The organism is Paenibacillus sp. J22P165 (genome assembly GCF_059692015.1).
On record NZ_JCAUAP010000015.1, the window covers coordinates 57,672 to 155,915 of the forward strand.

At 46.0% G+C, this 98,244-nt stretch carries 68 protein-coding genes and 12 tRNA genes; 17 read left to right on the forward strand and 63 right to left on the reverse strand.

From position 1 onward, the window contains the following. Nucleotides 1-9: 9 nt before the first annotated feature. From AC58QM_RS29935 to AC58QM_RS29945, 3 genes are all read left to right on the forward strand, one after another. Complete coding sequence (locus AC58QM_RS29935) at nucleotides 10-753, forward strand: spermidine synthase (protein WP_497288427.1); 744 nt, start codon at nucleotides 10-12, stop codon at nucleotides 751-753. 96 nt (nucleotides 754-849) lie between these two features. Then, a complete protein-coding gene (locus tag AC58QM_RS29940) occupies nucleotides 850-2,406 on the forward strand; it encodes an ABC-F family ATP-binding cassette domain-containing protein (RefSeq protein ID WP_497288428.1) in 1,557 nt (518 codons plus the stop codon). A 143-nt stretch (nucleotides 2,407-2,549) separates the two neighbouring features. After that, nucleotides 2,550-2,885 carry a DUF5658 family protein gene (locus AC58QM_RS29945; protein ID WP_497288429.1) on the forward strand — a complete coding sequence of 112 codons (336 nt, stop codon included), beginning with the start codon at nucleotides 2,550-2,552 and terminating at the stop codon, nucleotides 2,883-2,885. Between the two features lie 84 nt (nucleotides 2,886-2,969). On the opposite strand, the gene AC58QM_RS29950 is transcribed toward AC58QM_RS29945, so the two are convergent. Beyond that, nucleotides 2,970-6,233 (reverse strand): response regulator, encoded by a 3,264-nt coding sequence (locus tag AC58QM_RS29950; RefSeq protein WP_497288489.1) that lies wholly within the window; start codon nucleotides 6,231-6,233, stop codon nucleotides 2,970-2,972. 60 nt (nucleotides 6,234-6,293) lie between these two features. Next, nucleotides 6,294-7,532, reverse strand: a complete 1,239-nt coding sequence (locus AC58QM_RS29955; protein ID WP_497288430.1) for a putative bifunctional diguanylate cyclase/phosphodiesterase — start codon at nucleotides 7,530-7,532, stop codon at nucleotides 6,294-6,296. Nucleotides 7,533-7,832: 300 nt separating this feature from the next. Between AC58QM_RS29955 and AC58QM_RS29960 the strand changes: the two genes are divergently transcribed. Then, nucleotides 7,833-8,546 (forward strand): response regulator transcription factor, encoded by a 714-nt coding sequence (locus AC58QM_RS29960; protein WP_497288431.1) that lies wholly within the window; start codon nucleotides 7,833-7,835, stop codon nucleotides 8,544-8,546. Nucleotides 8,547-8,748: 202 nt separating this feature from the next. Beyond that, nucleotides 8,749-9,441 (forward strand): MBL fold metallo-hydrolase, encoded by a 693-nt coding sequence (locus tag AC58QM_RS29965; RefSeq protein ID WP_497288432.1) that lies wholly within the window; start codon nucleotides 8,749-8,751, stop codon nucleotides 9,439-9,441. 328 nt (nucleotides 9,442-9,769) lie between these two features. Here AC58QM_RS29965 and AC58QM_RS29970 read toward each other — a convergent pair whose 3' ends face one another. The 3 genes from AC58QM_RS29970 to AC58QM_RS29980 all read right to left on the reverse strand — a co-directional run bounded on the left by AC58QM_RS29970 (nucleotide 9,770) and on the right by AC58QM_RS29980 (nucleotide 14,205). Beyond that, entirely contained in the window at nucleotides 9,770-11,044 is a 1,275-nt protein-coding gene (locus AC58QM_RS29970; RefSeq protein ID WP_497288490.1) for a voltage-gated chloride channel family protein, read from the reverse strand. 63 nt (nucleotides 11,045-11,107) lie between these two features. After that, on the reverse strand, nucleotides 11,108-12,544 hold the full coding sequence (locus tag AC58QM_RS29975) for a SulP family inorganic anion transporter (protein ID WP_497288491.1): 1,437 nt from the start codon (nucleotides 12,542-12,544) through the stop codon (nucleotides 11,108-11,110). Nucleotides 12,545-12,708: 164 nt separating this feature from the next. Further along, on the reverse strand, nucleotides 12,709-14,205 hold the full coding sequence (locus AC58QM_RS29980) for a DHA2 family efflux MFS transporter permease subunit (RefSeq protein ID WP_497288433.1): 1,497 nt from the start codon (nucleotides 14,203-14,205) through the stop codon (nucleotides 12,709-12,711). A gap of 228 nt (nucleotides 14,206-14,433) precedes the next feature. Here AC58QM_RS29980 and AC58QM_RS29985 point away from each other — a divergent pair, with 228 nt between their 5' ends. Further along, nucleotides 14,434-15,006, forward strand: a complete 573-nt coding sequence (locus AC58QM_RS29985; protein WP_497288434.1) for a TetR/AcrR family transcriptional regulator — start codon at nucleotides 14,434-14,436, stop codon at nucleotides 15,004-15,006. Between the two features lie 76 nt (nucleotides 15,007-15,082). On the opposite strand, the gene AC58QM_RS29990 is transcribed toward AC58QM_RS29985, so the two are convergent. The 10 genes from AC58QM_RS29990 to AC58QM_RS30035 all read right to left on the reverse strand — a co-directional run bounded on the left by AC58QM_RS29990 (nucleotide 15,083) and on the right by AC58QM_RS30035 (nucleotide 29,023). Then, nucleotides 15,083-16,732, reverse strand: a complete 1,650-nt coding sequence (locus AC58QM_RS29990; protein ID WP_497288435.1) for an extracellular solute-binding protein — start codon at nucleotides 16,730-16,732, stop codon at nucleotides 15,083-15,085. 178 nt (nucleotides 16,733-16,910) lie between these two features. Continuing rightward, complete coding sequence (locus AC58QM_RS29995) at nucleotides 16,911-17,831, reverse strand: carbohydrate ABC transporter permease (protein ID WP_497288436.1); 921 nt, start codon at nucleotides 17,829-17,831, stop codon at nucleotides 16,911-16,913. 27 nt (nucleotides 17,832-17,858) lie between these two features. Then, nucleotides 17,859-18,818, reverse strand: a complete 960-nt coding sequence (locus AC58QM_RS30000; RefSeq protein WP_497288437.1) for an ABC transporter permease — start codon at nucleotides 18,816-18,818, stop codon at nucleotides 17,859-17,861. A gap of 191 nt (nucleotides 18,819-19,009) precedes the next feature. Next, nucleotides 19,010-20,410, reverse strand: coding sequence for a Sapep family Mn(2+)-dependent dipeptidase (locus AC58QM_RS30005; protein ID WP_497288438.1), 1,401 nt, complete (start codon nucleotides 20,408-20,410; stop codon nucleotides 19,010-19,012). A 42-nt stretch (nucleotides 20,411-20,452) separates the two neighbouring features. Then, nucleotides 20,453-21,526 carry a beta-galactosidase BglB gene (gene bglB, locus AC58QM_RS30010; RefSeq protein ID WP_497288439.1) on the reverse strand — a complete coding sequence of 358 codons (1,074 nt, stop codon included), beginning with the start codon at nucleotides 21,524-21,526 and terminating at the stop codon, nucleotides 20,453-20,455. A 93-nt stretch (nucleotides 21,527-21,619) separates the two neighbouring features. After that, nucleotides 21,620-23,254, reverse strand: coding sequence for a response regulator transcription factor (locus tag AC58QM_RS30015; protein ID WP_497288440.1), 1,635 nt, complete (start codon nucleotides 23,252-23,254; stop codon nucleotides 21,620-21,622). Then, nucleotides 23,251-25,032: a sensor histidine kinase gene (locus tag AC58QM_RS30020; protein ID WP_497288492.1), complete on the reverse strand. Its 1,782-nt coding sequence runs from the start codon at nucleotides 25,030-25,032 to the stop codon at nucleotides 23,251-23,253. Before AC58QM_RS30020 ends, AC58QM_RS30015 begins: the two co-directional genes overlap by 4 nt. 117 nt (nucleotides 25,033-25,149) lie before the next feature. Beyond that, nucleotides 25,150-27,000, reverse strand: coding sequence for a heparinase II/III domain-containing protein (locus tag AC58QM_RS30025; protein WP_497288441.1), 1,851 nt, complete (start codon nucleotides 26,998-27,000; stop codon nucleotides 25,150-25,152). Nucleotides 27,001-27,059: 59 nt separating this feature from the next. Continuing rightward, a complete protein-coding gene (locus tag AC58QM_RS30030; protein WP_497288442.1) occupies nucleotides 27,060-28,211 on the reverse strand; it encodes a trans-sulfuration enzyme family protein in 1,152 nt (383 codons plus the stop codon). A gap of 14 nt (nucleotides 28,212-28,225) precedes the next feature. Next, complete coding sequence (locus AC58QM_RS30035) at nucleotides 28,226-29,023, reverse strand: phytanoyl-CoA dioxygenase family protein (protein WP_497288443.1); 798 nt, start codon at nucleotides 29,021-29,023, stop codon at nucleotides 28,226-28,228. 179 nt (nucleotides 29,024-29,202) lie between these two features. On the opposite strand from AC58QM_RS30035, the gene AC58QM_RS30040 reads away from it, so the two are divergent. After that, nucleotides 29,203-30,087: a helix-turn-helix transcriptional regulator gene (locus AC58QM_RS30040; RefSeq protein WP_497288444.1), complete on the forward strand. Its 885-nt coding sequence runs from the start codon at nucleotides 29,203-29,205 to the stop codon at nucleotides 30,085-30,087. A 52-nt stretch (nucleotides 30,088-30,139) separates the two neighbouring features. Here the strand turns inward: AC58QM_RS30040 and AC58QM_RS30045 are convergent, their stop codons facing one another. The 3 genes from AC58QM_RS30045 to AC58QM_RS30055 are packed head-to-tail and all read right to left on the reverse strand — an operon-like array spanning nucleotide 30,140 to nucleotide 34,730. Continuing rightward, complete coding sequence (locus AC58QM_RS30045) at nucleotides 30,140-32,983, reverse strand: family 78 glycoside hydrolase catalytic domain (RefSeq protein ID WP_497288445.1); 2,844 nt, start codon at nucleotides 32,981-32,983, stop codon at nucleotides 30,140-30,142. A gap of 26 nt (nucleotides 32,984-33,009) precedes the next feature. Next, complete coding sequence (locus tag AC58QM_RS30050) at nucleotides 33,010-33,723, reverse strand: SGNH/GDSL hydrolase family protein (RefSeq protein WP_497288446.1); 714 nt, start codon at nucleotides 33,721-33,723, stop codon at nucleotides 33,010-33,012. After that, the gene (locus AC58QM_RS30055; protein ID WP_497288447.1) at nucleotides 33,720-34,730 is read right to left on the reverse strand and encodes an aldo/keto reductase; all 1,011 of its coding nucleotides are present in this window, start codon (nucleotides 34,728-34,730) and stop codon (nucleotides 33,720-33,722) included. Before AC58QM_RS30055 ends, AC58QM_RS30050 begins: the two co-directional genes overlap by 4 nt. A gap of 188 nt (nucleotides 34,731-34,918) precedes the next feature. Between AC58QM_RS30055 and AC58QM_RS30060 the strand changes: the two genes are divergently transcribed. Beyond that, complete coding sequence (locus AC58QM_RS30060; protein ID WP_497288448.1) at nucleotides 34,919-36,160, forward strand: BNR-4 repeat-containing protein; 1,242 nt, start codon at nucleotides 34,919-34,921, stop codon at nucleotides 36,158-36,160. 327 nt (nucleotides 36,161-36,487) lie between these two features. Here the strand turns inward: AC58QM_RS30060 and AC58QM_RS30065 are convergent, their stop codons facing one another. The 3 genes from AC58QM_RS30065 to AC58QM_RS30075 are packed head-to-tail and all read right to left on the reverse strand — an operon-like array spanning nucleotide 36,488 to nucleotide 40,038. Beyond that, nucleotides 36,488-37,351 (reverse strand): DUF8832 domain-containing protein, encoded by an 864-nt coding sequence (locus AC58QM_RS30065; RefSeq protein WP_497288493.1) that lies wholly within the window; start codon nucleotides 37,349-37,351, stop codon nucleotides 36,488-36,490. A 25-nt stretch (nucleotides 37,352-37,376) separates the two neighbouring features. Next, nucleotides 37,377-39,824 (reverse strand): heavy metal translocating P-type ATPase, encoded by a 2,448-nt coding sequence (locus AC58QM_RS30070; RefSeq protein ID WP_497288449.1) that lies wholly within the window; start codon nucleotides 39,822-39,824, stop codon nucleotides 37,377-37,379. A gap of 13 nt (nucleotides 39,825-39,837) precedes the next feature. After that, complete coding sequence (locus AC58QM_RS30075) at nucleotides 39,838-40,038, reverse strand: copper ion binding protein (protein ID WP_497288450.1); 201 nt, start codon at nucleotides 40,036-40,038, stop codon at nucleotides 39,838-39,840. A 283-nt stretch (nucleotides 40,039-40,321) separates the two neighbouring features. On the opposite strand from AC58QM_RS30075, the gene AC58QM_RS30080 reads away from it, so the two are divergent. Continuing rightward, nucleotides 40,322-40,480, forward strand: coding sequence for a hypothetical protein (locus AC58QM_RS30080; RefSeq protein WP_497288451.1), 159 nt, complete (start codon nucleotides 40,322-40,324; stop codon nucleotides 40,478-40,480). An 85-nt stretch (nucleotides 40,481-40,565) separates the two neighbouring features. Here AC58QM_RS30080 and AC58QM_RS30085 read toward each other — a convergent pair whose 3' ends face one another. Continuing rightward, the gene (locus AC58QM_RS30085; protein ID WP_310502247.1) at nucleotides 40,566-40,889 is read right to left on the reverse strand and encodes a metal-sensitive transcriptional regulator; all 324 of its coding nucleotides are present in this window, start codon (nucleotides 40,887-40,889) and stop codon (nucleotides 40,566-40,568) included. Between the two features lie 122 nt (nucleotides 40,890-41,011). Here AC58QM_RS30085 and AC58QM_RS30090 point away from each other — a divergent pair, with 122 nt between their 5' ends. From AC58QM_RS30090 to msrA, 4 genes are all read left to right on the forward strand, one after another. Further along, complete coding sequence (locus AC58QM_RS30090) at nucleotides 41,012-41,581, forward strand: TetR/AcrR family transcriptional regulator (RefSeq protein ID WP_497288452.1); 570 nt, start codon at nucleotides 41,012-41,014, stop codon at nucleotides 41,579-41,581. Between the two features lie 263 nt (nucleotides 41,582-41,844). After that, on the forward strand, nucleotides 41,845-42,558 hold the full coding sequence (locus AC58QM_RS30095; protein WP_497288453.1) for a cytochrome c biogenesis CcdA family protein: 714 nt from the start codon (nucleotides 41,845-41,847) through the stop codon (nucleotides 42,556-42,558). Nucleotides 42,559-42,577: 19 nt separating this feature from the next. Beyond that, a complete protein-coding gene (locus AC58QM_RS30100; protein WP_497288454.1) occupies nucleotides 42,578-43,132 on the forward strand; it encodes a redoxin family protein in 555 nt (184 codons plus the stop codon). A 27-nt stretch (nucleotides 43,133-43,159) separates the two neighbouring features. Next, nucleotides 43,160-44,281 (forward strand): peptide-methionine (S)-S-oxide reductase MsrA, encoded by a 1,122-nt coding sequence (gene msrA, locus AC58QM_RS30105; RefSeq protein ID WP_497288455.1) that lies wholly within the window; start codon nucleotides 43,160-43,162, stop codon nucleotides 44,279-44,281. A gap of 68 nt (nucleotides 44,282-44,349) precedes the next feature. On the opposite strand, the gene AC58QM_RS30110 is transcribed toward msrA, so the two are convergent. Further along, entirely contained in the window at nucleotides 44,350-50,259 is a 5,910-nt protein-coding gene (locus AC58QM_RS30110) for a galactose-binding domain-containing protein (protein WP_497288456.1), read from the reverse strand. A gap of 487 nt (nucleotides 50,260-50,746) precedes the next feature. Further along, nucleotides 50,747-51,007 carry a hypothetical protein gene (locus AC58QM_RS30115; protein ID WP_497288457.1) on the reverse strand — a complete coding sequence of 87 codons (261 nt, stop codon included), beginning with the start codon at nucleotides 51,005-51,007 and terminating at the stop codon, nucleotides 50,747-50,749. A gap of 270 nt (nucleotides 51,008-51,277) precedes the next feature. Here AC58QM_RS30115 and AC58QM_RS30120 point away from each other — a divergent pair, with 270 nt between their 5' ends. Further along, on the forward strand, nucleotides 51,278-52,255 hold the full coding sequence (locus AC58QM_RS30120; protein ID WP_497288458.1) for a GntR family transcriptional regulator: 978 nt from the start codon (nucleotides 51,278-51,280) through the stop codon (nucleotides 52,253-52,255). A gap of 176 nt (nucleotides 52,256-52,431) precedes the next feature. Here AC58QM_RS30120 and AC58QM_RS30125 read toward each other — a convergent pair whose 3' ends face one another. From AC58QM_RS30125 to AC58QM_RS30190, 14 genes are all read right to left on the reverse strand, one after another. Continuing rightward, nucleotides 52,432-53,637, reverse strand: a complete 1,206-nt coding sequence (locus AC58QM_RS30125; protein ID WP_497288459.1) for an MFS transporter — start codon at nucleotides 53,635-53,637, stop codon at nucleotides 52,432-52,434. 63 nt (nucleotides 53,638-53,700) lie between these two features. Then, nucleotides 53,701-54,411 (reverse strand): SDR family oxidoreductase, encoded by a 711-nt coding sequence (locus tag AC58QM_RS30130; protein WP_497288460.1) that lies wholly within the window; start codon nucleotides 54,409-54,411, stop codon nucleotides 53,701-53,703. A 266-nt stretch (nucleotides 54,412-54,677) separates the two neighbouring features. Next, nucleotides 54,678-55,262, reverse strand: coding sequence for a TetR/AcrR family transcriptional regulator (locus AC58QM_RS30135; protein ID WP_497288461.1), 585 nt, complete (start codon nucleotides 55,260-55,262; stop codon nucleotides 54,678-54,680). 199 nt (nucleotides 55,263-55,461) lie between these two features. Next, nucleotides 55,462-56,550, reverse strand: coding sequence for a response regulator (locus tag AC58QM_RS30140; RefSeq protein ID WP_497288462.1), 1,089 nt, complete (start codon nucleotides 56,548-56,550; stop codon nucleotides 55,462-55,464). Nucleotides 56,551-56,567: 17 nt separating this feature from the next. Further along, on the reverse strand, nucleotides 56,568-58,352 hold the full coding sequence (locus tag AC58QM_RS30145; protein ID WP_497288463.1) for a cache domain-containing sensor histidine kinase: 1,785 nt from the start codon (nucleotides 58,350-58,352) through the stop codon (nucleotides 56,568-56,570). Between the two features lie 99 nt (nucleotides 58,353-58,451). Beyond that, the gene (locus AC58QM_RS30150) at nucleotides 58,452-59,999 is read right to left on the reverse strand and encodes an extracellular solute-binding protein (protein ID WP_497288464.1); all 1,548 of its coding nucleotides are present in this window, start codon (nucleotides 59,997-59,999) and stop codon (nucleotides 58,452-58,454) included. Between the two features lie 39 nt (nucleotides 60,000-60,038). Then, entirely contained in the window at nucleotides 60,039-60,917 is an 879-nt protein-coding gene (locus AC58QM_RS30155) for a carbohydrate ABC transporter permease (RefSeq protein WP_497288465.1), read from the reverse strand. Between the two features lie 18 nt (nucleotides 60,918-60,935). Beyond that, nucleotides 60,936-61,904 (reverse strand): ABC transporter permease, encoded by a 969-nt coding sequence (locus AC58QM_RS30160; protein WP_497288466.1) that lies wholly within the window; start codon nucleotides 61,902-61,904, stop codon nucleotides 60,936-60,938. A gap of 128 nt (nucleotides 61,905-62,032) precedes the next feature. Next, on the reverse strand, nucleotides 62,033-64,042 hold the full coding sequence (locus AC58QM_RS30165; protein ID WP_497288467.1) for a beta-galactosidase: 2,010 nt from the start codon (nucleotides 64,040-64,042) through the stop codon (nucleotides 62,033-62,035). A gap of 60 nt (nucleotides 64,043-64,102) precedes the next feature. Then, complete coding sequence (locus AC58QM_RS30170; RefSeq protein ID WP_497288468.1) at nucleotides 64,103-66,592, reverse strand: beta-mannosidase; 2,490 nt, start codon at nucleotides 66,590-66,592, stop codon at nucleotides 64,103-64,105. Nucleotides 66,593-66,664: 72 nt separating this feature from the next. Beyond that, a complete protein-coding gene (locus AC58QM_RS30175) occupies nucleotides 66,665-67,534 on the reverse strand; it encodes a glycoside hydrolase family 172 protein (protein WP_497288494.1) in 870 nt (289 codons plus the stop codon). Then, on the reverse strand, nucleotides 67,459-67,638 hold the full coding sequence (locus AC58QM_RS30180; RefSeq protein WP_497288496.1) for a hypothetical protein: 180 nt from the start codon (nucleotides 67,636-67,638) through the stop codon (nucleotides 67,459-67,461). The genes AC58QM_RS30175 and AC58QM_RS30180 overlap by 76 nt, the downstream gene beginning before the upstream one ends. A 133-nt stretch (nucleotides 67,639-67,771) precedes the next feature. Further along, nucleotides 67,772-69,793: a beta-galactosidase gene (locus tag AC58QM_RS30185; protein WP_497288469.1), complete on the reverse strand. Its 2,022-nt coding sequence runs from the start codon at nucleotides 69,791-69,793 to the stop codon at nucleotides 67,772-67,774. 117 nt (nucleotides 69,794-69,910) lie between these two features. Continuing rightward, a complete protein-coding gene (locus tag AC58QM_RS30190) occupies nucleotides 69,911-70,075 on the reverse strand; it encodes a hypothetical protein (RefSeq protein WP_497288470.1) in 165 nt (54 codons plus the stop codon). Between the two features lie 151 nt (nucleotides 70,076-70,226). On the opposite strand from AC58QM_RS30190, the gene AC58QM_RS30195 reads away from it, so the two are divergent. The 3 genes from AC58QM_RS30195 to AC58QM_RS30205 all read left to right on the forward strand — a co-directional run bounded on the left by AC58QM_RS30195 (nucleotide 70,227) and on the right by AC58QM_RS30205 (nucleotide 78,915). Beyond that, nucleotides 70,227-71,321: a Gfo/Idh/MocA family protein gene (locus tag AC58QM_RS30195; protein WP_497288471.1), complete on the forward strand. Its 1,095-nt coding sequence runs from the start codon at nucleotides 70,227-70,229 to the stop codon at nucleotides 71,319-71,321. Between the two features lie 390 nt (nucleotides 71,322-71,711). Further along, on the forward strand, nucleotides 71,712-75,950 hold the full coding sequence (locus AC58QM_RS30200) for an InlB B-repeat-containing protein (protein WP_497288472.1): 4,239 nt from the start codon (nucleotides 71,712-71,714) through the stop codon (nucleotides 75,948-75,950). 304 nt (nucleotides 75,951-76,254) lie between these two features. Continuing rightward, nucleotides 76,255-78,915: an Ig-like domain-containing protein gene (locus AC58QM_RS30205; RefSeq protein ID WP_497288473.1), complete on the forward strand. Its 2,661-nt coding sequence runs from the start codon at nucleotides 76,255-76,257 to the stop codon at nucleotides 78,913-78,915. A gap of 549 nt (nucleotides 78,916-79,464) precedes the next feature. Here AC58QM_RS30205 and AC58QM_RS30210 read toward each other — a convergent pair. From AC58QM_RS30210 to AC58QM_RS30330, 25 genes are all read right to left on the reverse strand, one after another. Next, nucleotides 79,465-80,658, reverse strand: a complete 1,194-nt coding sequence (locus tag AC58QM_RS30210) for an ROK family transcriptional regulator (protein ID WP_497288474.1) — start codon at nucleotides 80,656-80,658, stop codon at nucleotides 79,465-79,467. Nucleotides 80,659-80,757: 99 nt separating this feature from the next. Then, entirely contained in the window at nucleotides 80,758-82,308 is a 1,551-nt protein-coding gene (locus AC58QM_RS30215) for a glycoside hydrolase family 3 protein (protein WP_497288475.1), read from the reverse strand. 21 nt (nucleotides 82,309-82,329) lie between these two features. Then, a complete protein-coding gene (locus tag AC58QM_RS30220) occupies nucleotides 82,330-83,670 on the reverse strand; it encodes an ABC transporter substrate-binding protein (RefSeq protein ID WP_497288476.1) in 1,341 nt (446 codons plus the stop codon). A 52-nt stretch (nucleotides 83,671-83,722) separates the two neighbouring features. Next, nucleotides 83,723-84,622, reverse strand: coding sequence for a carbohydrate ABC transporter permease (locus tag AC58QM_RS30225; RefSeq protein WP_497288477.1), 900 nt, complete (start codon nucleotides 84,620-84,622; stop codon nucleotides 83,723-83,725). An 8-nt stretch (nucleotides 84,623-84,630) separates the two neighbouring features. Beyond that, on the reverse strand, nucleotides 84,631-85,530 hold the full coding sequence (locus tag AC58QM_RS30230) for a carbohydrate ABC transporter permease (protein ID WP_497288478.1): 900 nt from the start codon (nucleotides 85,528-85,530) through the stop codon (nucleotides 84,631-84,633). Nucleotides 85,531-85,859: 329 nt separating this feature from the next. Next, nucleotides 85,860-87,689, reverse strand: a complete 1,830-nt coding sequence (glmS, locus tag AC58QM_RS30235) for a glutamine--fructose-6-phosphate transaminase (isomerizing) (protein WP_497288495.1) — start codon at nucleotides 87,687-87,689, stop codon at nucleotides 85,860-85,862. A gap of 454 nt (nucleotides 87,690-88,143) precedes the next feature. Continuing rightward, complete coding sequence (gene glmM / locus AC58QM_RS30240; RefSeq protein WP_497288479.1) at nucleotides 88,144-89,484, reverse strand: phosphoglucosamine mutase; 1,341 nt, start codon at nucleotides 89,482-89,484, stop codon at nucleotides 88,144-88,146. 30 nt (nucleotides 89,485-89,514) lie between these two features. Next, nucleotides 89,515-90,759: a CdaR family protein gene (locus tag AC58QM_RS30245; protein WP_497288480.1), complete on the reverse strand. Its 1,245-nt coding sequence runs from the start codon at nucleotides 90,757-90,759 to the stop codon at nucleotides 89,515-89,517. Continuing rightward, entirely contained in the window at nucleotides 90,752-91,570 is an 819-nt protein-coding gene (gene cdaA / locus AC58QM_RS30250; protein WP_497288481.1) for a diadenylate cyclase CdaA, read from the reverse strand. Before cdaA ends, AC58QM_RS30245 begins: the two co-directional genes overlap by 8 nt. Before the next feature lie 166 nt (nucleotides 91,571-91,736). Next, a complete protein-coding gene (locus tag AC58QM_RS30255) occupies nucleotides 91,737-92,342 on the reverse strand; it encodes a zf-HC2 domain-containing protein (protein ID WP_497288482.1) in 606 nt (201 codons plus the stop codon). A gap of 69 nt (nucleotides 92,343-92,411) precedes the next feature. Next, nucleotides 92,412-93,008: an RNA polymerase sigma factor SigW gene (gene sigW / locus AC58QM_RS30260; protein WP_497288483.1), complete on the reverse strand. Its 597-nt coding sequence runs from the start codon at nucleotides 93,006-93,008 to the stop codon at nucleotides 92,412-92,414. A gap of 81 nt (nucleotides 93,009-93,089) precedes the next feature. After that, nucleotides 93,090-93,959 (reverse strand): DMT family transporter, encoded by an 870-nt coding sequence (locus AC58QM_RS30265; RefSeq protein WP_497288484.1) that lies wholly within the window; start codon nucleotides 93,957-93,959, stop codon nucleotides 93,090-93,092. Nucleotides 93,960-94,075: 116 nt separating this feature from the next. Beyond that, nucleotides 94,076-96,862 carry a phosphoenolpyruvate carboxylase gene (gene ppc, locus AC58QM_RS30270; RefSeq protein WP_497288485.1) on the reverse strand — a complete coding sequence of 929 codons (2,787 nt, stop codon included), beginning with the start codon at nucleotides 96,860-96,862 and terminating at the stop codon, nucleotides 94,076-94,078. A gap of 280 nt (nucleotides 96,863-97,142) precedes the next feature. Then, nucleotides 97,143-97,213, reverse strand: a tRNA-Gly gene (locus tag AC58QM_RS30275). A 16-nt stretch (nucleotides 97,214-97,229) separates the two neighbouring features. Further along, nucleotides 97,230-97,303 (reverse strand) — tRNA-Pro (locus tag AC58QM_RS30280). Nucleotides 97,304-97,329: 26 nt separating this feature from the next. Beyond that, nucleotides 97,330-97,406, reverse strand: a tRNA-Arg gene (locus AC58QM_RS30285). Nucleotides 97,407-97,415: 9 nt separating this feature from the next. After that, a tRNA-Gly gene (locus tag AC58QM_RS30290) sits at nucleotides 97,416-97,490 on the reverse strand. Nucleotides 97,491-97,528: 38 nt separating this feature from the next. After that, a tRNA-Leu gene (locus AC58QM_RS30295) sits at nucleotides 97,529-97,608 on the reverse strand. A gap of 19 nt (nucleotides 97,609-97,627) precedes the next feature. Continuing rightward, nucleotides 97,628-97,703: transfer RNA gene (locus AC58QM_RS30300), tRNA-Lys, on the reverse strand. 5 nt (nucleotides 97,704-97,708) lie between these two features. Further along, nucleotides 97,709-97,783, reverse strand: a tRNA-Gln gene (locus AC58QM_RS30305). A gap of 10 nt (nucleotides 97,784-97,793) precedes the next feature. Then, nucleotides 97,794-97,866 (reverse strand) — tRNA-Thr (locus tag AC58QM_RS30310). Between the two features lie 12 nt (nucleotides 97,867-97,878). Next, nucleotides 97,879-97,954: transfer RNA gene (locus AC58QM_RS30315), tRNA-Val, on the reverse strand. 14 nt (nucleotides 97,955-97,968) lie between these two features. Continuing rightward, nucleotides 97,969-98,043, reverse strand: a tRNA-Glu gene (locus AC58QM_RS30320). Between the two features lie 14 nt (nucleotides 98,044-98,057). After that, a tRNA-Thr gene (locus tag AC58QM_RS30325) sits at nucleotides 98,058-98,133 on the reverse strand. A 2-nt stretch (nucleotides 98,134-98,135) separates the two neighbouring features. Next, a tRNA-Asn gene (locus tag AC58QM_RS30330) sits at nucleotides 98,136-98,211 on the reverse strand. Nucleotides 98,212-98,244: the final 33 nt, after the last annotated feature.

Here is a 98,244-nt window from a genome sequence, read left to right on the forward strand (position 1 = left end):
ATATGATCGTTGAACGTGCTATACAAGCAACAAACCGACCACCATGACATCTCCATTTATGACACAAACACCTTTTCAGGGGAACAAGGCCGATTTCGCATCTTAGAGTTTTCTAACCAAGCCATGCAAGGCGCGATGGATTTGGCCCATCCAGATCGCATTCTGTTCGAATACCCGAGAGCCATGATTCATCTCATGACAGTGAACGCTCCTAGCTTTGATCGTGTTTTCCTCATCGGTCACGGCATTGGCACCATCGCCTCCCACCTCGCTGAGAAACGTTTCACTGTGGCGGAGCTGGATGCGCATGTCGTCGAGCTCAGCAGGCGCTACTTTGGCTATAGCCAGGATAATGTACATATTGGCGACGGCAGGCAACTCTTAAGCGATGAACCTTCACACACGTACGATTATATTCTTGTCGATGCTTTTACCGAGAAGGGCACGCCCCTTTCGTTAACATCATTAACCTTTTTTCAAATGGCACGCGACAAGCTTGAGTCCGATGGCGCAATTCTTCTAAACGTTATGGGGAAAGGTGAGCACGACCCGCTTCTTAGGGCCATACATACCACGCTTAGCGAAGTATTTAACCATGTTAAAGCATTCGCCCTCCCCTCTGAGGGACGCCGCGATTTACTGAATATCCTTCTAATGGGTCAAAATAAACCGATCACCAGCAACATGCGCCATATGGCGGGCTTCGTAGAAACAGAGTTAGGCTATGGGCATATCCTGATGGAAGAAGCGTAATTTCCTTTTTTTATTCACCTGGGGGAGTTGTTTGCTTCCTATCGTTTATAATAAAATGTAAGAAGCAAAAAAAGTTCAATAGAAAAGGTGTCATTCATGAGCATATTAAATGTAGAACGACTTAGTCACGGATTTGGGGATCGCGCGATCTTCAACGATGTATCTTTCCGCCTGTTGAAAGGCGAGCACATCGGACTTATTGGCGCAAATGGTGAAGGGAAATCTACCTTCATGAACATCATTACCGGAAAGCTGCAGCCGGATGATGGTAAAGTGGAATGGTCCAAGCGCATGCGCGTAGGTTACCTGGATCAGCACGCGGTGTTGAGCAAAGGAATGACGATGCGCGACGTGTTGAAGGGTGCCTTTCAGTATCTATTCGATATGGAACAAGAAATGAACGATATGTATGGCCGTATGGGCGACGTTTCACCTGAAGAGCTGGAGCGCCTGCTCGAAGATGTAGGAACAATTCAAGATACACTTACGAATCAAGATTTCTACATGATCGATGCCAAAATCGAAGAAACGGCCCGCGGTTTGGGTCTGACAGATATCGGCTTAGATAAAGATGTCAATGATTTGAGCGGTGGGCAGCGTACGAAGGTCTTACTGGCTAAGCTTCTTTTGGAAAAGCCAGACATCCTGCTCCTCGATGAGCCTACGAACTATTTGGATGAGCAGCATATCGAATGGTTGAAGCGCTATTTGAATGAATACGAGAATGCCTTCATCCTCATCTCACATGATATTCCGTTCTTGAACAGCGTAATCAACTTGATCTACCACATGGAAAATCAAGCCTTGAATCGTTATGTCGGCGACTATGACCATTTCCTAGAAGTGCACGAAATGAGAAAATCTCAGCTGGAGTCTGCGTACAAACGCCAACAACAGGAAATTTCTGAGTTGAAGGACTTCGTTCAACGTAACAAAGCGAGTGTGGCCACACGTAATATGGCAATGTCCAGACAAAAGAAGCTCGACAAGATGGATGTCATTGAGCTTGCCAAAGAGAAGCCGAAACCACAGTTCAACTTCAAGGAAGGGCGTACGGCAGGGAAGCTCATTTTTGAAGCGACGGATCTGGTTATCGGTTACGATTCACCGTTATCCCGTCCGCTTAACCTACGCATGGAACGTGGGCAGAAGATTGCGCTTGTCGGTGCTAATGGTATCGGTAAGACGACGTTGTTGCGCAGCATTTTAGGCGAAATCCCGGCTTTAGCGGGTTCTGTGCACAAAGGTGAAAATCAGCAAGTCGGCTACTTCCAACAGGAAATTAAGGAATCCAACAACAATACGTGTATTGATGAGGTTTGGAATGAGTTCCCTTCGTTGAATCAATTCGAGGTGCGCGCGGCGCTTGCCCGTTGTGGACTTACGACGAAACATATCGAAAGCAAAATCGTTGTACTCAGCGGTGGCGAAAAAGCGAAGGTCCGCTTATGTAAGCTGATCAACCGCGAAACCAACCTGCTCGTACTCGATGAGCCGACGAACCATTTGGACGTTGACGCGAAGGAAGAGCTGAAACGTGCGCTGAAAGCGTACAAAGGCAGTATCATCCTGATCTCCCATGAACCTGATTTCTATCGTGATGTTGTAACAGAAACATGGAACTGTGAGTCCTGGACGACCAAAGTATTCTAAGCTGCACACTTGAAGAGCCTATCCCATCGCTTCATGATGGAGGTAGGTTCTTTGTTTTTTCACAAATCTGGACAAACTACCTACAAAATGATACATTATGTATCAGGCGAGATCTGAACTAAGCCACGGAAGCGAGGAACCGTATGCTTGTTTTTCGATTCTTCTTTAAAAGCAAATTGCTGCTATCCCTGCTCATTCTTTGCTTTTTCGACGCGTTATTTACCGACATCGGCCTGCAGCTAGCTTTCATCCAAGAGGCCAATCCGTTGATCCGCTATCTCTACGAATGGCATATCATCGCCTACTATCTGGTGAAGCTGATTTTCCCAGTCGCACTTATGCTGATATATCCCTACATTCGTCAGAAACTATGGGTAAAACCTTGCCTTACCCTCACCGTCGTGATTTATGCTGCCGTCAATGTGTATCACTTCGTCTGGCTTTCCTATGGACTAACCTACGTCGCTGGTCCTGCTTAGAACGGATTATAAGAGGCCTGCTGTCACGTCTACCGACTCACTCGGTATTCACGTGAACAACAGGCCTTTCGTCTTTTCTTTTTTTCAATAACCCTCAATATTGGCCACGGTTGCGTTGTGCTGTCCCAGTATTCCGTCAATCTCATACTGAATTCGTTTCAAAAGGGAGAACACCGCATGTGGATCGATCCCTCTCTCCAGCTCTTTCTCCATCGCAAGGACCTGCGCTACCAGCGCATCCGCGTAAAAATTCACAGCAATCCCTTTCAGCGTGTGAATCTTCCTTTTAACCGCAACAAGCTCTCCATCGCTAATAAAAGGTGCCAGCTGATCGTGGAAATCATAATAATCCAGCTTAAATTTCTCCAGCATGTACTGGAAAATATGCAGTTTATGATCAATATTCCGCATCAACTGGTCCACACCAACACCTGGATATTGGTTTAACCAGTTCAACATGTCCCATTTCCCCAACATATCTGTCAGCTGCCGTTCCGTAATCGGCTTAATGAGCAAATCATTCATGCCCAGCTTCAGAAGCTGCATACGATCCTGCATCAGCATATTCGCGGTAAGCGCGACGATAGGCACAAGATTCAAACTTTTGCGCTGCCTTAGCTTCTGTGTAGCCTCGTAACCATCCATCTCTGGCATATGTATATCCATAAGAATCAGCTTAAATGTCTCTTTATCCGCCAATTCCAAGGCTTCAAGACCATTCTCTGCGATTAGCGGGTGATAGCCTAACTGCTTCAATAACTCCGAAATAACCAACTGGTTGATTTCATTGTCCTCCACCACGAGAATATTCCCTTTGGATGCGGCGGCCTGTTTCTTCACTAAAAGTGCATTTAGAACCGGCTCCGCTGCAACGGATTGTATCTTCTGTTGAGCTAACCCTTCAATGACCATCTTCAGTTTAGCTCGGCTAACTGGTTTCACGAGCACCGCATCCGCCTGCAAAAGGTCTGGAAGCTCTGACATCTGCTCCCTGCCGTCAAGTGTCGTATAAGCGATGACCTTCGTGCGCGAACGATCGATTGGAGCCATTACGCGCTCTAGCCCATCTTGATACTGGAGATCCTCCATTTGCATATCCAGGAGCACATAGTCCACGGGTGCAGCATACCAGGCATCCTCTTCCAAGGTTCTCACCAAATCTGCTGTCGTTGAAACGCTGTCTATCTTAACATGCATAGAGCTCAGCAATTCACCGATATGTTTAGCAACAAGCGGGTGATCCTCGGCAATCCGAATACGCTGGTTCTGAACGGAGCTAGGATGCGCATCCAAATCTATAGGCTTCGTCCCTGCATCTGTTCCCGCTTTCCCCAGCATTAAGTTGAAGTAGAATCGGCTGCCTTGACCAAGGGTGGATTCCACCTGCAAGATACCGCCCATTGACTGAACTAAATGTTGGCAAATAACTAGACCTAAACCTGTCCCTCCATAGCGCCGACTCATCGATGTATCCGCTTGGGAGAACGGAACGAAGAGCTTCGAGAGCTGTTCCTTGGAAATTCCAATCCCCGTATCCTCCATAGCGAATGAAAGTAAGTAACCTTCATCTGATGTAGCCTCCAGAGCGACCTTCAACCTCAAATAGCCCCTTTTGGTAAACTTTATCGCATTATTCGTAAGATTAATGAGCACCTGCTCCAAACGAAACGCGTCACCATTGACAAGATCAGGCAGATCCTCTGAGGTATCCAGCATAATCTCAATTCGCTTCTTTCCAAGCGAAACACTCGCGAGATCAGCTACTTTTTGGATTGATTCTTCGAGTGAGAAATCCAGCGTTTCTAGTGCCATTTTGCCTGCTTCAAGCTTGGAGAAATCCAGAATATCATTGATCGTAGCAAGTAGAACATTAGAAGATGAATCAATTTTGTTCAAATAATCCTGCTGGATGGCAGATAACTCTGTCCGTTGCAGCAGCAAGGACAGTCCGATAATCCCGTTCAACGGCGTACGTATTTCATGGCTCATCCGAGCTAAGAACTGACTTTTGGCCCTGTTGGATTGATCTGCTTCTTCCCGCTTCTTCAGATCGGTGATATCGTGGACCGTTCCCGTTACACCATCAATCTCCTTATCCCCATCCATATAAAGAGGGGACAACGTGACATTATACGCATGTTCTGAACCATCTGGATGCAGCAGCTGAATGCCAAATTGTTGCGTTTTTCGCTTCAGAATGGTTTGTTCGAATTTCATCTCCCACATCTCTGGGTCATCCATCTGCACAACTTCCGTCAGCAACTTCCCTTTTACTTGGTCCGAATCCAGCTCGTAGGTAATATACATCTTACTATTAGAGGAGGCTATTGTACCATCGAGTCGAAATCGAAAGATAAAATCCTCTGAGTTTTCTACTAATGTCCGATATTGCTCATCCCGTACTCTTGCTTTAACTAAGGCAGCTCGATGCTCTGTAACATCACAAGCCGAGCCAATGAGTTCTGTCACATAACTATTTTTATAAATCGGCTGTAAGCTTACTAAGATCGTAAAGCCATTATAATCATACTCATAATTCACGCGTTCGCCCTGCCAAGCCCGCTCATAATAACCCTTGACTTGAGCCTGAAAGGCTGAAGTGAATACTTTCACATCATCTATTTTTTTGCCAATGAATTGATGTGGATACAAGCCTAACATCTGCAGCAGCTGTCCTTCAATCACAATGAAAACGTATTCATCCCGATGCTTATGCAGCTTAAATGTGAACCCTGGCTGAAACCGAAGCATATCAATCAACTCTTCTTCGACTTGTCGAAGCTGCTGCTTATACTCCCGATTACGTAATAAATATCGCAAGAAGCATGCAATTACGAAGACACACATCAACTGATAGGTGATATATTTCCATATCGTATCAAGCGACGTCCCATACACCATCCACACCAACGTATAATAGAAAACAAAAAAGAATGTGGAAGCCGCCAACCATTGTAACCAATAAATTTTTATTTTGGCAAAGATTATGCTCGTTCCTGTAATCGCTGCAAGCCCAATCAGCAATAACGGCAAAGAAATCGTTCCGTCCATAATGAATCTTCCTATCCATAAACAAACAAAAGTGATAAATATTGAAAGCATACCACCCATATAGGCAGCCAAGAGTAGGCCTACACCGCGGAAATTCAGGCTAACTAGCGGTTCCATCTGAATACTGAAATTCATTAAGACGACTACTAACGCTCCGTGCGCCAATCCGATATACACTTTAGTTAACCAGGTTGGCCTCTGATCAAGCTTCATGATGAGAAAGAAGTGTTCTACAAATACGACAAAAACAGTTATTACGGAAAAATTGATAATCAAATCACGTAACAGAACAATCACCAACCCGTTTTATGACTCTAGTGAGAACTTATCTAATCCTTCATCATTCTATCATGTCTCTTAGGCTAGTTGAAACAACATTTGTTCAATATGACAAACTTCGACAGGTTTACTATAGTAATACCCTTGAACGAAGCGACAACCATACTCACGCAGCACCTGTAGCTCTTCTTCCGTTTCAACACCCTCCGCCACAACAGACAGATTCAATTGTTTCGCCATAGAAATCATCGTACTCACAATAACTGCATTCACATGTCCATGTTGTAAATCTTTAATGAAAGATTTATCAATTTTCACTTTGTCGACGGGCAAGTCACGCAGGTAACCAAGTGAGCTATATCCTGTTCCAAAATCATCCATAGCAATTCTCAGACCTAGCTTTTTGAGTTTCCCTAGCGCATCTGCGGCTAGTCTAGCATCCACACTCAGACTCTCTGTAATTTCTAATTCTAAGTACTTGGGATCTAAGCCAGTTTCCTCCAGAATTGCTGCAATGGTATTACTTAACCGACAATCATTAAACTGCTTGCGTGATAAATTCACAGCCACAAACATAGGTGGAAGGCCAGCATTTCGCCATTTCTGGTTTTGTTGGCACGCCTCTCTCAGCACCCACTCACCAATTTCGTGAATGAGTCCACTTTCCTCTGCTATCGAAATAAACTCCGTTGGCGGGACATCGCCAAAATCAGGATTATCCCAACGAAGCAGACATTCCAACCCGACAACAACGCTCGTACTAATATCAACAACAGGTTGATAGACCAGCTTTAACTCTCGCTTGGAGATCGCCTTGCGCAGATGAACCTCAATATCCATTCTTCTCTGCAGCATTACGCTACTGCTTAAAGGAGTACTAGGCTGTACACAATCCACATAGCCCTCTACATGGGCAGCGGCGGGATAGACACCTTTGACCCCATTTTGAATAGCGACTTTACATCGTTCTAAGAAATAGGTAATGATCCCTTCGCCATTTAATCCCGCAATTAACATCTCTTTATGAAAATAATCGACCGCACCAAAGCGCATCGCTTGAATTGTTTGAACCGAGCCTTCTGATGTATGTGTACTTAGCATAATTACAGGAATAGGGCTATGGTCCATAATGAGCTGAAGTGCCGTAAGTCCTAGCAAATCCGGTAAGTCCAGATCAATAAGGACTAGATCAGGCTTATCACGAAGCATACATACCAGTGCGGCACTGCCATGTGCTACAATTCCTGTCAGAATAAGCTGCTCATCCTGCTTCAATATGGTCGTAATGACCTCCTGAGTTTGTTCGGACATACTCACTACTAGTACTCCATACCTGCCTGTCAGACTCATTTTTTCGCCACCTTTTCAAGCCATTCTTACTTATAATCCCATTGTACTTTCCACTTATTAGGTTACTTACTTAAATCCCATGAATTTTTTAGCTCTAATTCGCTAATATTTTACTAACATTTTTTTAAACTCCCTATATGAAAACGGTTTACTCTTAAAATTCGACAGCGTATAATAGAATTATTAGCTAAATATTAGCAATATCACTCACCTCATCACTTTTTACGATATTCAAATTAGAAAACTATGCGTTAGGGGGAACTTCTAATGGACAGAGTTCTATTAATTGAGGACGATGATATTATCGGTGAGATGATCTGCATGTATCTGAAAGAGGAAGACTTCTTAGTTCTCAGGTGCCACAATGGACAGGAAGGGCTCACGGCCCTACATAATTTCCAGCCAGATCTGATTCTACTTGATCTTATTCTCCCAGACTTCGAAGGTACAGAGCTATGCAATTCCTTACGAGGGCTTACACCCGTTCCGATCATTATCATCTCCTCAAACTCTAAAGTCAGTGAGAAAATCGAAGCTTTTACCGTTGGCGCCGACGATTATTTATGCAAACCATTCAGTATGCATGAAATGAAGGCCCGCATTCAAGTTCTTTTACGCCGCTTCAAAAAGGAACTACCCGCTGAGCAGCCACCTGCTGATCCTGCCCCGATTCGCCAACGGATTACCGTTCCCGCTATGGAGCTCCAGATTAATTTAGAGAAACGAACCTTGCACGTGCGAGGCGAATCGATCGAAATGACCTTCTCTGAGTTTGAACTCATTCGATTGCTAGTTGAACACCCTGAACGGGTTTACCGTCGCGAAGACCTGATTAATGCTTTACGTGGATTCGATTCATACATAAACGAGCGGGCGATTGATGTACATATTACGAATTTGCGCAGAAAAATTGAGATCAATCCCAAAGAGCCGAAATATATTAAGACCGTATGGGGCGTAGGCTATAAATTTGTCATCTAAGCGACTTACATATTGACCTGATCCTGGATTGGATTTGGTCTTATTTTTTTGTTCTTTCTTACAGTAAAAGAGAGCAAACACACTTGTTGTAGGTATTTTATTAACCTGGTATTTCTCTGTCCTATTGTTTACATAGACTAAATATTAATGGGGATTTTAATTCAGCTAATTACTAGTTAGCCTTGGGAGAGGGGACATACAGATGAAAGTTCAACAAGTTGTTGCTGGTGTTTATATGTTACCACTTGGGACCGTCAATGCTTATTTGATCGAGGCAGCGGAAGGCCTCATTCTGATTGACACCGGCACACCAGGAAGTGCTGCCAAAATTCTAGAGGGAATCCAAGCCATCGGACACAAACCTTCTGACTTGAAGACCATTCTCCTTACACATGGCCATCCTGACCATGTAGGAAGTACAGCTGCACTGAAGCGAGAGGTTCCGCATGCGAAAATCTATATCAGCGAAGAGGATGCACCGATTGTAGAAAAAGGACAGCCGCAGCGGCCGCTAACCGCCACGCCTGGACTGATGAATAAACTGTTGTTCCGTTTATTCATTAAAGAAACGCCGATAGAAACCTTTTCTATCGACGGTTATTTGAAAGCGAATGCCACGCTTGATTTCGCTGCTGGTCTGCAGACGATCGCTGCTCCCGCGCATAGCGCAGGGCAAATCGCCTTGCTGCTGCCGAAGCACGGCGGCGTGATGTTTGCTGCGGATGCAGCGGCGAATATGATGGGCCTTGGCTGGAGCATCGGCCACGAGAACTTCTCGCAAGCGAGGCAGGACTTGATCCGCCTAGGGAAGGCGGAATTCAATGCCGCTTGCTTTGGCCATGGCAAGCCTTTGCTTGCGAGGGCTTCGCAAGCGTTTCGAGCCAAGTGGGCGTAGGGTCGCCGCTGGCGCGCCTATTAGTTCGATTTTACCGAACTAATCCCACTGCGCGCGTCCATTCATCCAAATTAGTCCGAAATAGCCCAACTAAATCGCTCCAAACACCCCTTACACGAGGAAAATGCCGAAATAGTTCGGTAGAATCGGACTATTGGTCTTATATAACAAGAAATTCTCGATTTAGTTCGGCAGAATCGAACTAAACGAGGATTCAACAAAACAGGCTGCCCTGAAGTAGAAACATCTACTTTACAGGACAGCCTGTTATCACTCACTTACTCTTTACTCTTTTAGTCATTACTCGTTACTCGTTACTCGTTTTTCGCTAGTTCTTCTTCTTCACCCTAACCGAAGCCAACGTCTCCCCTTCGGCAAGAGCATGTCTTCTCGACTTGGACAATCCGATCCGCTGCGAGGTATAAATCCCTGAATGACCGGAAAACAGATAGCTCACGAGGCAAGCCATGAACATGTAGAGGATCCCTTCGGAGCCAAACAGTTCTACGCCCATGATGAAGCAGGCCAACGGTGTGTTGGTAGCGCCGCTGAAAACCGCGATGAGTCCCAACGCAGCCAAGAATGGCGCAGAAAGCCCCAAAAGATCAGCAAGCGAATTGCCCAAGGTAGCGCCAATAACGAACAACGGGGTTACTTCCCCGCCGAGATAGCCCGCTCCGAGTGTTAGCGCAGTAAAGATCGTCTTCCACAAGAAGGCAAAGTGATCGACTGGCGCTTCGAAGGCTTGCTGCAGCAAAGGGATGCCCAGCCCCAGATAGTCCCTCGTTTTGAATACCGCAACAAGCGCAATAAGCACAATTCCGCCGACAAAGGCTCGCAGCACCGGGTTAGCGAATAACCGCGTATATAGCCATTTCATCCCATGGGTAAGCTCGCTAAAGAGGATGCTAGCTAATCCGAATAGGATCGAAGCCAACACGACTTTGAGAACAACCCCTACAGATAACAACGGGACTGCCCCCATAGCATAATGAATATGATGAATCCCCCATGCCATGGTCACCTGATGCGCTACCAAACTAGCAATGAAGCAAGGAATCAGCGCTTGATACCTCATCATTCCAATAGCAGCTACTTCCAAAGCGAAGATTGTGCCTGCGAGCGGCGTTCCAAAAACAGAGCCAAACCCGCTGCTGATGCCGCACATGAGCAGGATTTTCCGATCCGTCTCATCTACTCGAAAGACGCGTCCTATCCAATCAGCGAAGCTTCCCCCCATTTGAACAGCCGTACCTTCGCGGCCCGCTGATCCCCCAAAAAGATGCGTGACAAGGGTCCCGGCGAGCACTAAAGGCGCCATGCGCAAAGGAATCCTCTCCTTGGCCTCATGGAGCTGTTCGAGGATCAAGTTATTCCCTCTCCCTGCATTTTTACCGATTTTCAGATAGATATAGGCCATGAATGCCCCGCCTGCAGGCAGAAGAAATAACAACCACGGATAGGTAATTCTACGCTCCGTAACCAGATCTAAACTGAAGAGAAAAAGCGCTGAAGCTGACCCCGTTAGGATGCCAACGACGCTGCCATAGCAAATCCACTTTACGAATGAACCCAGTAAGGCAACATGCATATACTTGGCCATAAATTCTAACGCTTTTGGACGATTGTTCAAAGTAATTCTCACCTCTTGTGGAAAGGCCTAGTGTTACAGTGTTCCGACTCGATCCATAAGAAGCTTGCTCTCCGCGTTCAAGCCAATGATCGTTACGGTTTTAATGTTTTGCTCGTATCTTTGTATGGTTTTGGCAATCGCCGTCACCGCTGAATGGTCCCAAACATGAGATGCGGCGAAGTCGATAATGATTTCTTCCGGATCATTTTTATAATCGAAAAGCTCAACAAAATGCGCCATCGTACCGAAGAATAGCTGTCCCTTTATACGATACACCTTAGCGCCATTCTTCTCAATTGTTGATTGCGCCTTAATTCTCGCTGACCGCCACCCGTAGACCAATGCACTCAAAATCACACCTGATACAACGCCAATCGCTAAGTCTGATGTTGCCAAAACGACTGCCACTGTCACGATCATGATTAGCGCATCACTTCGAGGAATTTTTGCTAGCGTTCGCAACGAGTTCCAATCAAAGGTACCGATCGACACCATAAACATGACGCCAACAAGTGCGCCCATCGGAATTTGCTTCACGACATCGCCGAGAACGAGTATAAGGAAGAGCAGAAATACCCCAGATACGAACGTAGATAACCGCGCTCTGCCGCCTGATTTCACGTTAATAACGGTTTGCCCGATCATCGCGCAGCCTGCCATCCCGCCAAATAACCCTGAGACCACGTTCGCAATTCCTTGACCTTTTACCTCTTTATTTTTGTCGCTTTTCGTATCCGTCATCTCATCAACAATCGTCGCCGTCATCAAAGATTCCGTCATACCCACAACAGCAAGCGCTAAAGAGAACGGCAACATACGCCAGATAATCTCTAGAGAGAAATCAATTTGTGGCACATGGAAAAATGGCAGCTCTTGCGTGATTTTGCCCATATCCCCAACCGTACGAAGATCCAAATGCAGACTCATCGAGATTATCGTCATCACAATAATGGCTACGAGCGGTGAAGGAACAACCTGCGTGAATCTCGGAAGTATATAGATAATCACAAGCGTACCTGCAATCATCAGCGGCATTTGCCAATTAGCTCCTTCAAAGCTTGGAAACTGCGCCATAAAAATAATAATTGCCAAGGCATTCACGAATCCTGTCATCACCGAATGAGGGATAAAGGTAATGAATCTCCCAAATTTCAATGCCCCCATCACATACTGGAGGACGCCTGTTAGTATCGTCGCGGCAAATAAATACTCGATCCCGTATTTCGCTACGACAGGCCCCATTAACGAAGCCATAGCTCCTGTAGCCGCGGAAATCATACCTCTGCGCCCGCCTACAATAGAAATCGTAACAGCAATACAAAAGGATGCATACAACCCTACCATCGGATCTACACCCGCCAAAATTGAAAAGGCAATAGCCTCTGGAATCAGCGCTAAAGCCACCGTGATGCCCGCGAGTACATCCTTACGGACGTTGGAGAGCCACGCCATTTTAAACTTTTGAACCAACAACCTGTCTCCACTCCTTCTTTGTGTTTCTTGACCTTTCAGTCTCAGAAAAGTCGGGTCCGTTCGTCAACTTGTCTCATTATACACAAATGTTCGACATCCCTCTAGGCAAAAATAAAGAGCTCCTCCATGAATTGGAGAAGCTCCTAAGGTACTTCGTTCTGTTACTGTGAAACACTAACCGATTTCCGACTAGTCACGACTTCTGGTTCAACTTCCTCTGCCTGACCTACACGTTTAATGAAGAAGGATAACACCAAGCCGACAATCGCGATTCCAATAATAACGAGATAAGAATCATTAATCCCCTGAATGGATGCCTCTTTAATCATTTCTTTCGTAGCAGTCGCCGTTTTACCTGCCGTCATTAACTCGATGACATGTGATTTGGTTCTAGTCGTCATAACAGTAATCAATAATGCAGTACCCACGCCGCCAGCTACTTGCTTGATGGTATTAGATATCGCAGTACCATGCGCATTCAGCCTAGCAGGCAATTGATTGAGCCCCGCGGTCGTGATTGGCATTAAGAATAGTGCCATACCAAAACGTCGTCCTGTGGACATAAGAACTAGGTACGTATAACTTGTAGAATCCGTCAAATTGATGAATCCAAGTGTAGTTATGATCGTAATGACCATACCAATAATGGACAACCATTTCGCTCCGAATTTATCGAACAACTTACCAGCTACTGGCATCATCAAGCCCATGAGCAATGCGCCAGGGAGCATAAGAATACCAGACTCTAACGCGGTATATCCGCGAGCATTTTGCAAATACAACGGAAGCAGCATCATATCCGCGTACATGACCATTGTTACTGCGATGTTGATTAAAGTAGTCAAGGTAAACATGTTATGCTTGAACGCTCTAAGATCTAGAAGTGGGTCTTTAATAACCAGTTGGCGCCATGTAAACAAAATTAATGCAACTACACCGACAACAATCGATAAGATGACCTCCAAGCTGGACCAGCCTTTGCCGCCAGCACTACTAAAGCCGTAAAGAAGGAAACCGAATCCGATAGTTGAAAGAATGGCACCCCACGTATCAATTTTGGGATACTGACGTTCAGACACATTTTTCAGATACATGAAAGCAACACCAATGACGATAACAACAATAGGAATGATGCCGTAGAAAAGCGTACGCCACGAATAATGTTCCAAAATATAACCAGCAAGAGCAGGACCCACTGCAGGGGCAAAAATAATGGCCAAACCAACCATCCCCATAGCTCCTCCACGCTTATCTGCCGGGAAGATTGTCAAAATCACATTCATAAGCAGTGGCATGATAATACCTGCCCCAGCTGCTTGAATCAGACGCCCCGTCAACAATACCTCAAAGCCTGGCGCCACAGCTGATACAATGGTACCAATGAGGAAAATAATCATGGACGCTTGGAATAGCTCCCGCGTCGTAAAGCGTTGCATGAGGAACGCTGTTATCGGAATCAAAACACCGTTAACCAACATGTACCCAGTGGTCAGCCATTGTCCAGTTGATGCGGCAATATTGAATTCGACCATGAGTGGCGGTAAGGCAACGCTCATAATCGTTTGATTCAGAACGGCAATGAACGCCCCCAGAATCATAACAAAGAGAAGGGGACCTTTCTTAATAGAACTTGGATCAAATGCTGCAATTTTACTCATTTTATTCTTCCTTTCACCTTCGACTTCTAACTAATTGACATTGTGTTGTATAATAAACTCGATGTAAATAGTATTATAGTCATTGAACCTGATGTTCACAAGCAACAGCTTTTTTAGATATGTATATTAGTTGACAGTTTCTATGAATTTGTAGTCTATCTAATAGATAATCCACAGTTCCCGAAGAAATTGTCGTATATAACATTTGCGGAGAGGAAGAGCTGACTCATGTCTACCAACATACAGCGGATTGACCCGCGCGTACTTCGTACACGCCAATTAATTCGAGATGCCTTTATTGAATTGCTTCAGGAATTTGAACTAGAGAAAATAACGGTCAATCGCATCGCAAAGCGTGCCACCATTAATCGCGTCACCTTTTATCTGCATTATCGCGATATTCCAGATATGATGGACAGGTTGGCAGAGGATATGATCAATGATATTGATGCTATCCTGAAGCAAGCGCCGGATCCTCCGGGTTTTAACATGCAGATTGTTGTCAAAATGCTAGAGCATATCGCGGACAATTCGCGATTTTATAAAACGCTGCTCGCTTCCAAGCGGTTCCCCGTATTTACAGAAAGACTTATGAAGTTGATTGCTGAATTTATTACCGGTCGCATCGACAAGCTGGAGGCAGTCACAAAGCTGACCGTTAAGCGTGATATCACGATCTGGTATGGCTCCTCGGCTATTATAGGCACAATTGTCTTCTGGCTTCGCAATGATTTGCCCTACACACCAGAGTTCCTTGCTGCACAGCTTGCGGAGCTCCTGCATCTGCCCAAACCGGAATAATCTTGCGTTGATGGGGGCATATTTAAAAAACAAAGGAGCGAACCAAAAGTCAGTTCGCTCCCCTACTTTAACCTCATTACTTCTTCATTGTTTTATAAGCATCGCTAATCTCTTTGTCGTAGTCTTTTCCTCCTGCTCTTTCCCAACTAGCAAGCATCTCCGCATACGTCTTCTCGAAGTCCGTAGAAATAATGACTTTGGAAACCCCTTCATACAGGCTCTTCTCGATGGCTGCAACGGTCTTCTGAGCTACGGGACGAGGTGAGTCGATGACCGTGTTCGGTTTACCGTATTTTTTGAAAATATCATAATAGGTAACAAATGAATTAGCGTACTCTTCACGTTGCTTTTGGTCCGGAAGTGAGAGGGCTACTGACTTAAGAAGTTGTTCTTTGTTTAATGCAGGTCCTCCTTGTTGAACAATGGCAAGATCTCCTGCAAGTGATACCCATGTAGTTTTCTTGTTCAGTTCGGGATCAATCTGGACTTTAACACCACCGTCATCCTTCCAGTTGACTCCCTCAATTCCACTTTGTACGGTTGCCAAATTCTTCGGTTCAACCATCCAGTTCAGGTACTTCATGACAGCATCCGGGTTTTTACTGGATTTCGGAACAGCTACAAGCATAGAGAAATCGGATACCTTGTTCATCACTTGAGTTCCGTCTGGACGTTTGAATGGCTCTACAGGTACCCAAGTTGCCGTTGGAACCGACTTACGTGTAGCCACATTCAGGTTCCAAGGGGTGTCGTTCGAGTCTACGAAGCCGGCAACACCACTGTTAACCTGTTGCGTGAATTGCTGTGAGCTCACATCCGTAACGAATTCCTTGGAGATTAGCCCCTCTTTGTACACTTTATTCATCCATTGGTAATAGGCTTTTCCTTCAGGTGTAGCAACGGAAGAGGTGAAGACACCGTTCTTATAGTTGCCATCTGGCGCATAGAACTGATTACTTGGACCATCCATATTGACACCGAAGCCAAACATTGGGCCATAATAGAAGGCTTTCATGGATTGATTGATCGCAGGGAGTGCCCATGGAATCACTTTGTCTTTACCTACTTTGCCCGGGTCTTTCTCTTTAAAAGCCTTTAGCACTTGATAAAGTTCTTCGTTCGTAGTCGGAGTCTTCATCCCTAGCGCATCAAGCCAGTCTTGACGAATCTTCATGTTAGGACCAGAATATGTGTTTGCTTTTAGAGCAGGAATCGCATACCGTTTGCCTTTGTACATACCTACTTGGTCAAGCGCGACTTTGTTATTCTTAATCAAGTCTGGATATTTGGCTAGATAGGAATCCAACTCCCATAATCCACCTTGTTCAGCGAATTTGAAGATCGTATCCATGGAGTAGGTTAAAATAACGTCAGGTGCTTCGCCGGATGCCATCCATACGTTCAGTTTCTCCGATTCCTGCGCTCTAGGCAGGGAAACGAATTCCACGTCGAGGCCAACCTTCTTCGTCTCATCAATAACATACTTAATAATTGAGTTATTACCCAGGTTCTGACCCTCTGGTGCATTGGCACGGTCCCATAAGGTGACACGGATTTTGGCTGGTTTTTCAGGTTCTTTGCTTGGTGTTGCTGCGTTACTGCCACTAGGTGAAGTTGTTGCTGTGCTTGATCCCCCATCCTTATTGGAACAGGCAACCAAGAAACCCGAAAGCATGAGCATAACCGTCATACTTCCTAATACCCCTTTTTTAAACACCTTTACCATAATGCTTCCTCCCTAGTTTTCATTTTCAGGCCTACTCGTTGAACAGGGATGTACCCCTATCTTGTTGAAAATACGTTCAATTAAAGCGCTTGCATTGTAAATATAGGCGCATTTTTCCGGTGATTCTATTCGATAATTTTGACATTTTGATAGTTTTTTTGTTATCCAACTTTATTCTTTATCCTTTAACTGAGCCGAGGAACGACCCCTTCACAAAATACTTTTGCAGGAAAGGGTAAACGATGAGAATCGGAACCGTCGCGAAGACAATCGTGGCTCCCTTCAGGGACTCCTCAATGACGTTGAGATTATCCATGGATTGCATCGTTTCCAGCGAGGTATCCATCTGGGCCAGCAGCAAAATGTTCCTCAGTTTCACTTGTAACGTATAGAGCGCCGAATCGTCGATGTACAAGACGGCAGCAAAATAGGAATTCCAATGACCAACCGCATAAAACAGTGAGATCGTTGCCAATACGGCACCAGATAGAGGAAGCACCACCTGCGCTAAGTAACGCAAATTGCCACAGCCGTCCATGACGGCCGCCTCCCGCAGCTCTTCAGGGAGATCCTGAAAGAAAGTTTTCATGATAATAACGTTAAAAGCACTAATTAAACCTGGGAGCATTAACGCCCATAAGCTATTCAACAGCCCGAGCGACTTGATCAACAAGTAGCTGGGAATCATCCCACCGCTGAAAACCATGGTCACAATCATGAAATTCATAAAATATTTGCGTCCCTTCAAGTCCTTCCTTGAAAGGGGATAAGCCGTTGTAATTGAAAATAGCATATTAAGTGCAGTACCGACTACCGTGATATAGATCGTTACACCTAACGACCTGATAATATTGGAATCCGTGACGACCGATTTCATCGCATCAAGCTGAAATTCCACTGGCCAAAGCACAACTTGGCCCGTCTGTATGGCATGGCTGGAGCTAAAGGCATTAGCTATCGTATTAATGAAGGGAAATATGCATATGAAGGTGAACAGGATTAGCAGGGAATAGTTAACGATGTTAAAGCTAACGTCCCATCCCGAATACTTGCCGAATAAGCTGCGTCTATTTCCATATTTCTGTGCAGTAGCCGCCATATCTCTACCCCCTAACTCGTTCGAATTTTACCAAAGTCCTTCCTTACCCAGACGCTTAGCAAAATAATTCGCACCAAGCACAAGAATAAGATTAATGATGGATTGCGACATCCCGATCGCCGTTGTAATGCCGAATTGCCCCTGTTTAATCCCCGAGGAGTACACATATGTGCTAATAACCTCTGAAATATTCGTAACAACCGGATTCTGTAAGGCAAAAGGATGCTCGAAACCGATGGATACCATATGACCGATGTTGAGAATCAACAAGATAATAACCGTCGGCATGATGCCTGGCAGCGTAATATGTACAATTTTCTTCCATCTACCTGCACCATCCATGACAGCTGCTTCGTACAAAGAAGGGTCAATCATCGTCATCGCCGCAAGATAAATAATCGTTCCCCATCCCGCTCCAGCCCATACGCTGGACAACGTGTAGGTGATGACCCACCAGGTCTCCTCGATCATGAAATAGATCTCTTCCAGCCCAATGAATCTCATCATACTATTGATGATCCCATATTTCGGGGAAAGCAGATTATAAATAATCCCGCCCATGATGACCCAGGACATAAAGTGAGGCAAATACAGAAGCGATTGCGATATTTTCTTAAAATATTTTGCTCTAATCTCATTTAACATAAGCGCTAGAATAATCGGTGCCGGAAATCCCACTAGGAGACCTAGAACGTTAAGTAGCAGCGTATTACGGACGATCCTATAGAAATCCTGAATCTGTAGCATCTCCTTGAAATGATGCAGCCCTACCCAATCCGAATCGAGGATCCCTTTGAAGATGTTATAATCTTTAAAAGCAACGACAAGCCCTAACATAGGAACATAACAAAATACAAAGAAAAAGATAATGCCTGGGACAAGCAGTAAGTACAAATCGTAATTTTTGAACAACTCTTTTGTAAAAGCACTTCTTCGTTTACTGTCCGTCTGTGCAATTACATGGTGTTTCTGAGATTGTACTTCCATACCCTTGCTCCTTCCTTCACATATTAACCCCGTAACTTAGCCAAAAGCGTTTTCGCTATTAAAAATTCACTGCACACCCTATTCTTCTAGGTATGTTGCAAGTGTACTTCCTTACGAAAACGATTGACATGCTAGAAATTTTACTTTTTATTAGTTTTCTTTACTTCTCGCTTTACAGCCCTTACTTTCTGTTAATCGATCCATAATTCGTACATACCCTGTAAGCAGATTTCGGCATGTTGCATCATGTCATCAATAAAAATGAACTCGTCTGCTTGATGGACATGGGTATCTACGCCGCCAGGCAGCCCCGCACCGAATGCGACACCATTGTTCCGCAATTTACGAGCATAGGTGCCAGCCCCCATACGCAGCAGTACGGCTTCATCACCGGTTATTTTCTTGTAAGCGCGGCTTAACCGGACAATAACCGGATGGGTCTCTGGTACATACACCGGAAAAAGATGTCGTGTCAGTTCAGTATGGATGCCATTCTTACGCGCAAGGCCGTCAATCGTGGTTAGTATTCCATCGCCGTCATGGCTGACTGGATACCGAACATTACTTAGTGATTCCGCCCGATGGAGGTCACAGGAAATGGTGCGCAAATAAACGATCAACGCGCCTGACACACTATCGCTACAAGCAATACCAAGCGACTGTCCGCCTTTCTCCACACCAATCTTACTATTTAGGAATTGCAAAAACTTGTCCCAATTGGTAGTCAGTCCTTGCCCACTCAGGAAAGCAACCATATTCACGATGGCATTTCGCGAGCCTGCCCGACTGTCTGCCATAAACTCGCTTCCTGCTGTTAGCACTAGCCTACCCTCGTCGTCGTATACGAACGACATATTAACCTGAAGATTAACGGCATCGTGAAAGTTTGCCACCTGGGTGTCCGTAAGAAGTGCCAGAGAAAGCAATGCTGTACAGGTCTCCGGAATCAGTGTAAGCATGTTTCCACCCTTTAGAGACAAGATCGTAAGCTGCGGATTGGTGGAAACAGATTCTTGTTCACTTGAGAACACCACGTTCATACTGCCCATTTCCACATTGAAAATGGGGTAGCCAGCGTCAGGCGCAAATGCCATAACCGGAAGCTGTTCCCTCTCGAAATAGTAGTCGAGATCTTTCATGCCGCTCTCCTCATTCGTACCGAAAATCAAGCGAAGACGGCGACTGCCGGTAATGCCCAGATCCATTAGCGTTTTCAGCGCATACAGAGCGACTACAGCTGGTCCTTTGTTATCGGACGCACCTCTTCCAATAATCTTGCCATTCTCGATGAGGCCGCCAAACGGTGGGAAGGTCCATCCATCCCCTTCTTCTACGGTATCCAGATGCACGAGCACTGCAACGATTTCCTCGCCCTGTCCATATTCGGCATGACCCGCATACCCGTCCACGTTAGTCACTTTGAACCCTAACGATTCCGCCAATCGGAGCATATATTGCAAAGCATGATCAACGCCAGCGCCAAACGGTTTTCCCGGCTCCGGCGTGGCCATGATGCTTCTTATTTGCACAAGTTCAGAAATACCAGCCGTAATTGCATCCCGATATTTGTGGATCTCATTCCCAATGATCATAGGTATACCTCCCGCTTTCCCCTATTCGCTTCTAACCAATAATCAGTCGACATGATGAAGGCTCTCCACCAACATCAGCAGCGTCATGGACTGCCCGTAGGGCATCGGGCATAGCGGGATGTCGCGATAAAACTGTAACGTACGCCCCATGCGCGTTCCGTAAGATACGCCGTGAACGGCTCCTTTAGTGTCAACCTTATTCATAACCGCTTGCAGTGCCTTCAACCCAACTTCTTTGTAGACTTCGCTGATATAACCTTTGCGAACAGCCTTCAAAATACCGTAAGCAAAACCTGCAGTTGCTGAGGTTTCCTCATAGGATGTCGGATCGTTCAGCAATGTCGTCCACATCCCGCTCGGTCTTTGTAGCTCAGTTAGTTTCTGAACCTGACGTTCTAGCGAAGAAAGCAGGAACACTTCCACACCTAGCGGTATCTTAACAATATCTAGGTAGTCAACCAACCCTGCTGTGTACCACGCATTACCGCGACCCCAGAGCGCTTCTGCGAAATTATGCCCCTCCTTGAAACTCCAGCCATGGAAAAATAGTCCCGTTTTCTTATCCGTCAAATACTTAAGATGAACGAGGAACTGACGAATACTTTCTTGGACATAGTGATCTTTGGCCAACAAAATGCCCATCCTGCCCATGAATAGAACCGTCATATAGAGCGTATCGTCCCACAACTCACCTTCGTTCGCATTGTCGATCGTCTCATGCGTGATTCCAAACTCAGGCGTACGGGGCATCTCATCTGCCGCATAACTAACCCACTCTTCACATATCCGTAGATACTCTGGATTGCGCGTTTCCTCGTACAAGTAGCTTAACGTAAGCAGGGGACACATCGTATTGACGTTCTTCGGTGGAAGTCCCTCGCGAATCCGACTGTCGAACCAATCAGTTAGATACGTAAACACATCCTGATTCTGGGTTTCCTTGTAATACAGATAGAGGGAGAACAACCCGACTCCCTGAGACCAATCCCATTTATCCATGGTAATGATGCTGATTGGCGTGTCTTCCTGGATTGTTGCCTCCAGATTTTTCATCCCACTAATGACTTTATGAAGCATGATCTCTATCTCTTGCCGCTGTAGTTGCGTTATAGTCACGGTAAGCACCTCCCAATACGCACTCAAAAGTGCTTGTAACCCTAATGTAACGCACACGTCCAGTAGTTTACATACGAGAATCTTACCCTTTTATTAGATTTCTTTACCTCTGTTCTTATACTCTTTCGGGGATTGACCTTCAAGCCGCTTAAAAACCTGATAAAAATAGGCATACTCCTTATACCCTACCATTTCGCCTACTTCATTCACCTTATTTTTAGGATCCATGAGCAGACGCTTGGCGGTCTCAATCCGAGACTTAGATACCAAATCCACGAAATTTATTCCGGTTTCTGTACGCAGCAACCTGCTTAGATAACTCGAGCTCAGACCAAAATGCTCAGCGGTTGATGTCAAGTTAATGGTGTCGCCGATATGGCTGTTGATGTAATCAATAACCTTTTTTACAACGAGGCTGTACACCTTGTCCCCGCCTTCAAGCTTCTTTTTAATCGTCCCAATAAATGTTGTGAGGTAGGTAGAAGCTTCTTTCATACTCGTAAGCCGATATACATCCTCAAGAATTTGGTCGACACTTTTCCCAAGGCCGAACTCATCACCAGTTACACGGAAATAATAGCGTGCGACCGCAAGACAAACTTCGGAGAGCAAGCCCTTTACTACTAGAATATTCCCTTCGCTATAAGCGGTAATTTGTTTTAGAAAACGCTCCAAATACGCCATCACATCTTCACTAGATTTGTCTTCCAACATTTGATTGAACTGTTCCAAATCCTGAATAATTGAGAATTTCCCTAATTCCTTCTCTTGCTCGCTATCTTCCGGGAATAACACACTTTCCTCCATTCGGAAAAAGCTTGAATCCATAATCAAAGAAGCTTCCCGAAAAGCATTCGGCAGCTCAAGAAGTGATTTATATACGGAACTGACTGCAAGATGACAGGAAACTTGCTCCTTCATTTTAGCCACATCAATAAACTCATTGCAGAAGCTCTGCAGCTTCATTCTGAATTCCCTCTGCGACAAAAGCTTGGGGAATAGACTTACAAATATAAGGTCGTTATTCCGCAGAGACTCAATCATATAAAAATCACGTTTGGCAGTTAGCTTATGTGCTTGTTCGGTTAGCCGTAGTTGCATCTGTTGCTTAAGCTTGATAGCATTCGCTACACCAGTCTGCCCCGGTTCACCTGCTATACGGACAATTTGCACAGCGTAGCGGCTATACTGGATCTCCAGCTTCTTCACTTGTTCCTGCATATCATCTGTTCCTGTAATCAAATCACCGATTAACTTACTTCTTAGGGAGGGCATAGAATCGCTATGTTGTTTCTCCAACTCGACGTAAGCAGACGCCATCTTGACCGTATTCTCATTCTCCTTGCGCTTAGAATCAATCTCTGAAACAGCGCTCCCAATCACTTGGCTTAGCTCTTCGTAATTAATGGGTTTGACGATAAAGTCAAATACACCCAGTCGAACAGCCCTCTTCGCGTATTCAAAATCTTGATAACCTGTAATTAGGATAGTTTTGGCTAAAGGAAAGTCTGTACTCATCTCCTCAGCTAAATCGAGCCCGCTTAATCCAGGCATTTTGATGTCCGTCACGAGAATGTCTGGCTGAAGCTCCTTAATTAAACGTTTACCCTCTATTCCGTCCTCCGCTTGACCGACTACGGTACAATTTAGCTTATCCCAGGCGATCATTTGCACAATCGCTTGCCGGATCAGCGGTTTATCATCAATAACCACGACTTTGTATGTCATTTGGAGCTCTCCTCCGTTAGGATGGGAAGACGAATCCGAATCGTTGTCCCCTGATCCATTTCACTCATAATACTTAAGCCGTACTCTTCTCCAAATAATATTTGAATCCGTTTGTGCACACTAATAATCCCGACGTTCGTATGCTTATCCTTCTGCTTCAGCTTGGAGTGCTCTGGTGGGTTGAGCAAATGTTCCTTCGTTTCTTCATCAATGCCTACGCCATTATCAGACACTTCGAGATAGAGAACGTCTTCCTTGATCCAGCTGCCGATACTGACAATCCCCTTGCCTACTTTCTCTTCAATGCCATGTTTAATCGAGTTTTCTACGAGTGGCTGCAGAATAAATTTAGGAACCCTATAGGCCATCAAGCTCGTGTCAAAATAATAATTAACCTCAATTCGATTGCCATAGATAATCTGATGAATAGATAAATAACTCCTAATATAGTCCACTTCTTCCTGCAGGTAGATAATGTCCCCCTTTTTACTGATACTCTCTCTGAGCAGCTTGCCGAGAAGATAGATCATTTCACTGACTTGTTCGTCACCACGCATCTTGGCTAAGCTATGAATGGACTCCAGGGTATTGTAGAGAAAATGGGGGTCAATCTGCGCCTGCAGCGCTTTATATTCGAACTGCAGCGTGCGATACTCCGCTTTTTGCTTAAGCAGTTTCTCCTCATAAACCGTGTGGATTAACTCGCTGATTTTCTTCGCCATTGAATTAAATTTCTCCGCGAGCAGCCCTACCTCGTCTCTACTTCTGGGCACAATCACTTTATGGGTAAAGTCTACGGAGAAGTGAGTCATACTCTGGAGCAGCAGTCGAACATTGCCTGTGATGTTTCTAGAAATGACCACTGCTAGAAAGAACGCCAGGGATAGTGAAATTAGAATGGTGCTCAATGTCCAAAACTTGATAACTTCCGTGCCACGTGTTAATTCGTTGACAGCGATAACTTGGACAATCATCCACTTGTCATAGGGTGTTGAGATTATAGTAGAAATGTACGTTTGCCCTTCAAATTGAAAACCCTCATTGAGACCGGGCTTCTGATCGTACATCTTGTTTTCGATAAAATAACGAGTCGGCTCGGAAACAAGCCTGTCGTACAGTAGCGGCTCGAGTACTTCGTTAAGGATGACGATGTTCCCCTTCGTAAGTTCGTCCACATTCGTGTAGATGCTGCCAATCAGATTAATGTCCACACCGACGATAATGATACCCGCATAACGACTAGACGTAACATCGTATACAGCCTTCTCCATGAAGATAACGTTGCTAGTGCCCGGCACCCAGGAAGTGCGGCCACGCTTATCTTTAATCATCTCGACGTCGAGATTCATCAATTGCTTATTGTAGTTTTGGGTCGCACTGCGTTCGAACCCGAATGGGTTGCCCGCCGTATCAATGACCATGACCGATAAGTATTCATCTTTGGAAAATACTAAATCTTTCATAAACTCACTAATAACCTTATTCTTCATATACAAATCGGATTCACTTGCGTCTTCAGAAATACCCAGTGTCGTATTGAGCGTGGAATTGCGGAATTGTTGAAATACATGCTCCTCGATGTCCTTGGTCCGCTTCTCGAGATTTATACCGATTTGCTCAATTAAGTATTGAGAAAAAACGGATGTGTTCTGCTTGATTACGCTTACAGATACATAGTAATTAACGATACTAATCATTAGCACAGTCAATAAGATCATGACTGTAAAGGACAGCAGAAACTTCGTACGCAATTTCAAATTTAGAAATTTGGAAATCACCTTAGACAAACGCTTCACCCGCATTCTGATGGAATGGCAAGTGCGCGAGCCCACAGCTCACGCACTGATTGTTAGCATTATAAACCTTTCCATGGTAAACGGCTATCACTTATACTTTCACTCTATCGTGTAAACGGCCTGGTACATGGCTCCACACCCTTGCCTTCTTACCAACACACCAGATCGTTGTTTAGCTGTGGTATCTTCGTAGCCCTCGAATACATAAATATCAGTGCCCACGCACCCTTCCATTCGAAGCGTCAACGTGCGATCTGCCAAAACCCAGCGTATCGACCAGCTCTCATCCGTCTTGCATACACGCAGATTCATCAAGTGCTGATAGCCAAACTCGCTCCCGATAGGCGAACACGGCTGCGTTTCGAACGCCGTCTCTATCCTCCCTTGGCAATGAAAAAGCCAATCTGTCTGATGTTCATCCGCGGTGATGACCTCAAATGTATCCGAGATGCATCCTTCTTGAAGATGAATATCGCGTACATAATCAACGCCAGGATATACGTCCTTCGCTTTGGCACGGATGCGATTCCTCTCTGGTTCGAATTGTTCAATAAATCCCCGTTCCGAATAGATCTGATCGACACCATCAACGATGACGGTATTATGAGCAATTGTCTTCCGCTGCCATTCTACAAACAAGAAAGATCCATAACCATTCGAGGAAATATCGTGAGACCATAGGTGGTCTGCGTCGAACAACTCGATATTCATTAAATCAGGATGCGCATGGCTCCGCGTATTCAGTCCGTATTTCATAAATAAAGTCGTTTTCCCTGCGCGTAACGAGCAAATAAGAGAGGCTGGAAAGTTTTTCGTGACGCGGAGCATCTCTTCCCCTGCATATTCCCCTTTGCCAAAGAGGAGACGCTGAACCCACCCTTCAGGTGAATTCTCGATCATCCCCCCATAAGCCATCGTTGGCTTATAGTACGCCCCATAGGATCTGGAAAGCGCATATTCAAAGGCTGGGTCTGAAAACAATCGATTCGCGTACTCATACTGTCCCGCGTAGTGAGTCAGTGCGATATTTGGCCAGCCGTCATTCGGATTCGGGAAAACACCGTTATCAAACGCGATCTCAGCTGGGAACACGTACATCCGTTTTACGATCTCTTCCATCCCCTTGCATGTCACATCATACATACGGGCGAATAACAGGAAATAAGTAAACGGTTCTACACAATAGAAATGATAGTGAAATGAACCTTCATACCAAAATCCTTCCGCTGTTACACCCTCCTGCAATTGCCGCTGCAAGCCGAATGGCCCCTCCAAAGCTCTCTCTACGTAGCTGCTATCACCGAAGAACATCCCCGTCATGCCCACAGCCGCCTTCATCCAACACGTAATGTTGTGAATACTCGTACAGAGTTTTTCCAGCAGCTCTACCTGGGGATCAAACAGATGACTTTTGTAGTGCTGAAGCTCTGCGGTGCTGAACGTCTCCTTAATCATCTCCATGCCCTGCAATAGCCAAATCATGCCAACCGCATCGCAGAGATTAATGCCAGCTATTTTTCCAACATAACCCGCGGGAACGTCTACCTGAAGCTGCTCATAATGATCGCAATAGAATGACAAGACGCTGCGGATGTAAGCCGGGTAACGCTCATCGCCCGTGAGCCGATACAACACCCCTGCATAAAAAACGTGTTTGTGCGCTTCATCCCGGTACAAATAATTCCAGGCTTGATCGAATCGTGCACCCTTGTTGACGTGGCCACAGCTTCCGCAGCTATTCACATGAGGGACTTCCCGCTCGAAATCAATCCTGCTCCCGCAAGCTTCACAGAAATAGTTATGCCCCCACCCCGTAATTCGCCTAGGATCATCTGTGTAATGAGTAACCCACCACTCCGTGGTCTCAACCAGCGTATCATAGACGGTCTTCGCCCAAGCTTCCGTCCGAATTTTCTCTTGAACAGCCTGCCAATCCTGTACATAGCTCACGTTAACACTCGTCTCCTTCATACTACTTGCAATTTACGATCGACAGTTTCCCTTAACGACTAGCGCGTCATTCCAACCAGTGCACGATCTAGATCCTCGATTATTGAATCTGCACTCTCCAGACCAACCGAAATGCGCATCAGACCGATCGGAATTCCTGACAAGAGGGATGTCTCCTCATTGACCCATAGCCCAGGTGAATTAATGAGACTCTCGAAACCACCCCAGCTGGGACCTTCTTCGAAATAGCGCAAGCTTTTCATCATCTTCATAATGTGCTGTTTATCTCCCTTTGGCACGAAGCTTAGTAAACCGGAGTAACCGGACATCTGTCTGCACCCAAGCTCGTATTGCGGATGGCTAGGCAAGCCTGGATAGTAGACAGCGGATACTTGCGAATGACCCTCGAGGAAAGCAGCGACCTTCTTCCCATTCTCCTCATGCTGCCTCATCCGAACCGCGAGGGTCCGTAAGCTCCGAATAAGCAGCCAGGATTGGTGGGGATCCATAACAGCCCCAAACAGACTTCTTTCGTTATTGGTAATCGATTCTAGAATCTGCTTACTGCCTATGATGACTCCACCCAGAATATCGCTGTGCCCACCCAAATACTTCGATGCGGAGTGAACCACGAGATCAATGCCATAAGCTAGGGGATTCTGATAGAGCGGCGTCGCCCATGTATTATCAATAATCGTCGCAATCCCATAAGATTTCGCCAATGCGGAGATGGCCTGCAAATCCTGGAGCGAGAAAATGTTCGATAGCGGACTTTCCAAATAAATCACTTTCGTGTTCGGGCGGATCGCTTGTTCGAATTCCTCGATGCTTTCCCCTGATACGAGCGTAACCTCACAGCCGAACTTCTTCATGTAGGTATCCAGAAATGCTCTTGCCGGTACGTAGGTCGCACGGGGGCAAATCACATGGCTATCTTTCTCAAGGTAGTAGGACAAGGCAGCGCTTATAGCGGCCATACCTGAGGAGAAACAACGTGCTTCCTCCCCACCCTCGAGGGCTGCGATTTTCATTTCAGCAATCTCCGTCGTCGGGTTGGCAACGCGTGTATACGTGTATCCGTGATTAACTGTTTTCCTAGTAAATAGCGAGTTTTGAAAAATAGGAGGCACGATGGCACCTAAATAACGGTCATAATCGTCACCGAGATGAGCAAGTACGTCTTCCTTGCTCTTGATATCATCTTTGTCCATATCTGTCCTCCTCCTTACGATCTGGAGGCTAATAATGGGAACATCCGACCTGCCAACGGTTGATTTTCCTGCAAGTTCAAATCCATCGTGATCGCATGCTTCTTCCCGTTAAACGTTGTTCCGTCTGGCATGTAAATGATGGCTAATGCACGTCTAGGTTTATCCGTTACATTCGAGTGCGCATAGTGAAAGGTAAGTCCGTTATGAAACGTACAGCTTCCTGCTTTTAACGGCACCTTCACAGGCTTCGCATTCTCATAATCGGTTCCCTTAACGAACTCGAATAAATCCTGAGGATTGGCCAAATCGATGTGGTTCAGTTTACCGGCATTTTGCGATTTTGGTACGAACATCATGCAACCATTCGACTCATCCACGTCATCGAGTGCAATCCATATCGACATAGCTCCCTGCTCCGTCATTGGCCAATAAGGGTAATCTTGATGCCAAGGGGTCGGTTTCGAGTCACCTGGCATTTTCCACAGGGCATGATCGTGAAAGAGGCGAATGCCGCTAGCTCCCGTTAGCTCGAGTGCCATTTGCGCAAACCGCGGATTGAATGAATATTTATGCATGCCGGCATGGTCACGCCAGACGTTCACACGCTGGTTAAGCACGCGATAGTAGCTGCCGCCTTTTTTATCCGTTTGCAAGGAAAGCGACGCAGACTCCTCAACCATCACTTCTTCCATAAATTGACGAAGCTCAATTAACTCTTGCTCATTTAGTACATTATCCACTTGCACGAACCCGTTCTCTTGATAAAATGCGCATTGCTCTGAGGTTAAAAGCGATTGAATCGCGTTGTTCATGGCAGCCAGCTCCTTTTGTACTTTCTGTACTTTAATTTCACTTTATCATGGGTACAAGGGAGCCGACTTGGTGAATCCGTCAGAGTTTGAAGGTGATTTGCCAGCTTTCCTTCTATCTAGATATCCTCTATGATAAAAAGTAATGAAGCACTTATTATCCTTTCCGGAGGTCTTGTCCGATGACCCGATTTGAAAATGAAACTTACCTGGAAGCGCATGAATTTCCCTTTCATCTCGAGCAGTACACGTTCAAACAAAAAGAATCCGTCAAGCCACATTCACACGAATTCATCGAGTTTGTGTATGTGGTAGAGGGATCGGGTCGCCATATCTATGCAGGAGCAGAATACCTTATTCAAGAAGGTGATGTTTTCGTTATTGAGCCGGATGTCGAGCATGCTTATTTCGTAGATGAACATCTCATCGTTTATAACATCCTGCTTGCTCCGTCCATTTTAAGTCACGAGCTGCAATCGTTATCCAACGTAACGTCGTTCGTCGACTTTTTCTATGTGGAGCCTTTTCTGCGGCAGTCTGTCCATTTCCAGTCTCATCTTAAGTTGAATCCACATCAAAGGATTGAGATGAAACAGCTGTTGGACCGCATCCTTAGCGAATACACTGAGAAGATGCTCGGTTATCGCTTGCTCGTGAAAACCAGATTAATCGAAATGTTCGTATTTCTCAGCCGTTGTTATGATCAAATGCTGCACAAACCAATGACAGCACTTGCCTCTGAACATAAAATCATTGAACGTGTAGCCGAGTTTATCGAGCTGCATCACGCGAATCCGCTGTCGCTTGCCCAAGTCAGCCAGATGTGCGGCATGAGCCAGTCCGCCTTCACCTCTAGGTTTAAGCTCTACATGGGCAAGACCTTCATCGAATTCCGCAATGAAATTCGCATCCGGATAGCGAAAGAGTTGATGCTCTCTTCGAATAGCAACATTTTACAGATAGCCCAAGAGGTCGGCTTCGACGACTTGAGCTTTTTCAATAAGCTTTTTAAACAGATGAACGGGATCTCGCCTGGGAAATTCCGTAAAAGCCAGAAGGAAGCTTAACGTCAGCCCTGCCTGAACCGAGTTACCCGGGTCTATCAATGACTATCCAAATCTATCCGATTACACGAATCTGAATATCCCAGTCCGCCAACTGCTTCTGGTCCGCCTCTACTTGAATGTCTAGCGGAACAGCTACGTGCATCACTCGTTTTCCCTCTTCCTTGGACCACGATACATCGATACGCCCGTAAGCAGTCGGAACAATCCCCTCTGCCCAGAGCAGTTCCGTCACAGGTGGGGCGATTCGAATTTTCCGATAGCCCTCCTCTAATTTCTCAATGCCCAGCAGCTGGTTCCCAAGGACAAAAGCTGGCGCAGCTGACCATGCATGCGCATGACTCCTTGGGAATACCTGAAAAGTTTCCCACGTAGTCGTCGCGCCAAATCGGATCATTGGACCCCAGCCGGTCTTAATCTGTGCCAGTGTGCGATCCAGTTCACCGAACCGCTTCCACACCTCGAACAAATAGAACGAGAAAAAGGGAGAGCCAATTTGAATCCAATCCTTCGGTGGATGGAGCAGTTGAGGCTCGATAATGGCCGCCTGTCGTTCTCCCAGGCAATCTGCCAGATACAGCAACACATGTGTCTGAAGACTTGTCGTTGTCGAAGGCTTCCCGTTTCGGTGGATACCGTCTAGGTAAACCTGAGCCTCTTCGTCCCATAAATGTTCATCAATCGCTCGCTTCAACTGCTCTGCGTGTTGAAACAGCTCCCTCGCTTCGCCTTGTAGTCCCAGCGATTCCGCCATCTCCGCTGCGATTCGGTGACACTGGGCCAACTGCGCCTGCTGCGCGGTGACTACGCCGACTGAAGGAATATCGATTGGCGCCCAATCGAGCATATTCCAAGAGCTGGTGTCGAATAGGCCATCCTCGTTGACAAACCCTCTATAGGCTTCAAGTGTGGTCCTAATTTCTGGATAGATCGCCTCGATGAATGTAGGATCGCCACTGTAATCGACATACTCCTTACAAGCGATAATCCAACTAAACGTCCACATCGGAATAGCCGCCTGCCAATCCGTAGGGAACAAGGCAAGCAGAAGCGGACTTTGACTCCGTGAACGTGGTACCATTTCCAAGCAATGCCTGACTAACTCATAGGAACCGAACAACTGATAGTTCACAAGTGCGCTCACTCGGCAATCCCCTACCCAGAAGACTTGCTCATAAGTGGGACAATCAACGAACGTATCCTCCATGCACATGTGCGATGTATGTCTGGAGATTTCCCAAATGTCGTTCAGTAAGGGATCTGAGCAGCGGAATATCGCTTTATCCGTACCCGGGTAGCTAGATTGGTGCAGTTGGATTTGATGAATCCGTACCTGTGTATTCGCGTTACGCACCGCCACGATCACATATCGGAAGCCCATTCGTGTGAAGCTCTTGAACACCTGTCTACCTTCACGGCATATGTATCGAAATGAATTATTGCAGCCGGATGTATAGGCATTGACACCATTGGCGCGGTTTTCGAAGCCATAAACATCGATGACCGTCCCTTGGGGCGCATCAACTTCTAGTTCAATCGTACCTACGTAAATTTTCCCGAAATCCAATACGATTTCGAGATCCCCGCCTTCTAAGGTATCAGGAAGCACTGTCGGCAGCTGATGATCATGGAGCATTCGCTCCAGCTGGTTCGTAATGGGATAGTGCTTAACGAATCGTTTACGCATCATTAACGAATAGATCATTTTATTAACGAGCACATGCCTAGGATGAACATTACGCCAGATGTCACGGTACGCCTCGAACGCCTTCAAGGTGGAACAAGCCCCGATTTCCAGCAGCAGCGCATGCTCGTGATTCAAACCTGTACTCTTCTCAACGCCTCCGTATACAGGTTGAAAACCATCGGCATACGACTCTATCGTCTCGAATGGGCCAATGGTTACGAATGAAGCATTTTGATCACCGCTCATTGGATGAGCAAACTGTAGCTCCGAATCAAAATCAAATTCCATATGGCAGAACAAATCATTATGAACACCGCAAATTTCCATCATGAACAGATGCTCGCCAGCTGCCAGCCCTATCTCGTCATGATGGGCATACCAGCAATCATCGATCTTGAAGCGTCCCTGAACACCGTTCCATTTGGAATGTGCGAACGTCAAACGACCTTTAGTTTCTGTCTCAGCTACCAGCTTAACAGCCAAAAACCCGCTAAATATCTTCGCATTCGCATCACGCGAGCTTGGAAACAGATTATCCCGCATGTTGACGGAGATGACTTGACGGATCGGTACAATTTCACTAAGTCCGATGATTTGCTTCGGCCGGACGATCTGTGTCGACATTGGCTCGATGACTCGGGGATACAGCTTCCCCCAAGGCGCTCCGCCGTAAGGAGCAACAACCTCACTCCTCGCCCAACTCTCGTCATCGTAGGAAGGATATACCCATTGTTCGCTCAGCGCATTGGCATCGAATATTTCCATCCAACCCAGATTCACATTTCGCTTAACGACATCGGTATCATAGCCCTCATGTCTACTACAGAGCCATGTTTCGTCTGTGCCGATCACTTGAATACCTGCGGCGCCCTGCAAGCATAATTCAGCAAGAAGACCCGCTTCATTCTCGATGTATTGATAATTGGAATGACCGTAATGCCAGACCTGAACGGCAATGACATTCGTTCCAGTCCGCAGTAAGTGAGTCATATCAAACTCATCGTAATACCAGTGATCCGCGGTTGAACGGATAGGTCCTTCTCCAAGCTCTGTTCCATTCACCCATAACCTATACTTCGTATCCGCAGAGATAGACAGCATCGCTCGATTGGATACCTCTGTCTCGTATGCAAACGTTTTTCGAAAAAGGATGTGCTCATTAATCGGTCTCCGCTCTCCCGACTTCCATATCCAATTCGCCTGTTCGAACATGCGGCGCTCCCCACCTTTTGTAGAAGTTATTCGTGTCCTTCGAATATGCGAGCTTCGATCCGTTCAGCCAACTGGACATGTAGTTCGCGATCCGGGTGATTGATGCCATTGGCCAATCTAACATGAGGTTCTTGCCCCTTCAGTAACCAATCCTCGAATAGCGCATATACGTCCACATAAGCCAGCTTTTCTTGCTCCAAATACGTCCTCAGCGCATGCGTATACAGCCGTAAATACCCCTTCTCTGCCACATTTAAGAAGCCAGGCAAGACAGCTCTATCTTTCTCATGCATGTTATTGTTGTCGTGCAACATCATCATGTTTGGCGTAAGCAACAGGAGATCTGCTTCAGTATCTCGCTTCACAGTTCGTACCAACGCGTCCATTTTCTCCAAATACGGCTCAAGCCCTGCTTCCCCAGCATGACAATCGTTCACGCCGAAGCCAATGGTCACAAGATCCGGTTGATACGCAATCACATCCCGCTGCCATCTCGCCTCCGACTTCAGGGCCGTATCCCCCGATACGCCAGCATTAATGACATTCAGAATGGTCGTCGGATACCGTTGTACAATAAGATGCTTAAGCAGATTGTGGTAAACTTGCTCATGCTCGATGGTAGCGTATTCCATACATCCTTGGGTCACACTATCACCAAAAGCCACGTAGGTAACGGGACGAGCCCGGACATCGTCTGCTTTCTCCTTTAGGCGCTTATGTAATCTGGCAAAAGCACTCATAACGGATCCACCAGCGTATCCGGATTATGATAATTGCGTGGCCAATTGAACGGTTTCAATTGCTGCACTAACTCTGGCGGCAACGGCTTGCCATCCGATACTTTGAGATTGAGTTCCACTTCCTGAACGCTGCGCATCCCCGGAATGACGCAGCTTACCGCTTCATCCGACAAACAGAAACGAAGCGCAACTTCGGCAAGCGTCATCGTCGCATCGTAGTCACGAATCATCCGTTTGATCGCATCCACCTTCTCCAGCGTCCGCAGGAAACGCTCGCCCTTGAAATAGCTCCGTCTTACATCGCCTGGCGCAAACGTATCGTAAGTTTCCGGTATCCAGCTGCCGATTAGCGAACCTTCATCAAAAGGGACCCGTGCAAGGACAGCGACGCCATTCTTCTTACATGTAGGTAACAGTTCTTCCGCAGGCCTCTGTTCGAAAATATTATAAACAACCTGCTGGGCTTGAATCAGCCCTGCCTCGGCAAGCGCAATACCGTCCTGCGGACGATAATCGCGAATGGACACACCGAATTCACGGATTTTGCCCTCCTTCTGGAGTTCCGTCAACGCCTCATGCCATTCTAGATCCTCTAACCCCTTAGGGAACCAGCCGTGCAGCTGGTACAAATCAATCGCGTCCACACCTAGCCTGATCAAGCTGTCTTCACACTGCTTGCGTATGTGAGCTTTGGGATAGCGCCCTGTCATAGCTGGATCAAGCTCATTCGGATGCGGCCATTGAACGGGCTGCACCTTAGAAGCGATATAAATATGATTGTGGTGCCATTCCTTGAGTGCCTTACCGATGACTTCCTCAGAATGGCCTTTCCCATACATTTGAGCTGTATCTACTAGGTTGATTCCCCGCTCCCATGCTGCAAGCAAGGTTTTAACCGAATCACGGTCATCCACTTGACCGAAAGCCCCGCCACCGCCAATCTGCCAGCCTCCGAAACCGATCTCTGAAATATCCCATCCCGTATTGCCAAATTTCCGATATTGCATAAGAAGCATTCTCCTCCCTCGAATCACCTTTCAGTATAAGGCGTTTGCGAAACGATTTTCTTGGTCGATCTGCCAGAAAAAGCACGCCAAATTCGCGCTTCACAGCTCCTAAAGGATGCGGTAGAATGTAGGAAATTCTGGACATTCCCACGTATCTGCGTCCGAATACATGGAGGGACGAAAAGTATATGAAGAAGGAATTGATTGCTATGCGAGGCGAACAACATGCAAGTTTTACCGAGGATGGAGCGTGGTGTTTCTTCGCTGACCCACGGGCAGTCCGATATGTCGGACAGCAGGACCGTACCTATGTCGGTTGGTTGACACAGCAGGGCCATGTCATGATCGGTACCTATGATCATCGTGACGAGTCAGTGAACTCCGTCATGATAAAGCCAAATCTGCAGAAGGATGACCATGCGAATCCCTCGTTGTATGTTCCTGCCGATGGACGTGCAGTCATCTACTACTCTGCTCATAATGGGAAGACGATGTATTACCGTCAAATGGAAACGGCAGAGGATATCACGTCCTTTGGCGCTGAACAAGAACTTCCCGAGAATACAAGCGGTATGCATGGATATACCTATCCCAATCCAATCTATCTCCGTCAGGAACACCAGCAGTATTTGTTCTGGCGTGGCGGTAATTTCAAACCTAATTTCAGTTGTTTACTTGATAAAGAGGAGACATGGTCGGAACCCCAAACCTTAATCATGGGAGAAGGCGCCCGCCCCTACGTCAAGTATGCCAGTAATGGCGAGGATACCATCTGGTTTGCTTTTACTGACGGGCACCCGAATATAGAACCGCACAACAGCATCTACTGTGCTTGCATCCAAGATGGCAGTATCTCTCATGCGGATGGTTCAACCATTAAACCGCTATCCGATCTGCCTATGCTTCCCCGTGAAGCCGATGTGGTGTTCGACGGAACCCTACACGATACGAAGGCATGGATCTGGGATATTGCGGTGGACACCGAAGGTCGTCCTGCCATCGTGTACGCGGTTTTCCACAGCAATACGGATCACCGCTACTGGTACAGCTATTGGAACGGCCACGCCTGGGAGAACCATGAAATAACAGCCAGCGGCTCCTGGTTCCCGCAAACCGTGCAAGGCGCCGTGGAACGGGAACCCTTCTACTCCGGCGGTCTTATACTCGATCATGCCAACCCGGCCAACGTGTACCTATCTCGTTCGGTCAATGGTATCTTCGAAATCGAGCATTGGCACACGACAGATTATGGTAAAACATGGGAATCCACTGCCGTGACCAGCGGTTCGTCTCACAATAACGTGAGGCCTGTCCTAGCTAGGAGCAGCGGGCATGAAGACGCGCTCCTTCTGTGGATGCATGGGGATTATGTGCATTTTACTAACTATGAGACGGCTTTGAAGATGAAGTTGGTTAAGGGGACACAATAAACGAAAAGAGGCTGTCTCAATAGTCTATGTAGACTTATTGAAACGCCTCTTTTCGTTATTGACATATGAAGAATCAAGCAACTTCCCATAATTCAACTGGATTTACTCCATCTATTTGAAACGGATTTAGCGAATTCGGATGATTAACTGTATTTCCTGTAGTTAAATTCCTCCAATTGTATCGATTTTTCAAATTTCATAGAATTTACCTGTATTTTTTCCATCTAATCACGAAAATACCTCAAATTCGAGCACATTAGCTGTAGTTTTTACATCTAAATGTGATGCGGCAGTGGGACATCCCTTTATTCATGAGCTTACATGGACTCATTTTACATCAACAACGAAAGGCACTGTAAACACTTCCCCGTTATGTTGAAACTGTCCCCACAGCTTATAGATGCCCGCTTTTGGGAATGAGGTGGCGAACCTAGCAACAGGACCCGTTGCCTTCTCCTCAAGCGGATGTACATGAATGTACTGCTCGGCATCGGCTGACAGAATCACAACATGACCTACAGCTCCTAAATAAGGCTGCAGATTCGTGATCTCCTTGTTCGTCTGAGCGTCTCGAATTGTAAAATTGAGCGTTACCTCATCTTTGGCCTTCAAGCTGCTCAAGGAAAGTTCAACTGTCTTACCGCTAACCTCTTGCCGCAGCTTGGCATCCGCTTTGAGCACAGTGTGCTCTGCCTCTTTACCGGCAACCTTCACCCATTGACTGAGCGTTGTGCTAGTTCCGCCCTTAGGAATAAAATCAGCGATGAGCTTGTAGTCCCCACCTGCATCGAAGCTTGCGCTGACTGTAAACTTGCCATTTCCTTGATAGGTCGGATGGATATGTTGAAAAGAGGATAGATTGTGATTCACTATAATCAAGTGCAGCAGCTTCTCATGATTAAGTTCAAAATCAGTCACTGCTTTGCCAACATCGTCCGTAATTTGGATCGTTAATTCCGACTTCTCATTGACTTTCAGACTTGTCGATCCGAACGTGAACGATGCTTTCAGATTCGTGGATGCCTTCGGCATTTCGCCCCCATGTCCGCTATGTTCATCGGCACTTGCTGGGCTGGAGGCTGCTTCGTGACTGCCGTGCTGACTCTTGTTCGAGGATGCCTCTCTGACACTGCCGCATGCGCTCAGAAACAGCATGGCAAGCATAGCTGAGATAAGCCCTATTTTATGCATATACACGCGCTTCTCTCTCCTACATCTAGGTCAATTCTTTGCGAATCTTCACACGTTGCAGACGAAGTGCATTAAGAACGACAGAAACCGAGCTTAATGCCATAGCTAGGCCCGCCACCCAAGGCGCCAATAAGCCAAGCGCAGCAATAGGTATCCCTAACGTATTGTATCCGAGTGCCCAGACCAAATTTTGTTTGATGTTGCGCATCGTTTGACGGCTCATGTAGATAGCATCCGGAATGCTCGCTAAATCCCCACGCATAAGCGTTACATCAGCAGCTTCCATCGCCACATCCGTACCCGTCCCGATCGCCATCCCGATATCAGCCGTCGCTAGCGCCGGTGCATCATTAATACCATCTCCAACCATCGCCACTTTCTTTCCTAGCGCTTGGAGTTTTTTCACTTCTGCCGCTTTGCCTTCTGGTAGAACCTCCGCGAGTACATGCTCAATACCCACTTGATCTGCGATCGCTTGGGCCGTCCGTTCGTTATCGCCGGTAATCATAATGACCCCAATGCCCATTGCCTTCAAACGACGAACCGCGGCATGCGACGTTTCTTTGACTGTATCCGCAACAGCTACTATACCCCCGTACCCTTTATTAATGGCGACAAGCATAGCTGTTTTACCGGACTCCTCAAGCTTCGACATCGTGTCATAGGCAGCCTTCGCATCTACTCCATATTGCTCCATGAGACGTCGCGTTCCGATGAGCAGCTCTTTCCCTTCAACAACAGCTTGAATGCCATAGCCCGGGATCGCTTCGAATGATTCTACTGCGGGTAGTTCAATGCCCTTCTCTCGAATCCCAGCCACGATCGCTTCTGCGAGGGGATGCTCCGAGTTACTCTCCGCGGCGCCTACAAGTCGTAGGAATTCCGCTTCGTCACCTTCCGCGTACACATCGGTAAGTGCTGGCTTTCCTTTGGTGACCGTACCTGTTTTATCTAAAATAATGACATCAATCTGATGCGTCTTCTCTAGATGTTCGCCACCTTTGAACAAAATGCCCAGTTCGGCCGCGCGCCCTGATCCCGCCATAATCGAAGTCGGCGTCGCTAAGCCCAGCGCACATGGGCATGCAATAACCAAGATGGCTATGGCTTTCTCCAACGCACCTGCAAAATCGCCCGGTGTCACGAAGAAATACCACACTAGAAAAGCGATAAGAGAGATACCCACTACAATAGGAACAAAAATCCCAGAAATAACGTCGGCTACCCGTTGAATCGGCGCTTTCGAGCCTTGCGCTTCTTCGACGACTTTAATAATTTGTGCCAGCGCCGTTTCTTTCCCAACCTTCGTCGCTTGGATGCGGAGCCTACCATTTTTGTTGATGGTTGCTCCTATTACCGCATCACCAGGGTTCTTGGTTACAGGCAGGCTTTCCCCAGTGAGCATCGATTCATCCACAGAGGAAGAGCCTTCAAGCACTTCGCCGTCTACCGGTATTTTATCTCCCGGACGTACGAGCACGATATCCCCCGTCATAACTTCGTCAATGGGTAGATTGAGCTCTTGACCTTCGCGGATAACCAACGCGGTTTTCGCCTGCAGCCCCATCAAAGACTTAATCGCTTCCGATGTCCGTCCCTTAGCAAGTGCTTCAAACAATTTCCCCATGATGACTAACGTAATCAGCACAGCACTTGTTTCATAGTACAGAGACGGTCCATGATGCACGCCCGCGCCTCCGATCACCCAATCAATCGTCAAATACAGACTATAGAAGTAAGCTGCTGACGTTCCCAGTGAAACAAGTACATCCATGTTAGCAGAGCCATTACGCAGCGCTTTATAGGCGCCTTCGTAGAATTGTCTCCCGATATAAAACTGAACCGGTGTTGCCATCACTAATTGAAACCACGGATTCATGAACAATTCCGGTATCCAAATCCATGTGGTAAACGAAAAGTGACTGACCATCGACCACAGCAACGGCAATGACAAGATCGCAGATATCAGCAGCTTACGCTTTTGTTTTCCAATCTCTTGCTGCCTGTGTTCAGCAGGGTCGCCTTGCTCTTGTTTAGGAACGGCTTTGTAGCCAAGCTTCTCCACCCGCTTCTGCATATCAGATACCGTAAGATCGGCTGGATTGTACACGACATGGGCTGTTTCCATCGCAAAATTAACCGTCGCCACGCTAACACCAGGCAACTTGTTTAAGGTCTTCTCAATCCGCTGGGCACAGGCCGCACATGTCATGCCTTCAAGCTGTAAATCAACGGCTTCCTTCGCCGTATCATAGCCTAGTTTCTGAATGCTTTGTTCCATCTTAGCAGCATCGATGCGACTAGGATCATAAGTTACCGTTGCTCGCTCCATCGCGAAGTTAACATTGGCTTCCGTGACCCCATCCAACTTATTCAAACCCTTTTCAATCCGATTGGCACAGGCGGCGCATGTCATTCCCGTGATCTGCAGTGATGTTTGCTTCGTGTTTGTTGCAGCATCCGCAGTTTCCATGATTTACACCTCTTTAGTTGACGTCGTAGCCTTGCTCTTCAATCGCTTCTTTAATCGCATCTTGTGTCAGCTTATTTTCATCGAATGCCACATTCACTGTTCCGTTTGCTAAGTCCACTTTCCCGGTAGCACCTATTGTTTTCAAAGCTCCCTCAACGGAATTCACACAGTGATTACAGGACATACCTGCTACTTTTAACGTTACATTTTGCATATAGTTCATTCTCCTTTATTAGGTTTAGTGTTATTGAATTTAGTATACCCCCCTACCCTATATAAAGTCAAGTCAGAGACTTAGCTTATCTGGGGGTTACCTATAGTTATCCATATATGTTCCCGCAGAGCTGTACTCATATACGCTCCCGACTATATCCCACTGTACGAGGATGAATTCATACCCTTGCGCATATCCTATCCATAAAGCACCTTCGGAACATCCTGCCTATTTCGTTTAAAAAGCAATAGATCCGTGTAATTAAACACAGGAGGTGTTTCTTATGAAGATCATGATCACAGCTGCAGAGGCTATGGAAAAAGGGGTGTGGCTAGAGCTCCTTCGTCTCTTCGGCAGAGATAAAGATGAGGATATTTGGCCTCAACAGGAGTTTATTCTCACGGAACAGCAGGCGATTAATTTGAAACTTATTAAAAAATAAGCCTGGCGACTAACTTACATAGGGACCTCATCTATAAGGTGAAGTCCTTTTCGTACTATTGGTAGGATATTTACGTCCTTAATCTTTATTTCATGAGTTTATTTATCGTGGTTAATAACTCGGTTATCACTTCTTCATCGCCTTCTTGAATGCGATCAATGACACAGCTTTTCATATGATGCTCAAGTAATTGCTTGCTTACCCCATTTAACGCGGATTGGATGGATGAAATCTGATTCAGCACATCGTCACAGTACGTATCCTTCTCAATAAGCCCCTTAACCCCTCGAATTTGCCCTTCGATCCGGTTCAAACGCGTAATCAGATTACTCTTGGCTTTATCGGAATGATGACTCTTTCGTTCACTTGTAGTTCCACACATATCGTGTGAATGGCTCTCCTCCGTCATCACAATCACTCCCTATTGATTGCATTTTATCATAGCCCCCCACCCTATGCAAATGACAAAAGGGGTTGCATTGTCATAAACGACCGGTCTAATATATAGGGGTAATAGAAAGGAGATTTCCTATGAAACCCAATACTCGCGACACGATTATCGCCGCTGCGCTTGACTTGTTTTATTCACGCGGTTACACAGCGACTGGTGTGCTCGACATCACCAAAGCCGCAGGCGTGCCTAAGGGCTCGTTCTATCACTTCTTTCCAAGTAAGGAAGCGTTGGCTGAAGCGACCGTCATTGCATACACCAAAAATAATCGTATTGAGCTCCTGACTGATTCCAGCCCTTCCCCACTTCAACGTATTCATAATCATATCGATTATCTCCTAGATTTTGCAGAACGGGATGGCTATGTGCGAGGCTGCTTATTCGGAAACTTCTCGACAGAAATGCCTTCTCAGAGTGACTTGGTTTCGCGTGCTGTTGCGGCCGCACTCAACAATTGGGTCAAACAGCTCACATTAACAATTATCGCGGCCAAAGAGGCTGGTGAGATCACCACGAAAACTGATCCTGCGAGACTTGCCAACCACATCGTTGCCAGTATCGAAGGTGCCCTCTCTCAGTCCAAGGTTTCCCGCTCCAGTGCACCTCTAGAACTAACCATCACTACAATCTTTACCGACCTCCTCTACTAGACAAAATAGACAAACTAGATAACTTTATAGGTAACAAGTTGCCCAAAAACAGCAGTTCAAAGTAACTTCCGAGCTGCTGTCTTTGACGATTTCATGTAAATGGCTCCTGCGCCTCCTGATCCATCTTTCATGCAGTTTCATTGAATGAAAGATGCCTATTCTAGCTGAATCTGCAACCGTCCACGCATTAAGTTTTGTACAGAGCTTGCATTTACTAGACGACCGGTCTATTATATAGAAACAGAAGAAGGGAGGCTACCTATATGTTGACAGAACATGTTTTTGTCGGAAGCGTTTTTATAGCAGGATTACTATCTTTTTTCTCACCATGCATCCTCCCCTTACTTCCTGTGTATATGGCTCATCTCGGTGCGGTTTCACCTAGAAGTAACGCAAGGGCAATTCAATTAGGAAAGATGAAGCTTCATCCCCATTTGATCGGTAATACCTTATTTTTTATATTAGGCATCTCTTCCGTCTTCCTACTACTTGGATTTGGGGCAGGAGCCTTGGGGACGGTTATCAATAGCTCCTCGTTTATCGTCGTTTGTGGTGCCATTGTTGTTGTATTCGGGATCTTTCAGACAGGTCTTATCCAACTGCTCTTTCTACAGCGGGAGAGAAAATTAACGATTTCAACGAGTGAGAAGAAAGGTTTCACAGCGGCATTCTTGCTTGGCTTAACCTTCAGCTTCGGATGGTCGCCCTGTATCGGTCCTGTATTAGCTGCTGTACTTAGTCTTTCTGCAAGTGAAGGGTCGTCGCTGGTTGGCGGAGGATATATGCTCGTGTATACGCTCGGATTAGCCATTCCATTTCTAATTCTCTCGATCTTTTCAGATTTACTATTAAGGAAGTTAAGAAAACTGAATGCCTATACACCAGCAATAAAAGTTATATCTGGGATCTTGCTTATTGTGATGGGCGTATTACTCATGACGAATAACTTGAATATATTTGCTCTTATTTTTAACTAACTAGGGAGGCGATTCTATCATGATGATAAAAAGAAATTGGATGATCTCTATAGCTATCTTGCTTACGCTGCTAGTTCTCACAGCTTGTGGAAGTACGCAAGCTGCACAGCCAGAGAATTCACCGCGAACTGCTCTAAATAAAGGACAGGCTGCACCTCCGTTTACATTGAAAGACTTAGATGGTAAGAAAGTAGATCTAGCTAGCTTTGCTGGGGAAAAGGTTTATGTGAAATATTGGGCTTCTTGGTGTTCGATCTGTTTAGCCGGGTTAGATGAAATTGATGAATTGGCCAGTCAGGACAATGATTTCAAAGTAATTACGATCGTTAACCCTAATTATCGAGGTGAGCAATCCTCCGAGCGTTTTACCAAGTGGTTTAAGGGGCTGCAGGCTGACCAAACAGGAACTCATGTAACCGTTTTGCTAGATGAAGATGGGAAGTGGGCTCAGAAGTTTGGGGTCAGAGCCTATCCATCCTCGTACTACGTCGGTTCTGATGGCATTCTGGCCAAATCGGTGCCAGGTCATAACGCGAATAGTGCGATACGAACCAATTTTGGCGACATTCATTGATGATTGAAGCTTCTAGGAGGAAATAAAATGAGAAGATTTATTCATATAAGTAGTTTGCTGCTCCTACTGTTTGTTACAGCTTGTGCCAGCCCAAGTTTCACTTCACAGTCTACAACGAAAGCTACGAAAGCGAATACAGGACCTACAACTACCCGTTCAGAAAACCCGAATGATGCTATTGATTACTCGAATAGCAAGCTGCAAACGATCTATTTGGCTGGCGGATGTTTCTGGGGCGTTGAAGCTTACATTTCACGTATTCCTGGTGTACAGAATGTAACTGTCGGATATGCTAATGGTATAGGCGAAAATCCCACTTATAAGGATGTTGTTCGGGAGGATCGTAAGTTTGCTGAGGCCGTTGAAGTTAAGTATGATCCGGAACGAATCCCGTTATCCGACCTGCTAAAACGTTTCTTTAAAATTATTGATCCAACAAGTTTAAATAGACAAGGGAACGATGCAGGGATTAGTTATCGTTCCGGCGTTTATTATCAGAATGAAAACGACATCTCCGTTATTAATGAAGTCATGGCTAACGAGCAGAAGAAATATGATAAAAAGATCGTCACAGAAGCATTGCCGTTAACGAATTATTACTTAGCTGAGGAAGAGCACCAAGATTATTTACTGAAAAATCCAAACGGCTACTGCCACGTTGATTTGACGATTCTTGATAAGCGTGAAACCGTTAAAGTAGACCCTGCTTTGTACACACGACCGAGCAACGAAGAACTGAAAGCGAAATTATCGGATCTTCAATACAAGGTCATTGTACTCGGAGCTGAAGAACAGGCTTTCTCCAATGAGTACTGGAATACGTACGATCCTGGCATCTATGTTGATATTGCAACAGGAGAACCTCTTTTTTCTAGTCGTGACAAATACGATTCTGGCTGCGGGTGGCCCAGCTTCACTAGACCCATTGATCCCGATGTTGTAACTTATGAAAAGGATACACGATATAACTTAGTGCGTACGGCGCTTAAGAGCCGTGTAGGCGGCATTCATCTCGGACATGTGTTTGATGATGGCCCAGCCGAGTCGACAGGAAAAAGATATTGTATCGATAGCGCCTCTATCCGATTTGTTCCACAGGATAAGATGCAGCAGGAAGGCTATGGATATTTACGTGCAGCTGTAGAATGAATAGATGCAAAAAAAGACCGGGAGCACTTCTTACAAGTGCTTCCGGTCCTTTCTATATGATCTCGTCTTTATTGGTAGACTTCTATCTCAAATAAAGAGTAACCATATTGCGTATTACGTTGGGTTCCCGACATTTTGACATACCTAGCGTTGGTTGGGCTGAAGTCAATGTTAACAATGCCGCCTTTTCCGGTTGTCGTTGCATATACAGGTGACCATGACTCGCCATCCGTGGATACTTCGACTGTGTACGCTTTTCCAGAAGCATTTTCCCAGTTCAAAATGACGTTGCTAATTGAAACCGTTGCTCCCAGATCAACGCTTATCCATTGTGGATCGCTGAATGCTGACTCCCAGCGAGAGCCTTTATTACCATCCACCGCATCACTGCCACCTCGCAATGGGTTCTCGGACGTGAGCGTCGGCTTGTTCAGAGCAAGATTAACTGCCAAATTCGGCGTGATCACCTGTTGAACCGAAGCTTCGCCAAATCCAGTCGCCGGAATGCTGATCACGTAGTTACCAGCTTCTGTGAATAAGGAAGCATCTAGGGTGATTTTCCCCGGTGTTACGGTATATTTCGCTGTGTTTAACGCAGCTCCATTGACCTTCACCGATTGGATAGCCTCTCTCCATGCCGCATCATCTACATAGGTAATTTCAATCGGCTGACCTGTCGTATTCTTCGTTGTATCTGCCGTTATTACAGGTGTTGTAACGGGTACTGTCGGTGCGGTTTCAGCGCTGCCATACACTTCAAATTCAAAAAGTGAATAGCCATATTGCGTTGTCCGTGTCGTACCGTTCATCTTCACATATCTTGCGCTCTCTGGAGCAAATGTAAGATTATCGATAACTGCCTTACCTGATGCTGTCGCATAAACCGTCTTCCATGTTACGCCATCCAAGGACACTTCCAGCGTATAGCTCTTTGCTGCTGCATTTTCCCAGTTCAAGCGCACAGAGTTAATGATATGCTCCACGCCCAAATCAACTGTGATAAACTGTGGATCGCTGAATGCTGACTCCCAACGGGAGCCTTTATTGCCATCCACCGCTTTATTCCCGCCTTGAAGCGGATTCTCAGAGGTGATCGTCCGTTTGTTCAAAGCAAGATTAAGAGCCAAATTCGTGTTGGTAGTCACTTCTTGCTGCACGATAGCATCGTTGTAGCCTGATGCTTGAACGCTGATGGAATAGCTGCTAGCCTCTGCAAATAGGGACGCGTCCAAAGTCAATTTCCCCGACGCTACGCTATACTGAGCAGCAGACACAATCGCTCCGTTTAGCTTCACTGCGTTAATCGCATTACGCCATACCGCATCGTCCGCGAAGGTGATCTCGATCGGTTGACCGATTTTATTCAACGTCGTATCTGCGTTCATTGTAGGAGCTGCTAACGCATTAGATGGGTTACCGTATACTTCAAACTCCCACAACGAATAGCCGTATGCCGTTGTCCGTGCTGTACCATTCATCTTCACATATCTTGCGCTCACAGGTGAGAACGAAATGTCGTTGATACCTGCTTGACCCGAAGTTGTCGTATAAACGGTTTTCCAATTAGCTCCGTCTGTGGAAACCTGAACCGTATAACTCTTGCCTGCAGCATTTTCCCAGTTCAGAAGTGCACGGCTTATGGTGTGCTCTGAGCCCAGATCAACCGTGATGAATTGAGGATCGCTAAATGCAGATTCCCATCTTGTATCCTTGTTTCCGTCAACCGCTTTACTGCCGGCTTGCCCAGAATCCGCCGAAGTGATTGTCGGTTTGTTTAGCGCAAGGTTCACAGTTGAGCTCGTGATGATAACTTGCTGAACGACAGCCGGCGAGTAGCCTTTTGCCTCAATCGCAATCTCATAACTGCCGACCGCAGGGAATACCGAAGCATCCAAGGTTACCTTGTCTGCTGCAACACTATACTGACCTATGTTCAGTACGGTTCCATTGACCTTCACAGCGTTGATCGCACTACTCCAAGCCGCATCTGTGTTAAATGTGATGTCTATCGGCTGGCCGACTCTATTCATAGTTGTATCTGACGTTAAGTCCGGTGTATCCAGAACACCTGAAGGGGTGCCGAATACTTCGATTTCCCAAAGGGAGTAGCCATATTGCGTTGTTCGTTTCGTACCGTTCACTTTGACATATCTAGCATCCACAGCTGGGAACGTAATGTCATCGATCCCTTCATGTCCGCGTGTTGTCGTGTAAACAGTTGTCCATTCTACACCATCCTTAGAAACTTGAACCGTGTAGTTTTTGCCTGCGGCATTTTCCCAGTTCAAGCGTACACGGCTAATTTTATAGGCCGATTTCAGATTAACAGTAAGGAACTGTGGATCGCTGAAATCAGACTCCCAGCGCGTATCCAACTTGCCATCTACGGCAAAGGCTCCACCTTTGTTCGCTTTCTCCGAAGTGAGGGTTGGTTTATTCAACGCAAGGTTTACCGTGGAACTCGTGATTACATTTTGCTGAATCGCAGCATCCGGATATCCTTCTGCTGAAATCGCAATCGTATAGCTGTTTTCTTCTACAAATAAGCTGGAATCCAATGTAATTTTACCTGGTGCTATGTGATATTTCGAAGCATCCACGTTGTTTCCATTCACTTTTACCGCTTTAATCGCATTTCTCCATGCTTCATTATCAGCATAAGTCAATTCGATTGCTTGACCCGTCGTATTCTGTGAGGAATCCGGTGTTAATTGTGGTGCTATCTTCTGATTCATGTCGCTAACTTTCGTAGGATCAACTTTCACAAGGCTTTTCGGACCTACAATTGCAGAGCCGGTTACGCCAGCTGCGTTATGGAAAGTAACCGTAACAGGAGCATTCGTCGGGTTCCAAATCATTGATGAATACGTTGTACCCTTTTTGTAAACCGTAGCTCCAGACCATCCTGTCGCCCAAATCTCGTTGGAACGCTGACCCAGCGTGGCCATGTTATGAACGAACCAATACGTATCGAAAATTTCGTTCTTCTGTGTACCTTCAACTGTCCATTTATTAAGAACACTTTGTGGATCGCTTAACGATTGGATTGGCCAAACGATGTGCTGCCACGTATCCTCAGGACCTTTTTTATCGGTAACCATACCGTTATACAAGTTAGCCGCTTTAGCTGGATTGAAGCCATAGCTAGTCAAATATTCGCCAGTAGGCAACCAGTGGATACCATACACATGTACAGGATCTCCGCTGAAGAACGTACCAAAATTATAGGCACTTCCGTATACTTGACCGACCGATTTGTGCTTAAACCCTGGCAGCCAGTTGTCGTTGTCGTAATTGAACCAATATTGCTCTACAGCTTTGAGTTCAGTAGTGAAGCCATAGATAGCAATATCGCGAGTAGCTTTATTACCGGATAGCAAGCTCCACATGTACTCGCCGACCCAGCCGAAGAGTGCCTCGCCCGCTGCTTCTTGGTTATTTCCGCTGTTATTGTCTCCATATCCGCCAGCCCATGAATGACCTTCATACGGATCGAAGTTACGAAGGAACGGATACAAAGGATCGTTTTTGGATGGGTTGCCATAATCACGAATAAGGTGATCAACCATCTCGCCATAATTATCTTTAAAATCTTGGTCATACGTTGCTAGAATAGCGGAAGCAAACGCATAATAGCCATATGTAAAATGGTGGTCCGTTAGTCCTGTGTTTGCACCGAATTCACTTGATTTGTAATACATAGTACCCCAAGTCGGATCGTAATACATGAAGTATTCCGGTTCGCCCTTCGTGTACGTATACCAGTCGGTTAATATCGTTTTCAATCTGCTTAGGAACACATTTTTATAATAGGTATCGCCAATTTGATCGGCAATCAGTACACCCATAGCTAAAGGATGGAGAACTTTTCCTTGCCAATAAGCATCGCCAGCCATGATATTTTTGGAAGTCGACTCATCCAGGAAGTCCAATTGCTCTAGCAAAGCATTACGTGAGTACGTTGGATCACTCGGCTCCGTAAACTGAGGCACGATCCCATAAAATTTATCTACAGTGGTAAAAGAATTGCCTTCATGCACCTTCAATGTACCTCGAATGGACGCATAAGCAAGATTCGTCAGCGTGGACTCCGTCAACTTCCATTGATGCGGCAGCAAGGTCATCAAGGTTGTTGGTGCTAAATCAGCCCGCTTCTGGTCAATCGTAACTTCGAATTTCGTCGTAACATCCGATGTATTTTCGTTAAAGTTCGGAGTTACCGTCGTATTCGTGACGAAAGCATACGCATGTTGATAGAAATAGTTCAAATCACCAGCTGTTGGAATGGTAGCTAAAGATAAATAATTTTGCCCATTACCCAGTCGAACTTTGATTTTGCCCCCTACTTTCGTAAAGGTAGAACCTTCCGGTGCGAACACGCCGTAGTGGCGAGTAACGGTTTGTGGTTTCGGAGCGCCATCCAAGTTGGTGACTGTGAACCCGATATGGTCCGCTTTTACAGTAGCACCCTCCGTTGCCAAGATCGCATTGTTGTTGTCATCGAAAAACTTCGTTGTAGCAGGAAAGTATAATTCCGGTGTTGTAGGATCACTGAACTCGGAGTATAGATAAGGCGAGCCTTTGACAAAAGTCGTTTTCATTTTTTCTGTCTCATTGTCGCTTAATACAACAGTGGCTGCCCAGTCGCTATACCCGGATATTTTGTTCTTGATGCGGGATGCACTGATGTTGCCAGACATCAAGTAAACATCGGGATCTCCACCTGCGTATTGCGAGTTCCCACTCTCATCCACCCAGCCCGTGCCGGGGTTCAGAATACTAAGACCTTGGTTCGTATATTTGGATTTAAGCGGAAGTGTGATGAGACTGTCACTCAAATCTTTAATCAATACCGACTGCCACCAGTCATTGGATGCAATCGGCGCAGCGACATTATCCGTTTTATTGACCGGCGGTCTAGGCTGAGGCATTGAAACATCGTTTGTTAAATAACTGCCCTTTCCAACGTTTACCGTAGAAGCAGTAGGCAGTGTCGGAATGGTATACGTTGGTTGAGGATCCCCTGACACGTAATCATACACGGAGAAATTGAATAGCGAGTAGCCGAAGCTAGTCGTTCTGCTAATGCCTTTCATTCTCACATAGCGGCCACTAGCATAGACGGGCGTGTCCATTAAACCTTCTCGTCCGTTCATTTCTCTGTAAATTGTTCGCCAATTGACAGCATCATCCGATACTTGAAGGTCATAAATTCTACCTGCTGCATTTTCCCATTCCAAACGAATTCGACCGATCGTGTGAACGCTTTCCAAGTCCACATACAACCACTCATCGCTCGTGTCTCGGGAGGACCACCTTGTTTTTAAATCCCCGTCTACCGCATTTTGTGGGATCATCAGTGGTTTGTCTTTCTCAGCAACTTGGTAGGAGGAAGCGACAACTGGTTTCTTTAATGCGACATCCTCACCTAGAACAATTGGCCGAGGATTACTTCCACCTGTACCGTATACCTCAAATTCATAAAGTGAGACACCATAATTTCCAGCGCGCTCGAGTGACAGCATCCGAACATAACGCCCAGCTCCCGTTAGCGCAATCGTATCTACGCCTCCATCACCGGTCTTGTTCTCGTAAATATCTTTCCACTCTGACTCATCGCTCGATACTTGAATCTTATACGATTTGGAATAAGCATTCTCCCAACGAAGAACAACTTGATCAATGGTTGCCGCAGCACCAAGGTCAACATAAATCCACTGCGGGTCTGCACTAAAGGCACTCCCCCAACGAGAGTCTTTGTCTCCATCTACCGCTTTGTCTGGTGACAATCCTCCCTCCATCGAGGAAGCATACGTTGCTCCTTCATACGAGATCAGTTGCGAAGTTCCGGCAGCTTTTGCAGCCGTTGCCCTTGGGGTAGGTACAACGTTAAATACGCTAAGTGCCATGGATGAAGCGATTGAGAAAGTAATCATCTGAAAAAACTTCTTGCGCATACTTCTAGCTTGTAAAGCCATACCTATTTCTCCTCCTTAGATGTTACCCCTGTGGGGCTCAAGCTGTGATGACAGTCATGGGCAAAATGGAACGATTATACGCAAATTTTGTCGACTAGTTTTCACAGCCTGATTATATTCTCCACTGGTAAAATAAAACAATGAGCCCATCTACCTAAGGTTTCGAGTCTAGCTAGTCCAACTTATCTGTATGCAGAAAGCACAGTAGCCCCATTTTCACATACATTTTTTAGGCGAGTTAAAACCACAAATCCAAGATGTACACTGCACTCATCGCGTGTGCATCCCCTCGATTATTTTATGTAAATTAATGGGTATAACTGCCTATAAAATGCTATTTCTGTTTGTAAGTTCTATATTATATTTTTTATGTAAAAAGATAACATATCATTTTACTGAAGTTCCATAAAAACATTGAAGACGCACATAAACAGAACCAGCTAATTTTCACTGGAACTATTTCCCATTTAAAATGATGCGTGCTAGATCACTTTACCTGTTTTGAATGTTTAGCCATCGATAAAAAGAGATCACTCACACAACTTCTGGCAAGAGATCTAGATTCAGGTGTTGCTCCCATACCCACGTACTGACATGCTCCTCGACTACAAATCCCAATGGTTATAGCCGCTTTTTCAGCTGGTGGAAACTGACTGAACTTGAATTCCAGCGGGCCTTCCTTTAGTTCAATGTAACCAACATTTTCAACAACACCTACTTGGCATACCGGACAATTGCAAACACCCATGATGTCTTCATCCTTTTCTGTTCTGACTGTTCAAGCCCCAACGAGATACGTTCGCAACTTGAAGGATCGGCGATGGTGATTTTCATCATCAAAAAGCTTCTTTTTTAGGTAACAGAAAACTATCCGTAGCATAACATATAATTACATATTTAACTAGTTATTTAGTCTTTTATGTCAACATTTCCATATGCTTTTTGGGGTGATTTGTTTTTATTTTGTAGAGTGATGCGATATAATAAAGCTTGTCGAGCTACAGAAAGGTGATCATTCATGGACGAAAAAAAGCTGCCACTTCGAGTAGCTCCTGACCTAGCCTTTAATGTGAATACGCAAGTCAAGGAACAATTGAAATGGCTGATTGGTATTGGCCATATTGAACCTGGCGATATGCTTCCATCCACAAGTCAATTGGCTGATGAATTAGGGCTTAATTTAAATACAATTAATAATGCTTTCACTCAACTTCGTTATGAAGGGCTTGTCACCATGCAGAGAGGGCGCGGCACGCAGGTTGTAGATGGGATCCAAACGGAAAGGCTCCGAAAGGAACGGCTTTCTATGCAAAAGCTGTTAGAGAAAACCATTTGTGAAGCCGTTTCCGCAGGCCATGATTTACAGCAACTTTTCACGGCCAGTCTCGCATATGTACTGTTGAGCACGCCTCGAACTCAAGGGAAGTTACATGTTGTTCTTGTCGAATGCAGAGAACATGACCACCATTTCCTCCGTGAAGCTATTGAACAAGCAACCGATTGTACCGTGTCGTTGCTCTTTCTAGAGGATCCTTACCCGAATGGGGATGAGTCTGACGAAATACTGCGCCATGCTAATTTCATTATTACGACTCTTATTCACGAGGATGAAGTCAAGTCCCGCTTCGCCTGCTATGACAAAAAAATAGTGGTCATCGGCACTACCGTCGACACTTCCTGTCTTCTCCAAATTTCCAGGCTAGAATCGGATACGAATGTCACGTTCGTTTGCCTTGGTAAAACGGGCGGAGAATGGATGGCGAACCAGGTGCGTGATGCGGGTATTGATCACATTCACTTTGGGACATTAGGCTGGAATGACCGCGAGGGATTGCCCGGTGTATTGCAGCAATCTGATATCATTTATGCTTCCTCCTCTGTCTTTCCTGAATTAAAGAAGTTAGCTTCCGAGAAAGTGGAGTTGTTCCCCATCCGATTAGAGAAAACCAGCAAAAGCTTATTAGACGAAATCTCCAAGCAAGGCATTAGACGCTAGAAGTACAACTGTCTGCAAGGATCTCCTCCCCCTGTATGGCGTCTACCTTTAATTCTTCCTTAACTCACCATTCGTTACTCTTATTACGTATACAAAATATCCCCTTCAATTCCACTCATCCCTCATGTTTCATAAGGTTGGTTTGAGTGTAGTTGCAAGGGGATATTTGTCTTTTTTTATCCTACTTTAGGTGTAATCGATGGTGATACCATAGCCATACGGTTTTTCAACGATAGGAATAAGGTAAGAATTGCAAGGAATGCCACAACGATAGCCAAAATCCATATCGCATTGTTAAAGCCGAACGCCGTGGAAGCTACCCCGCCACCGTAGGCGCTGAGGCCTTGGAACAAATAAGCAACGACCAACACAGCGGAGATAAACTGTACGCGGTACTGAGCAGGCGAGTTGATAACGACAATCCCGATTCCTCCAGCTGCAGAGAACCCATAACCAAGTCCACCTAGGACCGACGAGACCATGAACAGAGCGAAAGAATGTAATTCCGAAGCGCTAACCAACATAACGACTGTTAAAAAGACAGCGATCATGCCAGCCCGAATGGATGTCCTTGGCCCTAAACGCCCTGCGATGGTTGCACTCACAGCACCAAGTAGATACGATATCGACAGAACGACTCCAATCACTAGAATGTCATTCGTTCCAACGACATCACGCGCGATCTGCGCTCCTAGCGACAAAAACACAGCACCATTGGCGAAACCCGCTCCTACTGCTAAGGCGGCTAACGCATAAAGTCCCCATTGTCCTGGCGGAATTTGAATGCCTTGCGGCTTCCAGCCCGTTTTTCTGACCGCTTTATTTTGGGGAATGAAGAAACATAAGCCCATGCTAATCAACACTATGGCGGTCAAAACCCAGTAACTAAAATGCAGTGGTGATGGGGCATATTTAATGAGAACTGCACCGATAATCGTTGCAAAAAACAGCCCACTAGCTTGTGTGATGGTATTAATGGATCCAGGATATTTCTGATTGGACTTCGGGTTAAATTCGACAAGTGCCGCGGCGCCAGATCCTGCTGTCAGCCCAACCCCAATACCTTGTAGTATGCGACCGCCAAATAGCCAAAATACATTCGGGGCTGAGGCGAAGGCTAATGCACTTATGAGAAGAAAAGTGAGTCCAATCAATAACGTGTTCCTGCGACCAATGTAATCCGATATGTTTCCTAAAATAATGAGGACCAGAATTAGCACGATCGGATAGGTCGCGAAAATACCTGTTGTTACTGCTTTGGAAAGATGCCACTCCGAAGCATAAATGGGAAAAACAATCGAAGGAGCTGTACTTGCCCACAAGCTAACTGTTAAGATCCAGGCAACCGCCCAGAAAGCCGCTTTCGTTGACAATGTTTTCATTCACGTTTCCTCCTTCACATTACGTATTTCTACATCCTGCAAATGATAGAAATCTAATCTCGTTTACTCCTTGTCTTGAAATAATTGTGGGTACAAGCTCGCTACTCCACCTGCTAGGTTTTTCTGAATCTTACGACTCGTATCATCAGCTAGGATCTCCAAACTATCGGCTTCAATGCCGTCAATAGCAATTTTGGCGATATCCGTAGGATTAACTTTTGGCGCTTGAATATCCGCAGTCATATCTGTATCCATAAACCCAACGTGCAGACTGATGACTTTTATATTACGAGGAGCCAAATTCAGTCTCAGTACGTTAGTTAAGCCCCATTCCGCTGCTTTGGCTGCGGTATAAGCACCTGCACTATCAATGCTGAACCAGGACAGGGCTGATAGCACATTCAGAATGCTGCCTCCACCATTACGCTCAATAATCGGTGCAAATGCACGAGTCATGGCAAGCGTTCCGAACACGTGCGTATCGAATTCAATATGAATGGTTTCCAAATCACTCTCCAACAATGATGCACCCGTCGAAGATCCTGCGTTGTTAAGTAACAATGTCACATCCGTTGCTATCTCCGCGGCAGCTGCGACCGATTTCGGATCCGTAATATCTACTTGGAGCGGAATTGCACCAGGAATATCAATTGTCTCTGGGTTTCTAGCACCGGCATATACTTTAGTTCCTCTAGCAATCAGTTCAAGCGCTAATTGTCGACCAAGTCCTCTGTTTGCTCCAGTAATTAATGCGATTTGATTTGACATGTTCATTGTATTTCCTCCTGCTCATTTTGTAGTATTTTAAATCTAGTTAAAGAATGATCGTTCTTTAATGGGGTAAAAAAATGTGTTCTGTGCTCTGCCCTACGCGATATAGCATACCTCATTTAAGAACGTATGGTCAATAACTATTTCTAACCATTCCTTATATAAATAGGTTCTCCATCTCACAATCGCATTATACTTGCGGAAAAATGAGGTTATATCAAGAATGATCATTCTTAAAATATCGATACAATACCAATGGCTATGGCATCTTACATGAAGATAGACATAGCCACCGCGACAGCATCTTCCAATACTTTGCGATCTGTAGCTGTTTTGGCCAAGACCAGCAAACCATTCCTTGTGTTTAAGAGAAACCGAGCCAGCTCACGAATCCCATGCTTGCTTTTGAGGGCCCCTTTTTGTTGGGCTCGAATCAAGAAATGATAGAACGACGTTTCCATATCGATCATGTAAGCTTCTACACGCAGAGATATGACTGGGTCACTGTTCCCTATGTTCATCGCCGTGTTGGCCACAAAGCATCCGCGGCGTTGATTTTCATCCTCAAGTGACAAATCAATCAACTTCGTAAAGAAGCGCTGGAGTACTTCCTTAGGCTCTCCCTCTTCTTCGAGGATGTGGAACGTACGTTCCTTCGCTACCATCCGGAAACGGTCTAAGCACGTTAAGAATAATTTCTGCTTATCCCCGAAAGTATCATACAAGCTTCCACGGTGAACACCGGTATGCTCAACCAAGTCTTGAATAGATGTTCTTTCGTATCCCTTCTCCCAGAACAGCTCCAGCGCTTTATCTAACGCAGCTTCCTGATCAAACTCTTTGGGTCTAGCCATCGTCGATAACCTCCTTCCCCTGCTATCATACATGTTTAAGAATGTTCAGTAAAGAATGAGTGTATACCATTTATTTTCTTGAACATACTATTATTAATTCAGCTTAGACTCACTAGCTCACTCTTCGGGGTACTATTATAATTTTAATAGAAATAGCCGTTCCCTTCCGACTAGGAAGCAGAGCGGCGATTTTTCAATACTAACGTTCCATCCGCTTCTTGAACTCGGCAGGTGTCAATCCGAACTGCTCCTTAAAAACTTGAGAAAAGTGAACGCTATTGTCATAGCCTACGTCATTAGCGATCTCATAAACTTTTTTATCGGTTCCGAGCAGCATTTCCCTTGCCTTGCCCATACGTATTTGAATCAAATAGCTCCATACGGTTGTACCGGTTTCTTGTTTGAAGATTTGAGCAAAGTGATTCCGACTAATGGCAACCTGATCTGCAATCTCTTGCAGGTTCAGCTTTTCCGCATAATGCTTGTTGATAAAATCCTTCACTTCCTCAACAGCACGACGTGTCGGATGGTCCTTCATCGCCTTCGATACCGCAAATATGCGATAAGCCCCTTCCTCCAATCGACGCACCGCACATAAGCGAAAATAACTACGCACCTTCTCCTGCGGAATCGTTTTTTCCCACAACCCAAGATCCTTACCCTCTTGCAACTCAATCCGGACTTTTTCCTTCTTAAGCTCCTCAACGATCATTTCGAGCCATGCCATCGATAAAGGATTGAGCAAATAGAAGCGTTCACCAGCCAAGCTCTCGAGCATATCGAGGGTGTCGACCACTAGCAAGGGCAGCGATTCAAACTGAACGGTCTGCATCTGATTAAGCCAACGATGTACCATGCTTTGATGGTGAGGAAGGGATCGCATGAGCTGAATGCTCGCTTCTGCCCTCCTTCGGGAGGATACTTCTTGGGCTGCCCTCGCTAGTGCGCCATCCAACTGTTGCTGATCGACCGGCTTAATAATATAATCGAGAGCACCTAGCCGCATGCTGGATTTGGCAAAATCAAACTCATCGTAGCTGGATACAACTAACGTGGTCATCCAAGGATAACGTTCGTTAACATGTCCGATCAATTCCAGCCCGCCCATAATCGGCATCTTCACATCCGTCAAGCATATATCTGCATAATGAGCATCAAGCCAATTCAGCGCACTTACACCATTAACGGCTGTTCCAGCGACGACCGTTTCTTCGCTATATTGCTCTACTTTACTAGAGAGGCTTTCTCGAATTAGCGGTTCATCATCGACAATCAGCACACGCAGCATAAGGGTTATCGCTCCTTCTAGATGTTATAATTGAAAGGAAATCGTACAATTACTTTCACGCCGCCAAGACGGCTATCTGAATGGATGTCAACACCGATCCCGTTCATTTGGTAGAATGCACGAATGCGGTAATGGACATTCAGCAGACCGACATTAGTTAAGGTCGTATATTCTTCTTGATTTCGCATGGGTTCGAGCAGACGTGATCGGAATGCCTCTAGCCGCTCGGGATCATAAGCTTTCCCGTTATCCTCGAAAACGACACAGACCAGATTCCCCTCCCGACGGACGGTTACCTCTAGTCGAGTGGGCTCCCCCGTTGTTTCAATCCCATGCTTAATCGCATTCTCTGCAATGGGCTGCAGCACTACCTTGGGGCATAAAGCATTCCGACAATCTTCAGGTAAATCGATATGAAAACTTACCCCTTCACCATAACGAATCTGACTAATATTCATGTAGTGAATCACATGAGATATTTCATCCTCAACCCTCACATAGGTATCTCTGAAATTAGACGTATAACGGAGCATGCGTGAAAGTGAAATGGAAGCTCTTTCAATCTTATCGTGTCCGGCCAAATGGGCCATTGAATTAATAGATTCTAACGCATTATATAAGAAATGGGAGTGAATCTGTGATTGCATCGCTGAGAAGGCCGCCCGCTGCTGCATTAACTTCGTATCGGTTAGCTGTTGGATTGAAGTATCTAATTCTTCTAGCATTCGGTTAAAGGAATGGCTAAGATCCGATACTTCATCGGCACCTTCAATATGAAGCCGGCTTTTGAAATTGCCGAACTGAGCCGTCTTCATATTCGAACGAAGATTAGACAAACGGCGGGTGACTGACGTAGCGACGAGAGCCACAAACATAATCCCCATGAGCATTCCAAGAGAGGCGACCACAATCGTTACATTACGAACGCGATTAATACTATTCGTAATATCATCCATGGATAGAATGGCGACGGTCTTCCAACCTGTATATGGAATCGTATCGAAAATAACTAGCTGATTCGTATTATTGCGAATGAAGCTACCGCTGGGTTCAGCGAATTGTTCGATGATGTCCGATTCAAGGACACTTCCAATCTTTTCGGAGGATTGGTGGACTAAAATGGTACCATCCGGCTTCGCTATTAGGCTGATCCCTTGTTTTCCTAGCTCCATCCCGTTCAGAATCGCTTGAGCGGGTTCCAGAGTAATGTCCATCTTGAGGAAGCCTTTTGCTTCTGGCCTTCCGAACTGAGCTGCTAATGTCAGTAAAATTTGCGGCATCGGATTGTTTTTAGCATCCACGTAGTGCGTATTCAGCCCCACTCGATGATGAACCTTCTCCCAGCTTCTAACTTCACTTAACCAGTCTTCATCCTTGAGCGAGTAATTTTTAGATAACCCCACCGTCGAGGTGTAATGGAATTCCCCGCCTTTATCCGACCGCATCGATACGGACAAAATCTCAGGATGACGTACAAGCAAATAGTGTAAAAAATTACTCTCCAAAGAATGATAACCGGAAATAAGTTCATACTGATCCTTAGGATCGATCTGAAGCCACTTAATAAACTCAGTACTCGTACCAAGTACTAGTAAGCCTCGCTCATACTCCATGTATTGTCGGTCCAGGTTCAGATTAGCCTGTCGCAATATTTGCTCACTAAAGTGAATGACATCATGTCGAATGGTTTTAGACGTTTCGTAGTAGCTGAAAAATCCGATCATCGCTACGACCGATACTAGAATCGCGATTAGCAAGCTAATCAGCTTCCATTTCAAGGACGTTTTTATTTTCTTGAACATAGAAGCCCCCCTTGCTTTCTATCTTCGCATATAGCGTAAAAAGCATAATCCTCGCCCAGTACTAGACTTGGGCGAGGTTATACTTTCTAGTTTTTATAATTATTTCTTCCTGTTTTTATTGTACCAGTCCGTACGTTCCTTGACCATCTGGTCTCCACCTTGCTTGCGCCAAGTTTTGACGAATTCGTCGAAGGAATCAATCGGCTCTTTTTTCAGTAAAATTTTGCTGGCTGCTTCGAGGTACATCGTGGCGATGTTGTAGCTTTCCTTCGCAGGTGGCATACCAACCGTTTCGGTAGGGAAGCCTTCCTTCGAGGCTATATCACGCGCCGCCTTCAATTTGCCATAGGCTACCGGATTATTCAGCTTAGCTTCTTCGACCGCTTCATTGACATCATGAATCTTGAAGATAAGGCTGAACGGAAGCAGCTTCTCGATTTTTGCAGCATCTACAACGATTTTGCCGCCGTCCTTCTTGTAAGAGTCGCCTTCTTGACCCAAATCTGTCAGCGTTTGTCCTTCTTCACTCATAAGCCAATTGAAATATTTAATAATCTCTTCCGGATTTTTCGCATTTTTCATGACGATATAGGTTTTGCCAACTGGGCTCCAGCGCGTTCCGAGTGGTCCAGTATACCCTGTACCGCGCGGAGTTGGAATCGCAACGACATTCGGTTTCTCATTAGGGAGCGACTTATCTAGGTCGGCTTGCCACTGCCAAGCTAGGCCAATTGAATGTGTCCACGTACCTACGAGACCGGATCTAATTTTCTGTTCCCAAACTGTTCTGGAGTTCGTCAAAAACTCGGAATCCATCACTTTTTCATCGACCATCGTTTTTATATAAGAGAGCGCCGTCTTCATATTCGGATGAATGTTTTGGAGGATGATTTCATTATTGTAGAGAACTTCCGTCCACTGTTGGTTCACGCCCCACATGCCGAACAGATTTTCGCCCCAGGTTAATTTCTCACGCATGGAATACGGGATCTCATCCGGCTTTCCATTGCCATTCGGGTCTTTATCCCGGAAAGCTTTCAGAACAGTCATCAATTCATCTGAGGTTTTAGGGATTTGCAATCCCAGCTTATCGAGCCAGTCTTTACGTATATACGTCACGGCACCCGAAAAAGCAATCGGTTGAGGAATAGCCAAAATTTTGCCGTTAACCGTTACCGCATCCCATGAGCTCTGCGGAATATATTTCTTCAGATTCGGTCCGTATTTGTCAATTAACGCGTTTAGCTCCAGTACTTTTCCGGATGCGATCAAATCAGCGTCAGGTGCAGACCAGGACTGGTATACATCAGGAAAATCACCAGATGCAAACTTAACCGTAAGCTGTTCGGCGTACTGTGCATGCGGCAAGAGAACTAAGTCCAAATCGGTGTTCGTTTTCTTTTCCACATAAAGAATATTAGGATCATTAGCCGCGAGTGGTGGTTGCGCGTTGTCGGAAGCGAACATGCGAATTTTCGTGGGTACTGATGGTGTTGGGGATGCTGCTGCACTTGCAGATGCGCCAGCGCCTGTACTTGTACTTGTACTTGCACTTGGACTTGGGCTCGGGTCACCATTTCCACAGCCTGCGACCAACAAAGAACTCGAAGCTAAAAGAATTGCGGTTTGCTTGATCCCTTTTCTCATATAAACCCTTCTTCCCATTTGATATATATCAAAGATTGGTTACTCTTTGATCGAGCCAATAAGCGCACCCTTGATGAAGTGCTTTTGAATGAATGGATAAACCAAGAGTATGGGTACAGTTGCTACCAGAATGGTTGCCATTTGCAGTCCCTGTGGAGAAAGAACGACATTCGATTCAACAGCAGCAGCAAGCTCCTCATTCATATTGAATTGTGCAATCAAATTATACAGATAGAGTTGCAGCGGTCGAAGCTCGAAGTTATTGATGTACAGTAGCGCTGAGTAATAATTGTTCCAATTGCTGACCGCGTAAAACAAAATGAGGGTCACCATAATCGGTTTCGACAACGGTACAGCAATTTTCCAAAGGATAGAGAATTCCTTCATACCATCAATGCGAGCGGATTCGAACAGCTCCTCGGGTAGGGATCGGAAGAAGGTCAGGCAGATGAACATATTGAATGCAACGAGCGCGCTCGGAATAATTAGCGCCCATACGCTATTTAATAGGTGTAAGCTTTTCACAACTAAATAGGTAGGAATCATCGGTGCTTGGAAGATCATGGTGAAGACGATCAGCATTAGGATCAAATTTCTGCCCTTCAATCCATACCTGGATAACGGATACGCGGTTATTAACGTCATGAACATATTGAGTGATGTACCGACGATGACGACGAACATGGTAATGCCGAAGGATCGCCAGAATACCGAGTTTTTAAACACGACTTGATAATTGTCCGTATTAAAGCCGATCGGCCATAGGGTGACTTCACCGCGAATGATCGCTTCTGGTGAACTAAGCGAGCTTGATACCATATAGAGGAAAGGCAGCAAAACGGCGGCGCAGGCTAGCAGCAGAACAGTGTAGTTAAACGTATCAAACACTTTTTCTCCGATGGTAGTACGGTAACGCATTTTATTGGACCTCCTCTGCTAGAATAGCCGCTCTCCCGTTGTACTTCGGCTAATCCGATTCGCGACGATCAATAGTCCGAAGCCCACGACCGACTTGAACAATCCGATTGCCGTTGTTAAGCTATACTTCGTCTTCATGATCCCTTCACGATAAGCATACGTATCGATGACATCCCCAACATCGTATGTTAGCGGATTAAGGAAGACGTAAATTTGCTCAAAGCCGAGATCTAGAATGTGTCCTATCTTCAGGAGCAGCAGGAGCATGATGGTCGGTAGCATACCAGGCAGCGTGATGTGTAGAAGCTGCTTCCACCGGCCTGCGCCGTCAATACGTGCTGCTTCATAAAGCGCGGGGCTAATCCCCGCAATTGCGGCTAGAAATACGATGGCGCTCCAGCCCATTTCCTTCCATATGCCTGATCCCACCACGATGAAGCGGAACCAGCTGGTCTCTTGCAGAAAGAAAATCGGTTCATAGCCGAACGCTTTTACCACATGATTGATCAGCCCGATCTGAGGAGACAGAAGCATGTAGCCGAAGCCGGCAATAATAACCCACGATAGAAAGTGCGGCAAGTATACGATGGTTTGAATCGTACGACGTAACGCCATCCTGGCAATTTCATTTAATAGAATGGCAAGGATTATTGGTGCCGGAAAGGCGAATATCAATTGATAAAAGCTGATTATAATGGTGTTCCATAACAATCGTCGGAAATTGATAAACTCGAAAAACTGCTGAAACCATTTGAAGCCTACCCATTCGCTTTGGAAGAAGCCGCCATATACGTTGTAATCCTGAAAAGCAATTACACTTCCCAAGAGAGGCACATACTTAAAGAGTAAAAAATAAAGGACTCCCGGAACCAGCATGACGTATAAGGGCCAAAACCGTTTCATGTATCGATAGCCCGCACCCTTGGCTTTGGGATTCCCTTTGGTTTGAGATACTAATACTCCTTCACTCGCCGATGCTGAGCGCATGACGTTCACCTCCTTGTCTAAGATGCATGTTTACTTTATATCATCATTGTAAATGAAGCGTTTCCATTGGGGAATGAGGGCATCCACCGAAAAGCATAGGAATCGTCGGATGTTTCCCTCACCCTCTTTTACTTGAGCAAAACCCGCACATCTTGTGCTGCTAATTCAATGGGTCCACTAACCTGCTCATTCGTCCATGCATCTCGGTACGTATTGTTTAGTGTAACCGTTACCGCTGTAAACAGGTGATTGATCACAAAGAGCAGCTCGCGCCCTCCAGCTCCCGCTTCTTTTCTAACTACAGCTTCGACCCCTTCAGGCAGCTCGCCTATTAGCGGTTTAACTTGCAGCTCATCAACAAGCTGTTCGAGTATTCCATATAAGCCTTCCTTGTCAGGAGCCGTTCCCAGGTAGATGGCACTGCCCTTACCGTATGTTCTTCTAGTCGCTGCAGGGGTATCACGATAATAACCATCCGTGTAAACTGCCATTGGCTGCGCAGCCGAATCTAGATCCAGTATGTCAATGACTTCATACCACTTCTTCGCAGCACTTACTTCTCCACTTTTCAAATCCCGCATGCCAATCTGCCCACTAGCTTCGATGATCCCGTAGTCCTCAATGCCGATACCAAGTAAATCTCGAAATGCGCCTGGTAAACGCTTTTGTGTAATCTGGTTGCTCATTTCCTTCGCACCTGAGCGGAAATCCATGATCAAGTAGCCGCCCTCTTCCACGTAGCGGTATAGCGCTTGGACCGTTTCGTCCTTAGCCATCATTAGATTAGGCGCCACAATCAGCTCGTAATCAGCAAAGCTCGCTTCTGGTGACACGATATCCACTGTAATGCCGCGATCGTAGAAGTAGCTATAGTACGTCTCGAAATGCTTGATATATTCATAGCCTTCGATATGAGGCTGCAGCTCTAAGGACCACTCATTGTCATAGCTGCGAATCATTGCCACTTTAGCTTGAGGGGAAGTACCCGAGAGATGAGGTGCTAATTGCTCCAGCTCCTGCCCGATCTGCTTCACCTCGTCGTACTTCCGCCCAGGCTCGCCATGATGCTGCAAAATGCCATGCCATAGATTTTCGATGGAGTACGGAAGCGTTCGAAAGCGGAAATACACAATCGCATCCGCACCGTGGGCTATGGATTGATACGTCCATCTCCGGATCTCACCTGGCACGGGTGTCGGATACAACACGACAGCTCCTGGCGAACCGCTCTGGTGCTCTGTTACCCAAAAGTTCTGGTTTCCTTTAAAGCCTCTAGTTATATCAAGCTGCTCCGCCATATACGCAGGACGAGCCTTGGGCTCCGATTTCATATTTGGATATACATCCAACGCGCACAAATCCAGATCTTTGGATACCTCATAGTGGTCAAATTGATTGAACTTGCCCATTAAGTTCGTTGTAATCAGATGAGCAGGCGCGTATTGCCGGATGATCTGGAGCTGCAGCCGCTGGAAGTCCACAATTGAATCTGACGCAAAACGGTTGTAATCGATCGCCAGACCCGGACTATGATGCTGATGTACCGCATAGGTAGGCAGATGCAGCTCGTCCCAAGAGCGATACGTTTGGCTGGAGAAAACTGTCCCCCATGCTTCATTGACTGCATCAATCGTACCGTATTTTTTCTGAAGCCAGACTTTGAAAGCCTGAAGGCAATGATCGCAGTAGCAGCGTGCCGTATCGCATACGCCGTATTCATTGTCGATCTGCCAGCCGATTACGTCCGTTAACGAGCCATAGTGCTGGGCCATCTGTGTAACAATGCGCTCTGTACAGCGGAGGAAATCCGGGTGAACCATGCAATAATGCTTTCTTGTCCCGAAGCCTCTAACTCGCCCGTACACATCTCGCTGATACGCATCATAACGATCCATCAGCCACTTCGGTGGACCTGCCGTAGGAGTGCCGAGTATAAATTTCATCCCATACTTACGCATCACACTCATCGCGCGGTCGAGCCACGAGAAATCGAACTCCCCTTCAGACGGCTCAAATTTACCCCAAGCAAATTCAGCCAACCGAATTACGTTAAACCTCGCCTCATGCATGAGCTTAGCGTCCTTCTCCCAACGCTCCTCCGGCCAGTGTTCCGGATAATAACACGCACCAAAATACATGTCGATTTCCTCCAACTCTTAGTTGATTATGTGTTATATTTCAACTTTCACCTTAAGACATTACTGAATATCGAATAAGCTTCGAATGGTTAGTTGAGAATGAAACGTCGTTACGTCCATCTTTTCCGATATACACTCTTTTGAAAACATGATGCGTCTAGTCTCGCCGGACGACAAATCGAAATAGTTGTCATTCGGGCGGCTATCCGAGTCCGCCAATAGTAATTCAACCGCCTTGGCGAATGCAGATGCTTTTATTTCAACAATGAACGCTCGATCCGTCTCGTTAACCGTCCATGCGAGCTGAGGATCCTCAAATACGAAATGCTTCGGCCTAACGAACAGAACGACTCCTCTGCTCACTGCTTCGCCCTCGGAACCATCTTTGTGCAGGAACACATACGACAAGTAGTGCGTTCGCTTATCCCCTACCGTTTTTAACTCTTCTGCAAAATCGAGCTCTTCCAAACAGCTTGCTGATAGAGCGGGTACCGCTGCGTCTAATTGACCCGATTTCACGATGCCTTCTCGGTTATCCCTTAATTCCCAAGTGACGGTACCCCGTATTTCTTCCCTCGAATCATTCGTCAAGTATAAACTAACGGACGTGCCTTCCTCTCTCGCAGAGAGCAAAACAGGGGCATGAAACCGCTTCGCATAATAATGTAGCGCCTTCCATCTCCCGAAGAAATCGATGCTAGACCACGATGTCACTGGCCAACTATCGTTAAGCTGCCAGTAGAGCGATCCCATGCTAATTCCACGATTTTGACGCCAAAATTCTACTCCATAGCGAATAGCGTCCGCTTGCACAAGCTGAGACAAATACACGAGTCCGTCCAACGTCGACGGATATTGAAACATTTGAGCCAAATAATTTAAGATTTTTCCATTTGCTTCAAAATGATTCTGGTGTTTCTCCATAACGTAACTCAGCATGTTGCGATCTTCCGGCAAAGTAAAGGACTCGATCGTTTTCATGCTCGGAAGGGATTGGAATCCGAACTCTGAGCAAAATCTAAAATGATATTTGCGATAATCGGTAAACGGCTTTGTGCCATGCCATACGTCCCAATAATGGACGTCTCCTTCAGTCGGTTCATTCGGCCTATCGAATCCGCCTCCCGACGACGGAGACGCAAGCCAGTAGAACGTATTCGGATCATGTTTGCGCACCACCTCAGGTAAAACAACTTCAAACTGTTTCACATAATCTGCTCGCAAGGCATCTGTGCTAGGAATATTCCATTCCGCCCATGCCCATTCCATCTCGTTATTTCCGCACCACATTGCCAATGATGCATGGTGTCGTAATCGCTTAACGTTATCAATCGTTTCAAGAACGATATTGGTTTCGAACGCCTCCGTCATCTCATAGGCAGCGCAAGCGAACAGCAAGTCTTGCCAAATCAAAATCCCTTTTTCGTCGCATAAATCGTAGAAGTAATCATCCTCAAAAAATCCGCCGCCCCAAACGCGGAGCATATTGAAATTGGCTTCTACGCAGTCTTGTATCAACTTTTCCGAACGATCACGGTTACGAAGGCTCAAGATGTTATGATCAGGTATATAATTGGCACCCATGGCGAATAGGGATTCCCCGTTAACGACGACTTCAAAAGATTTGCCATACTTATCGGGTTCTACACGCCAAGTGATGGTGCGAAGTCCTAAAGTCTGTCGTTTTTCATGGATGATAACATCCTTTTGGGTCAGCTTTGCCGATACGGTATACAAAGGTTGCGCTCCATAGCCGTTTGGCCACCATAACTCCGGCTTTTGGATTTCGATGAATACCTTCGTTTCCGAAATCGCTTCGCAAGTTTTCCGTGCAACGACTTCCCCGTTCGGTCCGATAACTTCCACTTCAATGCCCAGATCCTCCGTAACGGTTGATCGTACTTTGCTTGAAATGTCTATCTCCAACCTTACCATACCGGGATCGTGTTTCTGTGTTACGTAGATGTCCTGAACGAAGCCCACTTCATAACTTCGAAGATAGATGGATCTCCAAATCCCCGAATCCGGCAGAATCGGGCCCCAATCCCAACCGAACATGTAATGGGCTTTACGAATCTGATTGAATCCCGGCGCAGGGCCTGTCGTCGTCGCCCAGACGGGATTTTCCACAGCGCGACGCTCGGCGAATTCAATGGAAGATCGGAAAGTAATCCGCAGCTCGTTTTCGCCTTCTCTCAGCAAAGACTTAACGTCGAACATATACGTTCGATGCATATTATCTGTCCCGGCTAATGGACGACCGTTGATGTAAATTTCAGCCAAGGTGTCCAGCCCCTCGCAGACTAGCTCCACCATGTTAGCATTTAAAAATTCACGATTTACCGAAAAGACGCGAGAAAATTCATAATCATGTCTCAATAGCTCCAAGGTCGGATCCACGTTGTCTCGGTAATAAGGATCTTCTATTGCGCCATTATCCAAAAGAGTACGGAGCACCGATCCAGGGATTGCTGCCGAGTACGATTTTTCCATCGCGTCCGAGGAACGATTCCGCATTTGCCAAGTACCATTTAAGTCAAAGATCTGCATGTTTTGTTACACTCCTCGCTGGTTTACGCCAAAAAAGGGGACGTCATGAAATTGACGCCCTCTCCTGAAAAATTATTTGACTTCTCGCTCATCATTATCCGGAAGACTAGGGAATGGGGCATGCGGCTCTGCCTGATACCAGAACACCGTCGACGCAATGTCGCTTTGCTGCGGCAAATACCGGCGGTCCGCACGCCAGCCGAGATCTTGAATCGTCACTTTCAGGTCGTTTTCGAAGCGTATCGGGTCCAAAACATGCCAACGATACATGCCAAATCGCTGTTGACTGCGGTACAAGCCGTCCGGCTTAATTGCTTGATGCATGCCAAGATATGCCGTCGAATAAGTTCCGTATTGCCCAGCCGGTTGCTCCCAGTTCCAAGCACCGCCGAAATAATCTTCCGTCCCCGTTCCGCAGATCGTTGGAAATTCTTTATCGCCGTCCATGTAAAACTTGATTTCTCCTTCTCCCCACCATCCGCAGTTGTTGACCTGCCAAGCCAGGTAGGTGCCCACGTAATGGCCTTTGCCTTGAATCCCGTCAATAATCGTGTGTACGTCCTTGTATGCCACCGGATGGCTTCGGCGCCATTGCGCATGGAAGTATGCCGCATCCTCTGGCACGTCCGTCAGCGTATAATCGATTTGGTAATACAAGACGGCTTTGTTATCGTTCTTGTTTTCCATCGTGATCTTGGCGCTCTTACGGAACGGCATTTGCCAATAGCTGTTAAAGCCACCGGCCGGATTGACCGCGATCGGAAGGGAGTTCACATTCGCCCTCTCCTGCCAGCCGTTGCAGAAGAAGTCGCACACCGGCACTTCGACTGAAGGCTGCTCCTCGCCATCCCAGTACAGCCGGAAAATCAGGTTCCGCCATCCAGAGGGATGACTGGTAAGCCAAATATGCTGGATGTTGCCGGGACCTTGGATTTCTCCCATCGTGAATTCCACACCCGGTTCGATTTCCACGGAAGGGGAAACCTTCCAACCAATGCCGAGATCGCGCGCGCCAGCGGCTCCGGTCCCTTCGGTCGCCATGGCACCTTGGCCCTTGGCTCCCGTGAAGTTCTCGGGGCTGATCGATCTCGTCACAGCGTTCGACAGACGCGACAAATTGCCTAATCCCATATCCAATCCGTTAAATGAGGTCATGTCTTCTATCTCCTTAGATATGATCTATTTCCACTCCAAAACTGCAACGCCATTCGATTCCAGCTCGATCCGTTCCGCAAACGAACGTCCGGTGACGAGGTCGACATAAGTTCTGCCTTTCAAATCAATCACGACCGAGTGTTCGAGATGGTTGAGCAAAAATTGAAAAGATTTTCCGTCATGCTCGCGAACCGTCGTCTCAACGCCGGATGGAACCGAGATGTCCGGGAGCAAATTTAGCCTCTCGGCAAGAAGGCGAATCAGCTTATCCGAGAGCTTCTGCTCCGGAAACATGCCAACATAGAGCGCGCTTCCCTTACCGTAAGCGTTCTCAGTGACCGCAGGAAATCCGTCGTAATAATCCGCGGTAAACACGCCGAGCGCTGTCGCTCCTTCCAACCGGATGATATCAGCCCATAAGCTGCACGAATATTCTCCCGAACAATCGGGGTCCACCATTTGGAGACTTGAAGTTTGCTCTGGTGTAAATGGATCGAACTCTTCCACATGGATGCCAAGCAGCTTGCGAAGAGGAGCTGGGTATCCGCCGAGATGGACTCGATCGTTTCGGTCAACGATACCGCTCCAGAAAGTCGTCAGCAGCGTCCCGCCGCCGTCGACGAACCGCTCCAACCGATCCGCCGATTCAGAATCGATCATATAAAGCGCCGGCGCAAGCACCAGGTCGTATCCGCTCAGATCCGACTGCGGCTGCACAATGTCTACGGCAACGTTCAATTTGTGCAGCGCCGTATAATACTTCATGACCTGCTCGCGGTAGCGGATGTCGGCGCTCGGTTTGCCCGCCATCTCCACCGCCCACCAGTTCTCATAGTCGAACAGGATTGCTGTTCTGGCCTTGATCCGGGAGCCGACAACCGCTTCCAGACGTTTTAGCTCTTCCCCCAGCTGCCGCACCTCGCGGTAAACGCGGCTGTTGACATCGCCGGAATGGGGAACCAGCGCACCATGAAATTTTTCTGCTCCGGCTTTGGACTGTCTCCATTGAAAAAACAGAATGCCGTCGCCGCCCCGGGCGATAGACTGATAGCTCCAAAGACGCATCTGCCCCGGTTTTTTCTGGGCGTTGTTCCGCCTCCAGTTCACTTGGGTCGTCACCTGTTCCATCAGCAAGTACGGCTGACCGTCCTTCATGCTGCGCAGCATGTCGAAATCCATCGCTTGGCTAATTGGAATACCAAGTCTCGGATCAGGATACGTATCCAGGCCTACGACGTCCATATGCTTGGCCCACTCGTAGTAGTTCAACCATTTGAACTCCATCATGAAGCTGGCGAGAATCGGCACGTCTGGCGTCACTTCCCGGAGTATCCGGTATTCATTCAAATACAGCTCCAGCAGGCAATCGTTCATGAAACGCGTAAAATCCAGCTCTTGGCCAGGATTGCAAAAGGCGATCGGCGTCGTGCTAGGTGGCCCGATCTCCTCCCAATCGGAATATTTCTGGCTCCAGAACGCCGTTCCCCACTGATCGTTCAATTCATCTAGCGTACCGTAACGCCGCTGCAGCCACTCGCGAAAACCCGTGATTGCATCCGGCGTGTAGTCTTTCTGCAAATGGCCGCCGTGTTCATTATTGATATGCCACATGAACAGCGCCGGGTGGTTCTTGTACCGTTCGGCAATCTCGCGTACAAGATTGGCACAGTACTGTCTGAAAACCTTACTAGCCGGACTGTAATGCTGCCTCGAACCGTGACGGTACGGATGGCCGTTGACATCCACGTTCATGGTCTCGGGATAACGGTGTGTCAACCAGGCCGGAGGCGATGCAGTAGCCGTAGCCAAATGCACGGCGATTCCGTTCTCTGCGAGCAGATCCATGATCCGATCCAACCATCCAAACTCAAAACGGTGTTCTTCTGGCTGAATCGACGCCCAACCGAAAATGCCGATCCGTACGATGTTAACTCCCGCTTCTTTCATCAGCTTCATATCTTCGAGCCATACCTCTTCCGGCCATTGTTCAGGATAATAATCCGCGCCGTACAAAATTTGCCCCATCTTCTCTCTTCTCCACGTCATCGGTAAAGCTCCTTCCCAGTCCATCGTTCCAGTCAATCGGCCCACACATGCACCGTTCATTATCCGCCGTGCCCAATGTTCGAGGGCGGAATTTCATTCACGTCATTGGTCATCGTCTTAACTTTTCGAACTCTTCTCTTCAATCATAGCAAGTTGCTCAGTATCTACCAATATGGGGATCGAACGATTTGCATTGTTATGGTCAGGATTAGCACGACCCATCTGTCTAACAGTTAAAAAGAAAACATCCACAACCTCATTAGGTGGTGGATGTTGGATCATGCCTTCTCCTTGGCATTCATTTCAGTATTGTGTTTAACTTTGTTGAACAGTAAAAATCGCTCTTGCCACATTGGTGAGGTGGATATATAATTACGCTAATTCAACTAGGTTGAATATCACGATATTATGTTTAACGATCGGAGAGAGTGCGATGAATTTTTCACCCGTGAAATATAACTTCGAATTTGAGCACAAACTGCGCATTTGTTTTATCGGTGCAGGTGGACACTCGTTCCGGAACATTTACCCTACGCTGCAATACGCTCCGGTGGATCTGGTCGCCATATGTGATACTAATGGGGATCGGGCAATGGATTATGCGCGTCAGTTTGGTGCGAATGCGACTTACACCGATTATAAGCTAATGTTCGCAAAGGAGAAACCGGACGCCGTCTTTATCGTTACAAGTTATACGCCAGATGGGCGTGTGCAAGCGACCGATATTGCCATGGACGCTTTGCGCGCAGGCATTCACGTGTGGATGGAAAAACCTACAGCCGCTAGCAGTGACGAGGTGCATCAGCTGATTCAAGCAAGCCGGGATAGTGGATATTTCGTGATGACCGGACTAAAGAAACAGTTTTTCCCAGGCGTCGAGAAAGTGAAACAAATCATCAGCTCTCCTGAATTTGGTACACCGACATCGATCTCCGTCAAATATCCGCAATCGATGCCGCCCTTTTCCCAGCGAGCTGACCTCAAAAACGTAACAAGTTTCCTGGATCACATCTACCATCCCGGTTCTATTCTTCATTATTTAATGGGCAAAGTCGGCACATTATCGTATCAATGGGAGCCCGTAAATGGCAGCTCAGTGACTAATCTGCGCTTCTTATCTGGTGCGATCGGCACGTTGCATATGGCTCCCGGCATTGCTCGCAGCAGTCCGCTTGAACGGCTTGAGGTCTTCGGCCAAGGAGCCAACGTGGTTCTGGAGAATGGTGTAAAATTGACCTATTATCGCAAAACGAAAAGCGCTAGACCGTATGGAAGAACCGCTTCCTACCTGGTTGAGGACGATGAAGCACCGCTTTATTGGGAGCCTGAATTTTCATTAGGGCAATTATATAACAAGAACATATTCATGCTTGGTTACGTTCCGGAAGTGCTCCATTTTTGTGAAAGCATTCTATCTGGACAGCCGCCTCAAAAAGGAACATTGGAGGATTCCCTGGAAATTGCGAAGCTATTTGAAGCTTATCGGACAACACCGGAGGACACTCTTGCAACAATTAATGAATCATAGAAACCAGAATCATGCCGTATGATCATCACTTATTCTGCACCGAATTAAAAACGAAGCACATTTTTTCATATGTGCTTCGTTTTTTTTTATTCCGGTGTCCACTTTTTACTCTGGTTCGTGTTAAACCAAGACCATAACAATGCAAATCGTTCGATCTCCATATAGGTAGATAGTGAGCAACTTGTTATGATGTAAGCGCATACGAGTAAAAACATTTCCATTTTAGAGGTCAAAGAGAATGGAGGCGTATTCCAAAGTAAGTAAGAAGGAGGTGCTCACTCTCTTTTTAATAAAGATTCGTTCGACCACGCTGTACGTATCAGTGAGGCTGAACAAGGAACACCTTGTCTCTAAAGTAGCCAGGAAAACTTTTATATGGAGGATTGCTTAATGAGAAAATTTACAAGAGTTCCATCCATTATTCTCTCAATTTTTATCCTGCTGACATCTTTCTCCTCAAACGTTTTAGCTGCTCAACCAAAAGAGAAGGATAAATATTCAGCAGTATACTTACCAGCACCTTCACAAAACATAACTGTAAAGTCGGATGAAGCCTTCAATTTTGACTTCCGTGATTTTCAAGTCATGAAGAAAAATGAAAAGATACTTAATAAGGACTATGCTGTAAGAGTAGCGCAAGTTCCATCAAACTTCACAATGTCAGGCTCAACAATGACAGCTAATGCCTCTGCAATTTCATCTGAAAGAGTTGAAGTACAGGTGGAAATTACAAATAAAGCAGGAACTGCGGTGCTTGAATCCATGATGTTCCATACGTTAGTAGAAGTATCAGATAAGTATTCTGTTTCTTACCTACCTGATATAACTCAAAATATTGATGTGAAAACAAAGAAACCATTTATTTTCAGTAACAGTGATTTCCAGATTAAGAATCCAAAAGGAATCGTCCTGAATAATCAGGATGGTAGTTATGCTGTAAGAGTTTCAGAAGTACCGGCTAATTTTATAAAGTCAGGATCTACGATAACTGCGGATAATATAGCTGCGATTTCTCGAGAGAGAGTTCCGGTAAAAGTAGAAATTACAAATGGCGCAGGTACAGTTGTGTTTAAGACATTGGTATTCCATGCACTTGTTTCTGGTGGCCCGTATGTATTCCTGGAGGAAGCAGCGAAGAGAACCTTCACACAAACGGAACCGGGGCTAATTAATCTTCCATACAGACTGTATGTTCCAGAGGGAGCTGCGAACATGGGTCCCCTTCCCGTCCTTCTATTCCTGCACGGATCAGGAGAATTTGGCACAGATAACGAGAAGCAAGTCAATGTGAATGCTGACATCCTGTATCGACTGACCGATACCTATTACCAAGACCATCCCGCTATTATCATAGCGCCGCAGACTCCCAATTCTGCCAGCAATGGATGGGGAAATGAACAGATGAGCAAATCCTTGTGGGCCCTTATCGATAGCGTACAGAAGGAATTTAATGCAGATCTGAGCAGGCTGTATACTATAGGTCTGTCTATGGGAGGTTGGGGAACTTGGGGGTTGCTTGAGCACTACCCCGATAAAATAGCTGCTGCAGTAACTTTCGCTGGCTGGAGCAACGATCCTAAGACGCAGGCTTCCGTCAATAAAGACATACCCGTTTGGATATTCCACGGAGACGCTGACCCCACAATCAGCGTAGCCCACTCGAGGAATGTTTATAACGAATTGAAGGCAATCGGGAACACGAAAGTCAAGTACACCGAGTTCCCAGGTGTCGGGCACAACAGCTGGGATACCGCATATACGTACAGGGATCCGAACGATGGTAACAAAAACATAGTCGAATGGTTGTTCGCGCAGACAAAACCGATATACCATGTCACCACGCCTACGTCGGTTAACGGAACAGTCACGGCAAGTTCTTCCACCATGATTGCTGGGGAAACCATTACCCTCACGGTCACCCCTGTGAACGGCTACAAGCTGACACTTAGTTCTCTTAAGGCCAATGGCGGTAATGTTGAGCTGAAGTCCATCGGAAGCAATGTTTTCACGTTTGTGATGCCAGCCGAGAATGTTACTGTGGCAGCTGCGTTTGAGTCCGCCAGTTCTCCAGTCCAGTACAGAGTAAACGTGAACGGCCAGATTGTAAACGGTAGTGTCGTAACCGACAAAACCTCGGCCCAGACCGACGACACAATTACCCTGACAGTCAACCCGGCAACGAACTACAAACTTAAAACGCTCACAGTCTCGCCGAACGGACTAGCCATGATGGTTGCCTTAACGCCTGCTGGCAGCAACCAATTTACATTTAAAATGCCTGCCGGAGATGTCAACATAACGGCTGTGTTTGAGATCGTCTATAAAGTCCTATACGATGAAAACTTCGACGCCAGTACCAGTGTTGGTGGAGGTGCGTGGGCCGGCGACACAGCCGCAATTGTCGCACGTCCAGGGGGAAATGCAGGTGACAAAGTAGTTGAAATTACGCACGGCACAGGCAAAAATTTGTTTCAATTACCCGAGATTGCCTATGAGTCAGGTGTCGACTATACCTTTGAATATGACTTCAGGGGTGACAACAGTATCAGCGGAAACAGTTTTTATTTGAACGACAGCCAAATGGTTTTCGATGACAATGGTTCTGCTACGGCAGGCAGTATGAATCTCTATGCATACAACAATTGGACCAAAAGGACTTATACCAAAAACGAGTGGCACCATTTTAAATTGCAGTTCAGGCACGACGGTGTGAAATGGTACTTTAATATCTTCATCGACAGTGTCCTTAAAGCTAATGGTGCTGTCTATTCTGTTACCGCTCTTGGGAACCAGTCGTTGATGTTAAAGAACGGTAACCGTAGCATTGCAGGTGGCAAAGCGTACTATGACAACTTCTTCCTCTATCGAGGTCAGCAGCCGGTTGTACCAAACACTCCTGTAACCGGTATTACGGTATCAGGTGCTGGAAGCCAATCCTCTGTCAAAATAGGAAACACACTGCAAATGTCTGCTACCGCCCAGCCTGATGTTGCAACTAATAAATCAGTTACATGGTCTGTTGTAAATGGAACAGGCAGCGCAACGGTAGATGCAAGCGGTCTATTAACTGCAGGTTCTGAGGGGCTTGTAACAGTCCGGGCAACAGCTAAGGATGGATCAGGAGTCGTAGGATCCTTGTCTATTACGATTACAACCTACTCACAATTCATACTGCCTGTCGTAGGCACGAGTTTCCTTTATGTGGATGTGCAAGCGTCTTTTCCTCAGGTAAACTGGCAGACCCTTGACCGCCTTTATGTACCTGCAGGCAATTATACACAACTGCGTCTTGGAAACCTGCCGCAACGAAGTGCCAACAATCCTTTAATCATTACAAATTATGGAGGGCAAGTAAAAGTTGGAGGTTTAGGCACACCATATTCAATCAAACTTACGGGCGGTAAGAATTGGATTTTCACAGGGAAATATGATCCCGTACTTCAGACAGGAAACGTGAACTATCCCGGTCATTTGAACGATAATTATACAAACGCTTCAGGCGATTACGGTTTTGAAGTTAAAAATGCCCCTGTTCATGGCATTGAAGTTGGCATTAATGCAACAAATTTTGAGCTTTCATTCGTTGAGGTTTCTTTGGTCGGTTTTGCAGGTCTTGCTATTAAAACAGATAATGCACCAACGGCTACCATGGATGGAGTAAAGATTCATGATATGTATATCCATGATATCGAAGCAGAAGGCATGTATCTCGGTAATACGCAGGGAGTTGACACTCAGCATAAGTTTACCAACCTCGAAATTTACAATAACAGAGTTTTGCGTACAGGTGCTGAGGGCTTGCAATTAGTCAATATGGGTAATGGCGTCAATGTCCATCACAATGTTGTTGTCATGACCGCGCTTGATTGGAAAGATCCTTTTGCTGCGAATCAGGAGGGGAACTTGCAATATTACCAAAGAGACGGTAGTGCTTCCATACATGACAATGTATTTATCGGCGGCGGCGAAATTATGTTTAACTTTAGAACTTACAAAGCTGCTACAGATGTGCTTAGTGTGACTGACCAAGTGTATGTGTATAATAACTATTTCGCACACGCAAGAAGTTATTTTGGATTTATCGCCGAGGATGCCACGAATCGTACTACACAACTGAGATTTGAAAACAATGTGATCAGATCGATTCCGTTCACTTGGAATGAAGTACATCCCACTGCAACAGATCGAAACATCTTATTTTATACCAGCGCCAACACGGCTAATCCTCTCTTCTTCAACAATAATACGAGGGATGGCAGTCAGGCATTCATCGATGTGCTTGGAGGAAATAATGGTACGACCAGCCACGTAAGCGCTTCAGGAAATACTACTGTCGCCAATCTTCCTTCTGTCCAATTTAGAGATCCGAGTTTCCCGGCTGACTTTGACTGGAGCACCGTTGAAATGTGGGATAATTATTCGGATTGGTGGAAAATCGATATCTATTATCAATACGGTGATTATGTCTATCAGAAAGGTAATCTGTATAAAAGCATCCAAGCAGGAACGCACAAAGCAATAGACCCTTCAACATCACCAACTACTTGGGAACTACAAACACCGATGACAGATGATTTTAGGCTTCACTCCTCATCTCTGTATCAGAGCATGGGACTTCTGGATAAATAGTCGGGTAAAATCCGTAAATAACCCATTAAAGAGGCTGCCATCCGGCAGCCTTCTTTTTACTTGTTTGATACCTGACGATAACAATGCAAATCGTTCGATCTCCATATTGGTAGCTACTGAGCAACTTGTTATGATGGAGGCGAAAGAGAAAGGGGGTGAATTGCGATGTAAGTAAGAAGGTTGGCAGATAAAGAGAAACAAGAAGAGTTCGTCGAAACAACCTTCCCAAGCCCCACAATTGTAAGCGCTAACACCTAATTGATTTGATTCAAATGGGAAGAAAATTATTTTTGGGAGGTAAATAATGAGAAGAATCAATCGTACACTACTCTGCCTCGTCATCACATTTATCGCTTTGACACAGGGAGTTATCTTAACAGCATCGGCAAGTGTGAGCATGCAGGTCATTACTCCTTATGCGTCAGGTCAGGCAGGTACTTCATGGTTTCCTATGCAAAACGCTTTTGAAGGGCAACCTACTTTAGATGGAAGTGGAAATCCAATAGGTGGGACCAGCACAACTGATGCCCCCTATTATGTAAACGGCTATGGTTATATTGATTTTGGACCTAATTGGGCTAATACCAGAATATCATCAACATGGACGCAATACAGGCAATATACCAGTGGTAACCAGACTCCTTATGCTGGGCTTTGGTGGGACGATGATATCGACACCGTAAATGATAGCGGTTTGAACGAAACCCGTATCAACTTCAACAGTGTTCAGAATCTTGCATCCGTAGGAACCACAGAGCCTTGGATTAAGGATAGCGATGTTAGCAGTAACCCTGTTACTCCTTTGGGAAGGTATCTGCTTCTCCAAGCTCCGGCCACTATGACAAGACAGGCAAAAGAATATACCCTAGTTGGATGGATTAATGTACCTGTGACAGGAATAACAGTTACTGGGGCAGGCGGTGCTACATCGATAAGTACACAGGGTGGCACATTGCAAATGACTGCAAATGTAACACCAGCAAACGCTTCTAATAATGCCGTCACATGGTCTGTTATCAATGGGACTGGAAGTGCAACAATAAGTTCAGGCGGACTTCTTACCGCAGGTTCAAACGGAACGGTTACTGCAAGGGCAACAGCCCAAGATGGTTCTGGTGTGACTGGTTCTCTGGCAGTTACAATCAGTGGTCAAGGCGCTCAAGGGAATGAGGATTTGAAGGTCATTAATCCTACTGCAGCAGGTCAGGCAGGTACTGCATGGTTTCCACTGCAATATGCTTTTGAAACTCCCGCACCAGTACTAGACGAGATGACCGGAGCTCCTACCGGAGGCACTGGCACGAATGATGCGCCTTATTATGCAAATAATTATGGATATATTGATTTTGGAGCCAATTGGAACAAAGTAAAAATAACTTCAACATGGACCAAATATAAGCAATATACCAGCGGAAACCAGACTCCTTATGCACTAATTTGGTGGGACGATGATATCGACACCGTAAATGATAGCGGTTTGAACGAAACCCGTATTAACTTCAATAGTGCCCAGAATCTGGCTTCAACAGGAACCACGGAACCTTGGATAAGGGACAATGATGTCATGAGTAGTCCGGTTACACCAAGTGCGAGATATATGTTATTACGTGCTCCGGCTACAATGACGACCAGAGCAAAAGAATATGCAATCCTAGGCTGGATCGATGAAAATGGCAACGGTGTTCAAAATGGATCCTACAAACCTGTATCAGGTATTACTGTAACAGGTGCAGGCGGTGCATCCTTTGTCTTAACAGGAAACACACTCCAAATGTCTGCTACGGTTGTGCCTTATGTCGCAAGCAATAAATCAGTTACATGGTCTGTTGTAAATGGAACCGGCAGTGCAACGATAAATGCAAGCGGTCTTTTAACTGCCGTATCTGACGGTCTAGTAACAGTCAGGGCAACAGCTCAGGATGGATCAGGTGTCATAGGATCATTGGTGGTTAATATTTCAAGTTACACGCAATTCATACTGCCTGTCCAAGGCGCGAGTTTAATTTATTATGCGGATGTTCAAGCGTCTTTTCCTCAGGTAGACTGGCAGAACGTTGACCGCCTTTACATACCTGCAGGCAATTATCAACAACTACAGCTTGGTAATCTACCGCAAAGAAGTGCCGGGGATCCTCTAATCATTACCAATTATGGAGGGCAAGTAAAGGTTGGAGGTTCAGGCAATTATACAGTAAAACTTCAGGGCGGTTCGAATTGGATTTTTACAGGAAAATATGATCCTCTGCTTCAGACAGGAAACGTGAACTATCCCGGTCATTTGAATGGAAATTATACAAACTCTACTGGCGACTACGGTTTTGATATCAAAAATGCCCCTAATAATGGAATTTCTGTTGAAGGCGGGGCAACGAAGTTTGAGCTTTCATTCATGGAGATTTCTTTTACCGGATTTGCAGGTCTTGTCCTTAAAACAGATAATACACCAACTGCTATCATGGATGGAGTAAAAGTTCATGATTTGTATATCCATGACACGGATGCGGAAGGCATGTATGTCGGCAATACGCAGGGAGTTGCGACCCAGCATAAGTTTACCAACCTCGAAGTGTACAATAACAGAGTTTTACGTACAGGTGCTGAGGGTTTACAATTCGTCAATATGGGTAATGGCGTCAATATTCATCATAATGTTGTTGTCATGACAGCGATTGATTGGAAGGATCCTTTTGGTACGATTCAGGAGGGGAACTTGCAATATTACCAAAGAGACGGCAGCGCTTCTATACATGACAACATCTTTATCGGCGGCGGCGAAGTGATGTTCAACTATAAAACTTACGCAGCTCCCACAGATGTGCTTAATGCGAACGACCAAGTGTACGTGTATAATAACTATTTTGCACACGGAAGAAGTTATTTTGGATTTATTAATGAGGATGCTTCCAATCATCTTACAAAATTGAAATTTGAAAACAATGTTTTCAGATCCATTGTTTTTACCTAGAATGAAGTACATCCCACTGAAGCAGACCGAAACATCTTATTTTATACCAGCTACAACACAGCAAATCCCCTTATTTTCAACAATAATATCAGGGATGGCAGTCAGGCGTTCATTGATGTACTTGGAGGAAACAATGGGTCAAACAGCCATATAAGCGCATCAGGCAATACCACTGTCGCCAATATTTCTCCCGTCCAATTTAAAGATCCGAATTTCCCGGCTAATTTTGACTGGAGCACGGTTGAATTGTGGGATGATTATTCACAATGGTGGAACATCGCGATCTATTACCAATATGGAGATTATGTCTATCAAAACGGTAATCTGTATAAATGCATCCAAGCAGGATCGCATACTGGAATAAACCCATACACATCACCAAGTACTTGGCAACTACAAACGCCAATGACAGATGATTTCAGGCTTCACTCCTCATCTCCGTATCAGAGCATGGGACTTCTGGATAAATAAACGGGTAAAATCTATAAATAGTGAAATCACCAAAAAACCTGCCCCCTTCCATCAAGAGGGCAGGTTCTTCGCATTCATTTAGTCAGCAATTAGCGACGATGCGCCGAAAATTTGCTGGAGCATACCGGTAGCAGCGCCTTGTAGGGCGCCTTTTTCCCCGTAGGATGCGGCGGCAAAACGATCTTCCGTGAACGCGATCGGGAACGGAAATAAAGCAAGTTCAGCATGAAGCTCGCGGATGAATCGGGGGCTGTCATTCATCCAACCTTCGATGACCAGAATTTCAGGACTCAGCAGATTGATTGCGGAAGCAACCATCATCGTCATCGTTGTCAGCACTTTTGCAAAAACTGGTTGAAGCCACACTTCACCTTTTTCGTAGGCAGTGATGACATCCTCCATCGAATTCGGCACAGGTTGTTCGGCACCCCGGGCCGCCGCCTGACATTTGTCCAAGATGTACGGCGTTGTGAGAACCGTCTCGATGCAGCCATGCCTGCCACATAAGCATAATGCCCCGTTCGATTCAACGGGAATGTGGCCAATTTCACCGGCAGCTCCCAGAAAGCCTGAATATATTTCGCCATTCAGAATAATACCCGACCCGATCCCCTCATGAATGGTGATATAGAGCATGCTTCGCTTATTTTTCCCGACACCAGAGTAATATTCGGCAAATGCGGCTGCATTCGAATCATTCATCACACGAATCGGAATGTCCGGATAGCTCACCCTGAGCTGCTCTTTTATGTTAAGATTCGCCAGTTTCAGATGATTGGAGTAGACAATCGTCGCTCCCTTCTCATCAATAATGCCTGGAGCTGCAATACCAACACCCATAATCGTACCGGAATCGAGCATGCTCTGCTGATCCAGACAGCTTTGAAGGGCAATCCTTATCTGCTCTGCGATAGCTTCATTCCCGGAAGCAATCTTCGTTTTGAATTCAGCGATGCATTCCCCGTGCAGGTTAAGCACAGCGCTGATTAGATAGTTGCTGCCCAGCGATATGCCGACCACATAGCCTCCGTCTTTATTGATTTGCAGCGCGATCGCCTTGCGCCCTGCTCCGACGGATGGTCTTTCGCCCGTCTCGGTCACAATGCCCTGAGCTATCAGATCCTCAACCAGCGCAGAAACGGTCGTAGCGCTGAGCTTCGTGACCGTTGAAATTTCGGCGCGTGAGAGTTTGCCTTCTCGATGAAGCAAGTTCAATACGGACGCCGTATTGATTTCTTTCATGAGCTGCAAATTACCTTTGATTGCTTTCATAAGTATCCCTTCTGCCTTCCTAGCTCTTCTACTACCATTATAACAAAAATAATGCATATACATTAGTCATGCGAGCAATACAAATTTGGACTCAAACAATCAACAATGTAGCTCCGCAAATGCTCGCATGGCATAATCGGAGGTGGAACAAATCAGTACCTTGCTGGCCTCCTGCGGCAAAAGCGCAGCATCATACGGATTACGCAGTACGATGGCGAGCAGCGGCTTTGCTTTTGCAATCCGCCGAGCTAACTGAAGCTGTCCATCATAAATATGTGCATTAATTGTTCCTAACATCACAACATCGTAAGGCGTAATCTCCGCCATCATCGCTTCAATCTCTTCCTCGCTTGGCTGCATGGACGTATAGACGGTCTTCATGTGGATGTTGTGTTCCAGCAACTTCGCCCCCAGTATCAGTTCACTGACAGCCGCATTATCTGCAATGGTTAGCTGTTCCTGCCTTGGAACCAAAAGCACATACTTCGTAGTTGGAGATAACGGCAGCAGCGCAGCCGGATCCTGCTCAATGAGGATAGTTGCTTTGGCAATCGCCAGCGCCTCTGCCTCCCATGTCTCCATAGGAAGCGGCTGCGCCTTTTCACGGTATAGGCTGAAATTGTTTTTGAGCCGCTCAATCCGAACCAAGGAAGCATCAATTTGCGATTCGGCAATCTCTCCCGCTCTCACCGCCTGAACAATACCATTCATGACTCTCTGTTGAAAATCCGGGGTATGGCACATAAGAATCATGTCATTCCCCGCCAGAATAGCCAATTTGCCGACTTCCTCAGGCTCGAAATTCTTTTTGATTGCACCCATCTCCACATCGTCCGTGCAAATAACGCCTTCAAAGCCAAGCTGCTCCCTCAGCAAATTCGTCACGAAATACTTGCTTAAAGAGGCAGGAAGTCCCTCTGACTCAGGGATGTTTGGAAAAATGAGATGAGCCAGCATAATCGAATCCACTTGCGCTGCAATCGCCCTTTGAAAAGGGATCAACGGTCCCGCCAGTAGATCCTCCACCGTGAGCTCGCACTCTGGCAGCACATAATGCGAGTCACCGCTAACCTGTCCGTGGCCTGGAAAATGCTTCGCCGTGGACGCAATCCCTGCGCTATGCAGCCCTTGAATGTAGGCCTCCCCAAATGCCGCGACAAGCTGCGGATCTTCGCCAAACGCGCGGATGCCAATGACCGGATTGTCGATGTTCGTATTCACATCCAGGACCGGAGCCCAATTCATCGGAATACCGAGTTCATGCAACTGACTGCCGACCAATCTTCCAAGGGCATAAGCAGTTTGTGGCTCCTCACTTACCCCAACAGCACGATTCCCAGGGATATAAGGAAAAAACTCCTTAAAATTCGACAAGCTCCCTGCTTCCTCATCGATCGACATATAAAAGGGTACTCCGTCCCGATTCTTGCCTGCCGCTTCACGCACCTCTTGCAGCAGCTTCTTCGTATAAGCATACGACCCAATATCATGCGGAAAAATGCCGACGCCGCCAATCTGTCCCAGCCTGCTCTCGTCTTCGGACGGCGGCGTCTGCTTCGCAAGTCCGAGCACACACATTTCGGCCACTTTCTCTTCCAGTGATAAATTTCTCATGCTCATGATGATCGGTTCAAAATGGTGGTTTGTCATAGGTTCAAATCCTCATACTTCTTATTTTTTTGCTTTATCCAGTACGGCTTGAGCGGCTTTATCTCCTTCGTTCAACAGCTTGTTGATGTCGATTTTGCCAGACAAATAGTCTTTAATGATAGGATCAACGGCACCCATCCACTCTTCCCATACCACGTTGTCGCCTAAGTCACCCGCATATTTCATATTATCTAAGAAAACTTTGATATGTTCTGGCGCGCCTTTGTGATCGGCGATGGCAGCTTGAGCCACTTTCTTATTCGCCGTAATACCTTCGGCAAGTGTCGAATTCAACTTTTGCGCATCTTCACCCAGGAAGTATTTCATAAATTCCCAACCCGCTTGCTTTTCCGCCTCAGTAGCTTTTGCGTTCATCACCCACGTATTGGCAACGAATGCGCTATAATTCACGCCGCCATTCGGACTTTTTGGCACAACGGCAACATCATATTTCACACCTTCTTTGTCGTTGGTCAATCTTCTGGCGTAGTTATCGTAGAACATCGCAACGATTTTGCGCGACATCCAAGTATAGTACTTATTGCTGATTTCGCCTTCTTGATCCTTCAAGCCAGGCGTCAAGCTTTCATCCCAAAATTTCTTCATATATTCGAAGGCTTCCTTTACTTTAGGATCACTTACCATCGTGCTTTTCGTACGTTCCTTGTTAAGCATATCTCCGCCAAATTGACGTACAACCGTATACCAGCCATAACGGATATGCTGTGGAAGGCCGATCCCGAACTGCTTGCTGTTCTTGTCGGTCAATTTCTTTGCCGCTTGATAGACATCATCCGTTGTCCAATTATCTGTCGGGTAAGCAACCCCTGCTTTATCAAACATCTCTTTATTATAGTAAAGAGCGTTTACCTGAATCGCCTGTGGAACGCCAAAGATTTTGCCTTGCGGCGTCTTAATCGCATCAAACCCGTAGTAATCGTCGAGCTTAATGTCCTTCGTATACGCAGTTAAGTCCTGAATCGTTTTTTCCGTCGAATATTGAGGTATGTAAGGGCCATCCAACAAAAATACAGTCGGTCCCTGCCCTGCCGCAAGGTCCACTTTCAGATTGTCATAGTGTGTCTGCCAGTCGGTCGCGATGTCTTCGACCGTAATGTTCTTATTGGTCTCCATGAACTTCTTGATGATGTTCCCCATCGTAGCGCGCGCCGTTTCATCGGAGTAATACGCGACTTTGATTTTAACAGGAGCTTTCGATGGCGCAGCGCTTGCTGAACTCGATGCCGTCGGCGCTTTCGATGCCTCAGGACTGGCAACAGATCCACTGTTGGAGCTGCAACCGGACAATGCGATGGATGAAGAAATGACGGCCGTTAAGGATGTTAACATGACTTTTTTCAAGAAAAAATCCCCCCATACTCATTATTGTTGTGTTTACATATATAAAAGGATGCTATCCTTTCACACCGGAAGAAGTCAGACTCTTTGTAAAATACTTTTGGGCAAAAATAAACAGTAGGATGACGGGAATGACGAGCAAAACATCTCCCGCCATTTCGAGTTCAGGACGAGAATTATACTGACCTGTGGAAATATCCTTGATTCTTAGCACCATCGTCCATAAATCTTTGTTTTTGCCAATAAAAATCATCGGGTACAGCAGCTCAGCCCACTTTTCCTGGAATGTGAGAACCGCAAGGGTAATCATCGGAGAGGCGACGATGGGCAAATGGATTTTGGCGTAAATGGCGAACCACCCAGCCCCATCCATCTTGGCTGCTTCATCAAACTCTTTCGAGATCGACCGGTAATACTGCCTCATCAGCACGATCCCAAAGGCTCCTCCAAAAAAGGAAGGTACGATAAGCGGCAAATGCGTACCGATCCATCCGAGGTCCTTGAAGATGATAAACTGCGGAATCATGGTTACTTGAACGGGTAAGAACATCGATATGACAGCGAAGCCGAAAATAAAATTTTTCCCTGGAAAATCGATTCGGGCAATCGCAAAAGCGACCAGGCTGCAGGAAGCGACCATGCCAAAAACGGATAGCACCGTGATTTTCACGGTATTGAACACGTACAGCAAGAAGGTTGGCCCCTGCTTGGGAAATATTAGTTCCTTATAGTTGCTCCATTGAAGCTTGGCTGGCATCCAGTTAAAGGAATTGTAGAACTCCGCATTTGTTTTTAGCGAAGCGAGGATGAGCCATATGAAAGGAAGCACCATACTCGCTGCTCCTAGCAAAAGGATAATGGTAGAGACGATGCCCCAAACTGAATGTTTGGTGGATCCTACGGCCTTTTTGCTGCTCAATAAGGTGGTGTCCAGCACTGTGTTATTTGCCATCATGTTTTCTCCTATTCTTCATAATGAACCCATGTTTTCTGGAGTTTAAGAATGACCAGCGTAATCAGGATCAAGCAGAGAAAGACAACCCACGCAATCAGCGAGGCATACCCCATATCCAGAAATCGGAACGCCTTTTCGTACAAATAGACCATGAGATGCGACTTCGAATACATGTTGCTGCGGTTATACACCATTACAAAATGCTGATCAAATGTTCGGAAAGCATCGGAGATCGCCAAGATTAGCACGAGGAAAATAGTTGGAGAAAGCAGTGGAGCCGTTATATTTCGCAGCCGCTGCCAGCTGTTCACTCCATCGATTTCTGCGGCTTCGTACAACGTCTCCGGTATGTTATTGAGTCCTATGTAATAAATAAACATGGCGTAACCCAAGCCTTTCCATACGCCTACCGCTGCGAGCGTCGGAATAATCGTTGCCGAATCTACCTGGAGAAATGCGACCTTAGACATCCCTAATAGCGATAATAGTTGATTGACAATGCCGATATCCGGGCTGAGCAGCCATATCCACACCATACCGATAATGAACCAGGATGGGATAGCCGGAAAATAATAAACGGCGCGAAGCACGCTAGCAAATTTCCCTTTGATGTAACTGCCCGAGTTGTAAAGCAGCACGGCGAATATCAATGGGATTATGACCTGCATAGGTACATATAGAAGCGCAAACAGCCATGTGTTTTTAAAAGCAATCCAGAACTGCTTGTCGTCCATCAGTTGTTGGAAGTTATCCAATCCATTGAAGGTTGGCGCCGAAATGACCTTGAATCTTGTAAAGGAATAATACAAGGACATGCCTGCTGGAATTAGGAAGAGTACGAACGCCCCTATCAAATAAGGAAGTGTGAAAGCGTAACCAATCGCGTAGTCAGAATATTTTCTTTTCACGTTGTGCCCCCGTTTCTATTTATTTGTTCACTGGACTAATTATTTTGATTATATGCCTAAATTACGATTTGCGTCAATTATTAATATAAAAATTGAATTCGAATTGTTATTTTTCACAGAAATTGACTGATTTATTGTATTTTTAATTAATCCACTGTACAAAATAATTATTTAGATGAAGTTTGTTGATAAATTAACTGATTATAGCAAAAAAGCTCAAGCCGCGATTTTCCGCGAGCCTGAGCTTTTATTTTTTCTTTGGATACTGAAATCCGTCGAGTTACAACTTTATTTTGCAACAGTATTCAGAATGTTCTTCATTCTTTTACTTACTCAACTGTTACGCTTTTGGCAAGGTTCCTCGGCTTATCAACGTCATTCCCACGCGCCAACGACGCATAGTAAGACAACAACTGCAAAGGAATTACAGACAACGCAGGCGTCAACAAATCCAACGTTTTCGGAATAATGAACGTGCTATCTACCGACTTCTGCAGCTCCGTTTCACCTTCCACGGCAATACCCAGCACATTCGCGCCGCGCGCCTTCACTTCTTTAATGTTACTCACCGTTTTCTCAAGCAACTCATGCTGCGTCGCTAATGCGATTACCGGGATATCATCCTCAATCAACGCAAGCGTACCATGCTTCAACTCACCCGCTGCATACGCCTCGGAGTGAATGTAAGAGATCTCTTTTAGCTTCAGGGAGCCTTCCAGCGCGACTGCATAATCTAAGCCTCTGCCGATAAAGAACAGATTATCATGCTTCGCCATCTCTTCAGCAACAACCTTCAACGCATCCGCTTGCTCTAGGATCTCGCTAACCTGTTCAGGCAACGCCTTCATAGCCGTAATGACTTCTTCGATTTCCTCAGGCGTTTGCGTGCCAAGTACTTGCGCCAGGTGCAAGCCCAGAAGGTAGAAACCAATCAATTGCGACGTGTACGCTTTCGTCGAAGCTACCGCAATTTCCGGTCCTGCCCATGTTGTAATGATATCGTTCGCCTCACGCGCAACGGAGCTTCCTACAACATTCGTAATCGCCAACACGTGTGCACCACAACGTTTCGCTTCACGCAGCGCTGCTAACGTATCCGCCGTTTCACCGGATTGGCTCACAACAATCACAAGCGTATCCTTTGTGATAATCGGGGAACGATAACGATATTCAGACGCTACATCCGTTTCCACCGGAATACGCGCCATTTTCTCAATCACATATTTCCCTACCATTCCTGCGTGGAATGCAGTTCCACAAGCGACGATATGCACGCGGCTGATATTACGAATCGCCTCCGGCGTAATCGTAAGCTCGTTCAACGTCACACTCTTACCGTCAGGAGCAATACGACTTCCCATTGTATCGCGGTATGCTTTCGGTTGGTCATAGATTTCTTTCAACATGAAATGATCAAATCCGGCTTTTTCCGCCGTAACAATGTCCCAATCGACATGGAACATTTCCCTGGAAATAAAATTCCCCTCTAAAGTCATTAATTCGACAGCATCACGCGTCAGTAGCGCCATTTCGCCATCATTCAGAATGAACACATTGCGTGTATACTCTAGAATCGCTGGAATATCCGAACCGATGAAGTTCTCACCTTCGCCAATCCCAATAATAAGCGGGCTAGCTTGGCGTACAGCAACAAGGCGGTCTGGTTCGAACTCCGTCAAAACACCAAGCGCAAACGCACCTGTCATGTGCTTCACCGCTTTTTGAACAGCTTTAAGGATATCTCCCTCGTACAAACTCGCGATCAAATGCGAAATAACTTCTGTATCCGTTTCCGATACGAACACATGTCCTTTCGCGATTAACTCTTCTTTCAGCGCAATATAATTCTCAATAATCCCGTTATGAACAACGGAGAATTTCAAAGAATTATCGGTGTGTGGATGCGAATTCACGTCCGAAGGCTTACCATGAGTAGCCCAACGTGTATGCCCGATGCCAACGCTTCCGTTCAATGGCGTTTCACCAAGCTTCGACTCCAAGTTCGCAATACGGCCTTTAGCCTTCTTAATTTGCAAGCCATCCGCTGTATACACCGCTACCCCAGCAGAATCATAGCCTCGATACTCTAACTTTTTAAGGCCATCCAATAAAATCTCCTGAGAATTACGCTTTCCAATATAACCAACGATACCGCACATAGTTACAACCTCCATATTTTTATAAGCCTCTTCTATAAGGGCTGTTTGTCAAGGATCTGAATTTGCTATCAAACATAACTAAATAAACCATCTATAAGGGCGTTCATTACGTGTACAAGAAAAAAACATTAATAGATGTTGGATACTTGTCTGCCCGGTCGCCCGAACGATTTTGCTCTCCAACTTAACGGCACTCCTCGTGCCGGAAGGTCCCCGCCGAATGTTTCGAACACCTTCACCTCGTCAACTCACCGCGTAGTAGTAGCTGTAAAGCCTACATTTCCGTCCCGCTTGTGAGTTCTGGCGCTATTTGTTACCAATAACCTCAACCCTGCCTTTCCTTCTTGAGTAACTTCATCATATGCATTTTAACTTGGCATTGCAACTTGTTTTTGGCATGCTGGGTCCCCCATCTCGCTATTATCTAGCAAAATGGGGGACTAGCACCCTATGATTAGACCAATTGCTCTTGAATGACCTTCGCAATATCGTGCACATATGCTTCTACTTGCTCTTTATCTGGGCCTTCCGCCATAACACGAATCAAGGACTCTGTTCCTGATGGTCGAACCAATACACGGCCGTTATCGCCGAGCTCATCTTCCACCTTACGGATTGCTTCTTCGATGACCAGGTTATCCTTCAGCTTGCTTTTATCCGCTACTCGGATGTTAACAAGCAATTGCGGGAATTTACGCATAATGCCTTTTAATTCGCTCAGCTTGCGTTTGGATTCCACAAGTGTATTAACCAATTGCAATGCTGTTAAAATGCCATCACCTGTCGAGATGTAGTCCAGGAAAATAACATGACCAGATTGCTCGCCACCAAGGTTGTAGCCGCCTTTACGCATTTCTTCCATCACGTAGCGATCGCCTACAGCTGTTTGCAGAGCCTTCAAGCCCGCTTTTTCAATCCCCTTGAAAAAGCCAATATTCGCCATCACCGTCGTCACAATGGTGCTGTGGTTTAGCTTACCTTTGCGATTCAGCGCATCGCCAAGAATACTCAAGATGAAGTCGCCGTCGACTTCATCGCCCTTCTCATCGATCGCGATCAGACGATCCGCGTCGCCGTCAAAAGCAAGCCCGATGGCTGCGCCATGCTTAACCACCTCGTCGCGAAGCTTCTCAGGGTGGGTGGATCCGCAATCATCGTTGATGTTGCGCCCATTCGGCTCTGCGCCGATGGTGATCACTTCCGCTCCTAGCTCGCGGAAGACCAAAGGAGCCAACTCATAGGCGGAGCCATTCGCACAGTCAAGAACAACCTTGACGCCGGCGAAAGGCGCGGACACCGTCTCCTTCAAGAACGCCAGATAGAGATGCTTCGCATCCATCTGATCCGAAACCGTACCAATCTCGCCGCCTACAGGGCGAGGCAATTCATCAACGGCTGCATCCAGCAGCTGTTCAATCTCAAGCTCCGTTTCATCTAATAGCTTGAAGCCGTCGCCGCCAAAGAACTTAATCCCGTTATCCTCAACCGGGTTATGTGAAGCAGAGATCATCACGCCTGCGTCTGCGCCTAGCTTTTTTGTCAAATAAGCAACCGCTGGCGTACTCACTACACCAATGCGAATCACCTCAACACCAATCGATAACAATCCAGCTACAAGGGATGCCTCAAGCATCGGCCCCGAAATGCGTGTATCTCTCCCGATCACGACTTTCGGATGCTTAGCCTGTCTGGTTAACACATACCCGCCGCAGCGTCCTACCTTATATGCCAATTCTGGTGTGAGTTCGCCATTAGCGACTCCGCGCACACCATCTGTACCAAAATATTTCCCCATTTTCGTATTCTCCTCTTTCTCTATTCCCCATTATGGATTTGTTGCTTTAACGTTTTTCTCATTGATTTCAACGATCGCCTTCACATCTTGTGGAAGCCCCAGCTTCACAAAAGTCGGCATATTTAAAGTGACTTTCAATTCATGTTTGCCAGGTGGCAAATTACTAACATCTAGTATCGCTTGAATATCTTGAACTTTCAATTGGTCAATAATGGCAGGAGCACCCTCTACCGTAATATTCAAGGTAGCCGTAGCAGGCTGCGTTACTTTGGTTTCGTAATTTTCATTTTGACCAATAATCGTAATCGGTACGTTCTCTACTGCTTTCGTTATCGAAGGGACAACTTCAACATGGACCGTCACCTTCGCAGGATCTAATTGTGTTACTTTATTCCTAAGAGGAATGTCCAGTGCAAAATCCTTCGTTTCTTTCAAATCTTGCAGACTAAGCTGCGGACCTTGATAAAATTCCAGACGATCTACGACATCTTGAGCTCCGTATACCGTGACTTTATCAGGTGTTTGCGTAATCATCGCGATGCCAAAACCAGCAGGTGGTTCACCGGTTATTTTCAGCTGTAACGGAATTGTTTGGAACGGACTTGTGATCGGCACTTCTACATCGACAACCGAAGGGTTAATGTTCAATGTAACTTCTTTGCCTTCCTTATCAAAAGCCTGCAATCTAACTTGCTTCGTTACCGCTGATTGTGCCTTATCCACAGAGACTTCGCCGCGGACATTTTCAATCTGATCGAGTTTACTCGTCTGCGCAGTAATGTACACCTTACCAGGCTTCACAATAGGTTGTCCCGCTTTGAGGCCTGCTGCAGGCGTTCCTTTGACATTAATGATAACAGGTACCTCTTTCATCTGCAGCTCTTCTATCATGACGTGGACGGTCCTAGGAACGATCTCTACATCGATATCCGAGGGAATCCCCACAGGTGTAAGCGTAACTTGATGATCACCTTTGCCTACTTGCGTCAAATCGAGCTGAATCTGATACGTATTGCTTGCTGTCACTTTCTTAACCGATGATTCCTTGCCTCGCAGGATCACCTGAACATTCGCTGGCGACATTGACGATATGTAATAATGGGTTTCATCATATTTTGTTGTAATGGAGACGTTATTGATCGTTTCCACACGTTCACGCAGCGGTGAATTCCCCGAAATATTGGTCTCTTCCATGTGAACAACAACCCATAGCAGAACCCCAATCACTAGGGCTACAATCCGAACAACATTCGTGTTACGTAACCATTTATCCATTCGAACGCCCCCTCCATTTCAAGAAAGGGTTCTTTTCTTTCGCCTTTGTTTTGGGCTTTAACTCTTCAAACAGCTTAGATATCAGCGATTCTTCTTTAATATCTCGCACAATATGCCCATTCATGGTAAGAGAAATTTGACCTGTCTCCTCGGAAACAATGACACACATCGCATCCGAAACCTCACTCATACCGATTGCTGCACGATGCCGAGTCCCCAGTTCCTTCGAGATGAACGGATTTTCAGACAGGGGTAAATAACAACCCGCCGCCATCAGCTGCCCTTGTCGAATAATGACCGCGCCATCATGAAGAGGGGTATTGGGGATGAAAATATTAATTAACAGCTCTCCGCTGATTTTGCTCTCTATCGCAATACCGGATTCTACATAGTCTGTAAGTCCAGTCTCTTTCTCAAAAACAATTAATGCCCCAATCTTACGCTTGGCCAAATAATTCGCAGCCCGAATCACTTCGCTAATTCGTTTGTTCACATCTTGATCTTCTTCTGATGAAGATCTACTGCTGAATAGCTTTCCTCGACCTAACTGCTCTAGAGCTCGTCTTAGCTCAGGTTGGAAAATAATAATAACCCCAAGCACCCCGAACGTAAATGCTTGATTCATCATCCATTGGAGCGTACTTAATTGGAACCAAATACTAATGACCCATGTAATGACAACGACGAGGATACCCTTCATCAGCTGAATGGCCCTTGTTCCGCGCACCAAAAGGATCAATTTATAAATCACATAGCTAACGATGAGTATATCGACGATATCCTTAGCCGAAATGCTCGTGAGCAAATCCATTGTATTCTCCCCCAGGCGACTAAACAAAGTTCTCTCTATAAAAGGATCATATCATAAACCTAGGTATACTTCTATTTATCTAGACTCATCGTACAAGAATTGGTTCATTTTTCCTATATAAAAATAAAAAACGTCCCCTATAGTCTCTGCTATAAGGGACGTTTCATTAAGGCGCGATTTTTCCTACGAATTCACCTAATTTGTACCAGACCCAGCTCAATGCTTCATCGACTTGTTTGACTTCCCCTGATATATGTGCCGTTGAGGCTAGATTGACTGAACCATCGATCACGACGACATTCCCCGTTACATCGCCTTCAACCTTCAGTTCACCGCGTTTCACCACAAGATCACCCTTCACAGTATGTCCTTGCGGTACAATCACCGTATCCCCTTGAATAACGACATCCTGTAGGTTACTTCCCTGCACCATAAGATTCTGATCGTCATCCCACATGGATATGAAGCTTCCGAACATAACTGCTCCAAAAACAACAGCCACCGAAACAGCAGGATGTCTGCGAACCCAGTCGGTCCAGGTATTCTTCTTTTTCGTTGGTGGTAATCCGCTCATAATCTGTGCAGTCAAGTTATCAGGTATTTTGATGGAGGGCAGCATTCTAACCAAAGCATCCGTTTTCTCTAGTTGCTTGAAAGAGTTATTACACGCCTGACAGGCGATCAAATGCTCTTTCAATTGTAGAGCTTCCGTCTTTGGCAAATCACCGTCGAGGTATTCATGTATGAGCGGGAGGGCTTCCTTACAATTCACGTTACAGCCACCCCTTTCTTAGACTTTTGCATGTTGTGATATACCATACGTTTCGATTTCAAATATGTTTCAAATTCGAACAGGATTTGTACTAACAACTTGTTCCTCCTGCTCTAGCCTTTTCCGTAAGTACTCTCGTCCCCTGTGAACACGGGTCTTTATCGTCGTCACGGGCATATCGAGAACATCGCTTATTTCTTGCAGGGACATATCATGCAAGTATCTGAGAATGACAACCGATTTATATTTCTCAGGCAGCGTTTCAATCGCTCTGTGAATTTGTGCCTGCGTTTCCGATACGATTAACTGCTTCTCCGGCGTGTCCTCATTGCTAGGGAGCATAGCGTAGTAATCATTGCCTTCACCATCTGTCATTTCTGCATCCAGCGAATATGTCTGCTTCCTTCGTCGCAGCTTATCAATACATAAGTTTGTCCCTATCCGAAAAATCCACGTCGAAAACTTCTGATTCTCATCATAGCGATGTAAATTCGTATACACGCGCAAGAACGTTTCTTGCACGGCATCTTCGGCTTCTTGCTTGTTATTCAGCATGCGGTAAGCCAAATGAAAGATCTTGTCTTTATAGAGCTCCACGAGCTCTGCAAAAGCATTACGATCCCCATTACTGGCCAGCTTAGCCAGTCGTGCTTCAACAAAGTTCAATTGGTTTTCCTCCGGCTTCTCGACAATTCAACTACCATTTAGTGAACATTCAATTCCCTCTACTACTTATATACGCAGAAATTACGATTTGTTTTCAGAAATTATAATTCCGCTTAGAATCAGGGCCATGCCTCCCCATTGCAACCCACCAATTGGCTCCCCGATAAGCAGCGCAGCAGCGAGAATAGCCACAGGCAGTTCCACAGAACCCAGCATAGCAGCAAGCGTGCTACCGATCTTGGGAATACCGATGTTAAAGGATACCGTAGGTATTGCTTGGCCTAATAAGCCTAATAACAGCCCCCATAGCAACAGCATACCACCATTTTCATGAACAAACACTGTCGGCGGGTACAAAACATACATCACCGGCAACGCGGCTGTAAGCATAATAGCAGAATTCATGAGCGGAGGCAGTGCACTCACCACTTGTCCCGTGAAGAACAGAAAAATACTATAAGTTAACGCGGATAGAAGTCCATATAGTATACCCAGAATGCTAAGCTCTCCCCAGTCGGTATCGAACACATTCACTGCAAGCAGCGTCCCTGCCAGAATGAGTGCAATCGCAATCCCTTCCATGCGTTTAGGCAATCTTCGGTTCACGATACAATCCATAGCAATCGTCATCCACGTAAATTGAAAAAGAAGAATAATGCACAGCGAGGCATCGAGCTCCTCCAACGCAATATTATAAACGACTGTCGTTAGCGACAGTCCAAAAATCCCAATCAACCCAAGCTTAATCCAAGGTCCCTTGAAAGGATTTACCCACGATTTTTTGTGAAAAAGAATCAAGACCCATACCAATAATGTTCCCATCGTCATCTGCGCAGGTGTAATTTGTCCATCTGTAAATCCTTGATCATAGGCCATTTTGATAAACGAAGAAAGCAACCCATAACTTGAAGCCCCAATAAGAACAAGAACGATCGCCAACCAACGCCCCATGCTGCCGCGCACCTCCTGACTTGGGCAATTCCCATACTTACAAGAAAAGCCGAGCTGCCTGCATTGCTGCAAGCCCCCGACTTTATCATCCTGTTAATTTCTATGTTGTTAAAGGATCAGCCCGTATTTCGAAGCCCCGCGGCAATCCCATTGATGGTAAGTAATACTTCACGAAGTAAAATCGCATCATCTTCATTGTTCTCTCTTAGTGCGCGAAGCTCAGTGAGTAGTTCAACCTGCATATAGCTTAGCGGATCCACGTAAGGGTTACGCAATTTGATGGATTCTTGAATCACAGGAACATTATCTAGAATCTCTTGCTGACCTGTAATTTGCAAAATAATAGAAGACGTCAATTCATACTCGTCTTTAATTAGATTATAAATACGCTCTGCAATCGCGGATTCTTTGACTAAGCTGCCGTATTCCTTCGCAATTAGAAGATCTGCTTTTGCTAACGCCATTTGCAGATTATCAATCATTGTGCGGAAGAAGGACCAATCCTCATACATTTCTTTGAGGACCGCTAGGTTGCTCTCATTGCCTTGTGCAAAGCTTTGCAAGCCAGTTCCTGCTGCATACCATGCTGGTAGCAGGTATCTCGTCTGCGTCCATGAGAATACCCATGGAATCGCACGCAAATCTTCGAATTTATCGCTATTCTTACGCTTCGATGGACGGGAACCGATATTCAGTTCACCAATCTCCGGAAGCGGAGTGGATTCTTTGAAGAACGTTAAGAAGTCTTCGTCTCTGAAAATAAGGTCTTGATACTTCGTTTGAGCTTGCTCCGAAATACCACGCATAATGTTCTCCCACTTGTCTTCTAGTGGGTGTCTTTGCGGCGATCGGGACAGCTTCGAAGCTGTAATCAACGCAAATGTCGCCTGCTCCAAACTACGGTAAGCAATCCCTTGTAGGGAATAACGGGAAGATAGTACTTCACCTTGCTCTGTAATTTTGATGCCGCCACCTAGTGTTTCAACTGGTTGTGCAAGAATGCTTCGGTTCAATGGCATACCGCCACGACCTAATGCACCTCCACGACCATGGAAGAACTTCAGCTTCACGCCGAATTTCTTAGCAGCCTCCGTGATATCTTGAAGCGCCATACGAAGCTCCCAGTTCGCTGTAATCACACCGCCATCTTTATTACTGTCGGAGTAGCCCAACATAATTTCATGCAGTGGGTTTTCAGCATCCAGGCTTGCCCGGTAAGCAGGGATCGCTAGCAACGTGCTCATGATACCAGGAGCTGCATGCAGGTCGTCAATCGTTTCGAAAAGGGGAACAGACTGAACCGTACTTATTACCGTACCGTCGCTCTCTCTGCGGTATAGGCCCGCCTCTTTGGCAAACACAACAACTTCAAGCATGTCACTTGCGCCTTGCGTCATCGAGATCAGGTAACTGTTGATACAGTTGCGTCCGAACTCTTTCTGTGCTTTACCAACCGTACGATAAACATCTAGACATTCCTTCGTACCATCGGAATAGTCCAAATACGTTGAAGTGATTGGACGTGGATCATTTAGCACATTCGTCAAAAGAGTAATCTTCTCTTCCTCAGATAACTTGCTGTAATCTGGCGTAATGCCCATTTTCGCTAAAATTTCGGTCATCGCATTCTCATGCTCTTTACTATGCTGTCTGATGTCCAGAGCAGCTAAGTGGAAGCCGAATAGCTCAACTTGACGAATTAGCTTCTTAATATATTTATCAGCCACATAGTCTGCAAAGTGCGCACGCAAACTTGTATCCATCACTTGTAAATCTTGAATAAAATCTTCTGGACTATTGTACTTCTGTGAAGCAGGCACATTCACATTGCCCGTGTTGTGAATTTTTTCGATCATATAGGTCGTCTTGATGCGATATGGCTCTTTCTCATTGCGCCATACATCTTGAACATTCCCCATCGCTTCACGGTCACATTGGATAGATTCGATTAGAGCATCGCTCACATTCACAATGTTCTTGCTGAAACTCATATGAGCCAAAGATTCTCTCAAAATCTCCTCATACTTTTGCAAAGCCAATTGACGGTGCAAACCAAGGGTTTCCCATGTTACATTCGCTCTAACTGAAGGATTTCCGTCACGGTCTCCACCGATCCAAGAACCAAATTTCAAGAAGGACGGCACATGCCATTTATCTTCTGGGTAATATTTATTTAAACAACGTTCAAGCTCATGATAAACTTCTGGCAGTACATCGAATAGCGTCTCATCAAAATAGTACAGCCCGTTACGCACTTCATCGATTACCGTTGGTTTGCGATCACGCAGCTCATCGGTTTGCCACAGATTAAGTACTTCACCTAATAGCTTCTCACGCAATTGCTCGCGTTCACGGTACGTTAGGTTAGGGTTGTCCAGTTTCATCATATCATCCGAAATACGCAGATTAATATCAAGTACAGCACGACGCATAGCTTCGGTTGGATGTGCTGTCATAACGAGTTCTAGCGAGATCGCTTTAAGAATCTCTTGTACCTCTGCGTAAGGAATATGCGTATTCTTCAGCTCTTGCACAATGCTCTCAATGGAACCTGGTTGTACAGATTCACCAGAGGAGCGCTCGTAATCACGCTTACGACGAATACGATGGTTTTGTTCAGCAATATTAACTAGTTGGAAGTATATAGCGAAAGCTCGTATCACTTGATGACGAATTTCTGGATCTAGTGAAGATATCGTTTTCTTAAATTCATCATAGATCTCAATGACATAGTGTGCTCTTAACGACTTACTCATTTCACGAATTTTCTCAACAACATCCAGCAGATCATTCCCGCCTTGATGTACGAGAACTTCACCTAGTATGTGCCCAAGAAAACGAATATCTCTGCGCAGCAAGTTATTCGTACTTTGTTTTTGTTGGACGATCTCACTCTCTACCATTACTCTCCACCTCATCTATTCACTATGATGCATTAATGCTTCTCTCTGCAAAAGCTAGTCGCTATAAAAACTCATTTCAGAATATTTTACCACAATCTGTCCGCTACACATAGTATTAAAATAAAAAAACCGTACGTTTTACGGTGGTAATTAATGTATTGATAAGATTCTACTAGCTTGTCCTGACCAATCAACCCTTATGAGTAAACTGTTTACAGCAAATATAATGAATTTGTAAATATAAAGAAAAAGCCACCCGAAGGTGGCTCAGTCTTTATTAAGCGGGCGGCGGGAATCGAACCCGCGCGATCAGCTTGGAAGGCTGAAGTTCTACCATTAAACTACGCCCGCGTAGTTTAGAAAATGATCGGGATGACACGATTTGAACATGCGACCCCCTGCTCCCAAAGCAGGTGCTCTACCAAGCTGAGCTACATCCCGATACGTTTATAACTTATAATGAAGAATGGCGCGCCCTGAGAGATTCGAACTCCCGACCTTTTGATTCGTAGTCAAATACTCTATCCAGCTGAGCTAAGGGCGCATATAAAATTGGAGCGGAAGACGGGGATCGAACCCGCGACCCTCGCCTTGGCAAGGCGATGCTCTACCGCTGAGCCACTTCCGCAGGGTACCTCATGTATATAAATATACTTGAGGATTTAATGCGCGTAGAGGGACTTGAACCCCCACGGTCACCCGCTAGATCCTAAGTCTAGTGCGTCTGCCAATTCCGCCATACGCGCATGTAGTAAAGAAGGCAAATGGTGAGTCATGTAGGATTCGAACCTACGACACCCTGATTAAAAGTCAGGTGCTCTACCAACTGAGCTAATGACTCATAAATGGCTGGGGATCAAGGATTTGAACCTTGGCATGACGGAGTCAAAGTCCGTTGCCTTACCGCTTGGCTAATCCCCAATATAAAACATGCCGTCGAGAGGACTTGAACCCCCAACCTACTGATTACAAGTCAGTTGCTCTACCAGTTGAGCTACAACGGCATATAAAGTTAATGGTGGAGGCTGACGGGATCGAACCGCCGACCCTCTGCTTGTAAGGCAGATGCTCTCCCAGCTGAGCTAAGCCTCCATGGGACTTAAAAATGGTGACCCGTAGGGGACTCGAACCCCTGTTACCTCCGTGAAAGGGAGGTGTCTTAACCACTTGACCAACGGGCCTTACTAAAAATTACTGGAGCTTCCAACCGGAATCGAACCGGTGACCTCATCCTTACCATGGATGCACTCTACCGACTGAGCTATGGAAGCAATGGCTCCCCGAACAGGACTCGAACCTGTGACAACTCGATTAACAGTCGAGTGCTCTACCAACTGAGCTATCAGGGAACAATGCTTGGCAACGTTCTACTCTCCCAGAAC

Bases quoted from the DNA above. Each gene is read 5' to 3' on its own strand.
- msrA (WP_497288455.1), top strand. From the start codon at position 43,160: ATGAGAAGATTTATTCATATAAGTAGTTTGCTGCTCCTACTGTTTGTT.
- AC58QM_RS30080 (WP_497288451.1), top strand. From the start codon at position 40,322: ATGAAGATCATGATCACAGCTGCAGAGGCTATGGAAAAAGGGGTGTGG.
- AC58QM_RS30145 (WP_497288463.1), bottom strand. From the start codon at position 58,352: ATGTTCAAGAAAATAAAAACGTCCTTGAAATGGAAGCTGATTAGCTTG.
- AC58QM_RS30045 (WP_497288445.1), bottom strand. From the start codon at position 32,983: ATGTTCGAACAGGCGAATTGGATATGGAAGTCGGGAGAGCGGAGACCG.
- AC58QM_RS30185 (WP_497288469.1), bottom strand. From the start codon at position 69,793: ATGACGTGGAGAAGAGAGAAGATGGGGCAAATTTTGTACGGCGCGGAT.
- AC58QM_RS30060 (WP_497288448.1), top strand. From the start codon at position 34,919: ATGAAGAAGGAATTGATTGCTATGCGAGGCGAACAACATGCAAGTTTT.
- AC58QM_RS29980 (WP_497288433.1), bottom strand. From the start codon at position 14,205: ATGAGTAAAATTGCAGCATTTGATCCAAGTTCTATTAAGAAAGGTCCC.
- AC58QM_RS29965 (WP_497288432.1), top strand. From the start codon at position 8,749: ATGAAAGTTCAACAAGTTGTTGCTGGTGTTTATATGTTACCACTTGGG.
- AC58QM_RS30030 (WP_497288442.1), bottom strand. From the start codon at position 28,211: ATGGACAAAGATGATATCAAGAGCAAGGAAGACGTACTTGCTCATCTC.
- AC58QM_RS30130 (WP_497288460.1), bottom strand. From the start codon at position 54,411: ATGAACATGTCAAATCAAATCGCATTAATTACTGGAGCAAACAGAGGA.
- AC58QM_RS30170 (WP_497288468.1), bottom strand. From the start codon at position 66,592: ATGCAGATCTTTGACTTAAATGGTACTTGGCAAATGCGGAATCGTTCC.
- AC58QM_RS30125 (WP_497288459.1), bottom strand. From the start codon at position 53,637: ATGAAAACATTGTCAACGAAAGCGGCTTTCTGGGCGGTTGCCTGGATC.
- AC58QM_RS30065 (WP_497288493.1), bottom strand. From the start codon at position 37,351: ATGCATAAAATAGGGCTTATCTCAGCTATGCTTGCCATGCTGTTTCTG.
- AC58QM_RS30165 (WP_497288467.1), bottom strand. From the start codon at position 64,042: ATGTATTTTGGTGCGTGTTATTATCCGGAACACTGGCCGGAGGAGCGT.
- AC58QM_RS30225 (WP_497288477.1), bottom strand. From the start codon at position 84,622: ATGATGGCAAATAACACAGTGCTGGACACCACCTTATTGAGCAGCAAA.
- AC58QM_RS30140 (WP_497288462.1), bottom strand. From the start codon at position 56,550: ATGCTGCGTGTGCTGATTGTCGATGATGAACCGCTAATTCGAGAAAGC.
- AC58QM_RS30155 (WP_497288465.1), bottom strand. From the start codon at position 60,917: ATGCGTTACCGTACTACCATCGGAGAAAAAGTGTTTGATACGTTTAAC.
- AC58QM_RS30160 (WP_497288466.1), bottom strand. From the start codon at position 61,904: ATGCGCTCAGCATCGGCGAGTGAAGGAGTATTAGTATCTCAAACCAAA.
- AC58QM_RS30085 (WP_310502247.1), bottom strand. From the start codon at position 40,889: ATGACGGAGGAGAGCCATTCACACGATATGTGTGGAACTACAAGTGAA.
- AC58QM_RS30035 (WP_497288443.1), bottom strand. From the start codon at position 29,023: ATGAACAACGCGATTCAATCGCTTTTAACCTCAGAGCAATGCGCATTT.
- AC58QM_RS29960 (WP_497288431.1), top strand. From the start codon at position 7,833: ATGGACAGAGTTCTATTAATTGAGGACGATGATATTATCGGTGAGATG.
- AC58QM_RS30205 (WP_497288473.1), top strand. From the start codon at position 76,255: ATGAGAAGAATCAATCGTACACTACTCTGCCTCGTCATCACATTTATC.
- AC58QM_RS29970 (WP_497288490.1), bottom strand. From the start codon at position 11,044: ATGGCCAAGTATATGCATGTTGCCTTACTGGGTTCATTCGTAAAGTGG.
- glmS (WP_497288495.1), bottom strand. From the start codon at position 87,689: ATGTGCGGTATCGTTGGTTATATTGGAAAGCGTAATTCTCAGGAGATT.
- AC58QM_RS30095 (WP_497288453.1), top strand. From the start codon at position 41,845: ATGTTGACAGAACATGTTTTTGTCGGAAGCGTTTTTATAGCAGGATTA.
- AC58QM_RS29995 (WP_497288436.1), bottom strand. From the start codon at position 17,831: ATGGCGGCTACTGCACAGAAATATGGAAATAGACGCAGCTTATTCGGC.
- AC58QM_RS30100 (WP_497288454.1), top strand. From the start codon at position 42,578: ATGATGATAAAAAGAAATTGGATGATCTCTATAGCTATCTTGCTTACG.
- AC58QM_RS29940 (WP_497288428.1), top strand. From the start codon at position 850: ATGAGCATATTAAATGTAGAACGACTTAGTCACGGATTTGGGGATCGC.
- AC58QM_RS30190 (WP_497288470.1), bottom strand. From the start codon at position 70,075: ATGATCCAACATCCACCACCTAATGAGGTTGTGGATGTTTTCTTTTTA.
- AC58QM_RS30110 (WP_497288456.1), bottom strand. From the start codon at position 50,259: ATGGCTTTACAAGCTAGAAGTATGCGCAAGAAGTTTTTTCAGATGATT.
- AC58QM_RS30040 (WP_497288444.1), top strand. From the start codon at position 29,203: ATGACCCGATTTGAAAATGAAACTTACCTGGAAGCGCATGAATTTCCC.
- AC58QM_RS30120 (WP_497288458.1), top strand. From the start codon at position 51,278: ATGGACGAAAAAAAGCTGCCACTTCGAGTAGCTCCTGACCTAGCCTTT.
- AC58QM_RS30115 (WP_497288457.1), bottom strand. From the start codon at position 51,007: ATGGGTGTTTGCAATTGTCCGGTATGCCAAGTAGGTGTTGTTGAAAAT.
- AC58QM_RS30200 (WP_497288472.1), top strand. From the start codon at position 71,712: ATGAGAAAATTTACAAGAGTTCCATCCATTATTCTCTCAATTTTTATC.
- AC58QM_RS30005 (WP_497288438.1), bottom strand. From the start codon at position 20,410: ATGATCATTGGGAATGAGATCCACAAATATCGGGATGCAATTACGGCT.
- AC58QM_RS30050 (WP_497288446.1), bottom strand. From the start codon at position 33,723: ATGAGTGCTTTTGCCAGATTACATAAGCGCCTAAAGGAGAAAGCAGAC.
- ppc (WP_497288485.1), bottom strand. From the start codon at position 96,862: ATGGTAGAGAGTGAGATCGTCCAACAAAAACAAAGTACGAATAACTTG.
- AC58QM_RS30150 (WP_497288464.1), bottom strand. From the start codon at position 59,999: ATGAGAAAAGGGATCAAGCAAACCGCAATTCTTTTAGCTTCGAGTTCT.
- AC58QM_RS30000 (WP_497288437.1), bottom strand. From the start codon at position 18,818: ATGGAAGTACAATCTCAGAAACACCATGTAATTGCACAGACGGACAGT.
- AC58QM_RS30195 (WP_497288471.1), top strand. From the start codon at position 70,227: ATGAATTTTTCACCCGTGAAATATAACTTCGAATTTGAGCACAAACTG.
- cdaA (WP_497288481.1), bottom strand. From the start codon at position 91,570: ATGGATTTGCTCACGAGCATTTCGGCTAAGGATATCGTCGATATACTC.
- AC58QM_RS30070 (WP_497288449.1), bottom strand. From the start codon at position 39,824: ATGGAAACTGCGGATGCTGCAACAAACACGAAGCAAACATCACTGCAG.
- AC58QM_RS30215 (WP_497288475.1), bottom strand. From the start codon at position 82,308: ATGACAAACCACCATTTTGAACCGATCATCATGAGCATGAGAAATTTA.
- AC58QM_RS30135 (WP_497288461.1), bottom strand. From the start codon at position 55,262: ATGGCTAGACCCAAAGAGTTTGATCAGGAAGCTGCGTTAGATAAAGCG.
- AC58QM_RS29985 (WP_497288434.1), top strand. From the start codon at position 14,434: ATGTCTACCAACATACAGCGGATTGACCCGCGCGTACTTCGTACACGC.
- AC58QM_RS30090 (WP_497288452.1), top strand. From the start codon at position 41,012: ATGAAACCCAATACTCGCGACACGATTATCGCCGCTGCGCTTGACTTG.
- AC58QM_RS30210 (WP_497288474.1), bottom strand. From the start codon at position 80,658: ATGAAAGCAATCAAAGGTAATTTGCAGCTCATGAAAGAAATCAATACG.
- AC58QM_RS30015 (WP_497288440.1), bottom strand. From the start codon at position 23,254: ATGACATACAAAGTCGTGGTTATTGATGATAAACCGCTGATCCGGCAA.
- AC58QM_RS29990 (WP_497288435.1), bottom strand. From the start codon at position 16,732: ATGGTAAAGGTGTTTAAAAAAGGGGTATTAGGAAGTATGACGGTTATG.
- AC58QM_RS29945 (WP_497288429.1), top strand. From the start codon at position 2,550: ATGCTTGTTTTTCGATTCTTCTTTAAAAGCAAATTGCTGCTATCCCTG.
- AC58QM_RS30245 (WP_497288480.1), bottom strand. From the start codon at position 90,759: ATGGATAAATGGTTACGTAACACGAATGTTGTTCGGATTGTAGCCCTA.
- AC58QM_RS30265 (WP_497288484.1), bottom strand. From the start codon at position 93,959: ATGGGGCGTTGGTTGGCGATCGTTCTTGTTCTTATTGGGGCTTCAAGT.
- AC58QM_RS30175 (WP_497288494.1), bottom strand. From the start codon at position 67,534: ATGGGAGAAATCCAAGGTCCCGGCAACATCCAGCATATTTGGCTTACC.
- AC58QM_RS30055 (WP_497288447.1), bottom strand. From the start codon at position 34,730: ATGCAATATCGGAAATTTGGCAATACGGGATGGGATATTTCAGAGATC.
- glmM (WP_497288479.1), bottom strand. From the start codon at position 89,484: ATGGGGAAATATTTTGGTACAGATGGTGTGCGCGGAGTCGCTAATGGC.
- AC58QM_RS30075 (WP_497288450.1), bottom strand. From the start codon at position 40,038: ATGCAAAATGTAACGTTAAAAGTAGCAGGTATGTCCTGTAATCACTGT.